The sequence below is a fragment of the Aureimonas sp. D3 genome (assembly GCF_001463805.1).
GTDB lineage: Bacteria > Pseudomonadota > Alphaproteobacteria > Rhizobiales > Rhizobiaceae > Aureimonas > Aureimonas ureilytica_A.
In genome coordinates this window covers 1-108951 of sequence record NZ_BBWM01000057.1, presented here as the reverse complement: position 1 = coordinate 108951, position 108951 = coordinate 1, and the positions used below count along the sequence as shown (strand labels likewise).

The 108951-nt window shown below is 64.4% G+C and carries 108 protein-coding genes and 1 tRNA gene; 54 read left to right on the top strand and 55 right to left on the bottom strand.

All coding sequences use genetic code 11. The features are described from left to right. From AUL36_RS17550 to AUL36_RS17540, 3 genes are all read right to left on the bottom strand, one after another. Positions 1-1530: DUF6538 domain-containing protein (locus AUL36_RS17550; protein ID WP_062222759.1), on the bottom strand; the 1530-nt coding region annotated here is incomplete at its 3' end. Positions 1531-1684: 154 nt separating this feature from the next. Further along, positions 1685-3493 (bottom strand): glycoside hydrolase family 15 protein, encoded by a 1809-nt coding sequence (locus tag AUL36_RS17545; RefSeq protein WP_062222757.1) that lies wholly within the window; start codon positions 3491-3493, stop codon positions 1685-1687. A gap of 175 nt (positions 3494-3668) precedes the next feature. Then, positions 3669-3745, bottom strand: a tRNA-Pro gene (locus tag AUL36_RS17540). 181 nt (positions 3746-3926) lie between these two features. Between AUL36_RS17540 and AUL36_RS17535 the strand changes: the two genes are divergently transcribed. Beyond that, positions 3927-4400 carry a hypothetical protein gene (locus tag AUL36_RS17535; RefSeq protein ID WP_156418442.1) on the top strand — a complete coding sequence of 158 codons (474 nt, stop codon included), beginning with the start codon at positions 3927-3929 and terminating at the stop codon, positions 4398-4400. 70 nt (positions 4401-4470) lie between these two features. On the opposite strand, the gene AUL36_RS17530 is transcribed toward AUL36_RS17535, so the two are convergent. The 6 genes from AUL36_RS17530 to AUL36_RS17505 form a co-directional block, all read right to left on the bottom strand. Then, complete coding sequence (locus AUL36_RS17530; RefSeq protein WP_062222790.1) at positions 4471-5013, bottom strand: MerR family transcriptional regulator; 543 nt, start codon at positions 5011-5013, stop codon at positions 4471-4473. A 16-nt stretch (positions 5014-5029) separates the two neighbouring features. Next, positions 5030-5371: an integration host factor subunit alpha gene (locus AUL36_RS17525; protein WP_058599611.1), complete on the bottom strand. Its 342-nt coding sequence runs from the start codon at positions 5369-5371 to the stop codon at positions 5030-5032. A 117-nt stretch (positions 5372-5488) separates the two neighbouring features. Next, positions 5489-6457: a beta-ketoacyl-ACP synthase III gene (locus tag AUL36_RS17520; RefSeq protein ID WP_062222788.1), complete on the bottom strand. Its 969-nt coding sequence runs from the start codon at positions 6455-6457 to the stop codon at positions 5489-5491. Positions 6458-6459: 2 nt separating this feature from the next. Beyond that, on the bottom strand, positions 6460-7551 hold the full coding sequence (plsX, locus tag AUL36_RS17515; RefSeq protein WP_082640520.1) for a phosphate acyltransferase PlsX: 1092 nt from the start codon (positions 7549-7551) through the stop codon (positions 6460-6462). 71 nt (positions 7552-7622) lie between these two features. After that, on the bottom strand, positions 7623-8189 hold the full coding sequence (locus AUL36_RS17510; RefSeq protein ID WP_058599612.1) for a YceD family protein: 567 nt from the start codon (positions 8187-8189) through the stop codon (positions 7623-7625). Continuing rightward, complete coding sequence (locus tag AUL36_RS17505) at positions 8189-8728, bottom strand: ubiquinol-cytochrome C chaperone family protein (protein WP_062222753.1); 540 nt, start codon at positions 8726-8728, stop codon at positions 8189-8191. The genes AUL36_RS17510 and AUL36_RS17505 overlap by 1 nt, the downstream gene beginning before the upstream one ends. 144 nt (positions 8729-8872) lie before the next feature. Between AUL36_RS17505 and AUL36_RS17500 the strand changes: the two genes are divergently transcribed. Beyond that, entirely contained in the window at positions 8873-9403 is a 531-nt protein-coding gene (locus AUL36_RS17500; protein ID WP_062222751.1) for an outer membrane protein assembly factor BamE, read from the top strand. 125 nt (positions 9404-9528) lie between these two features. On the opposite strand, the gene nusB is transcribed toward AUL36_RS17500, so the two are convergent. The 9 genes from nusB to AUL36_RS17455 all read right to left on the bottom strand — a co-directional run bounded on the left by nusB (position 9529) and on the right by AUL36_RS17455 (position 17034). After that, on the bottom strand, positions 9529-10023 hold the full coding sequence (gene nusB / locus AUL36_RS17495) for a transcription antitermination factor NusB (RefSeq protein WP_058599615.1): 495 nt from the start codon (positions 10021-10023) through the stop codon (positions 9529-9531). Between the two features lie 3 nt (positions 10024-10026). Beyond that, the gene (locus AUL36_RS17490; RefSeq protein WP_062222749.1) at positions 10027-10473 is read right to left on the bottom strand and encodes a 6,7-dimethyl-8-ribityllumazine synthase; all 447 of its coding nucleotides are present in this window, start codon (positions 10471-10473) and stop codon (positions 10027-10029) included. 141 nt (positions 10474-10614) lie between these two features. Next, on the bottom strand, positions 10615-11229 hold the full coding sequence (locus AUL36_RS17485; protein ID WP_062222787.1) for a riboflavin synthase: 615 nt from the start codon (positions 11227-11229) through the stop codon (positions 10615-10617). After that, positions 11229-12302, bottom strand: a complete 1074-nt coding sequence (gene ribD, locus AUL36_RS17480; RefSeq protein WP_244497159.1) for a bifunctional diaminohydroxyphosphoribosylaminopyrimidine deaminase/5-amino-6-(5-phosphoribosylamino)uracil reductase RibD — start codon at positions 12300-12302, stop codon at positions 11229-11231. Before ribD ends, AUL36_RS17485 begins: the two co-directional genes overlap by 1 nt. A gap of 1 nt (position 12303) precedes the next feature. Then, positions 12304-12786 carry a transcriptional regulator NrdR gene (gene nrdR, locus AUL36_RS17475; protein ID WP_062222739.1) on the bottom strand — a complete coding sequence of 161 codons (483 nt, stop codon included), beginning with the start codon at positions 12784-12786 and terminating at the stop codon, positions 12304-12306. 9 nt (positions 12787-12795) lie between these two features. Beyond that, entirely contained in the window at positions 12796-14115 is a 1320-nt protein-coding gene (gene glyA, locus AUL36_RS17470; protein WP_058599619.1) for a serine hydroxymethyltransferase, read from the bottom strand. 161 nt (positions 14116-14276) lie between these two features. After that, complete coding sequence (locus AUL36_RS17465; protein ID WP_058633425.1) at positions 14277-15608, bottom strand: L,D-transpeptidase family protein; 1332 nt, start codon at positions 15606-15608, stop codon at positions 14277-14279. Positions 15609-15938: 330 nt separating this feature from the next. After that, positions 15939-16448 carry a transcriptional regulator LdtR gene (gene ldtR / locus AUL36_RS17460; RefSeq protein WP_058599621.1) on the bottom strand — a complete coding sequence of 170 codons (510 nt, stop codon included), beginning with the start codon at positions 16446-16448 and terminating at the stop codon, positions 15939-15941. A 160-nt stretch (positions 16449-16608) separates the two neighbouring features. Then, positions 16609-17034: a DUF6163 family protein gene (locus AUL36_RS17455; protein ID WP_062222738.1), complete on the bottom strand. Its 426-nt coding sequence runs from the start codon at positions 17032-17034 to the stop codon at positions 16609-16611. 274 nt (positions 17035-17308) lie between these two features. Between AUL36_RS17455 and hemB the strand changes: the two genes are divergently transcribed. From hemB to AUL36_RS17440, 3 genes are all read left to right on the top strand, one after another. Continuing rightward, entirely contained in the window at positions 17309-18331 is a 1023-nt protein-coding gene (gene hemB / locus AUL36_RS17450; protein ID WP_062222784.1) for a porphobilinogen synthase, read from the top strand. Positions 18332-18396: 65 nt separating this feature from the next. Then, positions 18397-18861, top strand: a complete 465-nt coding sequence (locus AUL36_RS17445) for an RDD family protein (protein WP_062222736.1) — start codon at positions 18397-18399, stop codon at positions 18859-18861. A gap of 124 nt (positions 18862-18985) precedes the next feature. After that, the gene (locus AUL36_RS17440) at positions 18986-19765 is read left to right on the top strand and encodes an arginyltransferase (RefSeq protein WP_062222734.1); all 780 of its coding nucleotides are present in this window, start codon (positions 18986-18988) and stop codon (positions 19763-19765) included. A 48-nt stretch (positions 19766-19813) separates the two neighbouring features. Here AUL36_RS17440 and parC read toward each other — a convergent pair whose 3' ends face one another. Then, a complete protein-coding gene (gene parC, locus AUL36_RS17435; RefSeq protein WP_062222732.1) occupies positions 19814-22060 on the bottom strand; it encodes a DNA topoisomerase IV subunit A in 2247 nt (748 codons plus the stop codon). A gap of 216 nt (positions 22061-22276) precedes the next feature. Here parC and AUL36_RS17430 point away from each other — a divergent pair, with 216 nt between their 5' ends. Both AUL36_RS17430 and AUL36_RS17425 read left to right on the top strand, forming a co-directional pair. Further along, entirely contained in the window at positions 22277-23458 is a 1182-nt protein-coding gene (locus AUL36_RS17430; protein WP_156418440.1) for a hypothetical protein, read from the top strand. A gap of 90 nt (positions 23459-23548) precedes the next feature. Continuing rightward, on the top strand, positions 23549-24052 hold the full coding sequence (locus AUL36_RS17425; RefSeq protein ID WP_306302840.1) for a 2'-5' RNA ligase family protein: 504 nt from the start codon (positions 23549-23551) through the stop codon (positions 24050-24052). 46 nt (positions 24053-24098) lie between these two features. Here the strand turns inward: AUL36_RS17425 and aspS are convergent, their stop codons facing one another. Further along, a complete protein-coding gene (gene aspS, locus AUL36_RS17420; RefSeq protein WP_062222726.1) occupies positions 24099-25889 on the bottom strand; it encodes an aspartate--tRNA ligase in 1791 nt (596 codons plus the stop codon). A gap of 164 nt (positions 25890-26053) precedes the next feature. Here aspS and rnd point away from each other — a divergent pair, with 164 nt between their 5' ends. Continuing rightward, a complete protein-coding gene (rnd, locus tag AUL36_RS17415; protein WP_062222724.1) occupies positions 26054-27205 on the top strand; it encodes a ribonuclease D in 1152 nt (383 codons plus the stop codon). Positions 27206-27260: 55 nt separating this feature from the next. On the opposite strand, the gene AUL36_RS17410 is transcribed toward rnd, so the two are convergent. From AUL36_RS17410 to AUL36_RS17395, 4 genes are all read right to left on the bottom strand, one after another. Continuing rightward, positions 27261-28796, bottom strand: coding sequence for a Ppx/GppA family phosphatase (locus AUL36_RS17410; protein ID WP_441294144.1), 1536 nt, complete (start codon positions 28794-28796; stop codon positions 27261-27263). Then, the gene (locus AUL36_RS17405; protein ID WP_192843854.1) at positions 28771-30963 is read right to left on the bottom strand and encodes an RNA degradosome polyphosphate kinase; all 2193 of its coding nucleotides are present in this window, start codon (positions 30961-30963) and stop codon (positions 28771-28773) included. Before AUL36_RS17405 ends, AUL36_RS17410 begins: the two co-directional genes overlap by 26 nt. A gap of 244 nt (positions 30964-31207) precedes the next feature. Beyond that, a complete protein-coding gene (locus tag AUL36_RS17400) occupies positions 31208-31894 on the bottom strand; it encodes a hypothetical protein (protein ID WP_244497158.1) in 687 nt (228 codons plus the stop codon). 2 nt (positions 31895-31896) lie between these two features. Continuing rightward, on the bottom strand, positions 31897-33066 hold the full coding sequence (locus AUL36_RS17395) for an AI-2E family transporter (RefSeq protein ID WP_062222718.1): 1170 nt from the start codon (positions 33064-33066) through the stop codon (positions 31897-31899). Between the two features lie 306 nt (positions 33067-33372). Here AUL36_RS17395 and purM point away from each other — a divergent pair, with 306 nt between their 5' ends. The 3 genes from purM to AUL36_RS17380 all read left to right on the top strand — a co-directional run bounded on the left by purM (position 33373) and on the right by AUL36_RS17380 (position 35806). Further along, positions 33373-34443, top strand: a complete 1071-nt coding sequence (purM, locus tag AUL36_RS17390; RefSeq protein WP_062222716.1) for a phosphoribosylformylglycinamidine cyclo-ligase — start codon at positions 33373-33375, stop codon at positions 34441-34443. Continuing rightward, the gene (purN, locus tag AUL36_RS17385; RefSeq protein ID WP_156418439.1) at positions 34440-35126 is read left to right on the top strand and encodes a phosphoribosylglycinamide formyltransferase; all 687 of its coding nucleotides are present in this window, start codon (positions 34440-34442) and stop codon (positions 35124-35126) included. Before purM ends, purN begins: the two co-directional genes overlap by 4 nt. Positions 35127-35206: 80 nt before the next feature. Next, positions 35207-35806, top strand: a complete 600-nt coding sequence (locus tag AUL36_RS17380) for an HdeD family acid-resistance protein (RefSeq protein ID WP_062222714.1) — start codon at positions 35207-35209, stop codon at positions 35804-35806. Here the strand turns inward: AUL36_RS17380 and AUL36_RS17375 are convergent. Continuing rightward, entirely contained in the window at positions 35803-37908 is a 2106-nt protein-coding gene (locus AUL36_RS17375; protein WP_062222712.1) for a molybdopterin-containing oxidoreductase family protein, read from the bottom strand. The genes AUL36_RS17380 and AUL36_RS17375 overlap by 4 nt on opposite strands. Before the next feature lie 107 nt (positions 37909-38015). Next, positions 38016-39128 carry an alkene reductase gene (locus AUL36_RS17370; protein ID WP_062222710.1) on the bottom strand — a complete coding sequence of 371 codons (1113 nt, stop codon included), beginning with the start codon at positions 39126-39128 and terminating at the stop codon, positions 38016-38018. A 130-nt stretch (positions 39129-39258) separates the two neighbouring features. Here AUL36_RS17370 and AUL36_RS17365 point away from each other — a divergent pair, with 130 nt between their 5' ends. The 3 genes from AUL36_RS17365 to AUL36_RS17355 all read left to right on the top strand — a co-directional run bounded on the left by AUL36_RS17365 (position 39259) and on the right by AUL36_RS17355 (position 41229). Further along, entirely contained in the window at positions 39259-40101 is an 843-nt protein-coding gene (locus tag AUL36_RS17365) for a 23S rRNA (adenine(2030)-N(6))-methyltransferase RlmJ (RefSeq protein ID WP_062222708.1), read from the top strand. A 70-nt stretch (positions 40102-40171) separates the two neighbouring features. Beyond that, on the top strand, positions 40172-40621 hold the full coding sequence (locus AUL36_RS17360; protein WP_244493548.1) for a hypothetical protein: 450 nt from the start codon (positions 40172-40174) through the stop codon (positions 40619-40621). A gap of 11 nt (positions 40622-40632) precedes the next feature. After that, a complete protein-coding gene (locus AUL36_RS17355; RefSeq protein WP_058599789.1) occupies positions 40633-41229 on the top strand; it encodes a glutathione S-transferase family protein in 597 nt (198 codons plus the stop codon). A 66-nt stretch (positions 41230-41295) separates the two neighbouring features. On the opposite strand, the gene AUL36_RS17350 is transcribed toward AUL36_RS17355, so the two are convergent. Beyond that, positions 41296-41949: an outer membrane protein gene (locus AUL36_RS17350; RefSeq protein WP_058599790.1), complete on the bottom strand. Its 654-nt coding sequence runs from the start codon at positions 41947-41949 to the stop codon at positions 41296-41298. A gap of 430 nt (positions 41950-42379) precedes the next feature. Between AUL36_RS17350 and uvrC the strand changes: the two genes are divergently transcribed. The 4 genes from uvrC to AUL36_RS17330 all read left to right on the top strand — a co-directional run bounded on the left by uvrC (position 42380) and on the right by AUL36_RS17330 (position 45934). Continuing rightward, positions 42380-44440: an excinuclease ABC subunit UvrC gene (gene uvrC / locus AUL36_RS17345; RefSeq protein WP_374700786.1), complete on the top strand. Its 2061-nt coding sequence runs from the start codon at positions 42380-42382 to the stop codon at positions 44438-44440. Between the two features lie 147 nt (positions 44441-44587). After that, positions 44588-45169, top strand: a complete 582-nt coding sequence (pgsA, locus tag AUL36_RS17340; RefSeq protein ID WP_058599792.1) for a CDP-diacylglycerol--glycerol-3-phosphate 3-phosphatidyltransferase — start codon at positions 44588-44590, stop codon at positions 45167-45169. A gap of 50 nt (positions 45170-45219) precedes the next feature. Next, entirely contained in the window at positions 45220-45471 is a 252-nt protein-coding gene (gene moaD / locus AUL36_RS17335) for a molybdopterin converting factor subunit 1 (protein WP_058636615.1), read from the top strand. A gap of 1 nt (position 45472) precedes the next feature. Beyond that, a complete protein-coding gene (locus AUL36_RS17330) occupies positions 45473-45934 on the top strand; it encodes a molybdenum cofactor biosynthesis protein MoaE (protein ID WP_062222703.1) in 462 nt (153 codons plus the stop codon). 70 nt (positions 45935-46004) lie between these two features. On the opposite strand, the gene ndk is transcribed toward AUL36_RS17330, so the two are convergent. After that, positions 46005-46427, bottom strand: a complete 423-nt coding sequence (gene ndk / locus AUL36_RS17325; RefSeq protein ID WP_019995658.1) for a nucleoside-diphosphate kinase — start codon at positions 46425-46427, stop codon at positions 46005-46007. Positions 46428-46502: 75 nt separating this feature from the next. Beyond that, positions 46503-47195, bottom strand: coding sequence for a glutathione S-transferase family protein (locus AUL36_RS17320; RefSeq protein WP_062222701.1), 693 nt, complete (start codon positions 47193-47195; stop codon positions 46503-46505). A gap of 27 nt (positions 47196-47222) precedes the next feature. Between AUL36_RS17320 and AUL36_RS23895 the strand changes: the two genes are divergently transcribed. The 3 genes from AUL36_RS23895 to AUL36_RS17305 all read left to right on the top strand — a co-directional run bounded on the left by AUL36_RS23895 (position 47223) and on the right by AUL36_RS17305 (position 50697). After that, on the top strand, positions 47223-47729 hold the full coding sequence (locus AUL36_RS23895) for a DinB family protein (RefSeq protein ID WP_062222699.1): 507 nt from the start codon (positions 47223-47225) through the stop codon (positions 47727-47729). 42 nt (positions 47730-47771) lie between these two features. Then, complete coding sequence (locus AUL36_RS17310; RefSeq protein WP_062222694.1) at positions 47772-49676, top strand: ABC-F family ATP-binding cassette domain-containing protein; 1905 nt, start codon at positions 47772-47774, stop codon at positions 49674-49676. A gap of 142 nt (positions 49677-49818) precedes the next feature. Next, complete coding sequence (locus AUL36_RS17305; RefSeq protein ID WP_058599797.1) at positions 49819-50697, top strand: alpha/beta fold hydrolase; 879 nt, start codon at positions 49819-49821, stop codon at positions 50695-50697. Here the strand turns inward: AUL36_RS17305 and AUL36_RS17300 are convergent. Continuing rightward, complete coding sequence (locus AUL36_RS17300) at positions 50648-51100, bottom strand: DNA polymerase III subunit chi (protein WP_058599798.1); 453 nt, start codon at positions 51098-51100, stop codon at positions 50648-50650. The genes AUL36_RS17305 and AUL36_RS17300 overlap by 50 nt on opposite strands. 1 nt (position 51101) lies before the next feature. Continuing rightward, the gene (locus AUL36_RS17295) at positions 51102-52601 is read right to left on the bottom strand and encodes a leucyl aminopeptidase (RefSeq protein ID WP_062222776.1); all 1500 of its coding nucleotides are present in this window, start codon (positions 52599-52601) and stop codon (positions 51102-51104) included. Between the two features lie 265 nt (positions 52602-52866). Between AUL36_RS17295 and AUL36_RS17290 the strand changes: the two genes are divergently transcribed. The 6 genes from AUL36_RS17290 to rsmA all read left to right on the top strand — a co-directional run bounded on the left by AUL36_RS17290 (position 52867) and on the right by rsmA (position 60528). Further along, a complete protein-coding gene (locus AUL36_RS17290; protein ID WP_058636610.1) occupies positions 52867-54060 on the top strand; it encodes an LptF/LptG family permease in 1194 nt (397 codons plus the stop codon). Continuing rightward, complete coding sequence (gene lptG, locus AUL36_RS17285) at positions 54057-55136, top strand: LPS export ABC transporter permease LptG (RefSeq protein WP_062222692.1); 1080 nt, start codon at positions 54057-54059, stop codon at positions 55134-55136. Before AUL36_RS17290 ends, lptG begins: the two co-directional genes overlap by 4 nt. 1 nt (position 55137) lies before the next feature. Next, the gene (locus tag AUL36_RS17280; RefSeq protein WP_244497157.1) at positions 55138-57594 is read left to right on the top strand and encodes an LPS-assembly protein LptD; all 2457 of its coding nucleotides are present in this window, start codon (positions 55138-55140) and stop codon (positions 57592-57594) included. Positions 57595-57690: 96 nt separating this feature from the next. After that, a complete protein-coding gene (locus AUL36_RS17275) occupies positions 57691-58626 on the top strand; it encodes a SurA N-terminal domain-containing protein (protein ID WP_062222690.1) in 936 nt (311 codons plus the stop codon). A 10-nt stretch (positions 58627-58636) separates the two neighbouring features. Beyond that, positions 58637-59701, top strand: coding sequence for a 4-hydroxythreonine-4-phosphate dehydrogenase PdxA (gene pdxA, locus AUL36_RS17270; protein WP_062222688.1), 1065 nt, complete (start codon positions 58637-58639; stop codon positions 59699-59701). Then, positions 59698-60528: a 16S rRNA (adenine(1518)-N(6)/adenine(1519)-N(6))-dimethyltransferase RsmA gene (gene rsmA / locus AUL36_RS17265; RefSeq protein WP_062222686.1), complete on the top strand. Its 831-nt coding sequence runs from the start codon at positions 59698-59700 to the stop codon at positions 60526-60528. The genes pdxA and rsmA overlap by 4 nt, the downstream gene beginning before the upstream one ends. A gap of 36 nt (positions 60529-60564) precedes the next feature. On the opposite strand, the gene gmk is transcribed toward rsmA, so the two are convergent. The 7 genes from gmk to fabD all read right to left on the bottom strand — a co-directional run bounded on the left by gmk (position 60565) and on the right by fabD (position 66884). Continuing rightward, positions 60565-61248 carry a guanylate kinase gene (gmk, locus tag AUL36_RS17260; protein ID WP_062222685.1) on the bottom strand — a complete coding sequence of 228 codons (684 nt, stop codon included), beginning with the start codon at positions 61246-61248 and terminating at the stop codon, positions 60565-60567. Beyond that, a complete protein-coding gene (locus AUL36_RS17255; protein ID WP_062222683.1) occupies positions 61245-62135 on the bottom strand; it encodes a YicC/YloC family endoribonuclease in 891 nt (296 codons plus the stop codon). The genes gmk and AUL36_RS17255 overlap by 4 nt, the downstream gene beginning before the upstream one ends. A gap of 47 nt (positions 62136-62182) precedes the next feature. Further along, positions 62183-63295, bottom strand: coding sequence for an endolytic transglycosylase MltG (mltG, locus tag AUL36_RS17250; RefSeq protein WP_062222681.1), 1113 nt, complete (start codon positions 63293-63295; stop codon positions 62183-62185). Positions 63296-63459: 164 nt separating this feature from the next. After that, entirely contained in the window at positions 63460-64725 is a 1266-nt protein-coding gene (gene fabF / locus AUL36_RS17245; protein ID WP_058599807.1) for a beta-ketoacyl-ACP synthase II, read from the bottom strand. Between the two features lie 39 nt (positions 64726-64764). Next, positions 64765-65001 carry an acyl carrier protein gene (locus tag AUL36_RS17240; protein ID WP_026358398.1) on the bottom strand — a complete coding sequence of 79 codons (237 nt, stop codon included), beginning with the start codon at positions 64999-65001 and terminating at the stop codon, positions 64765-64767. 178 nt (positions 65002-65179) lie between these two features. Then, on the bottom strand, positions 65180-65917 hold the full coding sequence (gene fabG, locus AUL36_RS17235; RefSeq protein ID WP_062222679.1) for a 3-oxoacyl-[acyl-carrier-protein] reductase: 738 nt from the start codon (positions 65915-65917) through the stop codon (positions 65180-65182). Positions 65918-65942: 25 nt separating this feature from the next. Then, complete coding sequence (gene fabD / locus AUL36_RS17230; protein ID WP_062222771.1) at positions 65943-66884, bottom strand: ACP S-malonyltransferase; 942 nt, start codon at positions 66882-66884, stop codon at positions 65943-65945. A 388-nt stretch (positions 66885-67272) separates the two neighbouring features. On the opposite strand from fabD, the gene rpsF reads away from it, so the two are divergent. The 10 genes from rpsF (at position 67273) to AUL36_RS17180 (ending at position 77115) form a co-directional block, all read left to right on the top strand. Next, positions 67273-67710 carry a 30S ribosomal protein S6 gene (gene rpsF / locus AUL36_RS17225; RefSeq protein ID WP_058599809.1) on the top strand — a complete coding sequence of 146 codons (438 nt, stop codon included), beginning with the start codon at positions 67273-67275 and terminating at the stop codon, positions 67708-67710. Continuing rightward, positions 67710-67958, top strand: coding sequence for a 30S ribosomal protein S18 (rpsR, locus tag AUL36_RS17220; protein ID WP_019995679.1), 249 nt, complete (start codon positions 67710-67712; stop codon positions 67956-67958). Before rpsF ends, rpsR begins: the two co-directional genes overlap by 1 nt. 138 nt (positions 67959-68096) lie before the next feature. Continuing rightward, the gene (locus tag AUL36_RS17215; RefSeq protein ID WP_062222676.1) at positions 68097-69047 is read left to right on the top strand and encodes a hypothetical protein; all 951 of its coding nucleotides are present in this window, start codon (positions 68097-68099) and stop codon (positions 69045-69047) included. Positions 69048-69065: 18 nt separating this feature from the next. Then, positions 69066-69638, top strand: a complete 573-nt coding sequence (gene rplI, locus AUL36_RS17210; RefSeq protein WP_058636599.1) for a 50S ribosomal protein L9 — start codon at positions 69066-69068, stop codon at positions 69636-69638. A gap of 278 nt (positions 69639-69916) precedes the next feature. Continuing rightward, entirely contained in the window at positions 69917-71401 is a 1485-nt protein-coding gene (locus tag AUL36_RS17205; RefSeq protein WP_058599812.1) for a replicative DNA helicase, read from the top strand. A gap of 14 nt (positions 71402-71415) precedes the next feature. After that, the gene (alr, locus tag AUL36_RS17200; RefSeq protein ID WP_062222674.1) at positions 71416-72558 is read left to right on the top strand and encodes an alanine racemase; all 1143 of its coding nucleotides are present in this window, start codon (positions 71416-71418) and stop codon (positions 72556-72558) included. 3 nt (positions 72559-72561) lie between these two features. Next, positions 72562-73950 (top strand): DNA repair protein RadA, encoded by a 1389-nt coding sequence (radA, locus tag AUL36_RS17195; protein ID WP_058599814.1) that lies wholly within the window; start codon positions 72562-72564, stop codon positions 73948-73950. A 79-nt stretch (positions 73951-74029) separates the two neighbouring features. Continuing rightward, complete coding sequence (locus AUL36_RS17190; protein WP_062222672.1) at positions 74030-74674, top strand: CvpA family protein; 645 nt, start codon at positions 74030-74032, stop codon at positions 74672-74674. 159 nt (positions 74675-74833) lie between these two features. After that, positions 74834-76285 (top strand): amidophosphoribosyltransferase, encoded by a 1452-nt coding sequence (gene purF / locus AUL36_RS17185; RefSeq protein WP_058599816.1) that lies wholly within the window; start codon positions 74834-74836, stop codon positions 76283-76285. 89 nt (positions 76286-76374) lie between these two features. Continuing rightward, complete coding sequence (locus tag AUL36_RS17180) at positions 76375-77115, top strand: SDR family NAD(P)-dependent oxidoreductase (RefSeq protein ID WP_058636595.1); 741 nt, start codon at positions 76375-76377, stop codon at positions 77113-77115. Between the two features lie 39 nt (positions 77116-77154). Here the strand turns inward: AUL36_RS17180 and AUL36_RS17175 are convergent, their stop codons facing one another. The 5 genes from AUL36_RS17175 to AUL36_RS17155 all read right to left on the bottom strand — a co-directional run bounded on the left by AUL36_RS17175 (position 77155) and on the right by AUL36_RS17155 (position 82768). Further along, positions 77155-77709 carry a pyridoxamine 5'-phosphate oxidase family protein gene (locus AUL36_RS17175; RefSeq protein ID WP_062222670.1) on the bottom strand — a complete coding sequence of 185 codons (555 nt, stop codon included), beginning with the start codon at positions 77707-77709 and terminating at the stop codon, positions 77155-77157. A 12-nt stretch (positions 77710-77721) separates the two neighbouring features. After that, the gene (locus tag AUL36_RS17170; RefSeq protein ID WP_058599819.1) at positions 77722-78522 is read right to left on the bottom strand and encodes a CDP-alcohol phosphatidyltransferase family protein; all 801 of its coding nucleotides are present in this window, start codon (positions 78520-78522) and stop codon (positions 77722-77724) included. Positions 78523-78525: 3 nt separating this feature from the next. Then, the gene (locus AUL36_RS17165) at positions 78526-79269 is read right to left on the bottom strand and encodes a phosphatidylserine decarboxylase (RefSeq protein ID WP_280137998.1); all 744 of its coding nucleotides are present in this window, start codon (positions 79267-79269) and stop codon (positions 78526-78528) included. A gap of 66 nt (positions 79270-79335) precedes the next feature. Continuing rightward, positions 79336-81186: an ABCB family ABC transporter ATP-binding protein/permease gene (locus AUL36_RS17160; RefSeq protein ID WP_062222667.1), complete on the bottom strand. Its 1851-nt coding sequence runs from the start codon at positions 81184-81186 to the stop codon at positions 79336-79338. 322 nt (positions 81187-81508) lie between these two features. After that, a complete protein-coding gene (locus AUL36_RS17155) occupies positions 81509-82768 on the bottom strand; it encodes a LysM peptidoglycan-binding domain-containing protein (RefSeq protein ID WP_062222665.1) in 1260 nt (419 codons plus the stop codon). 319 nt (positions 82769-83087) lie between these two features. Between AUL36_RS17155 and AUL36_RS17150 the strand changes: the two genes are divergently transcribed. After that, positions 83088-84128, top strand: coding sequence for an SGNH/GDSL hydrolase family protein (locus AUL36_RS17150; protein WP_062222663.1), 1041 nt, complete (start codon positions 83088-83090; stop codon positions 84126-84128). 29 nt (positions 84129-84157) lie between these two features. Here AUL36_RS17150 and AUL36_RS17145 read toward each other — a convergent pair whose 3' ends face one another. Both AUL36_RS17145 and AUL36_RS17140 read right to left on the bottom strand, forming a co-directional pair. Then, on the bottom strand, positions 84158-85333 hold the full coding sequence (locus tag AUL36_RS17145) for an acyltransferase family protein (protein WP_062222661.1): 1176 nt from the start codon (positions 85331-85333) through the stop codon (positions 84158-84160). Then, positions 85330-86370: an acyltransferase family protein gene (locus AUL36_RS17140; protein ID WP_062222659.1), complete on the bottom strand. Its 1041-nt coding sequence runs from the start codon at positions 86368-86370 to the stop codon at positions 85330-85332. The genes AUL36_RS17145 and AUL36_RS17140 overlap by 4 nt, the downstream gene beginning before the upstream one ends. Positions 86371-86522: 152 nt before the next feature. On the opposite strand from AUL36_RS17140, the gene AUL36_RS17135 reads away from it, so the two are divergent. After that, positions 86523-87740, top strand: a complete 1218-nt coding sequence (locus AUL36_RS17135) for a glycosyltransferase family 4 protein (RefSeq protein ID WP_062222657.1) — start codon at positions 86523-86525, stop codon at positions 87738-87740. Positions 87741-87752: 12 nt separating this feature from the next. Here the strand turns inward: AUL36_RS17135 and rirA are convergent, their stop codons facing one another. After that, positions 87753-88232: an iron-responsive transcriptional regulator RirA gene (rirA, locus tag AUL36_RS17130; protein ID WP_058599826.1), complete on the bottom strand. Its 480-nt coding sequence runs from the start codon at positions 88230-88232 to the stop codon at positions 87753-87755. 269 nt (positions 88233-88501) lie between these two features. On the opposite strand from rirA, the gene AUL36_RS17125 reads away from it, so the two are divergent. The 6 genes from AUL36_RS17125 (at position 88502) to AUL36_RS17100 (ending at position 94262) form a co-directional block, all read left to right on the top strand. After that, positions 88502-89404 (top strand): ABC transporter permease subunit, encoded by a 903-nt coding sequence (locus AUL36_RS17125; RefSeq protein WP_058599827.1) that lies wholly within the window; start codon positions 88502-88504, stop codon positions 89402-89404. 5 nt (positions 89405-89409) lie between these two features. Then, the gene (gene livM / locus AUL36_RS17120) at positions 89410-90873 is read left to right on the top strand and encodes a high-affinity branched-chain amino acid ABC transporter permease LivM (protein ID WP_192843852.1); all 1464 of its coding nucleotides are present in this window, start codon (positions 89410-89412) and stop codon (positions 90871-90873) included. 2 nt (positions 90874-90875) lie between these two features. Continuing rightward, positions 90876-91883, top strand: a complete 1008-nt coding sequence (locus AUL36_RS17115; protein ID WP_244497156.1) for an ABC transporter ATP-binding protein — start codon at positions 90876-90878, stop codon at positions 91881-91883. Beyond that, entirely contained in the window at positions 91880-92647 is a 768-nt protein-coding gene (locus tag AUL36_RS17110; RefSeq protein ID WP_058636585.1) for an ABC transporter ATP-binding protein, read from the top strand. Before AUL36_RS17115 ends, AUL36_RS17110 begins: the two co-directional genes overlap by 4 nt. Continuing rightward, positions 92647-93000: a DUF6867 family protein gene (locus AUL36_RS17105; protein ID WP_058599829.1), complete on the top strand. Its 354-nt coding sequence runs from the start codon at positions 92647-92649 to the stop codon at positions 92998-93000. The genes AUL36_RS17110 and AUL36_RS17105 overlap by 1 nt, the downstream gene beginning before the upstream one ends. 155 nt (positions 93001-93155) lie before the next feature. Beyond that, positions 93156-94262, top strand: coding sequence for a branched-chain amino acid ABC transporter substrate-binding protein (locus AUL36_RS17100; protein ID WP_058636584.1), 1107 nt, complete (start codon positions 93156-93158; stop codon positions 94260-94262). Between the two features lie 123 nt (positions 94263-94385). Here the strand turns inward: AUL36_RS17100 and xylB are convergent, their stop codons facing one another. Next, on the bottom strand, positions 94386-95846 hold the full coding sequence (gene xylB / locus AUL36_RS17095; RefSeq protein WP_062222653.1) for a xylulokinase: 1461 nt from the start codon (positions 95844-95846) through the stop codon (positions 94386-94388). Positions 95847-96048: 202 nt separating this feature from the next. Here xylB and AUL36_RS17090 point away from each other — a divergent pair, with 202 nt between their 5' ends. From AUL36_RS17090 to AUL36_RS17070, 5 genes are all read left to right on the top strand, one after another. After that, complete coding sequence (locus AUL36_RS17090; RefSeq protein WP_062222651.1) at positions 96049-96906, top strand: D-amino-acid transaminase; 858 nt, start codon at positions 96049-96051, stop codon at positions 96904-96906. 81 nt (positions 96907-96987) lie between these two features. Next, a complete protein-coding gene (locus AUL36_RS17085; RefSeq protein WP_058599833.1) occupies positions 96988-97551 on the top strand; it encodes a biotin transporter BioY in 564 nt (187 codons plus the stop codon). Further along, positions 97548-98225, top strand: a complete 678-nt coding sequence (locus tag AUL36_RS17080; RefSeq protein ID WP_062222649.1) for an energy-coupling factor ABC transporter ATP-binding protein — start codon at positions 97548-97550, stop codon at positions 98223-98225. The genes AUL36_RS17085 and AUL36_RS17080 overlap by 4 nt, the downstream gene beginning before the upstream one ends. After that, positions 98222-98812, top strand: coding sequence for an energy-coupling factor transporter transmembrane component T family protein (locus AUL36_RS17075; protein WP_062222647.1), 591 nt, complete (start codon positions 98222-98224; stop codon positions 98810-98812). The genes AUL36_RS17080 and AUL36_RS17075 overlap by 4 nt, the downstream gene beginning before the upstream one ends. A 64-nt stretch (positions 98813-98876) precedes the next feature. Further along, positions 98877-99482 carry a TIGR00730 family Rossman fold protein gene (locus tag AUL36_RS17070; protein ID WP_058636626.1) on the top strand — a complete coding sequence of 202 codons (606 nt, stop codon included), beginning with the start codon at positions 98877-98879 and terminating at the stop codon, positions 99480-99482. A gap of 59 nt (positions 99483-99541) precedes the next feature. Here AUL36_RS17070 and rarD read toward each other — a convergent pair whose 3' ends face one another. The 5 genes from rarD to cysS all read right to left on the bottom strand — a co-directional run bounded on the left by rarD (position 99542) and on the right by cysS (position 104478). Beyond that, the gene (gene rarD, locus AUL36_RS17065; protein WP_062222645.1) at positions 99542-100462 is read right to left on the bottom strand and encodes an EamA family transporter RarD; all 921 of its coding nucleotides are present in this window, start codon (positions 100460-100462) and stop codon (positions 99542-99544) included. A 179-nt stretch (positions 100463-100641) separates the two neighbouring features. Beyond that, a complete protein-coding gene (gene pip / locus AUL36_RS17060) occupies positions 100642-101601 on the bottom strand; it encodes a prolyl aminopeptidase (protein ID WP_062222765.1) in 960 nt (319 codons plus the stop codon). A gap of 6 nt (positions 101602-101607) precedes the next feature. Continuing rightward, positions 101608-102069, bottom strand: a complete 462-nt coding sequence (locus AUL36_RS17055) for a GFA family protein (protein ID WP_062222643.1) — start codon at positions 102067-102069, stop codon at positions 101608-101610. 19 nt (positions 102070-102088) lie between these two features. After that, the gene (gene pip, locus AUL36_RS17050; RefSeq protein ID WP_082655904.1) at positions 102089-103042 is read right to left on the bottom strand and encodes a prolyl aminopeptidase; all 954 of its coding nucleotides are present in this window, start codon (positions 103040-103042) and stop codon (positions 102089-102091) included. Further along, positions 103039-104478, bottom strand: coding sequence for a cysteine--tRNA ligase (cysS, locus tag AUL36_RS17045; protein WP_062222639.1), 1440 nt, complete (start codon positions 104476-104478; stop codon positions 103039-103041). Before cysS ends, pip (AUL36_RS17050) begins: the two co-directional genes overlap by 4 nt. 299 nt (positions 104479-104777) lie before the next feature. Here cysS and AUL36_RS17040 point away from each other — a divergent pair, with 299 nt between their 5' ends. Continuing rightward, on the top strand, positions 104778-104963 hold the full coding sequence (locus AUL36_RS17040) for a hypothetical protein (RefSeq protein WP_058599839.1): 186 nt from the start codon (positions 104778-104780) through the stop codon (positions 104961-104963). Positions 104964-105099: 136 nt separating this feature from the next. On the opposite strand, the gene AUL36_RS17035 is transcribed toward AUL36_RS17040, so the two are convergent. From AUL36_RS17035 to AUL36_RS17025, 3 genes are all read right to left on the bottom strand, one after another. Then, positions 105100-105285: a hypothetical protein gene (locus AUL36_RS17035; protein WP_058599840.1), complete on the bottom strand. Its 186-nt coding sequence runs from the start codon at positions 105283-105285 to the stop codon at positions 105100-105102. A 210-nt stretch (positions 105286-105495) separates the two neighbouring features. Beyond that, positions 105496-106536 carry a M42 family metallopeptidase gene (locus tag AUL36_RS17030; RefSeq protein ID WP_062222763.1) on the bottom strand — a complete coding sequence of 347 codons (1041 nt, stop codon included), beginning with the start codon at positions 106534-106536 and terminating at the stop codon, positions 105496-105498. 107 nt (positions 106537-106643) lie between these two features. Next, entirely contained in the window at positions 106644-107378 is a 735-nt protein-coding gene (locus AUL36_RS17025; protein ID WP_062222761.1) for an SOS response-associated peptidase, read from the bottom strand. 76 nt (positions 107379-107454) lie between these two features. On the opposite strand from AUL36_RS17025, the gene AUL36_RS17020 reads away from it, so the two are divergent. The 3 genes from AUL36_RS17020 (at position 107455) to AUL36_RS17010 (ending at position 108766) form a co-directional block, all read left to right on the top strand. Further along, entirely contained in the window at positions 107455-107895 is a 441-nt protein-coding gene (locus tag AUL36_RS17020) for an NUDIX hydrolase (RefSeq protein ID WP_062222637.1), read from the top strand. A gap of 93 nt (positions 107896-107988) precedes the next feature. Further along, positions 107989-108420, top strand: a complete 432-nt coding sequence (locus AUL36_RS17015; RefSeq protein WP_062222635.1) for a TIGR02301 family protein — start codon at positions 107989-107991, stop codon at positions 108418-108420. 85 nt (positions 108421-108505) lie between these two features. Further along, positions 108506-108766, top strand: coding sequence for a hypothetical protein (locus AUL36_RS17010; protein WP_058599843.1), 261 nt, complete (start codon positions 108506-108508; stop codon positions 108764-108766). The last annotated feature ends 185 nt before the right edge of the window (positions 108767-108951 follow it).

Below are 108951 nucleotides of genomic sequence, written 5' to 3'. Positions count from 1 at the left end.
AGAAAACTCAGCGATCATTTGGCCACGTTCGTTACGCTTCGCTTCGGGGAAGAGCTTCAAATGACCCGCGCGAATAGTTTCAGCATGATAGTTGAGGAACCCAAGTCGCACGAGTTCCGAATGTATCGGAACGACACGCATGGAACCTTCCGTTTTAGTCGATTTGTCATCATCACCGAGTTCAGTGATGTGCATGAACCAAACATCGCCCTGCGAACGAACGTCGCGAACCCCAAGTTGGGCAATCTCACCGGGGCGAGCGCCGCTGTAGAGCATGACAAGTGGAACCCAATAGCGATGGTCACGGATCGCAACGTTCCCCGGCTTCGCGATGTAGCGCCAATGGTCGTCGTTCTGGCATCCTGTAAAAAGTGGCGACGAAAAGAGCGCCTTGAGTTGCGAGTCCGAGAAGGGAAAAATTTTCTGGCTCTTATCCTTTGTTAAAAACATGCGCTGGGTCGGGTTGGCCTGTAGGACACCACGATTCGCCAGCCATTCGCAGAACGCGCCAAGGCTCGAAAGATAGCGATTGATCGTCCGGGGCGTGAGCGTCGGCTTACCGATCCGCTCATTCTCCTTCACGATCTGCGGGAGCTTCATTCCGGCGAATGCCTTCGTCTCAGTCGCCTTGACCGGATACAGCGCTAGAAGGTCCATCCATGCAGCGACGGCCGGCTTGTCGATCCGATGCGCGGGGAAGCCAGTGCCGTGAACCTCAAGGAATGTCCGAATGTCTCGGCGAGCCTGATTCAAAGTGTCAGGCGTGATGCGTTTGGGATTCTGCCGCGCGTACTTCTCGAAAAGCTCCATGATCGTTTCGCCCGGTTTCGCGGTCTCGCGAGCCGTACCAGTCGGAGGCGCGACAACGGGGTCTTTCGGAGTGCCGGAGTAGTCGCCCACATCGCGTTCTAGTGAGCGCTCAAGGTACTGGATTTCAGCCCGCATCAGTCGGCGAGCAAGGTCCGAATAATCGGAGGAACCGGGCTTGGTTAGGAGCCGATTCTGCCGAATGAATTCATCTACCTCGTCGGCGATCAGGGCGAACTCGCCTTCGGTCAGATGACGCCGGAGCGTGTCGAGTTTGACGCGGCGGGCGTGGGCGTCAAATTTACGGCTGTTATGCGTGACGAGAAAATCCGCGCTTGCGTTGAGAACGGCGAGACGGTCGCCCATATCGATCCCATCGCGCTTGATCGTCGCAACGGCGTCTTCCCTCGCCTTCTCGATCTCGTCGGGCGTCGGCATGTGTTGCCGTGCGATCTCGTCGCGTTCCAGCGCGCCGGAATAGTGATCCCAGCCGGCGCGGTCGCGATCTTCTACGGAGACGTTTCGCCGGGACCGGAGGTCGTCAAACTCCCGGTTCCACGCTTCGATGACAGGCCACATGCGCCGCTTCGCCTCGTCCCGATCCTTCGTTCGGAGCGACTTCTTGCGGAACTCAGCGCCGACTATCTCGCGAAGGTCGAGCGGAACCCGAAGGCGAGCGTAGTAGCTCGCGCCGATCCGAATGAGGTACGAAACTTGCGACATCGGAACCCTGTGGCTAGGTCGTGTGTACCAGCCGTGTGTACCAGTCGCTTGAGAAAAAGGTCAATAACTGCCATAACTTATGACGATTCAGGCGCTTAGAGAAAGTTGGATTATGTTCCAGGCGCCCCAGCCACGAGTGTTCATCATTCTCCTATCATATGCCATTGCCTGACAGCGTTGCGGCCGTCTGGATCAAGGCCAGGTGGGTCAGCCCCTGCGGCATGTTCCCCAGGAAGGTGCCGTCTGACGGATCGATCATCTCGCTGAAAATGCCTGAGCCCCGATCGAGCCCTGCGAGAATGGCTCGGAAGCGGGTCTCCGCTTCGTCGCGATGACCCAAGAGAGCCAGAGCCTCGCAATGCCAGAAGGAGCAGGCGAGGAAGCAGCCTTCGTCCGACTCGACGCCGCTGTAGCGATAGTGAAACGCGCCTGCACTCAGATGCCGGTCGATCGCCCGGATGGTCTTCTCCAGACGATCACGACCATCGAAACCGAAGCGCACTGCGAGCGCCAGCGAGGCGTCGAAGGCGTCGCTACCGGGATAGAAGAGATAGGATTGACGCTCCTCGCACCAGCAATGCGCGTCGATCCAGGCGGCGATCCGATCACGCGTTCGCTCCCAGCGTGGCTGGCACGTCGCAGGGAGATGACCGCCGGCCGCAAGTTCCGCCGCCCGCGCCATTCCCTGCCACGCGCTGATCTTGGACATGGTGTAATGTTCGAGTTCGTTCAATTCCCAGATACCGGCGTCCTTGCGTCGCCACGCGTCGGCGCATGTATCGGCGATGCCCGCCAGAACCTCGGCGCTATGCGGGTCGATGATATGGCCAGCCGCCACAAATCGGGCCGCCGTCTCGAACAGATCGCCGTAAACGCCGAGTTGAAGCTGTTTGGCCGCCTGATTGCCGCGAACAACCGGACGGCTGTCCCTGTATCCCGGCAGATCGATCTCCTGCACCGGCTCCACGAGCGCACCGTTCAACTGGTAGCAGACATGCGTTCCATGCTCTTCGAGACGATGGATCAGCCATGTGAAGGCGGCCTTCGCTTCGGACATGGCACCGATCCGCAGGAAGGCCTTGATCGTGTAGGAGGCATCCCTGACCCAGGCATAGCGGTAATCGTAGTTCTTGTGATTGCCGATTCCTTCCGGCAGCGAGGTCGTGGCCGCCGCCGCGATGGCGCCAGTCGGAGAGTACAGGAGGAATTTCAGCGCCAAGGCGCTGCGCATTACCTCCGGCGCGAACAAGCCATCATAGCCGATCTCGGCGGACCACTCGCGCCATTCCTTGTCGGACACGTCGATCCGCCGGTCGATCTCCTCCATCTTGGCGACAACCAGAGGCTCGTTCTGGCCCGCGATGATCGCAACGATCTCGCGCTGGCCGGCCTCGACGCAGAACCGCGCTTCGATTCCTTCATCCTCTTCGGACAGGATTTCGACGCCTGTCGTATGGCGAAACAGACCAAGCACCTCGCCCGCGTGGAAGGTCATCGCGTTGTCGTTTCGGGAGAGATAGGGGCAGATGGAATCAGCCCGGGTGCTGAAGCGCAGACGAACGGTGAACTCCACACGCCCTTCCAGCCCCTCGATCCGCCGCGCAAGCTCGCACCAGGGCAGCCGCCCACCCGGGCCCGTATTCAACGACTCGGTCAGGACCGCGCGTCCGCTGGCCGTGGTGAAGACGGTCTCGTGGACATTGCTTCCGTCGCGATAGCCGCGCTTCGTGGTGAAGGGCTCGGTGGGCGCGATCAGGAAGCAGCCGCCATTCTGCTCCGCCAGAAGGCGGTCGAACATCGGAGGCGAATCCAGATTGGGGACGCACCACCAATCGATTGAGCCATCGGCGCCGGACAAAGCCACGGAACGCCCATCGCCAAGGGCCGCATAGCCACAGAGCGGGAGATACCCAAGTTCGGTCCGGTCAGGGAACGGCCCCGTCCGGGGATAAGATTTCAGCATGGAGACGGTTACTCAGGACGGACAGACAGGGCGCAGCCGCCATGCCAGTGTGATGAAGGTCCTGAACGAATGTATGTGGAGGCGACCGGGTTTCACGAGCGGTCATCGGCCGCAGGCAAACTTCGCTCCATCTGAGCGGAAGAGCACAAAGATCGCTACGATGAAATCACGGAGATGGTCGGAGCGAGAGGATTCGAACCTCCGACCCCCTGAACCCCATTCAGGTGCGCTACCAGGCTGCGCTACGCTCCGACTGGACCCTCACTAGAAGATGATCCCGCCGGACGCAAGCCTTTTCGCAGATTCGTCCCGTCTAAATGCGAGGGCGCAGTTTCAAGAGCCATCCGTCTCGACGGATGCCCATGGGCACGGCGTAAGGGCATTTTAAACCATACTCGTTAGCTTGGACCCTATCGAAGCCTGGGGTTGTGCCGTGTTCCGCAAACTCGCCGTACTGATGGGAAGTCTCGTCGCGCTTTCAGCATGCGGTTACACGTTGCGTGCGCGCATCGTGCCGTCCAGCGGACCTGTCGTCGGCCAATGTCTGGACGGATCGGCTCGGGCCTCCCGCCCGGTGAACAGAATCTGCCGCAACCGACACGACCGCGTCCGGGCGTCCTACGAAGTCGAAACGCCCTCCCCCCAGACGCCGCTCGACGCTCACGCGTCGCTGCGGCCCGGTCACTTCGACAGGCTTCGGGTGGCGGAAGTGAGCCGGCGCGACGATCTGCTGATGCCGACCTCCCTGCGCAGGCTGGACCGATTGACAGATGCTCCGGGCGAGTTAACCAGCCGATCCATGAGCGAGCGTTTTGAGGCGCGCCAGCGCATGGCCCCGGTCATTGCGATGCCAAGGGTCATCGATATTTCGGCGGTGCAGTCGGCTCTTCGCGGATCGGTCGATTAGGGACAATTCGCAGGCGGCATTGGAAGATGCATTCATGGCAAGAAAGCCATGGTCGCCCGAACCGCCGCCGTCAGCGAACCTGATCGAGAAGACGCTTCAGTTCCAGAAGCTCCAGAATCACGCCATTCAGGCGCGTCGCCGCATCGCCGGACAGGGAGGCCGGGCTCGGCGACATATCGCCGTCGCGCTCACGGCGCAGGAGATTTGACAGGCCGCCACGCGGCTTTTCCGGCGTATAAACTGGCATTACTTCGTCACCGGCCTCTTCGATGTCTGGGTCGACCACGACAGCGGACGGCGGCCCTGCCCGCCCGGCCTGAAGCCGATCGAGGCCGCTGAGATCACCGCCGCCGATCGCCATCACAGCGCGAGGCCCGCTTTCCCTGAGAATGCGTTGAACACCGCGGATCGTGAAACCGCGGACATACAAGAGGTAGCGAATCCCCTTGAGAAGCTCGACATCGTCGGGCCTGTAATAGCGCCGTCCCCCACCCCGCTTCATCGGCCGAATCTGCGGGAAACGGGTTTCCCAGAACCGCAGCACGTGTTGAGGCAGGTCGAGATCCTCGGCCACCTCGCTGATGGTCCGAAAGGCGTCGGCGCTTTTGTCGATCATGCCGTTGGGGCCATCACTCGGCAGCCTTCAGCGCCGGTTGCGCGGCCAGGACACGCCGATCATGCGCGGCCAGGATGCGGTCCTTCATGACGTTGGAGGGTTTGAACACGGCCACGCGGCGCGGAGAGATCGGAACCTCTTCGCCAGTCTTGGGGTTTCGACCCACGCGCTCGTTCTTGGCTCGCACAAGAAAGGATCCGAAGGAAGAAATCTTGACCGCCTCGCCCTTGGCGATGGTCAAGCAGATTTCTTCGAGAACGGACTCCACGAGATAGGCCGACTCGGTGCGCGAGAGACCGATCTTACGGAACACCGCCTCGGCGAGATCGGCCCGCGTCAACGTCCTGTCGCCCATGCGTTTCCCCTGCTCAAATTCCTGGCGCGACGTTGCTCCCGGCCCCCACAGCCTCTCGGAAACATCCGCCATCACAATCGAAAATACCGAAAAACGTAGCGCAATCAAGCCGTCAGCTTACCAGCGGACGACCACCGCACCCCAGGTGAAGCCACCGCCCATCGCTTCGAGGAGCACGAGATCGCCCGGTTTGATGCGCCCGTCCCGGCGCGCCACGTCGAGCGCGAGCGGGATGGAGGCTGCCGAGGTGTTGCCATGACGATCTACGGTCATGACCACCTTTTCCGGCGCGATGCCGAGTTTCTTGGCGGAGGCGTCGATGATGCGGCGGTTGGCCTGATGCGGCACGAACCAGTCGATATCGTCGGCCGTGATGCCCAGAGCGGCAAAGGAATCCTCCACCACGTCCGTGATCATCCCGACCGCGTGCTTGAAGACCTCGCGGCCTTCCATGCGGAGCTGACCAACCGTGCCGGTTGTGGACGGGCCGCCATCGACGTAAAGCTTCTCGAAATGCGAACCGTCCGAGCGCAGCTTGGCGGTGAGAATGCCGCGCCCCGCCTCGCTCTCCTCTTCGCGCCGCTCCAGAACCACAGCAGCCGCGCCATCGCCGAAGAGGACGCAGGTCGTTCGGTCGGTCCAGTCGAGAATTCGGCTGAAGGTCTCGGCGCCAATCACCAGCGCTCGGCGCGCCAGACCGGAGCGCAGGTGCAGATCGGCGGTCGTCAGCGCATAGACGAAGCCGCTGCATACCGCCTGTAGGTCGAACGCATAGCCTGCGGTGATGCCGAGCCGGCGCTGGATCTGAACGGCCGAGGCCGGAAACGTATTGTCGGGCGTGGCCGTCGCCACAATGATGAGGTCGATATCGTCTGGCGCCAGACCGGCGGCGGCAAGAGCCTCTCGCGCGGCCCCCTCGCCCAGCGAAACCGTGGTTTCCCCCTCGCCCGCGATATGGCGCTGCTTGATTCCGGTGCGCTGCTGAATCCAGTCGTCGCTGGTTTCGACGAGGCTTTCCATCTCGGCATTGGTCATGACGCGCTGGGGCAGCGCCGAGCCGGTTCCGAGGATAACGGAGCGGAGAATGGTCATTGAAGCGCTTCCTTGGGTTCGGAGGCTTCAAGCTCTCCTGCGTCCGTTACAGGGGCGACCTGCGTATAGACCTGACCGAAATCGGCCTCGATCTTGGCCAGGAGCCCGTTGGCCGCCATGGCGTGCGCCACATCGATGGCGGCCGCCGTGCCTTCGGCGTCGGCACTGCCATGGCTCTTGATGACGACGCCGTTCAAGCCGAGGAACACGCCGCCATTGACCTTGTTGGGGTCCATCTTGTCGCGCAGCCGGTCGAAGGCGCTCTTGGCGAAAAGATAGCCGATCTTGGCCATCCAGGTCCGTGTCATGGCGGCGCGCAGATAGGACGCGATCTGCTTGGCGGTGCCCTCCGCCGTCTTCAGCGCGATATTGCCGGTAAAGCCCTCGGTGACGACCACGTCCACCGTGCCCTTGCCGAGATCGGTGCCTTCCACGAAGCCACGGTAATCGAGACCGGCGATCGGCGTTTCCTTGAGAAGACGCCCGGCTTCCTTGACCTCGTCCTGGCCCTTGACCTCCTCGACACCGATATTGAGGAGGCCAACGGTCGGGCGCTCGATATGGAACAGCGCGCGAGCCATGGCCGCGCCCATCACCGAGAAGTCGATCAGCTGTTGCGAATCGGCCCCGATCGTCGCGCCGACATCAAGTACGATGCTCTCGCCACGCAAGGTCGGCCAGATCGCGGCGATGGCGGGCCGTTCGATATTGGCCATGGTGCGCAGGCAGAATTTTGCCATCGCCATCAGCGCGCCGGTGTTGCCGGCCGAGACGGCGACATCCGCTTCCCCGGTCTTCACAGCCTCGATCGCCTTCCACATGGAGGACTTGTGCCGACCCTGACGCAGCGCCTGCGAGGGCTTGTCGTCCATGCGCACGGACACCGGGCAATGATGGAACACGGAGCGCGCCGCGAGCTTCGGCAGGCGCGCTAGCACCGGACGCACCACATCCTCCTGCCCGAAGAGAATGAAGCGCATCTCCGGGTGTCGCTCCAGGGCTATCTGCGCTCCGGCCAGAATCACCTCCGGACCGTGGTCGCCGCCCATGGCATCCAGGGCGAGAGTGATAGAGGCTTTGGAATCCAAAATGGGCTCGCTTTCCGCAATCCGGCTGAAGGCCGGCCTATCGAAGACTGGTGTTGGGGGGACCGGATCGGTCAGTCGCGCGTCTTTAGCTGACTGAGCGCCGCAAAGGGAGAGACCCGCCCGCCCTGAGGATCGGGATCGGTATCCATGTCCTGAAACTCCGCGCCGTCCGAGCGCGGGTAAGGATCGAGCGCGAGGCCGACAACCTCGGTGAGATAGGCTCCGAGATCAATCCGATCGCCCGTGAAGGTCTCAGGGATATCCGCGCCTTCCGGGTCGAGATGAAGCTCGCCGTCATCCTGCGGCGCGATGCGCGAGAGTTTCGAGCCATCCGGCACGAAGATGACCTCGATCCGCTCGTCCATCGCTTCCGGCACGGGGTCGGTCGTGACAACGCAGGCCTGGGTCACCTTTGCCCGCAGCCGGCCCTCGACCTCCACGCCGTCGCGCTTCCAGCGGCGAACCGTGAGATCGGCCGTCAGCGCGTCGACGGACAGAATGCCGAGCAGCGCCGTCAACTCGCGGCGCTCCTCCTCGCTCGCCTCGAAGCGAACCGGCATCCCGTTCTGCGGCAGCTTGGCAACGCCCACCTCCAGCTTGAGGGGGGCCGGCTCCAGGTTCGGTTCAGAGCGATTCATCAGGCCTTCGTTCCACTGTCTGTTTCAAGGCGCCCGGTCAGCAGCCGGTCGGCCGACAGGCTGTCGTACCAGCGCGCGTCATCCATCATATGGGATGCGAGATGCTCGGCCGCATCGGCCCGCGCGCCCGGCGCATCCGTGAAGGCGCCAGCGCGCAGAACATCGGCCAGCGCCGCTCTATCGCCTACCGAAAGCGGCCCTTCCATGGCGGCGACGCGTGCATAGAAGCGCGCGGCCAGCGCCCGCATGCGCTTGGGTACCGCCAGATAGCCGATCCCCAGCTCGCGAAGCGAATGGTCGAGATCGGTCATGAACCGATCGACCAGATCCTGCGAGAACTCCGCCAGCGACGGGTCGCGCCCGCATCGCCGCAACACGAGAAAGACCTCGATGCAAAGCGATTCGTAGCGCCCCATCACCGTGTCCGGCAGGCCGCCCTCTTCGAAGCGGACGGGTTGGCGCGCGCGCGCGACGACCTGATCCCAGATCGCCTCCACGATATACCGGTTCCGACGCCTGCGACGGAAGGCTTCGAGCATTCCGCATCCTATTGCTTGATCCCCAATCCGGTTCGCACGGGCGCGGTGCGATTGCAACGCTTCCCAAGGTGCTTTACCAAGTCGCCATCTATTTAGAGGGCATTTGCCTCAATTTCCGACCATGTCCGACGTTAAGCGGCGGCCATGTGCCGTCTATGTTCGGGGAGTAGCGCCAGCGTGAGCGATCTGAAACGAGTTTTGCGTCCCCTGACCCTGGCGGCAGGCCTCGGCGCCAGCTTGGCTCTTGGCGCGTGCCAGACCTCGCAGGTCTATAATCAGGGCTATATCGTGGACGAGCAGACGCTGGCGCAGGTGCCGGTCGGCTCCAGCCGCGAGCAGGTTCTCCTGGCGCTCGGCACGCCTTCCACGACCGCGACCTTCGACAACGAAGTCTTCTACTATATCTCGCAGAAGCGCGTTCGCCCCGTCGCCTTCATGAATCCGCGCCTCGTGGATCAGCGCGTGCTCGCGATCTATTTCAACAAGAACAACACGGTCGATCGCATCGCCAATTACGGGCTCGAGAACGGTCGCATCTTCGACTTCATCTCGCGCACGACGCCGACTTCGGGCCGCGACACGAGCTTCCTCGGCTCGATCCTGTCCGACAAGGGACCGTCCGGCGGCGACATTCTCGAAAAGATGGGCCGCTCCAGCGTTTCGCCGGGCCGCTGAGTTTCGGATGATGGGCAGGCCGCTTTTGCGGCTTGGCTCCCGCCAACGAAAAGGCCGCCGGCATATCGCCGAGCGGCCTTTGGTTTATTGAAGATAGAAGGCCGGCGAAGAACCGGCCGTCGGCTTCAAGAGCGGGCGCTTGGTCCGCGAGCATCGCCTCGCGCGTTGCGCGCGACGCGGTCCAGCACGGCGTTGACGAGGCGCGGTTCTTCGTCGCCGTAGAAAGCCTTGGCAATATCGACATATTCGCTGACGATCACCGCCGTCGGCACATCCTTGCGGCTCGTCACCTCGTAGGCTCCGGCGCGCAGGATGGCGCGAAGCGTCGTGTCGAGGCGCGACAGCGGCCAGTCGGAGGTCAGCGCCGAATGGATCAATGGGTCGATCGTGGTCTGCGCGCGCACGACGCCGGAGACAATGTCGCGGAACCAGGCCGCGTCGGCCTCGCGATACATGTCCCCGTCCAGCTCCCGGCCCAGGCGGAAGGATTCGTATTCCGCCACCGTTTCGAGAAGGCTCGTTCCGCCCACATCCATCTGATAGAGCGCCTGAACGGCTGCGAGGCGTGCGGCACCGCGCTTGTTGGCGGGGCGCACGGTTTTCGGATCGACGTCGGACATGGCTCAGCCCCCAAATCGCTGGCGCAGAGCGATCATGGTGAGCGCCGCTTCGGCTGCCGCCGCACCCTTGTTCTTGCGATCGGGCCGCGCGCGCTCCAGCGCCTGCGCCTCGTTCTCGACCGTCAGAATGCCGTTGCCGATGGCCACACCGTCCTGCACCGTCAGGTCCATGATGGCGCGGCTGGACTCGTTGGACACGACCTCGAAATGATAGGTCTCGCCGCGAAGCACAGAGCCGAGCGCGACGAAACCGTCATACTCGCGGCCGCCTTCTTCGGCGCCCGCGAGAGCGAAGGCGATGGCCGCCGGGATCTCCAGAGCACCGGGAACGGTCACGACCTCATAGGTCGCGCCGGCGGCGTCGAGATGCGCCTTGGCGCCTTCGAGCAGGAAGTCTGCGAGGTGATCGTAGAAACGAGCTTCCACGATCAGAATATGCGGCGCCGACATGCGGGGAACCTTCCAATAAGCGAAGCGGCGACGCTCGGCTGAGGGAGGACCGGGCTCGGCACGCGACTGTTCAACAAAGGCAAGGGCCGGCCGGCATCAGCCGATCGGCCCGAAACTCAACCGATACGGCAACACGCGACGTCAGGCGGCGCGGCCAGTACCGAACAGACGTTCCGCATAGCGCGCAATCTGATCGACCTCAAGGTTCACCGAATCGCCAACCTTCTTTTCGCTCCAGGTGGTTACTTCTAATGAGTGCCGGATCAGGAGAACATCGAAACGGCGATCGTCCACGCCATTCACCGTGAGCGACGTACCATCGAGGCAGACGGAGCCCTTGGGCGCGATATAGCGGGCGAGCGACTCCGGCGCTTCGAACGTGAAGCGAACGGCCTCGCCCTCGTCCTCGCGCGCCACGATCTGGGCTTGCCCGTCCACGTGGCCGGAGACGAGATGCCCCCCCAGCTCGTCACCGACCTTCAACGCCCGCTCCAGATTGAGCCGCGTGCCCTCGCCCCAGCTACCGGCCGTCGTCAGACGCAGCGCCTCCTCCCAGGCCTCCATCTCGAACCAGCGGCTGTTGGTGCCGCTTTCGGGCAGCTTCGTCACCGTCAGGCAAACGCCCGAGCAGCTGATCGATGCGCCGATCAGAATGGTGTTTGGATCGTAGATCGTCTCGACCCGGAAGCGCCGTCCCTCGTCCAGCGCCTCGGTGGAAACGATACGGCCTATATCCGACACGATACCCGTGAACATCAGCGGGGTGACCTTTCCCATTCGGCCCAGCGATCATCGCCGAACTCTTCGTCGCGTTGCCTGATAAAGCCAGGCAACGCGTTCAGCCCTGCCGGCATCGCAACACCGGGGCCGCCGATCCCATGCCGCGAGCGAACCAGGATCACACGATCCACCAGATCGGCTTCCAGGAAGCTTTGTGCAAGGATCGGACCGCCCTCCAGAAGCAGGGTCGCGATCCCAAGCGGCACGAGACCGGTCAGAAAGCTCCGCAAATCCCCCGCTCCGGCGCTGATGATCCGCGCCTTGCGAGCTTCGAAGGGCGCGAGGCGCGCCGCCTCCGCGACATCGGTTGCGATAAAGGTCGGTACGCTTTCCGCCGTGTTGATCAGCGGATGGTCGAGCGGCAAGCGCAAACGGCGGTCGAGCACGATCCGTTGCGGCGACCGGGTCTCCAGCCCAGGAAGACGGCAGGTCAGAAGCGGGCGATCCGCGACCGCCGTGCCAAAGCCCACCAGAATCGCGTCCGTCTCGGCGCGCAGGAGATGGGTCTGACGCCGGGCGATCGCACCCGAGATCGCCACCTGCCCCTCACCCATGCGCCCGACGCAACCTTCGCTGGAGACGGCCATCTTGAGCGTGACGAAGGGCCGGCCGCGCCGGACGCGCGACAGGAAGCCTTCGAAAGCGCGCTCGCCATTCGGTTGAAGAAGCTGATCCACGAGGACGCCGGCCCGGCGCAGGATCGCAGCGCCCTTGCCGTTCACGCGCGGATCGGGGTCGCCCGCGCCATACACGACCCGCCGCACGCCCGCTTCCACCAGCGCGTCGGCGCAAGGCGACGTCCGCCCGTGATGGGCGCAGGGCTCCAGCGTCACATAGGCCGTGGCGCCGCGCGCAGCCGATCCTGCCTCGGCCAGCGCCACGCGCTCGGCATGGGGCCGCCCGCCATGCGCCGTCACGCCGCGCCCCACCACGCGTCCAGCCCCCGAGACGATCAGCGCGCCCACAGAGGGATTGTCCGCCGTCAGGCCGACATGGCGACGCGACAGGCGAAGCGCGGCCGCCATCCAGCGTTCGTCATCTACCTGCATGTCAGGCCCGGTCATCGTCGGAGGCGGCGATCGGATCGCTTTTCAGCTCCTCGATCACCGATGCGAAATCCTTGGCCTCGCGGAAATCGCGATAGACCGAAGCAAAGCGGACATAGGCGACATCGTCTAACTGTCGAAGCGCGTCCATGACAAGACGTCCGATCAGCTCGGACGGCACGTCCGTTTCACCGCTGGATTCCAGCTGGCGAACGATGCCGGAAATCATGCGCTCGGCCCGCTCGGGATCGACGGGCCGCTTGCGCATGGCCGTATGAACCGAGCGCGCAAGCTTCTCGCGCTCGAAGGGCACGCGCCTCCCCGACTTCTTCACCACCATGAGATCGCGCAATTGCACGCGCTCGAAGGTCGTGAAGCGGCCATTGCAGTCCGGGCAGATTCGCCGGCGCCGGATCGCCCCGCCGTCTTCGGCGGGGCGGGAATCCTTCACCTGGCTGTCCTGCGAGCCGCAAAAGGGACAGCGCATGAAAGCCGATCAGCCGAGATTGGCGTAGATCGGGAAGCGCTCGGTCAAGGCCTCGACCTTACTCTTCACAGCCGCCTCGACGCTGGCATTGCCCTCATCGGAGTTGGCCGACTTCAGGCCGTCGAGCACCTCGACGATCAGACGGCCGACCTCTTCGAACTCCGCCGTGCCGAAGCCGCGGGTGGTCGCAGCCGGTGTGCCGACGCGGATACCCGAGGTGATGGTCGGCTTTTCCGGATCGTTGGGCACGCCGTTCTTGTTGCAGGTGATGCCGGCGCGGCCGAGCGCGACTTCCGACACCTTGCCCGTCAGCATCTTGGGGCGCAGATCGACGAGCATCAGATGCGTGTCGGTTCCGCCCGAGACGATATCGAGACCGCCATCGCGCAGCACGGCGGCCAGCGCCTTGGCATTGTCCACCACGGCCTTGATGTAGGTGCGGTAGCTCGGCTGTAGCGCCTCGCCGAAGGCAACGGCCTTGCCGGCGATCACATGCATGAGCGGGCCGCCCTGCAGGCCGGGGAAGATCGCCGAATTGATCTTCTTGGCGATGTCCTCGTCATTGGTCAGCACGAGTCCGCCGCGCGGGCCGCGCAGCGTCTTGTGCGTGGTCGAGGTGGCGACATGGGCGTGCGGGAACGGGCTCGGATGCTGACCGCCCGCCACGAGGCCGGCGAAATGCGCCATATCCACCCAGAAGAAGGCGCCGACCGCGTCCGCGATCTGGCGGAAGCGCGCGAAATCGATCTGGCGCGAATAGGCCGAGCCACCCGCGATGATGATGTCGGGCTTGTGCTCGTGGGCCAGACGCTCGACCTGATCGTAGTCGATGAGGCCGGTTTCGAGATCGAGCCCATACTGAACCGCGTTGAACCAGCGGCCCGAAAGATTCGGCTTGGCGCCATGCGTCAGATGGCCGCCAGCGTCGAGGCTCATGCCCAGGATCGTCGCACCCGGCTTGGACAGCGCCATGAGAACGGCCTGGTTGGCCTGCGAGCCGCTATTGGGCTGCACATTGGCGAAGCCGCAGCCGAACAGCTGCTTGGCGCGATCGATGGCCAGCTGCTCCGCCACGTCCACGAACTCGCAGCCGCCGTAATAGCGACGGCCAGGATAGCCCTCGGCATACTTGTTCGTCAGCACCGAGCCCTGCGCTTCCAGCACGGCGCGCGAGACGATGTTTTCGGAGGCGATCAGTTCGATCTCATGCTGCTGGCGATGCAACTCGTTGCGCATCGCGGCGAAGAGATCGGGATCGACAGTCGCGATGCCGTCGCCGAAGAACGGGTCGTGACGGGGCGACGTGTCCAGTACGGGCGCTTGCGACATGGGAACCTCCTGATCGCCGCCGGAAACGATCCATATCCGGCCGGTTTCGCGCGCTTAACACGTTCTGCAGCCTTGGCCAACCGGATGATGTCCAACGAAAAAAGGCCGGACACTAGGTCCGACCTGTTTTGTCGTAAGCAGGAAAAATCCGGCGAAAAAATTCAGTACGGCAGGTCGGCGCTCGCCTGCTCGCCGACCGAATAGGCCGTGGTCTGGAGACGATTCATGGCCAGCTGCGCGTCGCCGTCGAGATGGTAGATGTCGTCGCGGAACTGCACCACGGTCGGCTCGGTCGCCCAGGCCGTGAGATAGGTGAAGTGCAGCGGCACCGGGTTGGGGAAGTTCACGTCCTGCCGGGTGCGGGCCGCGATCGTCTTTTCGATCGCCGCGCGGTCCCAGCCCGGCGTGTCTTTCGCCAGCCAGACGATGAGGTCGCGCACGTTCTGAACGCGCACGCAGCCCGACGATTCGAAGCGCATCAGCTGCGAGAAGACGCTCTGCTGCGGCGTGTCGTGCATGTAGACCGAATAGGGATTCGGGAAGTTGATCTTCACCGACGACATGGCGTTCATTCGGCCCGGATTCTGGCGGAACAGATATTTCACCGCCTCGTCCGAATGCCAGTTGATGGATTCGGGCGGAATGACGCCGCCATCCGGCCCGTAGATGATGATGTCGTTGCGCGTGAGGTAGGTCGGGTCCTTCTGCATCAGCGGAATGATGTCCTTGCGGACGATCGAAGCCGGTGCATGCCAGTAGGGATTGAGGTTGAGATTGGTGATCTTCGAGTCGAGGATCGGCGTCTGACGGTCGATCTTGCCGACGACCGCCGTGTGTCGCTGCACCACGCGGCCGTTCTCGACCGCTTCGATCGCGGCGGCCGGGATGTTGACCATCACGAACCGGCCGACATCGGGCTGAATCTTCTGGAGACGGTCGATGTTCTTGTAGAGCTGGTTCAGGCGCACGTCGGCCGGCACATTCAGCGCCTTCCACGTGTATTCGCCCACCGTGCCATCGGCCGGCAGGCCATGGCGCGCCTGGAAGCGCTTTACCGCCGCATCGACATAGGTGTCGAAGGCGGTCGAATTGCCGGCTTGGCGATCGAGATCGCCGGAGATGGCGAGGCGCTGGCGCAGCGCGGGAACCGCCGGGCTTTCCGCGCCCACCGCCAGCTTGCCGCCATCGGGAATGCTCGGCCAGCCGCCCGCGTTGACGATCTCCTGATAATGGCCGGCCGCCTGCTGCATCGAGCTCAGCGTTTCAGGCGAAAAGACCGGCTGATAGGAGGCGACATTGCGCACGCTCGCCGCGCGCGTGTCGAACTGGTCCGTCCAGCCTCCGCGATTGGGCGCGGCCAGAACACCGTCCAGCGCGCTCTGGGCGCGCGCAGCCCCAGCAAAAGCCGCCGCGCCGGCTGCGGTCGCCGCACCCGCCAGAAAACGGCGCCGCGACAAGCCATTCTGCATCCGGTCGGTCTCGCTCTTCGTCATGAAACCCTCTCGATATGGTTCTCGCTCGTTCATGCTTGCCTTTTCATAAAGGACGCATGGTAAACCAAAGTGAAACGAGCGGCACACGATCTCGCGAACAAGGGTCGCGAGTGACATGGCTTTGAAAGCGCATCGAAATAGGGCGAAAGCGTGAACCCGGCCGGTCATCGCGGACACACGAGCGAGAGGGCGATCGTCTGTTGCCGAAATACTCATGCGGCTCGCATACGAAGACGGGTCACCGCAAATGCAAAACGCCCCGCGACCGGAACGACGGTCGCAGGGCGGCATGGAAGAACGCGGACTGGAGGACGCGCCCTCCCGCTCGTCTCAGAGACGATACATGATGGAGTCGTTCCAGAAGCGGTCGAGGCGTTGCAGCGACTTGTTCATCTTCTGGAATTCGCCTTCGTCGAGTCCCCCGACCTTGTCGATCGAGCCGATGTGTCGGTCATACAGCTCGGCGACGATTTCGGCGACCTCGCGCCCGGCCTTGGTCAAGGACACGCGCACGGCGCGGCGATCGACGCGGGACTTCTGATGGTCGATGAAGCCGAGTTCCACGAGCTTCTTCAGATTGTACGAGACGTTGGAGCCGAGATAGAAACCGCGCGAGCGCAGCTCGCCCGCGGTCAGAACGGCATCGCCGATATTGAACAGAAGAAGCGCCTGCACGGCGTTGATGTCGGTGCGACCGTTGCGGTCGAATTCGTCCTTGATCACATCCAGCAGGCGGCGGTGAAGCCGCTCCACCAGCTGGAGCGTTTCGAGGTAAAGAGACTTCAGTTCGACCTTCTCGACCATCGACTGCATATCGCGGCGGGCGGGCGTCGTTGACATGGGAACGGCTCCGTTGTTGCTTGGCGAAGGCCTCTTTTGGACCTTTTCTTGAAACCCAATCTACGGGGCGCCCCTAAAATTCGACTTAAACGTCACTGTTAACGAATTCTATCCTTCCGCGTTTACTATTTTTGCTTAACGATTGGTCATAATCAAAGGATCAATTCGAACGAGCCTTGCGCCGCGCCTCGACGAAGGCGACGAGCCGCAGCATGGCGAGCAACGCCAGCCCACCGGCATTGAGCCCAACCGCCAGAAGCTCAGCCCCGAAGCGATGGGGAAAGCCGAAATGCATCAGTGCCTCGACCAGGGTCAACAGAACCCAAATGACGGTGCCCCAGGACGTGACCATCCACAGGCCGATGCCGGCGATGGGATAGAGAACGGCAAGCGTGGGCGCCGCGAAGCGCCACCAAACCGGCATCAAGTCGAACCGCCAGAGCGGGCCGTCGAAGATCCCGATCAGCCTCACCCAGTAGAACAGGCCCATGCCAAACAACGCGAGCCCCGCGATTCGGCATAGCCACGCCGTCAACGCCCGGTTGAGGCTCGCTTCCGGGTCGGGCTTGAACAGTTCGATCGTCATCGCTGACGCCCGCCGCGCCCTGTTGGAGCGTTCGGCGGATCGAAGGTGAATGCGGTCATGTCATCGTCCCGTGGCCAGAAACCGGCACGCTGGCCCGTCTCGTTCCAGACGTAGAGCATCGGATCGCGCGATGGCAGGGTGCGATGGTTTTTTCCCGCTGCACGGTTTCGTCAGGACGGGTGCGGGTCTATCTAGCGGGCGGAATGGGCGGCCGACCCGCGACCACCCGCTTCGACGGCGTTTTCACGATTCCATCAGCATGAGCGGCCCCGACATGAAGAACGAAAGCTCTCTCGCGCGCACGATCGATCAGGTAACGGGCGGCACGCGCCTGCGACGCCTGCGCCAGAACGACTGGGTGCGCCGACTCGTGCGCGAGAGCGATGTCAGCGTCAACGACCTCATCTGGCCTATCTTCGTGCGCGAAGGAGACGGCGCGCCGGAGCCCGTGGCCTCCATGCCCGGCGTGTTCCGCTATTCCGTCAAAGGCTGCGTCGAGGCGGCGCAGCGGGCGGCCGATCTGGGCATTCCCGTGATCGCGCTGTTTCCCTTCACCAACCCGGAGCTGCGCGACGAAACCGGCTCGCAGGCGCTGAACGCCGACAATCTCGTGTGCCGCGCCACACGCGCCATCAAGGACGCCGTCCCCGAGATCGGCATTCTCTGCGACGTCGCGCTCGATCCCTACACGAGCCACGGGCATGACGGGGTGGTGCGCGAAGGGCGGATTCTCAACGACGAGTCGGTCGAGCTTCTTTGCCGGCAGGCCGTGGTTCAGGCGCAAGCCGGCTGCGACATCATCGGCCCCTCCGACATGATGGACGGACGCGTGTCCTGCATTCGCGCGGCGCTCGATGGCGAGGGTCTGCGCGACACGATGATCATGTCCTATGCCGCCAAATATGCCTCCGCGTTCTACGGGCCATTCCGGGACGCGGTGGGCTCGACCGGCGCGCTGAAGGGCGACAAGCGGACCTATCAGATGGACATGGGCAATGCGGCGGAGGCGCTGCGGGAGGCCGCGCAGGACATTGCGGAGGGCGCGGACATGATCATGGTCAAGCCCGGCCTGCCCTATCTCGACATCCTTGCCAAACTGGTCGAGGAATTTCGGATGCCGACCTTCGCCTATCAGACCTCGGGCGAATATTCGGTCATTATGGCGGCGGCGCAGAACGGCTGGATCGACGGCGATAAGGCGATGTTCGAGACCTTGCGCGCCTTCAAGCGCGCGGGCGCCAGCGGCGTTCTCAGCTATTTCTCGCCGCGCGTGGCCGAAGCGCTTCAGCAGCGCTGAACGTCGTTGCGAATGGGGCGCGGGCTTCCCATCTTTTCGTACAAGAACAAAGGAACTCCGCGCCGATGAGCAATACCGCCCCTTTCCAGCCCGCCGCCTCCTGGCTCGACCAGCCGCGCGCCTATTCGGGCGTGCGCACGCGGCGCATGATGGCCTTTCTCGTCGATTACTCGATCGTGCTCCTGCTTTGCATCCCCGCCTTCTTCGTGGTGGGTCTGCTTGGCATCGTGACATTCGGGCTCGGCTGGATGCTCTATGCCATCCTGTTTCCGCTGGTGGCCTTGCCCTATGTGAGCTTCACGCTGGGTGGCAGCGCTCAGGCGACGCCGGGGATGCGTCTCTTCGACCTTCGTCTCGAGCGCTTGGACGGCGAACGGGTGGATGTCGGCATGGGAGCCGCGCACAGCATCCTGTTCTGGGTCGCCGGAACGCTGACCTCCGGCTTCATCGTTCTCCTGGCGCTCTTCACGCCTCGCAAGCAATTGCTTCAGGATCTTCTTCTGGGCACCGTGGTCGTGCGCCGAAGCTGATCGGGCGCCCGGCGCAGGCAAGCGTCCGGGCAGTCTTTTCAACGCAAGCTTCAGGTTCCAAACTGGGACATCCCGCCAGCGGCCTCCTTTCGCTGGCGGATGCACGACGAGGCGGTCGGAACTCATGACGGCGCATCCCCAGACTCCGCAATTCTTCCTGACCTCGCCTTCGACCTGCCCCTATCTGCCCGGCCAGCTCGAACGAAAGGTCTTCACGCATCTCGTCGGGCACCGCGCGCCGGAGCTTCTCGATCTTCTGACGCAGGGCGGCTTTCGTCGCTCGCAGAACATCGCCTATCGCCCCGCCTGCGAGCGCTGCCGGGCCTGCGTGTCGATCCGCATCCTCGTGGACGAGTTCAAGCCTGCCAAATCCATGCGCCGAACTTGGGCTGCCAATTCCGATCTCGTGGGGCGCATGGCCGAGGCCGAGCCGACCAGCGAGCAATATGCCCTGTTCCGTCGCTATCTCGATGCGCGCCATACGCAGGGCGGCATGTCGGAAATGTCCGTCATGGACTATGCGATGATGATCGAGGACAGCCAGGTCGATACGCGGATCATCCAGTATCGCCGCAAGGGGCCGGATTCCGCCTTTTCCCCGCGCTCGGACGGCGCGCTGAAAGCCGTCGCGCTGACCGATGTCATGGCCGACGGCTTATCGATGGTCTATTCCTTTTTCGACCCGGACGAGCCGCAGCGCGGGCTCGGCACGTATATGATCCTCGACCACATCGAGCGTGCGCGCGCTCTCGGCCTGCCCTATCTCTACCTCGGCTATTGGGTCGATGGCTCGCGCAAGATGGATTACAAGATCCGCTACCAGCCGCAGGAGCACCTGATGCCCAAGGGCTGGGAGCGCTATCAGCCCAAACCGACCGTGGTCCCGCCCATCGAAGGCGAGTGACACGGCCACATGTCATCAAAAAGCCGGCCCTTGGGGCCGGCTTTTTCGTCAGGTGAAACGTCCGCTCTTGGGGAAGCCCTTCGGCACCAGCCGCCCGGCCTGAGCCCTGTCGCCGCGCCATTCCAACAGGTCGGCTTCCGAGCGCTGATGCTGGCGGCCGGCCGTGTCGTTCCAGGTCAGGCCTTCGGCAAGGTTGAAGATCTTCAGATCGAGCAGCCCGCCATCGGCATAGCGTTGGAGGCGAACGCCCTTGCCGCGAAGCATCTCGGGCACCTGCGCCAAGGGGAACACGACCATCTTTCGGTTCTCGCCGACAACGGCCACGCTATCGCCGGTCACCCGCTCGGCGCAGGCGAGGCGCGCGGGATCGGCGACGTTCAGCACCTGCTTGCCCTTGCGCGTTCCCGAAATCAGTTCGGCTTCCGGCACGATGAAACCGTTGCCGTCGGTGGAGGCCACGAGGCGCTTCTGCGCGGGATCGGCAACGAAGCCGAGAGCGATGTCCTGATCATCTTCAAACTCGATCAGAAGCCGGATCGGATCGCCCTGCCCGCGCCCGCCCGGCAGCTTGTCGGCGTTGAGCGTGAAGGCCCGACCATTGGTCGACAGGAACACGAGCTTGTCGGTCGTCATCGCCGGGAACGCGATCTTCAGCGCATCGCCCTCGCGGAAGCCCAGCGTCGACAGATCGACCCCATGACCCTTCATGGCGCGCAGGAAGCCCTTCTGCGACAGGACGACCGTCACCGGTTCCTTCTCGATCAGGGCCACCGCGATATCGTCCAGCGAGCGTTCCGGCGCGCCGGCGAAGATGGTGCGGCGTTTGCCGAGCTTGGTCTTCTTGGAGAAGGTTTCGCGGACCTCGCGGACCTCGCCGGCCACGCGCTGCCATTGCAACTCGCCCGAGGCGAGCAGCGCCTGCTTGTCCGCCCTCTCTTCCGACAATTGGTCGAACTCGCGGCGAAGCTCGAACTCTTCCAGCTTGCGCAGCGAGCGCAGGCGCATGTTGAGAATCGATTCGGCCTGGAGGTCACTCAGCTCGAAGGTCCGCATCATGACCTGTTTGGGCTCGTCCTCCTCGCGGATGATGCGGATCACCTCATCGAGATTTAGAAACGCGATGAGATAGCCGGAGAGGATTTCCAGCCGCCGTTCGATCTGGTCGAGACGGAACTGCGAGCGGCGGACCAGGACTTCGCGCTGATGCGCCAGCCACTCGGAGAGAACCTCCTTGAGCGACATGACCTTCGGCACCTTGCCGCCCGACAGGACGTTCATGTTCAGCGGAATGCGCGACTCGAGGTCGGTGAGTCGGAACAGCGATTCCATCAGAAGCTCGGGATCGACCGTGCGCGCCTTGGGCTCCAGAACGACGCGCACATCCTCGGCGGACTCGTCCCGGATATCGCCGAGCAGCGGCAGCTTCTTGGCGACCAGGAGGTCGGCGATCTTCTCGATCAGCCGGGATTTCTGCACCTGGAACGGGATTTCGGTGACGACGATGACATAGCCGCCGCGCCCCTGTTCTTCCTTCTCCCACTTGGCGCGAACGCGGAACGAGCCGCGCCCGGTCGCATAGGCCTCGCGGATGATTTCCGCGCTGTCCACCACCACGCCGCCGGTCGGAAAGTCCGGCCCCTGCACGAAGCGCAGAAGCGTGTCGAGCGAGGTCTCGGGATCTTCGATCAGCTTGAGCGCGGCATCGCACAGCTCGGCCGCGTTGTGCGGCGGGATCGAGGTCGCCATGCCCACCGCAATGCCCGAGGCGCCATTGGCCAGAAGATTCGGGAAGGCGCCCGGAAGGACGACCGGCTCCTCGTCTTCCTCGTTATAGGTCGGCTTGAAATCGACGGCATTCTCGTCGATCCCGCGCAGGATCAGGGTCGCAACCTCGGTCATGCGCGCTTCGGTGTAGCGCATGGCCGCCGCGCTATCCCCATCGATATTGCCGAAATTGCCCTGCCCGTCGATCAGCGGATAGCGGATCGAGAAGTCCTGCGCGAGGCGCACCAGCGCGTCGTAGATCGAGGCGTCGCCATGGGGATGGAACTTGCCCATCACGTCGCCGACGATGCGGGCGCATTTCTTGTAACCCTGATCGGGGTCGAGCTTCAGCGCGCGCATCGCGTGGACGATGCGGCGATGCACCGGCTTCAGACCGTCGCGCACATCCGGCAGCGCGCGACCCATGATGGTCGATAGCGCATAGGCCAGATAGCGCTCTTCCAGCGCCGTCTTCAGGTCGATCGGTTCGATGTCGCCGCCGCCGGCGGGAGGATCTACAGGCTTGCCCATGTGGGCTCGATAACGCAATCGACGGGCGCGAACAAGGGAAGAACAAAACGAGGACACGCCGCTTGCGGCTATCGCAACCATAAGCGCAGAAACGCGGGTGGCGGGCTTACACTCCCGGCCGAATTCGCCATATTAGCGCGGAACTCGTCCTTGCATCGCCCGAATCCGCGCCAACCCGGCTCCGGCTTCGCCGTCCGTTCGAAAGGTTTCCCGCTCATGACCGCTTTGCGCACCCGCAGCCTTCTGGCGGGCCTGGCTTTTGTCCTCGCCGGTTCATCCTCCGCATTCGCCGTGGATGGGCAAGCCTTCGCCGATCGGTTGAAGGCCGTGCTGGGCGAGCAGAACACGACGCTGTCCTATAGCGGCGTCGCGACCGACGACGACAATGTCACGCTGAAGGGCGTGCAACTGACGGCGAAGGGCGAGGCCGCGCAGCCGGTCGCGCTGGGCGATCTGCATTTCGAGACGGTCACCGGATCGACGCCGGACGGCTGGCGCGTCGGCCGCCTTCAGGTTGCGGATGTCGATCAGACCGAGGAGGAGACGCGGGTCACGCTGTCGGGCGTGCAGGTCGAAGGGATTCAGATCAAGGGCACCAACGACAAATCCGCCTCGCTTTCGCCGCTCTATTTCGAGCGCGCGCAGATGAGCGGCGCCACCATGGAGCGCGCCGGCAAGACGCTCGCCTCGGTCGAGAACGGGCGCATCGAGAATCTTCAGGCCGGCAATGGCGGCTACCGCTCCAATTTCGGCGTCGGCCGCTTCCTGTTCGACGCGACGGCAACGGCCGAAGGCAACGAGACGCCGCCGCTGGTCGCGCTCGGCTATCCGCAGCTGACCGGCGATCTGACCGGCTCGGGCGCGTGGGACCCGCAGACCGGCGCGCTTTCTCTCGATCCGCTTCAGTTGGAAGTGGACAATGCGGGCGCCCTGTCCTTCTCCTATACGATCACCGGCTACACGCCGAGCTTCATCCAGTCGCTCGCCCAGCTGTCCAAGCAGATGCAGGCATCCCCTCAAGCCAGCGACGGCGCAGGCATGGCGGTGATCGGGCTGATCTCGCAGCTCTATCTGCGCTCGGCCGAGCTCTCCTTCACCGACCGCTCGCTGACCAACAAGCTGCTCGACTATTACGCCAAGGAAAACAACACGACGCGCCCGCAGCTGGTGGACCAGCTCGTCGGCGGCCTGCCGCTTGCGCTGGCCTATCTCCAGAATCCCACCTTCCAGGCGCAGGTGACGGACGCCGTTCGCAGCTTCCTTCAGAACCCCCGCTCGATCGCGATTTCCATCGCGCCGCCGAGCCCGGTCCCGGCGACGCAAATCCTGGGCGCGGCCATGGGCGCGCCGCAGACGCTGCCCCAGATTCTCAATCTGTCGGTGCGCTCGGGCAACTGATCGACCGTCCCGTACGCAACCTGCGACGCCGCGCCCTGGGAGCCCTAGGCGCGGCGTTTGCGTTGGGGGTGCATGAACAACGAAAGCCCCTTGATCCTGACCCTTCGCTTCGACGCGGCGCTTGGTGCCCGGTTCGAGCGCGAACGACGGCAATATTTCCCGCCGAAACGCAATCTCATCCCCGCGCATCTGACGCTGTTCCATGCGCTGCCGGGAAGCGAAGAGCCCGGCATTATCCGCCATCTCCGCGCGCTGGCGGACGAGACGCCGCCTCTGCCGCTTCGCGTGTCCGGCTTTCGCTTTCTGGGTCGTGGTGTCGCCTACGAGATCGAAAGCCCGGCGCTTCTGGCGCTGCGTGGCGATCTCGCCAAACATTGGAAGCCTTGGCTGACGCCCCAGGATGCGCAGGGTTTCCGGCCGCACGTCACCGTTCAGAACAAGGTCGAGCCCGAGGCCGCGCGCAGCCTGCTCCAGCATCTGCAAGCGGGGTTCGAACCCGCCTGGGGCATCGGCACGGGTCTTCTTCTCTGGCGCTATCTCGGCGGGCCTTGGGAACTGGCGGCCGAGTTTTCCTTCCCGTCCGACCGGACATGAAAAAGGGCGCCGCAGCGCCCTTTCACCGTCATTGAGATGAGTTCGATCAGGCTTTCGGCGCCTGCGGCATCGGGCGAATCTGGAGATCGCGCAACTGCTGCGGCGTTGCGGGCGACGGCGCGTTCATCAGCAAGTCGAAGGCCTGCTGGTTCATCGGGAAGAGCGTGATCTCACGCAGGTTCTTCGCGCCGCAAAGCAGCATCACCACGCGGTCGATACCGAAGGCGCAGCCGCCATGCGGCGGAGCGCCGTACTGGAAGGCGCGATACATGCCGCCGAACCGGTCTTCCACGTCCTGCTTGGACAGGCCGACCATCTCGAAAGCCTTCACCATCAACTCGGGCGACTGGTTGCGGATCGAGCCCGACGCGATCTCGAACCCGTTGCAGACCGCATCGTACTGATAGGCCTTGATGGTCAGCGGGTCCTGGTTTTCCAGCGCTTCCATACCGCCCTGCGGCATCGAGAACGGGTTGTGCGCGAAGTCGATCCGCTTCTCGTCTTCGTTATATTCGAAGAAGGGGAAATCCACGATCCAGCAGCACTCGAACCTGTCGCGATCGACGAGGTTCAACTCTTCGCCGGCGCGCGTGCGCGCCTCGCCCGCGAACTTGTAGAACTTCGACGGCTCGCCCGCCACGAAGAAGCAGGCATCGCCATCGCCGAGACCCAACTGCGTGCGGATCGCGTCGGTGCGCTCGGGGCCGATATTCTTGGCGAGCGGGCCAGCGCCTTCCAGCGTCTCGCCTTCCTTGCGCCAGAAGATATAGCCGAGGCCCGGCTGGCCCTGACCCTGCGCCCAGGAATTCATGCGATCGCAGAAGGCGCGGCTTCCGCCGGTCTTGGCCGGGATCGCCCAGACCTCGACCTTCGGGTTGGACGCGATCATGCCGGCGAAGACCTTGAAGCCCGAGCCCGCGAAATGCTCGGTCACGGCCTGCATCTCGATGGGGTTACGCAGGTCCGGCTTGTCGGAGCCATATTTGCGGATCGAAACGTCATAGGGAATGCGCGGCCATTCCTGGGTGACGGGCTTGCCGTCCGCGAACTCCTCGAAAATCTGCGTCATGACCGGGGTCATGGTGGTCCAGATGTCGTCCTGCGTGACGAAGCTCATCTCGACGTCGAGCTGGTAGAACTCGCCCGGCAGGCGGTCGGCGCGCGGGTCCTCGTCGCGGAAGCAGGGCGCGATCTGGAAGTACCGGTCGAAGCCCGCCACCATCAGAAGCTGCTTGTACTGCTGCGGGGCCTGCGGCAGCGCGTAGAAATTGCCGGGATGGATGCGGCTCGGCACGAGGAAGTCGCGCGCGCCCTCGGGCGAGGAGGCCGTCAGGATCGGCGTCGTGTATTCGGCAAAGCCCGCGCCTGTCATCTCGCGGCGCATGGCGGCGATGATCTGCGTGCGCTTGACGATGTTCTTATGCAGCGTGTCACGACGCAGATCGAGGAAGCGATACTTGAGGCGCACGTCTTCGGGGTATTCCAGATCGCCGAAGACCGGCAGCGGCAGTTCCTGTGCCTGCGCCAGCACTTCGATCTCGCGCGCGAAAATCTCGACCTCGCCCGTCGGCAGCTTGGCGTTCACCGTATCGGGCGTGCGGGCCTTCACCTCGCCGTCGATGCGGATGACCCATTCCGAGCGCACGGTCTCGGCCGTCTTGAAGGCGGGGGACTCGGGGTCCACCACGATCTGCGTCAGGCCGTAATGATCGCGCAGGTCGATGAAGAGCAGGCCGCCGTGATCGCGCACCCGGTGGACCCAGCCCGACAGGCGAACGGTCTGGCCGACCTCGGAGGGGCGGAGAGCGGCGCAGGTATGGCTACGATAGCGGTGCATGAGGATCCCTTACATCAGCCTCCGATCCCGCGAGGCGCCGGGGGACCGCGCCCGACGGCACAGCCCATTTTTGCGCGGAAAAGCGCATCAAGCACCCGTCCTGTCAAGGTTTGGCGGGTTCGCGCGCTTTCCTTTGCGCGCCCGCTTCGTTTATGGATCGAAGCATGGAGCCGATTACGACCACAGCCGCCCTTTCCGATGCCTGCCGCACCCTGGCCAAGGCCGAATTCGTCACCGTCGATACGGAGTTCATCCGCGAGACGACCTTCTGGCCGGAACTCTGCCTGATCCAGATGGCCTCCGACGATCTGGCCGTTCTGGTCGATCCGCTGGCCGAGGGCATGGACCTTCAGCCCTTCTTCGAACTGATGGCCGACCGCTCGGTGCTCAAGGTCTTCCATGCCGCGCGCCAGGACGTGGAAATCATCCACAAGCTCGGCGGGCTGATTCCCGAGCCGCTGTTCGACACGCAGGTCGCAGCCATGGTCTGCGGCTTCGGCGAGTCGATCGCCTATGACCAGCTTGTCGCGCGCACCACCAAGGGGCGCATCGACAAGACCTCCCGCTTCACCGACTGGCGCCGCCGCCCCCTGTCGCAGGAGCAGCTGGATTATGCGCTTGGCGACGTGACCTTTCTGCGCGATGCCTACCGTTTCCTCGCCAAGGCGCTCGAGGTGGAAGGCCGTGAGGACTGGCTGGCGGACGAGATGGCCGTGCTCGGCGATCCCGCGACCTATGATATCCACCCGGACGATGCCTGGAAGCGTCTGAAGCTGCGCATTCGCAAGCCGATCGAACTTGCCGTCCTCAAGGAGATCGCCGCCTGGCGCGAGCGAGAAGCCCGCGCCAAGGACCAGCCGCGCTCGCGCATCCTGAAGGATGACGCGCTCTACGAGATCGCTCAGCAACAACCGCGCGACGAGCAGGCTCTTTCGCGCCTGCGCACGGTCTCCAAGGGCTTCGAACGTTCCAGCGCGGGCCGCGAGTTGCTTGCCGCCGTTGCGCGCGCCCATGCGATTCCGAAGTCGGCCCTTCCGCCCATTCCGAAGCCCCCGACCCTGCCCGAAGGCACGGCGGCGGCGGTGGAGTTCCTGCGTGTTCTCCTGAAGATCGTGACGGAAGAGCGGGGCGTCGCGGGGCGCCTCATCGCTTCCAGCGACGATCTGGAAAAGCTCGCGGTCGATGGCGAGAAGGCCGATGTGCAGGCCCTGCAAGGCTGGCGACGCGAATTGTTCGGCGAACGCGCGCTTCAACTTCTGGCCGGCAAGACGGCTCTCGTCTACCGCAATCGAAAGGTCGAGATCGTCTCGCTCTGATCCCCCACAAAAAAGGCGGCTCCGGGAGCCGCCTTTTTTTGTGAACCAATCGGCGTCAGCGGACGTCGAACCGGAGCGTGCGCTCCACGATCTTGGAAAAGGCCTGAAGGCGCGCCTCCGGACGCTCGCCCAGAAGCGGCTCCAGATCGCGCGGGATCACCAGCGAGAAGCCGCCGCGCGGATCCTGCTTCCATTGCAGCCGTCCGAGAACGCCGGGCATGGCGGCGGTCAGGAGATAGCTGACGCGGAAGAGCGAGGCGAGGACGCGCGCGAGATAGAGAAGTCTCGGCTCCACCACGCTGCCCATGCCGTCCAGAATGCTCGTGTCGAACTCGCCCTCGTAGCGATAGTAATTGGCGAGCGCGAGATAGACGCGGCCGGGATGATCCACCGCCGGGATATTGGCGTTGACGATGATCGAAAGGCTCTGGCGCCCGCGATAATCGGGATGCGCGCGCCAGGAAATATCGGTCAGCAGGCAGGCCGCCTTGCGCAGCCGCGCTTCGGATGGCGTCTCGCCGATCGACAGCGCCTCGAAGGTGCGCGTCGACCAATCCACCAGTTCCTCGTTGTGGATCGGGGAGCGTGAGCGCAGGAAGGACAGTTCTCGCGCCGATTCCAGAAGCGGGTCCTGCGCCTTTTCCTCGTCCCACAAGCGCGAATGAAGATAACCTTCGCGCACGCCATAGGCCGAGAGCACGATCTCGGACGGCTTCAACTGCGAGATGACGGCCTGCATCGCGACCGCGCCGAAGGCCAGAAGCGAGCGACGGTTGCGCGAGATGGTCGCAATGCCGGGCAGTTTGTCGGGGTCGCCTTTGGCGACATTGGCGAGGAAGACTTCGATCTCGGCCACCTTGGCTCGGTAGCCATGCATCACATGAACGGGATAGCCCGACTGCTCCATATGCAGCTTGAAGAGGTTTCGCCAGGTTCCGCCCACGGCGTAGAAGGGGCGGCCGGCGGCGACCGCTGCGAAGTCCGATCCGGCCATATAGTTTTCTGCGATCGCACGCGCCTTGGTCACGTCGTTGCCGGACATGTCCTGCAAGCGAAGACCACCGAGCGGCATGGTGATGCCCTTGCCGATGCGCCCGTCCGCGACTTCGACAATCTCCAGACTGCCGCCGCCCAGATCGCCGGCGATGCCGTTCGGCGCATGGAAGCCGGCGATGACGCCCTCGGCCGCATAATGCGCCTCGTCCGCGCCCGACAGGATGGTGATGGGGCAACGCAGGGCCGCTTCGGCGGCGGCCACGAAGTCCGGCCCGTTGATCGCCTCGCGGGCGGCGGCCGTCGCGATCGGATGAATTTCCTCCACCCCGCTCTGGTCGCAGAGCGCGCGGAAGCGCTTGAGCGCACTGATGGCGCTGGCGACCGATTTGTCGTCCAGCCGATTGGTCTGGGCGATGCCGCGCCCCAGACCGCTCAGCACTTTCTCGTTGAACAAGGTGGTGGGGGCGCGAACATTGCCCTCGTAGATCACGAGGCGAACCGAGTTCGATCCGATATCCACGACAGCCACAGGCGAACGGCCGGGAATCCGGCCGTTCGGATGCAGGAGATCAATCGAAGCGTGAGTGCTCGGCACGCTGCCTCGCGATGAGCTTGGGTGCATTCGACTTCAGGGCCTTCCCCCGACCCGAGAGGCTCGGGTTGGTCATGAAATAACGCTGGGCGTTGAACGGCTGCTCGCCTTGCGACGGCTCAATGCGGCGCGACGTGCCATCGGCCAGAACCGACCAGCTTTGTTGATTGTCGAGAATATTGGCGAGCATGATCTGCGACAGAACCTGACTGTGAACGGTCGGCGTGGTGATCGGAATCAAGGTTTCCACTCGACGGTCCAAGTTGCGCGGCATCATGTCGGCCGAGCCCATGTAGACGATCGCCTTTTCCGAAGGCAAGCCATGCCCAGCGCCGAAGCAGAAGATGCGGCTGTGCTCCAGAAAGCGGCCCACGATCGACTTCACGCGGATATTGTCGGACAGGCCCGGCACGCGCGGCTTGAGGCAGCAGATGCCGCGCACCACGAGATCGATCTCGACGCCCGCCTGGCTCGCCCGGTAGAGCGCGTCGATGATCTGCGGATCGACCAGCGAGTTCATCTTCATCCAGATCTGGCCCGGACGACCCGCCTTCTCGTGCTCGATCTCTTCTTCGATATGCTGGATGATGCGCTTGCGCAGCGTCAGCGGCGACATGGCGAGCTTGCGAAGCTCGGTCGGCTCGGCATAGCCAGTGATGTAGTTGAAGATATGCGCGACATCATAGGCGATGTCGGAATCGGTCGTGAAATAGCTAAGGTCGGTGTAGATTTTCGCCGTGATCGGGTGGTAGTTGCCCGTCCCCACATGGACGAAGGAGGTCAGCTTGCCCTCTTCGCGACGCACCACGAGCGAAAGTTTGGAGTGGGTCTTCTTCTCGATGAAGCCGAAAACGACCTGAACGCCCGCGCGCTCCAGATCGCGCGCCCAGCGGATATTGGCTTCCTCGTCGAAGCGCGCCTTCAGCTCCACCAGCGCCGTCACTGATTTGCCCGATTCCGCCGCGTCGATCAGCGCGCGCACGATCGGCGAGTCGTTCGAGGTGCGGTAGAGCGTCTGCTTGATCGCCACCACGTCGGGGTCGCGCGCGGCCTGGCGCAGGAACTGCACCACCACGTCGAAGCTCTCATAGGGGTGGTGGATGACGATGTCCTTCTCGCGGATGGCCGCGAAGCAGTCGCCATTATGCTCACGGATGCGCTCGGGGAAGCGCGGGATGTAGGGATCGAATTTCAGATCGTCGCGCGGCAGCTTGACGATCTGCGACACCGAATCGAGCGCCAGCAGCCCGTCCATCACCGAGATACGATTTTCCGCGACGCCGAGTTCGCCGGCCACGAAATTGCGCAAGCTTTCGGGCATCACATGGTCGAACTCGATGCGGATAACCGAGCCGCGCCGACGGCGCTTGAGCGCCGTCTCGAACAGGCGCACGAGGTCTTCTGCTTCTTCCTCGACTTCGATGTCCGAGTCTCGGATGATACGGAACGTGCCCTGCCCCTTCACCCGGTAGCCGGGGAAGAGTTTGGAGATGAAGGTCGCAACGACGCTTTCCAGCGGCACGAAACGCGCTTCGCCCGCCTCGGTCGGCGGCATCTCGACAAAGCGCTGGAGCGCGACGGGCAGACGCAGAAGCGCGTTCATCCCCTGCGAATCGCGCTCGCGCACCATGGACAGGGCCATGGTGAAACCGAGATTGGGAATGAAGGGGAACGGATGCGCCGGGTCCACCGACAGCGGCGTCAGAACGGGGAAGATCGACTCGTTGAAATGGCGCTCCAGCCAAGCGCGATCGTCGCGCTTGAGATCGCCGGCGCCCACGATCGCGATGCGCTCGGCCTTCATATCCTTGACCAGCGAGGCCAGAGACGCCTGCTGTTCTTCCTGAAGGGCCGTAACCTCGGCGAGAATCCGGTCGAGCTGCTCCTGCGGCAGAAGCCCGTCGACACTGCGCACCTCCACCTTCTCGCGCACCTGCCCGGCCAAGCCGGCAACGCGCACCATGAAGAATTCGTCCAGATTGCCGGCCGAGATCGACAGGAAGCGCACACGCTCCAGAAGCGGATGGGCGGGATTCTGCGCTTCTTCCAGAACACGGCGGTTGAACTGGAGCCAGGAGATTTCCCGGTTCACATAGCGGTCGGCCGGCAATTCGCTCTGAACGGACGGCGCCTCCGGTTGCGTGACCGGAACGATGCCGATCGCCTCCATCAAGGGCTGATCGGGCATGGGCTCGTCGTCGAAGCCGCCATCGACCATATTTTCGTCGGCAACCGCGAGGTCGGAATCTACGGGGTTTGCGCGCTGAATAGCATCGCCACCCGCCGGGCTCCGGCGGCGCGGCGAGCGAACCGTGCTCCGGCTCTTGGTCTTGTCGGAGATGGTCGAATCGCTCATGTCAGCCGTCGTCAAAAAGAGGTGTCGGAGATTGCCCTAGGGGCGGCGCACGACTGTTTCATGACGCGCGACTTCTTTCCACGTCCATTTCCGCGAGTATGCGTTGCAGCAGCGTTTTCGTGATCCGCTCCTTCGATGCCAGCGCTTCCATGTCCAGCCGCCGGATCAGCTCGGCCGCCGCCTCCATCGAGCGCTCCATGCGCGCGACGGCGTAGTCGATCAGGCGAGGATCGAACTCGACCTGTCGATCCGCCGCAAGTTTCATCAAGACGCCCGAAAGAAGCGCCTCGTCCGGCGCGCTGAGATCCGTCACCGTGGCCGCGCGTAGGCGCGACAAGAGATCGGGCAGCGCAAAGGGCATGGCCGAAACCGGCTTGCGCGACGTCAACAGAACGGTGCCGCCGCCAAGGCGCGCGGCGTTCAGAAGCGCGAACAGCTCCTCCGGCTCGAAACCCGCCCGGTCGATATCTTCGGCCAGAACCGCGAAAGGCGCCTGGCTGATGAGGTCCGACGCCGGCTCGCCAGCCCGAAGCACGCTCGCGCCCGACGCTTCGGCCCATGCGGTCGCCAGATGCGTCTTGCCCGAGCCGATGGGGCCGACCACGAGCAGCACCGGATGAGACCAATGCGGCCATTGGTCGATCGCCTCGACAGCCAGGGCGTTTCCCTCGCCGACGATCAGGTCGTCCCGCGCGAGCGAGGGCGTAGGCGCGAGGTCGAATGGAATCTGTGAAGGCTGACGCACGATCAACCGGACTTTCCCGTTTTCGGATCGAACTGGTTCTTCAGGGCGAGATCGAGGCCGCCGCTTTCGATCTCTCGCGGCGAGGACATCTCGATCGTACGCCCAAAATACATTTCGCTCTCGAGATATTTATGGATCGCGAAGCGCACGAGCACGCCCACGGCGGCGGCGGACGGAACAGCCATGAGCAGCCCGACGAAACCGAAGATCGCGCCGAAGGCGAAGAGCGCGAACATCAGCCAGACCGGATGCAGCCCGACCGAGGCGCCCACCAGCTTGGGCTGGAGGATGTTGCCCTCCACGAACTGACCGGTGAAGAAAACGCCCGCCGTGGCCGCGACCCAAATCCAGTCCGGCGCGAACTGAACGAGCGCGACGCCGATCGCCACGATCAGACCGATGGCCGAGCCGACATAGGGCACGAAGGAAATGATGCCGGCAAAGAAGCCGATCAGGAGCCCGAAATTCAGCCCGACCAGCGTCAGGCCCACTGCATAATACGTGCCGAGGATCAGGCAGACGCTGCCCTGCCCGCGCACGAAGCCGGCAACGGCGCGGTCGATCTCGCGCGCCAGACGGCGCACGGTCGCCACATGCTGGCGCGGCACCAGGCCGTCGATCTTGGCGATCATCCGGTCCCAGTCGAGCAGCAAATAGAAGGCGACGACGGGGGTCACGACGAAGAGCGAGACGAAATTGACGACCGCGAGACTGGATGACCAGAGCGAGGCGACGAGCGCCGTCGTATAGCCCGAAAGCTGGCGCACCAAGGTCTGGAAATCCTGGCGAAGGGTCTGATCGTCGCCATTGAAGAAGCGTGACAGAGAGCCGGTGCGCAGCTCAAGCGCCAGTTCCTGAAGCCGCCCGAGATATTGCGGCAGGCGATCGGCGAAGCTCGCGACCTGCGAGCTGATGACCGGCACCACGATCAGGATCACGAGCGCGATCAGGATCACGAAGGCCACGAGGATCAGGAGGCTTGCGGCGAGCCGCGAGAGACCCCAGCGCTCCAACCGATCGGCGATCGGGTCCAGGAAATAGGCCATGACCATTCCGAGGACGAAGGGCAGAAGAATGCCCCGAAAGAGCCAAAGGCAGATACCCAGCACGAGAGCCGAGAGCCCCCAGAAAAGCACCTGCCGTTTCAGGAGCTTGGTGCGATCATGAACCATCGATGCGAAGCTCCGGGGCGCGCGGGGACGAGAGGGCGGGCAGGCGCGCTCGACTGTCGAGATAGGCAGCCCCTCCAAGACGGGTCAAGCCCTGCCTGACAGCATGTGCACAAAGGGGAAAACTCGAACGATGCGGCGGTCGGAACAGCCCCGGCAGACGAGTCCTTCACCCTTCCTCAACCCTATCCCTCGCCGCCACGCGCACGAACCGCGTCTTTCGGGCGAGATTCGTGGCCATCTTGCGCATGGAAAGTCTTGCCCGCGCGATGCGACTGTGCGAACTCGCCCCAAACGGGAACCGCTGCCATGACCGCCGAGACCACGAACGGTTTGACCTATGCCGAAGCCGGCGTCGACATCGACGCGGGCAACGAACTCGTCCAGCGCATCAAGCCGCTGGTGCGCTCGACGCGGCGTCCAGGGGCCGACGGCGAAATCGGCGGGTTCGGCGGGTTGTTCGATCTGAAGGCGGCCGGCTTTACCGATCCGGTCCTGGTTGCGGCCAATGACGGTGTCGGCACCAAACTGAAGATCGCGATCGACACCGGCCTGCACGACACGATCGGCATCGATCTCGTGGCCATGTGCGTCAACGATCTCGTGGTTCAGGGTGCGGAGCCGCTCTTCTTCCTCGACTATTTCGCGACCGGAAAGCTCGACCCCGCGCAGGGCGAAGCGATCGTCGCCGGCATCGCCGAAGGCTGCCGTCAGGCCGGCTGCGCGCTGATCGGCGGCGAGACGGCCGAGATGCCCGGCCTTTATGCCGAGAAGGACTATGACCTCGCCGGCTTCGCCGTGGGCGCGGCCGAGCGCGGCCGACTTCTGCCGAGCGCCGAACTGACCGAGGGCGACGTCATTCTCGGCCTCGCCTCCTCCGGCGTCCATTCCAATGGCTATTCGCTGGTGCGCCGCATCGTGGAGAAGGCCGGCGCGGCTTACGACGCCCCTGCCCCATTCGATACCAGCCGCACGCTCGCACAAGCCTTGCTGGAGCCGACGCGCATCTATGTGAAGCCGCTGCTTGCGGCCATCCGCGCCGGCAACGGCGTGAAGGCGCTCGCCCACATCACCGGCGGTGGCTTCCCCGAGAATATTCCGCGCGTTCTGCCCGATCATCTGCGCGCCGATATCGATCTTCACGCCGTCGCGGTTCCGCCCGTTTTCGCATGGCTCGCTCAGCAGGGCGGTGTTGCCGAAGCCGAGATGCTGCGCACCTTCAATTGCGGCATCGGCATGATCGTCGTCGTGTCGCAAGCGGAAGCCGCCTCGGTCGCGGCCATTCTCCAGAGCGAAGGCGAAAGCGTCGTGTCGCTCGGCCGCATTCTGGCACGTGGGAGCGAGAAGTCCGTCACCTTCAACGGCGGGCTGGCGCTTTGACCGAAGGGGCTCGCAAGCGGGTCGCGGTCCTGATCTCAGGACGCGGTTCCAACATGAAGGCGCTGCTCGAAGCGGCGGGACGCCCCGACTACCCCGCCCAGATCGTTCTTGTCCTGTCGAACCGCCCCGAGGCGCAAGGGCTGGAGACCGCTCGCGCGGCGGGCATCGAGGCCGTCGCCGTCGATCACAAGCTTTTCTCGTCACGCGAGGCGCACGAGGCCGAGGTCAACGCCGCGCTGCAGCGCGCGCAGCCGGACATCATCTGCCTTGCCGGCTATATGCGACTTCTGACGCCGGCCTTCACGGCGCGCTGGGCCGGGCGGATGATCAACGTTCATCCCTCGCTCCTGCCGCTCTTCCCTGGCCTGCACACGCATGAGCGCGCCATTGCAGCGGGTGCCCGGCTGCATGGCTGCACGGTCCATTTCGTCACCGAAATCATGGATGAAGGTCCGATCATCGGGCAGGCCGTCGTGCCGGTGCGACCCGGCGATACGCCGGACGACCTCGCCGCGCGGCTGATCCCTGTCGAGCATCGGCTTTATGTCGAGAGCCTCGCGCTCTTCGCCTCAGGCGGCGTCTCCATGGAGGGCGCGAGTTCGCACTTCACGCCGAAGCCCAGCGATGCGAAGGCCCCGGCGCTTCTCTCGGTCGGCGGCCAAGCCCTTCTGCTGGAGCATTAACAAAGCTTCACAAGCCCGGGCGGAACCTCCTTGGCCGGCACTCCATTTATGCGTCGAGATGTCGCACAAAGGAGGTTCACATGGTTTCGCTCCCTGACTTTTCCTCGTCCGGCACATTCCGCCAGGACACCGCGCCGATGCAGCGCTTCCTGCATGATCACTGGAAGTTCTACGCCTTCCAAGGTGGCTTGCTTTGTGTCGTCGGCATCCTCGCGCTCGTCGTGCCATTTGCCGCGACGCTGGCTTCGACGATCTTCTTCGGATGGCTGATGCTGCTGGGCGGCGCGGTGGGCCTCGTGTCCGCCATCCGCGCCCGCAACGCGCCGGGCTTCTGGTCCCACATTCTGCTGGCCGTGCTGTCGGTGCTGCTCGGCGGGGTCATTCTCTGGAACCCGATGGCCGGCGCTGTCACGCTGACCTGGGTGCTGGCTCTCTACTTCCTGCTGGTGGGCATCGCGAGCTTTTCGATCGCCGGCGCTGTCAAAGATTCGACCAGCCGGCATGTGCTCCTGATCGCCTCGGGCGTTCTCAATGTCGCGCTCGCGCTCATGATCGTTCTGGGTCTGCCGGGAACGGCCGTCTGGGCGATCGGTGTGTTCCTCGGCATTTCCTTTCTCTCGTCGGGCGTCGGCCTCCTGATGTCGGCCCTCGACGCCCGCAAGAACTTGCCCAGCGTCTAAAGCGCTCGCAGCCAGACGCGATTGTCATGAAAGGCCGCGCCTCCGAAGGGCGCGGCCGGGTCCGCTCCGGTCAGCACGTTGATCCCTTCGCCGCGCTCGAAAGCCCCGTTCGGCCAGAGCCCTTCATGGATCAGAACGCCGGGCTTGGTCGCCGCGTCGATCTTGAGCACAAGGACGATATCGCCGCGCCGATTGCCGATCTCGACGCGCTGACCATCCTCCAGCCGGAGCCGCATGGCGTCGTCCGGGTGCATCTTGAGTTCGGGCTTACCCTCGCGCTTTCGCGAGCCTTCCGTTTCCGCGAAGGTGGAGTTCAGGAACTGACGGGCCGGCGGCGTCGCCAGCCGGAACGGGTGCTCCGCGTCGGCTTCTTCGATCAAGGCCGCATGGTCGGGAAAGCTCGGCAGCTTTTCGATTGGCCCGAGCAATCCCATGCTTTCCGGCGGGCGATCGGGCGCCGAAAGGCTCGCCCAATCGACGCGGAAGCGGAAGCGACGGTCGGCGGTCGCGAAGCCGGCGAGATAATGCGCCTCCTCGAAGCCCGGCTGCACGTCGAGCCAACGTTCGGCTTCCAGATGCGCCAGCCCCTCATAGCCGCTGCGACGCAGAAGATCGTCGATCAGCTCGCGCTCGCTCATACCGAAGCCCGGCCGATCCGCGACGCCGAGGCGCTTGGCGAGTTCCTCCACCACGAAATGGTTGGTTCGCACGGTCTCGGGCGCCTCGATCAGCTTCGGCCCGAACAGGATATGGCTCTGGCCGCCGCCGCGATAGATGTCGTCATATTCCATCGAGGTTGCCGCCGGCAGCACGAGATCGGCCAGGCGCGCCGTATCCGTCATGAACTGCTCGTGGACGGCGACGAAAAGATCCTCGCGTAGGAGACCGCGCACGACATCGCGCTGCTCGGGCGCGACATTGGCCGGATTGGTGTTCTGCACGATCATCGCCGTCACCGGCGGCCCGCCGGCCAGCGCGCCCTTGTCTCCCGTCAGGACCGCGCCGATGCGGGACTGGTCGAGATAGCGGATGGACGGGTCCTCGTCGCCAAGCCCCTCGATCAGCGCCTTATCGAAGCGCCAGAGGGCACCGTTGTTGTGGAAGGCACCGCCGCCCTCATGCTGCCAATGGCCATAGACGGTCGGCACCGAGAGCGCGGCATGCATGGCGACCGCGCCGTTGCGCTGGCGCGAGAAGCCGTAGCCGAGCCGGAAGAACGTGCGCTGGGTGCGCCCGATCAGGGCGGCGAAACCCTCGATCTCCTCGACCGACAGGCCTGTGATGGCGCTCGCCCATTCCGGCGTGCGGCTTTGGAGATGCGCCTCCAGCCCGGCCGGGTCGTCGCCATACTGCGCGAGATAGGCGCGGTCGGCCGTGCCGTCGCGAAAGCCGATATGCATGAGGGCGCAGGCCAGCGCCCCGTCCGTGCCGGGCCGCAGCTTCAGCGCGATATCGGCCTGCTTCATGGTCGGGTTATCGTAGATGTCGATCACGACGATCGGCGCGCCGCGCTCCTTCCGGGCGCGCACGGCATGGGTCATGACATTGACCTGCGTCGCCACCGCGTTCGTGCCCCAAATCACCACGCAGTCGGATTTGGCCATTTCGCGCGGATCGACGCCCGCCAGCCGGCCGGTGCCCGCCACGAAACCCGTCCAAGCGAGATTGGTGCAGATGGAGCCGAATTCGCCACTATAGCGCTTGGCATGGCGCAGGCGGTTGATGCCGTCGCGCTGCACGAGGCCCATCGTGCCCGCGTAATAATAGGGCCAGACGGCTTCCGAGCCATAGCGCGCCTCGGCCGCCAAGAACTTCTCGGCCACGAGGTCGAGCGCGTCGTCCCAGCCGATCTCGCGCCACTGGCCCTCGCCCTTGGCGCCGACCCGCTGAAGCGGCTTCAGGAGGCGGTCGGGATGATGCACGCGCTCGGCATAGCGGGCGACCTTGGCGCAGATCACGCCGGCAGTGTAGCTGTTCCCCTCCGCCCCGCGCACGCGGCCGATGCGGTTGGGCGCGAGGATTTCCACTTCGAGCGCGCAGGTCGAGGGGCAATCGTGGGGACAGGCGGTGAAGCCGGTGCGGGGCGTGACGTGCTGGTTCATGGCGCGATCCTATCGCACGCACCGAGCCCGGCCCCAATTCATTTTCGACATGCGAGGCATCAAACTGCGTGAGGCCGGCCCGCCATGGGCCGACCTCGGAGCCTGCCTCAGGCCGCCTGCCCGTAGCGCGCCTGTTCCTCGGGGGTCAGCGAGGGATAGTCCGTATAGCCGTGCTCGTCGCCGCCATAGAACGTGTCCTTGTCCCAATCGTTGAGCGGCGCGCCGAGGCGGATGCGCGTGACGAGATCGGGATTGGAAATGAACAGCTTTCCGAAGCACACGAGATCGATCTCGCCGGCCTCGAGACGCTGTTGGGCGAGGGGGATATCATACTCGTTATTGCCCATATAGGTGCCGTGAAAGCGCTGGCGCAGGGCGTGATAGTCGAAGCCGTCCTTGTCGCGGTCGCCGCCGGTCTGCCCTTCGATCACATGGAGGTAGAGAAGGCCGCGCTTGTCGAGTTCCTCGACATAGGCATTGAAGAGGCCCTGCTGATCGCTCTCGCTGGAGCCGCCCATGACGGTGACCGGCGAAATGCGGATGCCGACATGCTCATTGTCCCAGGCCGCCACGACGGCGTCCACGACCTCGAGCGGAAAGCGCATCCGGTTCTCGATCGAGCCGCCATAGCGGTCCGTGCGCGTGTTGGTGCCGTCCCGCAGAAACTGGTCCAGCAGATAGCCATTGGCTGAGTGCACCTCGACCCCGTCGAAACCGGCGGCGCGGGCGTTGCGCGTGGCGCGCACATAATCCTGGATCAGGCGCGGGAGTTCGCTCTCCTCCAGCGCGCGAGGCTCGACATGATCCTTAAAGCCCTCCTCCGTGAAGGCCTTGCCGCTCGGCTTGACGGCGGACGGTGCGACCGGCAGCTGGGCGTTCGATTGGAGGTCCGGGTGTGAGATGCGCCCGACATGCCAGAGCTGGAGCACGATCTTGCCGCCCTCGGCATGAACGGCGTCGGTCACCTTCTTCCAGGCCGTGACCTGCTCGTCCGAATAGATGCCGGGCGTCCAGGCATAGCCGCGTCCCTCGACGGAGATGTTGGTCGCCTCGGAAATGATCAGACCCGCCCCGGCGCGCTGGCGATAATATTCGACATGCATCTCTTTGGGCACGCCGTCGGACGTGGCGCGCGAGCGGGTCAGCGGCGCCATGACGGTGCGGTTGGAGAGATGCAGCGGACCGAGGTCGAAGGGTTCGAAAATCTTGGACGGGGCCATCGACGGTTCCTTGTCTGGAATTTTGCGCAGAGCGCAGTTTCAGGTACCAGACGGGGAGATAGGTGCTCGGGTTCCGCATCGCGGCATCGAACGGGTGAACAGAGCGTCCTCAAACGCGAAAGAAATCGACGTGAACTACCGCCACGCCTTTCATGCCGGCAATTTCGCTGATGTCGTCAAACACGCCCTGCTCTGCTCGCTGATCCGCTATCTCCAGCGCAAGGAGAAGCCCTTCCGCGTCATGGACACCCATGCCGGCCGCGGGCTCTACGATCTGTCGGGCGACGAGGCGCAGCGCACCGGCGAAGGGGCGGAAGGCATCGATCGGCTGATCGCCTCGCCCGCCTGGGACGATCCGCTTCTGGCCGACTATCGCGCGGCCGTGGAAGACACGCGGGCGCGGTTCGGACCGGACGCCTATCCCGGCTCGCCTCTGATCGCGCGCCATCTCCTGCGTCGGCAAGACCGGCTCAGCGCCTACGAGCTTCACCCGGTCGATGCCGCCGCCCTCGCCGAGCAATTCGCAGGCGATGTGCAGGTGAAGACGATCGAACTCGACGGTTGGCTGGCCCTCGGGGCTCATGTGCCGCCGAAGGAAAAGCGCGGGCTCGTCCTCATCGATCCGCCCTTCGAGCGGACGGACGAGATCGAGACAATCGTCGAGCAATTGCAGCGTGCCCATGCGCGCTGGCCGGGCGGCATCTACGCCATCTGGTATCCGCTGAAGCGTCCGGCGCAGTACGGGCGCTTTCACGACCTGCTGCGCGATAGCGGCATACCCAATATCGTGGCGGCCGATTTCTGGCGCGAGCCCTTTGGGCCGGACGAGCCGCTGGTCGGCACCGGCTTTGTCGTCGTCAACCCACCCTTCACCTTTGCCGAAGAGGCGAAGGCGCTCATGAGCTTGCTTCAACCTGTCCTGCAAACCTCGACACAAGCGGAATGTGGCGTCCGTGTGCTGGCCGAAGAGTGATTCGGTGCAATATGGTGGCCAAACGATGATTCTCGCGCGCCACTCCGCCCGCATTCGAGGAAGCCGCACCATGCGCCGACGCCTTTCCGCCGCCCTCAGCCTCGCCGTCGCCACATCCGGCGTTGCCCCCGCATTGGCTGCCGATTATGTCGAAGCGCCCCCCGTGGTCGTGACGACGACGGCGCTCGTGCCAAGCTGCGAAGACCCGAGCGTTCTGGCGCAGGTCGAAGATCAGTTCGAATATGGCACGCCGAACACCGTTCACGCGGCGCTCCAGGTCGTGGAATTCTCCAACCTGTTCGAGAAGTCCTACCAGCCCAAGGGTGGCCACAAGCTGATCGAGCGCCGCTACTGCCAGGGCACGGCGCTGATCTCGTCGGGCGAGCGCCGCACCATCTATTATGTCATCGAACATCCGATGGGTTTTGCCGGCGTCAGCTGGCGCGCGGAAGGTTGCTTCCTTGGCCTCGACCCCTGGAAGGTGTACGGCGCGAATTGTGAATCGCTTCGCCGCTTCTAACGGGAGCTCCCATGCGCCTTCTCTACTCCAAGCCTTCGCCCTACTCGTCGAAGGTTCGCATGTCCGCGCATCTGTGCGGGATCGAACTCGACTGCGTCTCGACGGATACGAGTGCTGAGGGCGACGACCTTCTGCGCACAAATCCGATCGGCAAGATCCCGGCGCTGGAACTGGACGACGGCTCGACGCTCTACGACAGCCGCGTGATCTGCGAGTATCTCGACCGGGTGAGCGGCAATCTCCTGATCCCGCAAGGGCTGGAAGCCTGGACGCTGTGCAAGCGTATCGAGGCGCTGGCGGACGGGCTAACCGAAGCCGTGATGGCGACGCTCTATGAAGTGCGCTATCGCCCGGAAGAAAAGCGGCATCAGCCCTGGGTCGACAAGCAATGGCGCCGGGCGCACCGCGCCCTGGACGTTCTGGAGGGCGACCTCGCCCATCTGCCGGCCGAGCCCAGTCTGGCGCATTTCGCGGTCGCGAGCGATCTCGGCTGGATTCAGCTTCGCTATCCCGGCACCTTCGAAGAGAAGAACCCCGGGCTCGTGCGCTGGCTCGAAGCCTTCTACGCCGCGAACCCGGCCTATGAAGCGATGAAACCTGCGGCTTGAGTTAAGAAATCCCCGACATGCGAACGGCGCCTTTCGGCGCCGTTTTCGTTTCCAGTGCGTGGATTTTCAGAACTTCACGCCGAGGCCGGCCCGGATCGAGTGCTCGTCGAAGCCCGACGAGATCGCAACGTTTCCGAGATCATAAGTCTTCTCGCCGAAGTCGGAATAGCGATATTCGACCCGCGAGGTGACACCCTTGGCGAGCTTGGCCTCGACACCCGCGCCGACCGTGTATCCCAGATGGGTCTGATCGTCGGTCAGCCCGCGAAGGGTCAATTCCTGATTCGAGACCGCAAGACCGCCGGTCGCGAAAAGCAGGATCGGATCATAGGCGATGCCGACCTGCGCGCGCAGCGAGCCGAACGCCGTGGAGTCGCTCGAAATCGGAACGCCCGTCGCGACATTGAAGCCGCCCGCGTTCACATCCGATGCGCCGATATCGGCTTCGAGACCATAGACGAAGCGTTCGGTCTGAAGGCTATAGCCGGCATAGACGCCGCCGACCGCGCCTTCGCCATTGTAGCTTGCGCCGCCGGTCTGGTCGAAATGCGCAAAATTATAACCGACGAAACCGCCGGCATAAGGGCCGGACCATGTGTAGACGGAAGGAGCCGGCGCTGCGGGCGCCGGTGCCTCGGGCAGCACCGCATCGGCCGCTTGCGCCGCCGGGGTCAGGATCATCAGCGTCGCGCCAAGCGCAAAGGCGCCGAACACCTTCATCGAACCCACTCCATCCCAGGCGGCTTCATCGCCACCGATTGATCGACCTTGTCTGAGCCAACGCCTGCTTGAACGGCGCGTTCCCAAACTTCACGTCCCGGCAAACGTTGCGTTTCAGCAAACTTCGCGTTTCGCCAAAATGCCGCAGCTGGACGATTGACATCCTGCCGTACCGCTCCAGACGATATAAGCGCGAGTCGGCGCCGCCGCCAATTGCAGCGGGGTGACACTCTCCGGCATATCCGACACGACGGTCGCCACAAGCGGGACCCCTCGTCGCCCTCAAGCCGCCATCATACCCCTCCCATTGGGCGAGCGAGGAATCATATAAGGAGACGGCGTGCCGAACGGCCGAACCCGGCGGCGATGGCGCACCGCCATGCGACACAAGGGGCGCGGGCTCGCACCGCGCTTTGGCAGCGAAGACGACATGATGGATGATCTGACCCCCGAGATCGATGACGACGACGAGGACGGTTTTGGTGAAGAGCTGGACGCGGAGATCGCGGCCGATCCTTCGTCGGCCGCCAGCCTGGTCGCCGCGATCGAATGGGACGATGGCGGGCGCGACGTCGATCAGACGCTGGTGGGCGCCGATCTGATCGCGGCCTTCCAGAAGCAGTTGCCGAACAGCCCCGGCGTTTATCGCATGTTCGACGAGGCCAATGAGGTTCTCTATGTCGGCAAGGCGAAGTCGCTGAAGAAGCGCGTCGCGAGCTACACGAGGATGGCCGGCCATACCAACCGGATCATGCGGATGATCCGCGCGACCCGGCACATGGAATTCGTGACGACGCGCACCGAGACCGAGGCGCTGCTTCTCGAAGCCAATCTGATCAAGCGCCTGCGGCCGCGCTTCAACGTCCTGATGCGGGACGACAAGTCCTTTCCCTATATTCTCGTGTCCGACGATCACGAGGCACCGGCCATCTTCAAGCATCGCGGCGCGCGCTCGCGAAAGGGCAGCTATTTCGGACCCTTCGCCTCAGGCGGCGCGGTCGGGCGAACGGTGGCCTCACTCCAGCGCGCCTTCCTCCTGCGCACCTGCACGGATTCGGTCTACGAGACGCGCACGCGCCCCTGCCTGCTTTATCAGATCAAGCGCTGCTCCGGCCCTTGCACCCGCGAAGTCTCGCTGGAAGACTATGCGAGCCTCGTCAACGATGCGAAGGGCTTCCTGTCGGGGCGCTCCAATCAGGTGAAGCAGGCCATCGCCGGCGCGATGCAGGAAGCGGCGGAGGATCTCGATTTCGAGCGCGCGGCGGTGTTTCGCGATCGCCTCTCAGCGCTGGCCCATATCCAGGGCCATCAGGGCATCAACCCGCATGGCGTCGAGGAAGCCGATGTCTTCGCCATCCATCAGGAAGGCGGCCTGACCTGCATTCAGGTCTTCTTCTTCCGCACAGGGCAGAACTGGGGCAACCGGGCCTATTTCCCGAAGGCCGACTCCACCCTGGAGCCCGGCGAGGTCCTGGGCGCGTTTCTATCGCAGTTCTACGACGACAAGCCGCCCGCCTCGCTGGTTCTTCTCCCGGTGGAGGTAGAGGATGGCCCGGTGCTGGCCGAAGCGTTGGCGACCAAGGCGGGTCGGCGCGTTCAGATCGCCGTGCCCCGGCGCGGCGAGAAGAAGGACCTGGTGGACCACGCGACCGCCAATGCGCGCGAGGCGCTGGGCCGCCGGCTCGCCGAAACCTCGTCGCAGGCGCGGCTTCTGGCGGGCCTGAAGGAGACGTTCGGCCTCGAACAGGTTCCACGCCGGATCGAGGTCTTCGACAATTCGCACATCATGGGCACCAATGCCGTCGGCGCGATGATCGTCGCCGGACCGCAGGGCTTTGCGAAGAATCAGTATCGCAAGTTCAACATCAAAGGCACCGACATCACGCCGGGCGACGATTTCGGCATGATGCGCGAGGTCATGACCCGGCGCTTCTCGCGCCTTCTGAAGGAGCATGGCGACGCGGGCCCCGCGCCCACGCTCCAGCCGACTGAGGGCGAAAGCGCGGAAGAGGCGCTGGCCAGCGCCGAGATGCCGGCTTGGCCCGACCTCGTGCTGGTGGACGGCGGCAAGGGGCAGATTTCGGCCGTTCGCAAGATCCTGGACGAACTCGGCATCGCCGACAAGGTGACGACGATCGGCGTCGCCAAGGGTGTCGATCGCGATGCCGGGCGCGAGCGCTTTATCGTTCAGGGCCGCGATCCCTTCTCCCTGCCCCCGCGCGACCCCGTTCTCTATTTCGTGCAGCGGCTTCGCGACGAGGCCCATCGCTTCGCCATCGGCACGCACCGGGCCAAGCGCAAGAAGGAGCTGACCGCCAATCCGCTGGACGAGATCGGCGGCATCGGACCCTCGCGCAAGCGGGCGCTTCTGCATCATTTCGGAACCGCCAAGGCCGTGTCGCGCGCCGCCTTCGACGATCTCCTGAAGGTCGAGGGTATTTCGGCGGCCATGGCCAAGACGATCTACGATCATTTCCACGAGCGACAATGACCTATCGCGGCCGGGAATCGACCGATCCAGCCGCAAAAGGCGGGCGGCGATGTTGACGCAGGCCCGCCGCCGCGTTTGAACAGGCGATCAGCAAGCCCATGGCAGCCGCATTCGCATTCTGCCGCCCATCCGAACCGGACCGAACTCATGGCCTCCAAGGCGCTGAACCTTCCCAATATTCTGACCTACGCGCGAATCGTCGCCGTGCCGCTCGTGGTTCTCTGCTTCTTCGTGGAAGGAAAGCTGCATGGTTCGGACGCCGCACGTTGGTGGGCGCTCGGCCTTTTCGTTGTCGCAAGCGTCACGGACTGGCTCGACGGCTATCTCGCCCGCGCCTGGCAGCAGACCTCGACCATCGGCCGGATGCTGGACCCGATCGCCGACAAGCTTCTCGTGGCGGCCGCCCTCCTCTTGCTGGCCGCCGACGGCACGATCGCGGGATGGACGATCTGGGCGGCGATCGTGATTCTCTGCCGCGAAATCCTTGTCTCAGGCCTTCGCGAATATCTGGCAGAATTGAAGGTCTCCGTCCCGGTGACGCGCCTCGCCAAGTGGAAGACCGCGACGCAGATGGTGGCCATTGCCTTCCTGCTGGCCGGCCCCGCAGGCGACGCGCTGGTGCCGTTCATCACCAAATCCGGCATCGTGCTTCTCTGGATCAGCGCGATCATCACGCTCTACACCGGCTACGATTACTTTCGCGCGGGGCTGCGCCATATCGACGTGTAACCCCTCGCCAAGGCCCTTCCGGCCTCCGGCGGCCAGAACGAGGATGGGACATGAAAGTCGTTTATTTCGCCTGGATTCGTGAGCGCGTCGGCCTCGACGAGGAGGAGATCGCGCTTCCCGCCGGTGTGGTCACGGTGAAGGATTTTCTGCACTGGCTCAAAGGGCGCGGCGAAAACTACGCCAATGCGCTTCAAGCACCCGAAACCGTGCGCGTGGCGCTCGATCAGGAACATGCCGAGCATTCCGAACCGCTCGGCGAATGCAGCGAGGTCGCGATCTTCCCGCCCATGACGGGCGGCTGAGATGAGTGCGGTCGCGGTTTCCGTCCGATCGGAGCGAATCGACCTCGCAGCCGAAATGGCCGCCTTCGCACCCGATGGTGATGCCGGCGCGGTCGTGACCTTCACGGGCTATTGCCGGGATGAGCAGGGACGCCTCTCCGCCCTCGAACTCGAACATTATCCCGGCATGGCCGAACGCGAGATCGCGCGGATCGCGACTGAGGCGCGCGAGCGCTGGTCCCTGTCGCGCATTGCCTGCATCCACCGCTACGGGCTCGTTCGCCCCGGCGAGGAGATCGTCTTCGTCGCCTGCGCCTCGACCCATCGCGGCGCGGCCTTCGAGGCGGCGAGCTTCGTGATGGACTTCATGAAGACGCGTGCCCCGTTCTGGAAACGCGAGCATCTGAAGGACGGCACGACGGGCGGCTGGGTCGAGGCGAAGGACACGGACGACCACGCCGCCGACCGCTGGCATCGCCTTTGACGATCCGTCGTCTCAAACGAAAACGCCGGCCCGAAGGCCGGCGTCGTCAAGACGGATCGTTCGGGCTGGATCAGCCGACGATTTCGGTCTCGGAGAACCAGTAGGCGATTTCTTCCTTGGCGGTCTCGGCGGCGTCCGAACCATGCACCGAGTTCTCGCCGATCGACAGCGCATGAACCTTGCGGATCGTGCCCTCGGCGGCCTGGGCCGGGTTGGTCGCGCCCATCAGCTCGCGATTGCGCGAGATGGCGTTCTCGCCTTCCAGCACCTGCACGATCGTCGGGCCGGCCGACATGGACTCGACCAGCTCGCCGAAGAAGGGGCGTTCCTTGTGGACGGCGTAGAAGCCTTCCGCCTCGCGGCGGCTCATCCACACGCGCTTGGAAGCGACGACGCGAAGGCCACCCTCTTCCAGCATCTTGGTGATCGCGCCGGTCAGATTGCGACGGGTCGCATCAGGCTTGATCATGGAGAAGGTACGTTCGATCGCCATCGGCTCTATTCCCTGGAGAGTTGGAGGATCGGCCGCTCTATAGCGGCGGCCCCGCGCCTCGGCAAGGACGCGCGGTCACGCGGCCGAAACCGAGCGCCCTTCCCCGCCATGAAGATCGAGGCAGCGCTCGAACCAGTCCGCCACGGGATCGCCCGCCTCCAGCACCTGGAAGGTCGAAACGATACGGAGCCATTGGAAGGCGCTGAAGACGATGTAATCGGCAAAGCGCGGCTCGGCCCCGCCGATGAAAGACTGCTTCTGGAGCGTGGCGCGAAGCGGCTCCAGCGAGCGACGGAACGCGGCGAGCTTCTCGGCTTCTCTCCCATCCTGAACCGCCTCCAGCGGCCGACCGAAAGCGGCTTCGCGCTTGGCGCGAAAGAAAGCGCGGTTCTCTTCGTCCAGCACGTGGTGAATGTCGAGAATGGCGACCGAGGCGATGTAGGGGTGGATCGTGCGCTGCGACCAGCTTTCCACGAAGCGCGTCACGCCCTCGCCAGCTTCGCCGCCGAACAGCGACGGACGGTCGGGATAGGCGCGGTCGAGATAAAGGGCGATGGCGAAACTGTCCTGCACCACCTCGTCGCCGTCGCGCAGCACGGGTACGGTGCGTCCGGTCCCGTTCTCGACCGTTGCGACCCCTGTGAAAGACACAGGGCGGCTCTCGAACGACAGCCCCTTGTGCGTCAGCGCCAGGCGCGCCTTCCAGCAATGAGGCGAGAAAGGACGCTGCGAATCGCGCCCGACAAGTTCGTAAAGTGCTAGAACCATAGCCTGCCTCCGGGATGGGATCAGCCTATGTATCACGAACAGCTGATGACGTTTGCCGCCTATAACAGCTGGGCCAATGCGCGCCTGTTCCAGGCCGCCGCGGCGCTCGGGCCGGAGCGCTTCGCCGAGGATCGGGGCGTGTTCTTTCGCTCCATGCGGGGGACGCTCAATCACCTCCTGGCCACCGACCGCATCTGGATGCGCCGTTTCACCGGCGAAGGGGACGCGCCCGATCGGCTCGACGCGGTTCTCTTCGAAAAGTTCGAGCCGCTGCACGAAGCGCGCGTGAGCGAAGATGCCAGGATCGAACGCTATATCGCTTCGCTGGACGAGGCGCGGCTGGCCGGTGAGTTCCGCTACACGCCGATCACACGGCCGGTAGAGGTCTCCGGCCGGCTCGGCCCGGCGCTGTTTCATCTCTTCAACCACCAGACCCATCATCGCGGGCAGGCCCATGCCGTTCTCACCGGCTTTGGGCTGGAGGCGCCCGGCCTCGATCTGATCGCCTTCCAGCGCGAAACCGGGCGGGACTGAGGGACTCTTTCGCCGGGGCGCCAAACATGGCAAAAGCGCCCCATGCTTCAGATCAACGACTTGTCCGCCCGCGTCGCGGGACGCCTTCTGATTGACCATGCCAGCCTGATGATCCCGAGCGGGACCAAGGTGGGGCTCGTCGGCCGCAACGGCGCAGGCAAGTCGACCTTGTTTCGGGTCATCACCGGCGAACTCGCCTCCGAGACGGGCAGCGTCTCGATCCCCCGAGGAACGCGGATCGGCCAGGTGGCGCAGGAAGCGCCGGGCACGCACGAGTCGCTTCTCGAAATCGTCCTGAAGGCCGATGAAGAACGCGTGGCGCTTCTGGCCGAGGCCGAGACGGCCAGTGACCCCGACCGCATCTCCGATATCCATCTGCGGCTCGCCGACATCGAAAGCCATTCGGCCGAAGCGCGCGCCGCCTCCATCCTGTCGGGCCTCGGCTTCGACGCGCAGGCGCAGGCGCGCCCTGTCGGGAGCTTCTCGGGCGGCTGGCGGATGCGCGTCGCGCTCGCGGCTGTTCTCTTCTCGCGGCCCGACCTTCTGCTTCTGGACGAGCCGACCAACTATCTCGATCTCGAAGGCACGCTCTGGCTTGAGAATTTCGTCTCGCGTTATCCCTATTCGGTTCTGATCATCAGTCATGATCGCGACGTTCTGAACAACGCCGTCAACGCCATCGTGCATCTCGATCAGAAGAAGCTCGTTTATTATCGTGGCGATTACGATAGTTTCGAGCGCCAGCGCGCCGAGAAGCTGGAGCTTCTGCAAAAGGCCATCGTCAAGCAGGACGCGGCCCGCAAGCATATGGAAGCCTTCGTGGAGCGCTTCCGCGCCAAGGCGACGAAGGCGCGTCAGGCCCAATCCCGCCTCAAGGCGCTGGAACGGATGAAGCCGCTACAAGCGATCGTCGAAGAGCATGTGACGCCCTTCGTCTTTCCCGAGCCGGAGAAGATCCTCGCCTCCCCGATCATTCGGATGGAGAACGTCTCGGTCGGCTATTCGGCCGAGCGCTCGATCCTGCGAAATCTGAACCTGCGGATCGACGCGGACGACCGGATCGCGCTGCTCGGTGCGAACGGCAACGGCAAATCCACCTTCGCCAAGCTGATCGCCGATCGATTGAGGGAACAGAGCGGGTCGATCACACGCGCCCCCGGCCTGAAGATCGCGATGTTCGCGCAGCATCAGATCGACGATCTGCGCCCCAACGAGACCGCCGTGCAGCATGTGCGCCGGCACATGCCCGATGCGCCCGAAGCCAAGGTCCGCGCGCGCGTCGCGCAGATGGGCCTGCCGACGCAGAAGATGGACACGGTGGCCGACAGCCTGTCGGGCGGCGAGAAGGCCCGCCTCCTCATGGGCCTCGCCACCATGGACGCGCCGAACCTTCTGATTTTGGACGAGCCGACCAACCACCTGGACATCGAAGCACGCGAGAGTCTCGTTCACGCCTTGAACGACTATTCAGGCGCGGTCATCCTCATCAGCCACGACCGGCACATGGTCGAGGCGACGATGGATCGGCTCTGGATCGTGGGCGACGGCACCGTCTCACGCTACGACGGCGATCTGGAAGACTACAAGAAGCTGATCCTCTCCGGCGCCCGCACGGCCGGCGGCAATCAGGGCGAACTTGTCGCCGTCGCGGATGTACCGGCTACCGTGTCGAAGGTGGACCAGCGCCGCGCGGCCGCCGAAAAGCGCGAAGCGCTGAAGCCGCTCAAGAAGAAGATCTCCACTCTGGAAATTCAGATGGGCCGCTTGCAGCAGACGATCGCCGAGCTCGACGGCAAGCTGGGCGATCCCGCTCTCTACACCAAAGACCCGGCCAAGGCCGCCGATTTCGCCAAGCAGAAAGCCAATGCCGAGCGTACGCTGGAGAAATGCGAGGGCGAATGGCTCGAGCTTTCGAGCGAACATGACGCTGCGATGGCAGATGGGTAAAATCCTTAACAAGGGCTAAGTTGCGAAAAGTTAAGGCAAGCTCTGGTTGCTAAAGCTTGAGCGGGAGGGAACCGCCCTTTAATTCTCCCGTTCAGCGCCCGTACGACATGCCTCGGTGGCGCGGTCGACTCGGGGTTATGCCATGCTTCGATCCATAGCGACCTTTTCGATCGCCCTGTTTGTCGCAGCCGTTCCGGCCACGAGCGCGCCGCGTCCGTTTGTCAACGGACCGATGCCGAATCAGACCGGCTACGCGGCCGTGAACGGCATCGAGATGTTCTTCCGCGTCTATGGACGCGGCTCGCCGATCCTGCTCATCCATGGCGGCTTGTCAGACAGTCGTGTGTGGCGCGCGCAAATCGAAGCTCTGTCGGCCCATCACATGATCATTCTGGCCGACAGCCGGGGCCAGGGCCGCTCGACGCGCACCAGCGATCCCATCACCTACGATCTGATGGCGGAGGACTATCTCGAGCTTCTGGATGCGCTCGGGATCGAGCGCACCGATCTCGTCGGCTGGAGCGACGGCGGCATTATCGGGCTCGATCTCGCGATGAAGCATCCCGAGCGTTTGTCGCGCATCTTCATTCAGGCTGCGAACGCCACGCCGGACGGCGTGAAGGATTACGATCCCGCGACGGCCGTTGTGCCCGAACTCAAGCATTATGACGATATTTCGGACGAGATCGAAGCGCTCTGGGCCAACGAGCCGAACTTCACGGCGGATGATCTGCGGTCGATCCGTGTTCCCACGGAAATCGTGATCGGGGATCATGACGAGGCCATCAGCCGCCGGCACACGGAATATCTGGCGCGCACCATTCCCGGCGCGCGCCTGGTCGTCCTGCCCGATGTCGGCCATTCCGCCCCGCTGGAAGACCCGGAAGGCTATGCCGAAGCGGTTCTGGCCTTCGTGGACAAGCATGACGCGCCCGTCCACGATCCGATCCAGTTCGGGACCGTGCGTCAGGCTACGCTTTCTTTACCCAACGACGATCTTCCGTTTGTTGCCAGTAAGTGACCGTGTGGCCGGCGGATTTCTCCGCTGTCCAGCGCGCTCTGGCGGAAGCCACCTGTTCGCCGTCATGTCCGTCGAAAAGATAGACGCCGCGCTCGCAGCCGTCGAGACTGGCGGGTACCGCCCCTTCCACCATGAAGCGCACATGCGGATCGTTGGCCCGCTGCTCGGGCTCGGTGGTCAGAAGAATCGGCTGAAGCGCGCCTGAACTATCGGCATCCGTGCCATGCGGCAGGAAGCTATCCTCCCGATAGACCCAGAGATGCTGGTCCAGCGCGTCCCGCCGCTCGGTCGTGACCGTCTGCACGATCGCGCGCCATCCGCGCGCCAGCGAGCGCTCGAGAAGGTCCGGCAGGGCCTCCTCGAGACGGCTTTCCGTCAGGTGATAGAAGAGAACCTCCGCCACCTCAGCGGGCTTCGTAATGCTCTTCCACCAGGCGGTTCAGCAAGCGAACGCCGAAGCCCGAGGCCCAGGACTGGTTGTACTCGTTGGAGGGCGACCCCATCGCGGTGCCCGCGACGTCGAGATGAGCCCAGGGCACATCGTTGACGAAGCGCTGAAGGAACTGCGCGGCGGTGATCGAGCCGGCGGAGCGCCCGTTGCCGACATTCTTGATGTCGGCGAACTTTCCCTCGATCATCTTGTCGTAGTCCTTGCCGAGCGGCATCCGCCAGACCTTCTCGCCCGTCTCCAGGCCGGAGGACAGAAGCCGCTCGGCCAGCTCGTCATTGTTGGAAAACAGGCCAGCATGCTGGTTGCCGAGCGCGACGATGATGGCCCCCGTCAGCGTCGCGAGGTTCACCATGAAGCGGGGCTTGAAGCGATCCTGCGTGTACCAGAGCGCATCGGCCAGAACGAGACGACCTTCGGCGTCGGTGTTCAGCACCTCGATCGTGGTGCCGGACATGGCGGTGACGATGTCGCCGGGGCGCTGGGCCATGCCGTCCACCGCGTTTTCCACGAGGCCGACCACGCCGATCGCGTTGACCTTCGCCTTGCGGCCAGCCAGCGCGCGCATCAGCCCGACCACGGCCGCGGAGCCGCCCATGTCGCCCTTCATTTCGTCCATGCCAGCCGCCGGCTTGATCGAGACGCCGCCCGTGTCGAACACCACGCCCTTGCCGACGAAGGCGACGGGCGCCTCGCCCTCCGCGCCGCCGTTCCAGCGCATGATGCAGAGACGCGCCGGCGTCGGAGAACCCTGCGAAACGCCGAGCAGCGCGAACATCTTCAATTCGCGCATCTGGTCTTCGTCGAGCGTCTCGACTTCCAGCCCGGTGGCGCGAAGCGCCTCGATGCGAGCCGCATATTCCGTGGTGGTCAGGATGTTGGCGGGTTCGTTGACGAGATCGCGTGCCAGCCGAACACCTTCGCCTACAGCCTCCAGCTCCTCGAACGCGCCTTTAGCGGCCTCGGGCTCCGAAACCGCGATGGTGACGGACAGAGGCGCGTCAGCTGCGTCGTCCTCGCTTTCCTTGACCTTCTTCGACTTGTAGCGGTCGAACTTGTAGAGGCGCAGCAGCACGCCGAGGCCGATCGAGGCCGCCTCGCGTGCGTTCGGGACGGTGGTGGCGCCCGCTGTCCAGATTGTCGCCTCTGTCGCGCCCGAGAGCTTGGCGGCGATTGCGCCCCCGAGCTTCAGCCATTCTTCCTCGCGCGCAGCCTCCTCGTCCAGTCCGCCGATCAAAAGGACGCGATCCAGCCCGCTTTCGGATGGCGCGATCGTGTCGACACTCGCCAGCGTCTTGCCCTTGAACTTGCCGAGCGAGGCCGCGCGCTCGGCCGCACTCTTCACCGCCTCCGGCAGACCGTCCGGCAACGCGCCGTCGCGGCCGGTGACGAGCACCAGAACACCGAACGAGGGAAGCGCGGGCGCAGCGAAAAGGATGGTCGGCAGACTGGACATGAAGACCCCGATGAGATGGCAAAGAGCCCAAGGGCTCGGGAAATCGGACAGCAGCGCGCAGCGGCGTTGCTTGGGGCGCATCTTGGCCGTGGAGGAAGCGATTGCAAGGGTGGCCACGGCATTAAGAAAAGGCTAACCATCTTTGTTCGCCCTTCTTTAGCCAAGCTGGAGCAGTCTACCGCAGCCAGATATGTCGAACGATCGGGTTCGAACGCTGCGCCGAGCCCCCGGCGCCCGCAACGGGATCGCCGGAACCGCAAAACGCATGAAGCTTATCGAACGCTACATCTTCAAGCGCGTCGCCGTTTACAGCGTCGGTTCGCTGGCCGCGCTCGTGATGATCGTCTGGATCGTCCAGGTTCTGCAACGGCTCGACATCGTGCGCACCAGCGCGACAGCCGCCGGCAACATCATCTGGATCGCCCTCATGCTGATGCCGGATCTTGCGGCCGGCGTTATTCCCTTCGCACTTCTGATCGGCGCGATTCAGGCCCTGAACTCGTTGAACGCCGATTCCGAACGCGCGGTGATCGCGGCGGCCGGCGGATCGCGCAAGGTGATCTTCAAGCCGATTCTCTATCTCGCCTTCGGCGCGGCGGCGATCATCGTCATCAATTCCAACTTCATCGGCCCGGCTGCGTCGAGCGCGTTTCAAAACGGCATCCGCGCCATCAATGCCGATGCGATCAGCTTGTTTCTTCAGCCCGGCCGCTTCGAGCGCGTGCAGGACGGGTTGGTGATGAGCATCGACGAGGCGCGCGGCTCGAATGTGCGCGGCCTCTTCCTATCGGATACGCGCGACCCGGCGCTGGATCTGACCTATTTTGCCCGGGAGGCGCAGATCGTGGAGCGCGAGGGTCAGTCCTATCTGGTTCTGGACGATGGTCAGCTGCATCGTCGCAACAACACGAACGGCACGGTTTCGATCATCGAGTTCCAGACCTATGCGTTCGATCTCGCCAATCTGCGGCCTGTCGAAACGGGTGACTGGATCCGCATGTCGGAGCGCTCGACCCGCGAGCTTCTGAACCCCGATCCGAACGATAAGGTGTTCCAGCTGCATCCCAACCAGTTCGTGGAAGAGCTGGCCCAGCGCCGCACCGATTGGCTCTTCCCGATCGCCTTTGCTTTGTGGGCCCTGGTCATCGCCTCCCATCCGCGCACCAACCGTCAAGGACCGGGACCGGCCATGGCGCTGGGGCTGGCCGGCGCGCTGTCCTTGAAGGCGATCGGCTTCGTGTCGCTTTCGCTCATCAGCAAGAATCCGCGCTACGCCGTCGTGATCTATTCCCTCCCCGCCGCCGCGATCCTGTTCGACATCTGGCTTCTCTGGCGGGACGTGAATGTGATCGAGCATCCGATCGTGCGCCGCATCACGGACGGCTTCCGCTGGGTCGGCGCGCAATTGGCGCGCCTTCTCCCCTCGGACCGTTCGACGTCGGGGGCAGGCCGCGCATGACCCGGCGGACGATCAATCTTTATTTTCTGCGGCGCTACGTCGTCAGCTTCATCTCGACGCTGATCGCCGTTTTCGCTCTGACCTATCTCATCGACATGATAGAGGTCAGCCGCCGGGGCGCCTCGCAGGACGTCTCCTTCGCCACGATCGCGACCATCTCGGCGCTTCGGGTTCCGGCTTTCATCGAGCAGGCCTTCCCCTTCATTATCCTGTTCTCGTCGATCTTCACGCTGGTTTCGCTCAACCGCAAACTGGAACTCGTGATCGCGCGCGCCGGCGGCATGTCGGTCTGGCAGATCATCGCGCCCTTCGCCTTCGGGTCCTTTCTGATCGGGGTGCTATCGGTCGGCCTCTACAATCCGATCGCGGCTGCGGCACAGGCGCAGTCGGCGCGGCTGCAAACGGCGACGGCCGGCGTCGTCACACAAAGCAACGACCGCTCGCCTTGGCTACGCCAGACGGGCAAAGGCGTGGAATCGATCATCGGCGCCAAAGCCGTGTCGGATGGCGGCGCGACGCTCGGCGGCGTCACGGCCTTCATCATGCGCCAGGAAGGCGTCGTGTCGGAACGGATCGACGCCGCGCAGGCCCGGCTTGAGAACGGCGAATGGGTGATCGAAGACCCGCTTGTGACCCGCGTTGGCTCACCACCGGTTCGCGAGTCCCGCGTCACCATTCCGACGACACTGCTCCCGGAATTCATCGAACAGCGCCTCGCCAATCCCGATGCGATCTCCATTTGGGAGCTCGGGGGCAAGATCGAGGTGGCGCGGAGCCTCGGCTACAATGCCGATGCGTTCGCCATGCGGTTCAACGCCCTGATCGCGCGTCCCGCCCTGTTCGTGGCCATGACGCTCGTCGCGGCCACCGTGGCTGTGCGTTACACGCGATTGGGACAATCGAGCGGCACGATCGTCGGTGGCGTCGCGGCGGGCTTCGTGCTTTACGTGATAACGTTCCTGGCCCAAGCGCTGGGAAGCAACTCCGTGATTCCGGCTGTCGTGGCAGCCTGGTTCCCGGTCGTGGCGGCGGGTTTGTTCGGGACGACAATCCTGCTCCATCAGGAGGATGGTTAGAATGACAGCGAGGGGGATCTCGCGCCGATGGGGGACGGGTGCTCAGCCCGTTTTCAAGGCTGCTCTCCTGACCGGCGTCGCGCTTTCGGCCATGATGGTCGCAGCCGTCGCCGCCCATGCCCAGACGTCGCTCGGCGACCTTGGCGCTTCGGTTTCGGTACCCGAGGGAACGCAGCTGTTCCTCGAGGCCGATACCGTTACCTATGACAGCGACAAGCAGGTCGTCACCGCCAAGGGCGGGATCCAGATCGACTATGGCGGCTACAAGCTCGTGTCCCGCGACATCGTCTACGATCAGGCGTCGCGTCGCCTCGTTGCGTCCGGCGATGTCGAGCTGGTGGAGCCCTCGGGCAACAAGGTCTACGCCGACTCGATCGATGTGACCGACGATTTCGCCAATGGCTTCATCCAGGCGCTGCGGATCGAGACGCCGGATAACACGCGCTTCGCGGCAGGCCAGGCCGTGCGCCAGAATGGCGACACGACGACATTCGAGCGCGGCGTCTATACCGCCTGCGAGGCCTGTGAAAAGCATCCCGAACGCGCGCCTCTGTGGCAGGTGAAGGCGCGCCGCATCGTGTGGGACCAGAAGAACAAGGTCGTGCGCTATTACGGCGCGCGCTTCGAATTGTTCGGCAAGCCGCTGGCCTACCTCCCCTATTTCGCCTCGCCCGATCCGACGGTGAAGCGCCAGACGGGTCTCTTGCCACCAAGCTTCAAGTCGAACTCCAAGCTCGGCGTCGGGGTGCGCGTTCCCTATTACTTCGCCATCGACGAAAGCTCCGACGCGACGGTCGCGGGCACCTATTTCACGCGTCAGGGATTCCTCGCCGAGGCCGAATATCGCAAGGCGTTCGAAAACGGCTACTTCACGCTTCAGACGGCGGGGATTTCGCAGCTGAACCCCGAGCGGTTCAGCGACTTCCGCTCCGACAACGCGATCACCAATCCGATCAGCGTCGATCGCGATCGGGGCATGATCGGCACGACGGGCCGCTTCGCGCTCAACGAGCAATGGACCTTCGGCTGGGACTTGCTGGCGCAAAGCGATCGCAATTTCAGCCGCGTCTATCAGATCGAGAATTTCAATCAGATCTATCGCACCAACGAAATCTATCTGACGGGTCTGGGTGACCAGAGCTTCTTCGATCTGCGCGGGCAGAGCTTCGACGTTCAGACCGAAAACACGCTGACCGGCAAGGTTCAGCCCTTTGTCCTGCCGTCGCTCGACTATCAATATATCAACGAGAACCCGATACTCGGCGGGCAGTTGGAACTCGATGCCAACTTGACCAATATTCGCCGCGACGCGACGAGCCCCGGCTATCTTCTCCTGTGCGACCCCTCGCGCTTCATCAAAGGCGCCTGCAATGCGTCGCAGGGCTTTCCGTATCGGACGGATGTCTTCCGGCGCAACGTGCTGGAAGGCGACTACAGTCGCGTGACCACCGAGGCGAAGTGGAAGCGGACGCTGACCACGGACGAGGGCCTACAGATCACGCCGTCGGCCAGCCTTCGCGGCGATCTCTACCGCGCCGATATGGAAGCGCAGGGGATCCCGGCCGCAACCAGTTCAAGCCTCGGGCTCGGCGGTATCGACGTCGATGAATCCGGCGCCAGAGGCATGGCGACGGCCGGACTGGACGTGCGCTACCCCTATCTGATCGAAACGGCGACCGCCTCCCACGTCATTACCCCGATCGCCCAATTGCTCGTGCGACCGGATGAAATGAAGTCCGGCCGCCTGCCGAACGAAGACGCGCAGAGCCTGGTCTTCAATGCGGCCAATCTTTTCGAAGCCGACAAGTTTTCGGGCTACGACCGGATCGAAGGCGGCACGCGGGCCAATCTCGGCGTCCAGTATGGCGGCGTCTTCGGCGCGGGCTACGCGATCGACGCCGTGTTCGGTCAGTCCTTTCATTTGGCGGGCGAGAACCCGTTCGCGCAGCCGGACCTCGCGCTGGTCGGATACGAATCGGGACTGGAGTCGGATCGCTCCGACTATGTTTCGTCCATCGTTCTGGCGACGCCTCTGGGGATCAGCCTGGGCGCACAAGGCCGCTTCGATAAGGACGATTTCGAGGTCAAGCGAACCGACCTGATGGGCGGTTTCAGCTACGGAAAGCTGGATACGTCGCTGATGTATTCACAGATCGCCGCTCAGCCGATCTACAGCCTGCCCGTGGATCGGAAACAGGTTACGGCATCGGCGTCCTACAAGATCAACGAGAACTTCAAGACCGTCGGCTCGCTGGCTTACGATATCGAGAACGAGACGTTCATCAGCAAGACATTCGGTGTGGGTTATGCCGACGAATGCTTCAGTCTGTTGGCCGAATACAAAAACACCGACGATCAATATCGACTGACCGAAGCTCGGACGAGCGTCATGCTCACCCTCTCGTTCCGCACCCTTGGAAAGGTCGGATACAGCTATGGACTTGGCTCGACCAATTGATCTGTTAAAAAGACCATGGTTTCGCCAAAGCCGCCTGATAAGCGCGGCGTCGGGCGGCCGATGTTCGGCCGCTCAGGAGCGGGAGATAGGCATACGATGACCGCACGCAAGCTTGCCCGACAGTTCGCCCTCTGCTCGGCTCTGGCAGCCTTTGCAATCGCGGGCGGGCTCAGCGCCGCCCCCGCTCAGGCTGCGTCCGAGATCAAGGTGATCGTCAACAAGCAGGCGATCACGAGCTATCAGATCCAGCAGCGCGCCGCCTTCCTAAAGCTGCGCCGCGCGCCGGGCGGTACGCAGGCCGCCACCGATGAGCTGATCGACGAGGCTCTGAAGACGCAGGAAATGCGTCGGCGCGGCATTCAAATTCCCGATGCGGCCGTGGACGAGGCTTTTGCCCGCTTCGCACGGGACAACAAGCTGACCGAAGCGCAGCTCTCGGAAGTTCTGGCTCGCGCGGGCTTCTCGGCCAAGGGCTTCAAGGACTACATTCGCGTCCAGATGGGTTGGGGTCAGGCCGTCGTCGCCAATGTGCGCCAAACCGAGCGCATCACCGAGCAGGACGCCGTGCAGCGGATGATCCAGCAGGGCGGCAAGAAGCCGACCACGACAGAATATACACTTCAGCAGGTCATTTTCGTCGTGCCGCAGGACAAGCGCGGATCGCAGATGGAGCGCCGTATGAGCGAAGCCAATCTGCTGCGCCAGCGTTTCACGAGCTGCCCCGCCACCTACGACATCGCCAAGGGACTGCGGGACGTCACCGTCCGCGATCTCGGCCGCATTCCGCAGCCCGAATTGCCGCCACGCTGGAAGGACGAGATTGTCAACGCTGCGCGCGGCAAGACAACCAAGGCCCAGCAAACCGAGCGCGGCGTCGAGTTCGTCGCTATCTGCGACAGCCGCTCCGTCTCGGATGACCAAACGGCGGCCATGGTCTTCCAGGCCAACGAAATGGAAGCCATGGGCAAGAAGGAGCCCGACAAGGCTTTTCTGAAGAAGCTGCGCGACAAAGCGGCGATCATCCGTCGATAATCCGGACCCTATGCCAAGCAAAACTGCCGGGCCGGACAGCCCTATCCTCCTTGTCACTGTCGGTGAGCCGTCCGGCGTCGGGCCGGATGTCACCCTGCTCGCCTTCCGCGATCGGGAACTTCTGGATCTTCCCCGGTTCGTGCTTCTGGCCGATCCGCAGATGATCCGCTCGCGCGTGACGCGGCTGGGGATCGATGTCACGGTCCATACCCTGTCGCGCCTGGCAGACATCGCCTCCGTTCCAGCCGAAGAGATGGCGGTGCTGCCGCTCGTCAACAAGCATGTCGACACGCCCGGCGACCTTGATCCGGCCAATGCGGCCGGCACGATCGAGGCCATCGATCGGGCGACGCGCCTCGTTCTGTCGGGAGACGCCGCCGCGATCGTCACAAATCCGATCGATAAAAAGGCGCTCTACGAGGCCGGCTTCGCCCATCCCGGCCATACGGAATATCTGGCCGAACTCTGCGGCACGCTGACCAACACGTCTTTGCAACCAGTGATGCTGCTGACAGGGCCTGAACTCTCCTGCGTCCCCGTCACGATCCATATCCCGTTGGCGGAGGTGCCGGCGGCGCTGTCGACGGATCTGATCGTTTCCACGGCGCGGATCGTAATCAATGATCTGCGCGAGCGCTTCGGTCTCGAGACGCCGCGACTCGCCATTTCCGGCCTTAACCCCCATGCGGGCGAGCGCGGCGCGATCGGCGGCGAAGACGAAGCCGTCATCAGACCCGCCGTTGCGATGCTCCAAACGGAAGGGTTCGATGTGGTCGGCCCCCTACCCGGCGATACGATGTTCCACCCGGAAGCGCGGCGGCGCTACGACGTGGCACTGTGCATGTATCACGATCAGGCCCTGATCCCCGCCAAGACGCTGGCCTTCGACGAGACGGTGAATGTGACGCTGGGACTGCCCATCATTCGCACCTCTCCCGACCACGGAACAGCCGGCGACATCGCAGGCACCGGCACGGCGCGGCCGAACAGTTTCATTGCCGCGCTGCGTTTGGCGGCGCGCATGTCGAAAATCGCCGACGAAACTGATATTGCTATGGAAGCCCCTCAATCGTGACGCTCGCGTTTGACGGTTTGCCGCCGCTGCGCGAGGTTCTCGCCGACCACGGGATCGATCCGCGCAAGGCGCTCGGTCAGAACTTCCTGCTCGACCTCAACCTGACGGGTCGCATCGCGCGCCAAGCCGGGCCGCTGGAAGGGCAGACGGTCATTGAGATCGGTCCCGGCCCGGGCGGCCTGACGCGCGCGCTCCTCGCCCATGGGGCCGGACGTGTCATTGCCATCGAGAAGGACCCGCGTTGTCGCCCGGCCCTGGAGGCCATAGGCGCGCATTATCCCGGCCGCTTCCATCTGGTGGAAGGCGATGCGTTGGAGATCGACCCGACGAGCCTGACGGATGGGCCGTTCAAGATCGTCGCCAACCTGCCCTATAATGTCGGCACACAGCTCCTTTTGAACTGGCTCACGGTTCCGACCTGGCCGCCCCGCTGGCTCGACCTGACCTTGATGTTTCAAAAGGAAGTCGCCGAGCGCATCGTCGCAGGTGCGGACGACGATCATTATGGCCGCTTGGGAGTCCTCGCCGGCTGGCGAACCCAAGCCGAAATTCTGTTCGATGTCTCGCGCGAAGCGTTTACGCCGCCCCCCAAGGTGACCTCGGCCATCGTTCAGCTCACCCCTCGCGCCGAGCCGCTGCCGGTTTCGATGGAGGCTCTAGAACGGGTGACGGCCGCCGCCTTCGGCCAACGCCGCAAGATGCTGCGCCAGAGCCTAAAGCCGGTCGGCGGCGAGGCGCTTCTCTCGCGCGCGGATATCGACCCGACACGGCGGGCCGAAACGCTGGATGTCAGCGAATTCGTTCGTCTGGCGAACGCGCTGTCCTGAACGACCCCTCACGCGAAACGGGCCGTGGTTTAAACCTCAAGCCTCGTGGCCCGCTTCACGGTTGGCTTCTTCCAGAAGACGCGCGGTGAAGTCGAACAGGCCGGGTCGGCGGTCGCGGCGCAGACGCTCCGCGCTGACGATCGAGAGAACCGCCGAGAAGGCACGATCCAGATCGTCATTGATCACGACATATTCGTAGTCGCGCCAGCGCTCGATCTCGACGCAGGCGTTTTTCAGCCGCATCGCGATCGTCTCCTTGGAATCCTCGGCGCGCCGCGTCAGACGCTGTGCCAATTCCTCCATGGAGGGCGGTAGGATGAAGATCGACACGATGTCGGTCTTGGCCTGCTCCTGCAACTGACGCGCGCCCTGCCAGTCGATGTCAAAGAGCATGTCCCGCCCCTCGCGCATCGCCTTTTCGGCGGACGCGCGCGGCGTGCCGTAGAGATTGCCGTGGACCTCGGCCCATTCGAGAAGCGCATCTGTAGAACGAAGCCGCTCGAACTCTTCCACGGTGATAAAATGGTAATGGACGCCATCGATCTCGCTCGGCCGGCGCTTGCGCGTCGTCACGCTGATCGACAGGGAAAATTTCGGATCGAGATCGAGAAGGGTTCGAGCGATCGTCGACTTCCCGGCGCCGGACGGAGAGGAAATAACCAACATCAGACCGCGCCGAGCGATCGAGGGGCTGGTTTCGACATCCAAAAGCGGTTTCATTCGATATTCTGAACCTGTTCGCGAAACTGATCAATGACGACCTTCAGTTGCAGACCGATGGCGGTCAGCGAGGCCGCGTGAGATTTGGAGCAAATCGTATTCGATTCGCGGTTAAATTCCTGCGACAGGAAATCCAGTTTGCGACCAATGGCGCCACCATCCGCCAGAAGCCCGCGCGCGGCAGCGATATGAGTCGTGAGACGGTCGATCTCTTCCCGAATATCGATCTTGGTCGCCATCACGGCAGCTTCCTGATGGAGACGCGCGGTATCCAGCGAGGCGTCTGTGCCGAGAAGGTCCATCACTTGCTGCCGCAGGCGTGCGGCCAGCGCCTCGGGGGCGCGTGAAGGATCCTCGAGCGCTTGCCCCACCAGCGCTTCCATCTCGTTCAGCCGCGCATCGAGAAGCGCGCGAAGCGCTTGGCCTTCCTGCTCCCGCGCCGCTAGCAGGCCGGCGACGGCGGCTTTCAGCCCCTCGAGAATAGCGGGCCCTCGTGCGTCGAACCATTCCGGCCGATGCGTGTCGTCCGTGACCTCGATGACGCCGCGAAGCGCCAGCAAGCCGTCTGCGCTCGGCGGGGTCGCGTGACCTGCGCGCACCAACTCGTCTGAAAGACGGAGGAGTTCGTTCAGAAAGGGTTGGTTGATGCTGAAAGCCGGAAGAGCATTCTCCGGTCGATCCAGAGACAGCGAAATCTGCAGATTGCCGCGCGATAGGGCGCTGGACAGAGTTCGGCGCGCATCCGCTTCGATGCGCTCGAAACCTTGCGGCAGCCGAAGCCGCAATTCCAGCCCCTTCCCGTTGACGGAGCGCAGTTCCCAGACGAAACCCGCGCCATCCGCGAGGCCTTCGAAACGGGCAAAGCCCGTCATGCTTCGGACGGGCATTCGTCAACTCCCGATCTGGAGAGCGGCTGCACCGCGACGGGAAGCGATCATTCCGTCGAAGCGCTCGCGGGCACAGCGCCAGAGCGTCGCTCGATCTCGCGCAGGCGACGCACATTGCCATTGTGCTCGTCCAGCGTCTTCGAAAAGGCATGACCACCCGTGCCATCGGCGACGAAATAGAGATCGTCCGTGTCCAGCGGATGGGCAACCGCCTCCAGTGCCGCGCGGCCGGGATTGGCGATCGGGCCCGGCGGCAGACCCCGAATGACATAGGTGTTGTAAGGCGTGTCGCTGGCGATATGGGACTGACGGATCGGCTCGTCCGATGGCTTACCCGCGCCGCCCCAGATGCCGTAGATGATCGTCGGATCGGATTGCAGGCGCATATTCTTGCGCAGGCGATTCACGAAGACGGACGCGACATGAGGCCGCTCGGAATCGATGCCCGTTTCCTTTTCGACGATCGACGCCAAGGTGACGAACTGCCCAATGTCCTTGACCGGAAGCCCGTCCTGTCGGCCTTTCCAGATTTCCGCGACCAGCTTCGATTGCGCGGCCGACATTTGCGACACGAGCTCGGCGCGGCTGAGACCCCGCGTGAACTTGTAGGTTTCGGGCAGCAGGCTTCCTTCCGGCGCGACCGGCGGCAGGTCGCCCACCAGCGTATCGTCAGCGGCAAGGCGCGCGTAAACCTGAGCCACCGTCCACCCTTCCGGGATGGTCACCGAGTGAAGGATCGCATTACCGGACCGGATCGTATCCATCACGTCGCGCATACTGGCGCCGGGCGCGAAGGCGTATTCACCGGCCTTCAACTGGCTCGCCGCCCGCTCGAAGCGCACGCCATATTCGAAAATGCGCGCATCACTGATGATGCCTTTGCGCTCCAGCCCGCTCGCGATGGTGTCGAGGCCGCCGCCCTTGGGGACGAGATAGGTCGCCTCCTGTTGAAGGGGACCTGCGCCTTCGAATTCGGTCTTGCCCCAATACACGACACCCGCCGCCGCCAGCGCCAGGGCGAGCGCGCCACTGACACAAAAGCTGAGAAAGGCGACGAAGCTGTTGCGCGCAGAGCGGGAGCGGGGTTTGCGGCGGTGGCGCTCCGCCGTGGTCTCGGCCGGAACGGGTTCACGGACAGTCTCGTCTGAACCGATGGTCATGATGTTCCCTTCGAATCGGAACGAGACTGGGCGAGCCGCATCTTTGCCGGCGGCGCGCTGACTCTCGAAATGGTTCGGGCCACGACATCACGCGGCCTCTCGGCATGGATGCCCGAACCACCATCCGAATGTGGCGAAAGCCGGTTCGAACGGCTTGGCCGACTCTAGCCGCGGTAGCGGCGCAGTATGAGAGACGCGTTCGTGCCGCCAAAACCGAAGGAGTTCGACAGCGCGATATCGATCACCTTCTCGCGCTTCACCTTGGGCACGAGGTCGATCGGCGTCTCCACCGACGGATCGTCCAGGTTCAGCGTGGGGGGAGCGACATTGTCGCGAATCGCCAGCGCGCAGAAGATGGCCTCCACCGATCCAGCTGCTCCCAAGAGATGCCCGATCGAGGATTTGGTGGACGACATCAGTTTTCCGGCCGCCGCGTCGCCAAGCATACGCTCGATAGCGCGAAGCTCGATCTCGTCGCCCAGCGGCGTCGAGGTGCCATGAGCGTTGATATAGTCGATTTCAGCCGGCGCGATGCCGGCGCGCTTCAGCGCCATGGACATGCAGCGATAGGCCCCGTCGCCGCTCTCGGCCGGCGCGGTGATATGATAGGCATCGCCCGACATGCCATAGCCGATCACCTCGGCGTAGATGCGCGCACCGCGCGCCAGAGCATGTTCCAACTCTTCGACAACGACGATGCCAGCGCCTTCGCCCATGACGAAGCCGTCTCGACCTTTATCGTAAGGGCGCGACGCGGCGGTCGGGTTGTCGTTGTAGCTCGTCGACAGCGCACGGCAGGCCGAGAAACCCGCGATCGACAAACGACCCACAGGCGATTCCGCGCCGCCCGCAACCATGACGTCGGCATCGCCGAGCATCACCAGTCGGGCCGCATCGCCGATGGCGTGAGCGCCTGTGGAACAGGCGGTCACGACGGAATGGTTCGGCCCGCGCAGTTTGTTGCGGATCGAAACGTGTCCGGACGCCAGATTGATCAGGCTGCCGGGAATGAAGAAGGGGCTGATCCGACGAGGCCCCTTCTCCGCCAGGATCAACGCGTTGCGCTCGATACCCTGGAGACCGCCGATGCCGGAGCCGATCAGCACGCCAGTGGCGCACTGATCTTCGTCCGTTTCGGGATGCCAGTCGGCATCATCCAGCGCTTCGGACGCCGCCGCGACGGCGTACACGATGAAATCGTCAACCTTGCGCTGTTCCTTGGGCTCCATCCAGAGATCTGGATTGAAAGTCCCGTCGCTGCCATCCCCTTTCGGGATCTGGCAGGCGATCTGACAAGGCAGGTCGGACGCTTCGAAGCCCTCGATTCGACCGGCCGCGCTGCGGCCTTCGAGGAGACGCTTCCAAGTGACTTCGACACCGGCGCCAAGCGGGCTGACCATGCCGACGCCGGTAATGACGACTCGTCTCATACGGTACTCACGTGCAGGGCGGACGCGTCCGCCAGAGCGTCAGGCCTGGTTCTTCTCGATGAACTTCACCGCGTCGCCGACCGTGAGGATGGTCTCGGCCGCATCGTCCGGAATCTCGACGCCGAACTCTTCCTCGAACGCCATGACGAGCTCGACCGTGTCGAGGCTGTCGGCGCCGAGATCGTCGATGAAGGAGGCGTTTTCGGTGACCTTCTCCTGCTCGACGCCGAGATGCTCAACGACGATCTTCTTAACCCGTTCAGCGGTATCGCTCATAGTCATTCCTCAGTTGGATTGGCTTCCGTCGCTTCGTTAGACGCCGGAGTCTGGTTAATCAAGCAGCGCAGCCGGGAAGGTCACGCCTAACATGCCGAACGACGGGGGAAAGCCCCACCTCGGCGGCTTAGCACGGCGCCGCCCGCCATCCAAGGCGGGAGACGCCCTGCCAAGGACCTCAGATCATGGCCATGCCACCGTTCACGTGCAGCGTCTGCCCGGTGACATAGGCCGCCTCGTTGGACGCCAGATAGAGCGCGGCGGCCGCGATGTCCTCTCCCGCGCCCATGCGGCGCATCGGGATCGCGCCCATGATCGCGTCCTTCTGCTTGTCGTTCAGCTTGTCGGTCATGGCGCTCTGGATGAAGCCCGGCGCGATGCAGTTGACCGTCACGTTGCGCGAGGCGATTTCCTGGGCCAGCGACTTCGAGAAGCCGATCATGCCCGCCTTGGCCGCGCAGTAATTGGCCTGCCCCGGATTGCCGGTGACGCCGACGATCGAGGTGATGTTGATGATGCGGCCGTAGCGACGGCGCATCATCTGGTGCGTCAGCGCGCGCGTCAGGCGGAACACGGAGGTCAGATCGACCTCGATCACACGGTCCCAATCCTCGTCCGACATGCGAACGAAGAGGCCGTCCTTGGTGATGCCGGCATTGTTGACCAGAATATCGACGCCGCCGAGCGTGGCATCGGCCGCCTCGGCCAAGGCCGTCTGATCCGCGCGCGAGCCGAGATCGGCAGGAAGCACATGCACGCGGTCACCGAGGGAGGCGGCGACCTCCTCCAGCTTCTCGCGGCGGGTGCCGTGCAGGCCGACGGTAGCGCCCGCGCCGTGCAGCGCCTTGGCGATCGCCTCTCCCAGGCCGCCGCTGGCGCCGGTAACGAGAGCCTTGCGGCCGGTCAGATCGAACATAGGAAATCCTCGAATGAAAGGAGCGTCAGGCGAGCTTGGCGAGCGCGGCCTCAATGTCGGCGGGTGCGCCGATCGAGACAGCCGAAAGCCGCTTGTCGATGCGCTTGGCGAGACCGGCCAAGACCTTGCCGTTGCCCACCTCGAACAGGAGATCGACCTCGGCGTCGGCGAGATAGGTCATGCTTTCCCGCCAGCGGACCTGACCCGTCACCTGCTCCACCAGACGCTGGCGAATCTCGTCGGGGTCGGAGATCGCCGACGCAAGGACATTGGCGACGAGCGGCACCCGCGGCGCTTTAATCTCAGCGCTCGACAGGGCTTCGCGCATCCGATCGGCGGCGGGCTGCATCAGCATGGAATGGAAGGGCGCGGACACGGGCAGCGGAATCGCGCGCTTGGCGCCCTTCTCAAGCGACAGCGCCATGCCGCGCTCGACGGCGGCCTTGGTGCCGGAAATCACGATCTGCCCACCGCCATTGTCGTTGGCGATCTGGCAGACGCCGCCCTGGCCGGCCTCGGTGCAGACCTTGGCCAGAGCCGTTTCGTCGAGACCCAGGATCGCCGCCATGGCGCCCTCGCCTGCCGGCACCGCCGCCTGCATCGCCTCACCGCGAATGCGCAGGAGACGCGCGGCATCCGTGACCGAGAGTGAGCCCGCCGCTGCCAGAGCGGAATACTCGCCGAGCGAATGGCCGGCCACGAAGGATGTCTTTTCGCCAAGATCGAAGCCGGAGGCTTCCAACGCGCGCATCGCGGCCACTGAAACGGCCATGAGCGCCGGCTGGGCATTCGCCGTCAGCGTCAGCTTGTCGTCCGGGCCGTTCCAGATTGTGTCGCTCAGACGCTCGCCCAGCGCCTCGTCCACTTCCTCGAAGACGCGCCGGGCTTGCGGGAAGGTGTCCGCGAGGTCGCGGCCCATGCCGACGGTCTGGCTTCCCTGGCCGGGGAACACTAAGGCAAGCGACATCGCCATCCCATTTGACTGTTGAGCTTTGCCGGCTGAATGGGGGCAGGCTTCCAGAGTGTCAAGTTTAGCGCCAAATTTACCGCCCTTCGAAACGCTGCGGTTTCGCGATTCGCATGTCATGGCGCGAGGCACTGATTCGTCCGAGCGCCTTGCCACTTTGCGCAAAACGCTGTATGGGCCGCACCGTATTGTCCGAACCAGCCGGGGGCTGAACGGAAGACGGCTTGCTTTTGCCCGTTGGATGCCTTGCGCATCCGCTTCCCGTGTTCCCGCTCTCGACCGTCTCTAAGAGCGCGCCTTTCCCCATTCGGCCTTTGGCCAACAGGAGAGTCGCAGAGGCTTAGCCGCTGGTTCGACGCAATCGCAACCGAAGGAAAGGCGACAAGATATGGCGCTCTACGAGCACGTATTCCTTGCCCGACAGGACATCAGCGGCCAGCAGGTCGAGGCACTCGTGGAACAGTACCGCGGTGTGATCGAAGCCAATGGCGGCAAGGTCGGCAAGGTCGAGAATTGGGGTCTCAAGACCCTCACCTACCGGATCAAGAAGAACCGGAAGGCCTATTACACGCTCATGAACATCGACGCTCCGGCCGCGGCCGTGGACGAGATGGAGCGTCAGATGCGCCTCAACGAAGACGTGCTGCGCTACCTCACCGTGCGCGTTGAAGCGCATGAGGACGCCCAGTCGGCCATGATGCAGAAGCGCGACGACCGCCCGCGTCGTGGCGACCGCGACGGCGGCGACCGTCCGCCGCGCCGTGACCGCGACGATCGTCCCCGCGAGGATCGCCCGCGTCGTGACCGTACCGATGAGGCCGCATAATGGTTGATGTCGCTCAGCTCCCCACCCGGCGCCCGTTCCATCGCCGCCGCAAGTCCGATCCGTTCGCGGCGAGCGATTCGCCCAAGATCGACTACAAGGACGTGCGTCTCCTGCAGCGCTACATTTCCGAGCGCGGCAAGATCGTTCCTTCGCGCATCACCGCGGTGTCGCAGAAGAACCAGCGCGCCCTGGCTCAGGCCATCAAGCGCGCGCGCTTCCTGGGCCTCCTGCCCTACGTCCTGAAGTAATCGCCTTTCGGGGCGCGGCGTTTATCGCCGCGCTCCTTCCCCAGTCCGGTTCCGTTCGGCGCCTCCGGATCGCGACATGCCAGCCGAGTTGGGGCACGAGCCCCTAACTGCCTCGATGCAGGACAGCGAAATCTTTCGATGAATCCCCAAGCCCTCCTGATCGGACTGCTGGCCGGCCTCGCCTCGGCCCTTCTGTTCGCCGGCCTCGTGACGCAGTCATCGAGCGCGGTCGGGCTGGCCTTCGTCGCGCCCATGCCCATCATGATCGCCAGCCTCGGCTGGGGCAGCGTCGCGGGCTTTGTGGCCGCCCTCGCCGCATTCGGCGCTGTGGCCGGTGCGCTCGGCTCCTTCTATGCGGGCCTCACCATTCTTCTCAGCATCGGCCTGCCCGCCGCGATCCTCGGCCATCTTTGCGGCCTTGCGCGCCCGTCCGACAGCGAGCCTGCAGAAAACGGCAAGCCGCTGGCGCTCCTCTGGTATCCGTTGGAGCGCGTGCTTCTGGCAGCGGCGCTGCTCTCGGCCTTCGGCTGCATCGTCATGGGTTGGCTGATCGGCTACAACCCCGCCGAACTTGCGCCCGAAATCGCCAAGGCCCTGTCCTCGGAAGCGTCCTCGGCCGTTTCGCCCGAGCAGATGGCCGATCTGGGACGGTTCGTCGTCACCGTTATTCCATATATCCAGCCAGCCTTCCTCGTTCTGACGCTGGTCATCTGCCTCTACCTCTCGGCGGCGATCACGCGCCTCAGCGGGCGTCTGCCCCGGCCGAAGGACGATATTCCCGCGCAAGCCGGCCTGCCCCGCATCGCGCTTCCGCTTTTCGCGGGCGCACTGGCGCTCTGCTTCGTGGGCGGCGCAGCCGGGCTTCTGGGCGCGGTCTTCACCGGCGCGCTCGGCTGTGCGCTCACGATGGTCGGGCTGGCCGCCATGCACCGCAAGTCGCGCGGGCGCGCGGCGCGTGGCCTCATGCTCTTCACCGCCTATGCGGCGATCCTGCTTCTGTCGATCCCGCTTCTCGCCTTCCTGGCTCTCGGCCTGTTCGAGACCGCGAAATCGCCGGCCGATGCGGCCGGCACGGACAATCCTCGCTAACCAACAAGGAAAAAGACCATGGACGTCATCCTTCTCGAGCGCATCAACCGTCTCGGCAGCATCGGCGACACCGTTCGCGTCCGCGACGGCTATGCCCGCAACTACCTCCTGCCGACCGGCCGTGCGCTGCGCGCCAACGACGCCAACCGCGCCAAGTTCGAAGCGCAGAAGGCCTCGCTCATCGCCCGCAACGAAGAGCGCCGCACGGAAGCGCAGGGCGTCGCCGGATCGCTCAACGGCAAGAGCTTCGTGATCGTGCGCTCGGCCGGCGAAACCGGCCAGCTCTACGGCTCGGTCTCGGCGCGCGACATCGCCGACCTTCTGAAGGAGCAGGGCTTCGCGGTGAACCGCAACGCGGTCGAGCTGAACCTGCCGATCAAGTCGATCGGCCTGCACTCGGTCAAGATCGCCCTGCACCCGGAAGTCGAAGTTTCGGTTCAGGTCAACGTCGCTCGTTCGCCCGATGAAGCCGAGCGTCAGGCTCGCGGCGAGCAGCTCAACTCCGCCGAGGCCATCTACGGCATCGACGAGGAAGAGCTGGAAGAGAACGAAGACGACGCCGAAGGCGAGACCGAAGAAGAAGCCGCTTAATTTCCGCTTCGAGCCGCGACGGTTTCGTAGCGGTTACCGTTCGACCTTGAAAGGCCGGCCATGCGCCGGCCTTTTTCATGTCGCGTAGGCAGGTGGTTGTGCGGCGAAGCCTTCCCGCCTCACGCGGTCGTCCACAGCTTATCCCCAAAGCGCGCCCAGCTTTTCCCCGAGGCGTCGTCCGGAGGATGGGAATCTTTGCCCCGACCTCTCGCGAAATTGGTTCTGAGTGACGATCTCCTGTAGAAGGGTTCCCTACCCTACGCATGGAGACGAGACGAATGGCGGAAGCCGCGCGCAAATTCGAGGAGGAGCAGCCACTCTATCGGGAGGCCCCCGCGAATATCGAGGCGGAGCAGGCTCTCCTCGGCGCTATCCTGGTCAACAACGATGCCTATTACATCGTTCATGATTTTCTGAAGCCGGAGCATTTCTACGAGCCGATCCACAAGGAGATCTTCTCCAAGGCCGGCTCCATGATCCGCATGGGCAAGATCGCGACGCCGATCACGATCAAGACCTTCCTCGCCGCCAACGACCGCGTCGGCGATATGACCATGGCGCAATATGTCGCCCGCCTCGCAACCGAGGCGACGACGATCATCAATACGAATGATTACGGCCGCGCCATCTACGATCTGGCGATCCGTCGCTCGCTGATCGGCATCGGCGAGGAGATGGTCAACATCGCCTATGACGCGCCGGTCGATGCCGAGCCGCGCAAGCAGATCGAAGAAGCCGAACGCGCGCTCTATCAGCTAGCCGAGACGGGCCGCTACGATGGCGGCTTCCAGTCCTTCGGCGACGCAATGGCGCAGGCTATTGAGATGGCCGGCGCGGCCAAGGATCGCGACGGTGGTCTGTCGGGCATTTCCACCGGCATTCGCGAGATGGATCGCCGCCTCGGCGGCTTGCAGCGCTCGGATCTGATCATCCTGGCGGGGCGCCCGGCCATGGGCAAGACCTCGCTCGTCACCAACATCGCGTTCAACATCGCCTCGGCCTATGAGCCGGCCGAGCAGGCCGACGGCTCGCATAAGGCCAAGAACGGCGGCGTGGTCGCCTTCTTCTCGCTGGAAATGTCGGCCGAGCAGCTGGCGACGCGTATCATTTCCGAGCAGAGCGAGGTGTCCTCCTCCAAGATCCGGCGCGGCAACATCACGGACGCGGAGTATTCCAAGCTCGTCGCCTGCACCGAGATGATGCAGAAGGCTCCGCTCTATATCGACCAGACGGGCGGCATCTCCATCGCCCAGCTCGCCGCCCGCGCCCGCCGCCTCAAGCGCCAGCGCGGCCTCGACGTGATGGTGATCGACTACGTTCAGCTCATGCAGGGTTCGGCCAAGACGGCCGGCAATCGCGTGCAGGAAATCACCGAAATCACCACGGGCCTCAAGGCTCTGGCGAAGGAACTGGAAGTTCCGATCCTGGCGCTGTCCCAGCTCTCGCGTCAGGTCGAGTCGCGCGACGACAAGCGCCCGCAGCTGTCCGATCTTCGTGAATCGGGCTCGATCGAGCAGGACGCGGACGTGGTGCTCTTCGTCTATCGCGACGAATATTACCTGCAGAGCAAGGAGCCCAAACCCGGCACCGACGACCATATGAAGTGGCAGCAGGAGATGAACGAGGCGCGTGGCAAAGCCGAGGTCATCATCGCCAAGCAGCGCCACGGCCCCACTGGCACGGTGCCGCTCGCCTTTCAGGCGGAGTTCACGCGATTCACGGATCTGGCCGAGGAAAGCCACATGCCGGAACGGTTCGAATAAGCAGACAGACCTTCATGACGCATCCCATCCTTTCCGCCGTTCCCGTCAGCGGACGCGCGCCCTTCGTCACGATCGACGGCTGGGCGCTTAAGGCCAATTGGCGCCACATGGCCAATCTCGCGCCCGGCGCGCGCACCGGCGCGGCGGTCAAGGCCAATGGCTATGGTCTGGGCGCGCCGCTGGTCGCCAAGGCGCTGTTCGCGGCCGGTTGCCGTGAGTTCTTCGTCGCCTGGGCGAACGAGGGCGTGGAAATCCGACAGGCCTTGGCCAATACGAACTGCCGCGTCTTCGTGCTTCAGGGAATGGACCGCGAAGCGGCCGAACTTTGCCGCGCGCATCGGCTGATTCCTGTTCTGTCCAGCCGCGAGGATGTCCGCATCTTCGCCGAGTCTGCCGCAGGCACCCTGCCCGCGCCCGCCGCACTTCAATTTGAGACCGGCATGAACCGGCTGGGCCTTGCCGAGGCCGACGCGCGGGATGCCCTCACCATCGCGCGTCTCGGCGGCTTCGACGTCGCGCTCGTCATGAGCCACCTTGCCTCGGCCGACGATCCCGCCTCGGAGCAGAACGAGCAGCAAAGACTGAGCTTTCAGCATCTGGCGGCGCTGTTTCCGCAGGTGGCGCGCTCGCTCGCCAATTCCGGCGGCGTGTTTCTCGGCGCGCCTTATCATTTCGACCTGACGCGCCCCGGCATCGTGCTTTACGGCGGTGAAGCTCGCCTTGACCCGATGGGCGCCCTGCGCCCCGTGGCGACGCTCTACGCGCGAGTTCTCCAAGTCCACACAGCCACGCGCGGCGAAGCGGCGGGCTATGGCGCGACGGCGCGGCTCGGCCGTGCGACGCGCATCGCGACGGTCGGCATCGGCTATGCCGACGGCTATCCCCGCACCGCCTCGGGCGTCACATCCCTGCGGAGCGCCCAACCCGCGCCGGACATGGTCATCTCCGGCAATCGCGCGCCGGTTCTCGGCCGCATCTCCATGGACATGACCCTGCTCGACGTCACGGACCTGCCGGACGATGCCGTGCAGCCCGGCGATGTCGCAGAGGTCTTCGGCTCGAACATCCCGATCGACGAGGTGGCGTCGCGCTGCGGCACGATCTCCTACGAGCTTCTGACCGCACTGGGCAACCGCGTGCAGCGCTTCGCGATCTGACGCATGGCCAAGCTCAAGACCTCTTTCATCTGCCAGAACTGCGGCTCGGTCTATTCCCGCTGGATGGGCAAGTGCGAAGCCTGCGGCGAGTGGAACACGATCGTCGAGGAAAGCGACACGGGTGGCATCGGCGGCGGGCCGATGAAGTCGCGCCGCAAGGGTCGCCCGGCGACCCTCCTGCCGCTGTCGGGCGACATGGAGGAAGCGCCGCGCATCATCTCGGGTATCGCGGAACTCGACCGCGTGACGGGCGGCGGGTTCGTGCGCGGCTCGGCGCTGCTGGTTGGCGGCGATCCCGGCATCGGTAAATCGACGCTCCTGATGCAGGCGGCGGCGGCGCTGGCGCGCGGCGGTCACCGCGTCGTCTATGTCTCGGGCGAAGAGGCGGTGGCGCAAGTGCGCCTGCGCGCGCAGCGCTTGAAGGCCGGCGACACAAGCGTCCAGCTTCTGGCAGAAACCAATATCGAGGACATTCTCGCGACCCTCGCGCAGGACAAGCGGCCGGACCTCGTGATCATCGATTCGATCCAGACCGTCTGGACCGATATGGCGGAGTCCGCGCCGGGCACGGTGACGCAGGTGCGCGCCGGCAGTCAGGCTCTCATCCGCTACGCCAAGTCGAGCGGCGCGACGGTGATCCTGGTCGGCCATGTCACAAAGGAAGGCCAGATCGCCGGACCCCGCGTGGTCGAGCATATGGTGGACGCGGTTCTCTATTTCGAAGGTGAAGGCGGACACCACTATCGCATTATGCGTACGGTGAAGAATCGCTTCGGGCCGACCGACGAGATCGGCGTGTTCGAAATGGGCGATGCGGGCCTGCGCGAAGTGGCCAACCCGTCCGAACTCTTCCTGGGCGAGCGCAATGGCAAATCGCCCGGCGCAGCCGTCTTTGCCGGCATGGAGGGCACGCGGCCGGTGCTGGTGGAAATCCAGGCTCTGGTCGCACCCTCGCCGCTCGGAACGCCGCGCCGCTCGGTCATCGGCTGGGACACGCCGCGCCTCGCCATGGTGCTGGCGGTGCTCGAAGCCCATTGCGGGGTCCGGCTCGGGCAGCATGACGTCTATTTGAACGTCGCGGGCGGCTATCGCATTCGCGAGCCGGCGGCCGATCTCGCGGTCGCTGCCGCCCTCGTCTCGTCCCTATCGAACCGGCCGCTTCCGGCCGACAGCGTCTTCTTCGGCGAGATCAGCCTATCGGGCTCGGTGCGGCCGGTGTCCCACGCGGGCCAGCGGGTCAAGGAAGCGGAGAAGCTCGGCTTCCGAACCGCGATCCTGCCGTCATCCTCGGCCGATCTGCCCAAGCAGCGCGACGTCAAAGCGCTCGAAATCGAGACGCTTCCCCATCTCGTGGCCGAAGTCGCGGGCCGCCAAATCGAAGACGACACTTGATTTTCAGCGCCATCACACGGCAAAGAACTCGGATCGGGCGCTGAGCCGCCAAACACGGCCCGCCGAAGGCACGGAATCCATGACCCTGACGCTCCTCGATGCGATCCTCGTCGCCATCATGCTCGTTTCGGCGCTGCTCGCCATGGTGCGCGGCTTCTCGCGCGAAGTGCTTTCGGTGCTGAGCTGGGTGGCCGCCGCCGCTGCGGCCTTCTTCTTCTACAAGAAGCTCACCCCCTTTGCTCTGCAATATATTCACAACGAGAAGGTCGCGATGGCCGCCTCGGCCGCCGGCATCTTCTTCCTGACGCTGCTGATTGTCTCGTTCATCACGCTCAAGATCGCCGACTTCATTATCGACAGCCGCATCGGCGCGCTCGACCGCACGCTCGGCTTCCTGTTCGGCGCGGCACGTGGCCTCCTCCTTGTGGTGGTCGCCATGGTGTTCTTCAACTGGTTGACGCCGCCCGACAGCGGCAATCAGCCGGTCTGGGTCACGCAGGCGCGCTCCAAGCCCATGCTGGACGAACTCGGCGCCAAGCTCGTCGCCGCCCTGCCCGACAATCCCGAGGCAACGATCCGTCAACGCTTCCAGGGCGGTCAGGCAGCCCAGACGCCGGCCGGCGGCGCGGCGCAGGACAATGGTTCCGCCTCGGATCAGCCGGCTTCGATCGAAGACGCGATCCAGCAGAACGAGGAACAGCCGGCCGAAGCGCCGGCTAACTGAGAGGACTCGGGCCCGGCCCATCCTCCCCCTTGAAAGAATCGGCTCGGAGCTTACCGCTCCGGGCCTTTTAGGTTTTTCATTCGTGTTTCATCAGCCGAACCCTTATATGACAATTGGGGGAGCGATGATCGGGACGGCGTGCAGGGAAAGTTCGAGCGCATGGACGAGACACCTTTCGACGATGACAGCCTGCATGAAGAGTGCGGCGTGTTCGGCATTTTCGGCCGCGCGGACGCAGCCGCGCTCGTCACGCTCGGGCTCCATTCGCTCCAGCATCGTGGGCAGGAAGCGGCCGGCATCGTGTCGTTCGATGGCAAGCAGTTCCATGTCGAGCGCCATGCCGGGCTGATCGGCGACACGTTCACCAAGCAATCCGTTCTGGAACGCCTGCCAGGCGAAGCGGCCATCGGCCATACGCGCTACGCGACCACGGGCGGCGGCGGCCTGCGCAACGTCCAGCCCTTCTTTGCCGAGCTTTCGGCCGGCGGCTTCGCCGTAGCCCATAACGGTAATCTCACCAACGCCCTCACCGTGCAGCGCGAGTTGCAGCGGCGCGGATCGATCTTCTCCTCCACGTCGGACACGGAAACGATCCTGCATCTCGTCGCGACGAGTGGCGCGCGGCATTTCAACGACAAGCTGATCGACGCCCTGTCGCGCCTCGAAGGCGCGTTCTCGCTCGTCGGCATGGCGCCCGGCCGCATGATCGGCGTGCGCGATCCGCTTGGCATTCGCCCGCTCGTCTTGGGCGAGCTGGAAGGCTCGCTGATCCTCGCCTCCGAGACCTGCGCGCTCGACATCATCGGCGCCGATTTCGTTCGCGACATCCAGCCCGGCGAGATGGTGACCATCACCGACAGCGGCATCGAGTCGGCCTTTCCGTTCCAGGCGCGTCGATCGCGCTTCTGCATCTTCGAATATGTTTATTTCGCCCGGCCCGACTCCAATGTCGAAGGGCGCAATGTCTATGAAATTCGCAAGCGCATCGGCGCTGAGCTGGCGCGCGAAAGCAAGGAAATGGGCGACATCGTCGTGCCCGTTCCCGATTCCGGCGTGCCTGCCGCCATTGGCTACGCGCAGGAAGCCAAGCTTCCCTTCGAGCTTGGCATCATCCGCAATCACTATGTCGGCCGCACGTTCATCCAGCCGACCGACTCGATCCGCCACATGGGCGTCAAACTCAAGCACAATGCCAACCGCTCGATGATCGAAGGCAAGCGTGTGATTCTCGTGGACGATTCGATCGTTCGCGGCACCACCTCGCAGAAGATCGTCCAGATGGTGCGCGAGGCCGGCGCAGTGGAAGTCCACATGCGCATCGCATCGCCGCCGACGCGCGCCTCCTGCTTCTATGGCGTCGATACGCCCGAGAAGTCGAAGCTTCTGGCGTCGCGCATGACGATCGAGGAAATGCGCGATTATATTCAGGTTGATAGCCTCGGCTTCGTGAGCATCGACGGCTTGTACCGCGCCTCCTTCGAGCCGGAGCGCAACCCGCACGCGCCGCAGTTCTGCGATGCCTGCTTCACAGGCGATTACCCGACCGCGCTGACCGATTTCGACGGCGCGGACAATGTTCGTCAGCTCTCCATGCTGGGCGGCAACGGCTAAGCCGGGTTCAAACACGCCGCGCCATCCGCTAGACAGACCGCCGAACGAGGCGGTCTGTCGGCTGTCTTCGCAATGGGAGGCTTCAGGATATGGCTCGTCAACTCGAAGGGCGCGTCGCGCTCGTCACGGGCGCATCGCGCGGCATCGGCTACCAACTTTCGAAGCTTCTGGCGGCTGAAGGCGCGCATGTCATTGCGGTGGCTCGCACGGTCGGCGGGCTGGAAGACCTCGACGACGAGATCAAGGCAGCGGGTGGCTCCGCAACGCTCGTGCCTCTCGACCTCACCGACATGGCGGGGATCGATCGCCTGGGCGGCGCGATCAATGAGCGCTGGGGCAAGCTCGATGTGCTCGTCGCCAATGCAGGCGTTCTCGGCATTCTCGCGCCAATCGGCCATATCGAAGCAAAGACCTTCGAAAAGACGATGAACGTCAACGTGACGTCCACCTGGCGCGTCATCCGCTCGGTCGATCCGCTTCTGCGCCTGTCGGATGCGGGACGCGCCATCGTCCTGTCATCCGGAGCGGCGCATTCCTGCAAGGCTTTCTGGGGGCTTTACGCCGCCACCAAAGCAGCCGAAGAGGCTCTGGTGCGCTCCTGGGCAAACGAGACGGTGAACACACCGCTGCGCGTCAATTCCGTCAATCCCGGTGGCACGCGCACGGCCATGCGCGCACAGGCGCTGCCGGGTGAAGATCCGGCCACCCTGCCCTCGCCGGCCGAGGTCGCCGCGAAAATTCTGCCGCTCGCATTCCCAAGTCTCACGGAGACGGGCCGGCTCTTCGACGTGCGCAAGAACCGCTTCCTCTCCTATCGCGACCCGGAATGAAACAGGCCGGCATTGGCGGCTCCGGGCCGCCGATGCCTGTCAGCTTTCCACGAAGTCCGTTGGAAGCCCGTCCATGCTCAGGAGGTTTTTTTCCTGGCGGTAGGCACGTAAGCCCTCCTCGCCCTTGGCCTCCGCCCATCGATCCAGCGTCGGGCGCTCGCCCGCTGGCTCGAACAAGGGCACATTGAAGCCGCAGGACGTCTGCACGAGGTCGATGTCGAGAAACACGATCTGCCGTGCGCCGAGCGGCTCTTCGCCCGCATACTGCGCGTCGAGAAAGGCGCGATAATCGGGCGAGCCGCGAAAGGCGACACCGCCCTGGCCATAGAGACGCAGGATCAGCGGCGCGCCTTCGAAGGCGCAGAACATGATGGTCAGACGACCGTCCACGCGTAGGTGCGCCGCCGTCTCGCTCCCTGAACCTGTGAGGTCGAGATAGGCCACGGAATTGGACCCGAGCCGATGGAAATGGTCGGTCGGCCGAGGCGAGATGTTGATGCGCGTTCCCTCGGCCGCGCTCGCGGTGAAGAAGATCTTCTGCGCATCGATAAAGCCGGCCAAGCGCTCATCGATCTCGGAAAACTGCTTGGCCATGATGATGATGCCTCAGACGGATTGGGCGTGATGGGCCGCGTCCTGGCGCCTGTAGGAGCGGACCGAAAACGGGATCGATGCGTAATAGGCCAGCGCGGAGATGGTGAGCGTTTCCCAGAAGAAGCTGAGAAGCAGGCCGATATAGAGAACGACGATCAGCACGATCCAGACGAAATGGTCCCGCCGCACAGGGAGGCCGATCGTCTTGCCGGAAAAGGTCGGGATGCGGCTCGCCATCAGAAGACCGACGCAGACGAGATAGATGGATGCGAAAGCGCCGGAGACCTCCGGTACGTTGAGATTGCCGGCAAAGCTCAGGTAAACCGGGAACAGGGCCAGCCCCGCCCCTGCCGGCGAGGGTACGCCAGTGAAATAGGCGCTTTTCCAAGCCGGGCGGTTCGGCTCGTCCAGCATCGTGTTGAAGCGCGCCAAGCGCAGCGCGCAGCCCGCGATGTAGAGAAGCGCCGCGATCCAGCCGATCGAGCCGACCGCATGGAGCGAATGCGCGTAGAGAAGCAGTGCGGGTGCCACACCGAAATTCACGATGTCGGCGAGCGAATCCATCTCCGCGCCGAAACGGCTCTGTCCGTTGACGAGCCGCGCGATGCGCCCGTCGATCCCGTCCAGAAAGGCCGCGCCGAGCACGAGCCCGACAGCGAGTTCGAAGCGACCTTCGAAGGCGAAGCGAATGCCCGTCACGCCCGCGCAGATCGACAGGATCGTGATGAGGTTCGGCAGAACCTGACGGAAGGTGACGCGCGCGGCGGGCTGGCGCGGTGTGGCGGGATCGCTGGGCGGAGGCGCGGCGCTCATGGATCAGTCCTTGCGCCAGGAGACGTGGGGGGCGTTCACCGCAAAATCCGCGATCACGGTTTCACCCGCAATGGCCGTTTGGCCTTCGGCGACGCGCGCCACCGTGCCATCGGGCAGATAGACATCGAGGCGCGAGCCGAAGCGGATCAGGCCGAAGCGCTCGCCGGCTTCCAGATGGTCGCCCGTGCGCGAGAAGACGATGATGCGGCGCGCGATCGCGCCCGCGATCTGCACGACGCCGACCTCGCCGCGCGGGTTCTCGATCACCATGGAAGAGCGTTCGTTCACCTCGCTGGCCTTGTCCAGCTCGGCATTGGCGAACTTGCCTTCCTTGTAGGCGATGCGCGCGATGCGCCCGCGCGCCGGGGCGCGGTTCACATGGCAGTTGAAGACATTCATGAAGATCGACACGCGCAGCAGCGGCTCGTCGCCGAGGCCAAGTTCGGCCGGGGGCACCACGTGGCCCACCAACGACACACGCCCATCCGCCGGACTCACCACAAGGTGATCGGCCACAGGCGTCACGCGCTCGGGATCGCGGAAGAAATAGGCGCACCAGAGGGTCAGCACGAGCCCGACCCAGAACAGCGGCTGCCAGAGGAGCCCAAGAAGCAGAGAGGCGACGAAGAACCCGGCGATGAAAGGATAGCCCGCCCGGTGAATCGGCACCAAGGCGTTTCGGATCGAGGCGATCATGTCCATCGGGGAATTGGTCCTTCGTGGGGTATCGTGGCCGCGATTTCGCAGCCATCGGGATACGACACATAGGGAGAAACGGGCTCGCGCTCAACGTTGGCGCGCGAGCTTATGATCTCAAACCGTCTCGGTCGGTCGCTTGCGATCGAGAATGCCGAGCGCATCGGCCTCGCGGGCGCGGCGCAGCGTTTCTTCCGCTTCGCTTTCCTCGCGCTGCATCCGCCACATCTCGGCATAGAGGCCGTTGGACTGGAGGAGATCGCGATGCGAGCCGCGCTCCACGATCACACCGGCGCGCAGGACGATGATCTCGTCGGCATCGATGATCGTGGACAAGCGATGCGCAATGGTCAGCGTCGTGCGATGGCGGGAGACGAGTTGCAGCGCGCTTTGAATGTCCTGCTCGGTATGGGTGTCGAGCGCCGAGGTCGCCTCGTCCAGGACGAGGATCGGCGGGCTTTTCAGCAGGGTGCGGGCGATCGCCACGCGCTGCTTCTCGCCACCCGACAATTTCAGACCGCGCTCGCCCACCATCGTGTCGAACCCATCGGGCAGAAGCTCGATGAAGCGCGAAATCTGCGCGAGATCGGCGGCCTTCTGCACTTCCTCGTCCGAGGCCGAGGGCCGACCGTAGCGGATGTTGTAGCGGATCGTATCGTTGAAGAGCACGGTGTCCTGCGGCACGATGCCGATCGACTTGCGCACGCTTTCCTGCCGGACCTCCGAAATGTCCTGACCATCGATCGTGATGCGGCCGGAATCCAGATCGTAGAAGCGGAAAAGGAGGCGCGAAATGGTGGACTTGCCCGCGCCCGATGGGCCGACGATCGCGACCGACTTGCCCGCCGGCACCTCGAAGGACACGCCGCGCAGGATCTGGCGCTCGGGGTCGTAACCGAAACGCACATCCTCGAAACGAATCGCGCCCTGCGCCACCACGAGATCGGGCGCGCCCGGCCGGTCCTTCACCTCCTGCCGGATGTCGAGGAGGTTGAACATCTCCTCCATATCGGTCAGCCCCTGGCGGATTTCGCGATACACGAAACCGATGAAGTTCAGCGGCACGGAGAGCTGCATCAGAAGCGCATTGATGAAGACGAAATCGCCGATCGTCTGCGTGCCTGCGCGCACTTCCATCGCCGACATGACCATGGCGATGCCCATACCGGCCGAGAAGATCACACCCTGCCCGAAGTTCAGCCAGCCGAGCGAGGTCCAGGTTTCGGTCGCGGCCTTCTCATAGCGCGCCATCGAGCGGTCGTAGCGATCGGCCTCCATGGTCTCGTTGCCGAAATATTTGACCGTCTCGAAATTCAGGAGCGAGTCGATCGCCTTGGTGTTGGCGTCCGTGTCGCTGTCGTTCATCTCGCGGCGAATGGTGATGCGCCAGTCGCTCGCCTTGATGGTGAACCAGCCATAGAGCACCACCGTCGCGCTGATGACCACGAGATAGGACAGCCCGTAGCTGAAGCCGAAGATCGCCGCCGTCAGCGCGAATTCCAGAATCGTCGGCAGCGTATTGAGGATCGTGAAGCGCACGATCGTCTCGATGCCCTTGGTGCCGCGCTCGATGATGCGGCTCAAGCCCCCGGTGCGCCGCTCCAGATGGAAGCGCAGCGAGAGCTGATGCATATGAACGAAGGTCTGGTAGGCCAGAATGCGAACGGCATATTGGCCCACACTGGCGAACAGCGAGTCGCGCAGCTGGTTGAGCGCCACGGACACGACACGGGCGATATTATAGGCGACGACCAGCGTCACCGCCCCGGTCAGCACCAGCGGGAGCCAGCCCTGCGCGGAGTTCACCCCGTTGAGCGCATCCGTCGCCCACTTGTAGAAATAGGGAATGCCGACCGTCAGGATCTTGGCGAGCACGAGGAAGAAGCTCGCCCAGAGCACGCGGCCGCGAAGATCGGGCCGCTCCTGCGGCCACATATAGGGCCAGAGATTGGCCAGCGTGCGCCACATGGCGCTGCCATCGCCGGACACGGCTTTCGGTTTTGTATCGGACAAGGAAGCGATCCATTCAGAAGGCAGCCCGCTCAAGGCCGCAGCGGCGGCTCTTGCGCCGCCCGATTTGGATCGGTTCTAGTCCTGTAGCCTTACGGAAACCAGTCCCCCAAGCCATGCCTTTGGTGAACGGACCGGCACGAAACTCTTAGCGCTTGTTTGGAAACTCGGGCGGGTCGGTACGAGGGATATTTCCCCGCCCTCGTTTCGTTGCCCATGTCAGCCGATGCCCCCGGCATCGACTGCGTTTGGCACCTTGCGGAACCCAGAGATGCGGCGGTCAACCGTCCTTTTCGGGAACGCGAAACACTTGGCCGGGATAGATTCGGTTCGGGTTGCGGATCTGATCGCCATTGGCGAGATAGATCACTGTGAAGCGGCTGCCGCGCCCATAGGTGTTGCGCGAGATGCGCCAAAGCGTGTCGCCCTTGCGGATGATCACACGGGCATCGACCCGCTCCAAGGCCGGCTGCATGATCTGAGCTTGCGCGTCCGCCGTGGTCGCGGGCGCTTCCATCTCCTGGGCGCTTCCTTCGGCCGGTGCGGTTGCCGGCTGAGCGTCGGCAGGCGCAATCGCGGCGAGAGGCGCCGTATCGGGCCGGTTGAATGGCACCTCGACCCGCGCCACCACTTGGCCCGCCGCGTCCAGCTCGTCGGCGCGCACCACATGGTCCCCGACCGAAACGGGAGCGTTCGCGCTGGCGATGAAGCGATCACCCGCCCCGCCCATCGTCTCCGCGACGAACGTATCGTCGAGATAGACGTGGACCTTGGCGCGCTCGCGGGCCGCGCCCGCAATGAAGAGCTTGCCATCTTCGGCTTCAACAGCCTCGACGGACAGCGGTGCTGGCGGAGCTTTGGTCTCGCCGCCCGTCGGGGCCGTGTCCGCCGCTGCGGTTTGAGGCGCGTCCGCCGGAGGGGCTCGGCTCGAAGCCGCCGCCGCGCTCGGCGCCTGCGGCTTGGCGGCCGGTCCCTGCGCTTCGGGCTTCACCACGATTTCGGAGGCTTCGCCGGGCCGCTCCACCATTACGAGGAGCTCGCCCTCGCGACCCTTCTGCGGAACATTGACGATCGCGGTTTCCACCCGCTCGGGGTCCGCCGGCTCGGCGGTGCTGGACAAAGCCAGCCGATGCTGGCCGACCGGCAATGTCAGATCGAGTGCGAACGCACCCGTCGCATCGGTCTTGGCTTCCGCCAAACGCTCGGAGCCGCTTTGCAGCGAGACGGTGCTGTTGGGCGCGGCGCGACCGGCCACCACGGCCGCACCGTCCGGCTCCACCCGCACCACGTCGAAGCTCGGCGTGGCGGATGCCTCGTTGGTGGTGATCTGAGCGCCCGGCGCGTTCGGCTGCGCTGGTGTCGGCGCTTCGGCAACAGGCTTGGCCGCCGGCGCATCCGACGTCACGCCCGGCGCAGAGCTTGCCACTGGCACGGCGTTCGTTGAACGGCTCGTTGGGATCTCGAGCAAGCCGTAGTGCCAGCCGCCCGCGAAGGCCACTGCCGCCAAGGCCAGAACCGAAACTCCCAAACGCGCCTTCATCGAATCTCGCCAATTTGATCTAAAAAATTGATTACAAACACACTTTACCGTTGCTGGGCTGGTGCGGCAACGCTCCATGGCACAGGAAGGTTACCGGAGGAAGCATCCGGCGCGTTTTGGGTGGCTGGCAAGCGATCTCCAAGAGGCCGGGACGATCGTGGCTCAGAGAACATCCGCCCCACCAAACCGATTGCCCTTGGATCGGCATGGCCTTCGAACCTGCCAGCCCCGCGATTTGGAAATGTCTCCCGAGCATGCATGATGGCTTCATCCCGGCAAATCCTTCCAGCCGATTGCCTCCACACCACCCGGATTGCCCATGCTTCGCGCCCGCCCCCTCCTCCTGCGCCCTGCCTTCGGGCTTGCGCTCGCCATCGCCCTGCCGGTCGCGGCGCACAGCGAAACAGCCGAGCGTCCTGGGCGGTGGATCGGGCAGGTGGACGAGAGCCGGAGGCTTTTCGACTGGCCGGGCAGCGGAGCCGGTTTTGCGATCGAAGGATCCCGGCTTTCGTTGCTGCTCGGCAATCAAGGCGAGAACAGTCTGGAGATCGTGGTGGACGGCGTTTCCCGAAGGCTCGATCTTCGGCCGGGCGAGCGAACCTATGAGCTGTTTAACGGCACCCAAGGCCGCCACCAGATCAAGCTCCTGAAGCGCACGGAAGGCGATGTGGGCGCTGTCCGCCTCGTTTCAGCCGAGACCGACGGGCGCTTCGTCCCGCCCGAAGCGCCCCGGCGTCGCATTCTCGTGATCGGCGATTCCATTTCGACCGGCTATGGCATCGAAGGGCGCGGGCCCGAATGCCTCGCGACGCCTCAGTCACAGAACCAGATGCTGACCTATGCGGGCCAGACTGCGGCGGCGCTCGATGCGGAGGCGACGGTTCTGGCGGCTTCCGGGCGCGGGCTCGTTCGAAACTACAATGGCGCGACGGAGGGCACGATGCGCGATCTCGCGGACCGGGCGGTGCAGTCGCAAGCCGAGCCGAGCCACCCGGCACAGGGGCCGTTCGATCTCGTGCTCGTTCACCTCGGCACCAATGATTTCGTCAAGGACGGCGCACCGCCGCGCTTCGGAGAGGCGTATGAGGCCGGTCTGAGGACTTTGCGCCAACGCTACCCCGACGCCCCGATCTACGCTCTGATCGGCCCGATGCTCGCACCCGACCGGTTCGACGCCGCATCACGGGCGATCCGGAGCGCGGTCGAAACGCGGCAGCGGGCGGGCGACCGACAGGTTCGTTTCCTCGCCTTTGCCCCGCCCCCCACTTCCTTCGGTTGCGCATGGCATCCCGGCGTCGAGGCGCAGCGCGGCATGGCGGAAAGGTTGATCGAGCGCGTGAAGGCCGATCAGGGCTGGTAACGTGGCGCTGTGCAGGGCGCTGTGTCAGATCAGCGGCCGGGTTGAGCCGCTTCGGCCGGCCGCCGGGACGCCATCGTGCCGCCCGACGCCAGACGTTTTCCGATGGCCTGGCTGGGTCGCTCGATGAAGCGCCATGTGAGAGCCGAAACGACGATCGTTCCCGACAGGATCAGAGCTAGAACGACGATCTCGCCGGTGAGCGTATCGGCCATGATCTTGGTACCGGGGGCGACCTCCACGAAGATCGGCCGGTGCCAAAACTTCTCCGCCAGGGTCGCCGCGTTGGTCAGCCGTGCGATCACGAAGGCATGGGTCATGTAGAGGGAATAGGACAGGAGCCCGAGCAGCATGACGGGCCGCGATTTCAGGAGCCGGCTGACCCAGCCGCCCTCATGCGCCAGAACGAAGATCGCCGCCATAAAGACGAACGGCGCGGCGATGGAGAGCTTGGCCGTGCCGAACAGGCTGACGAAGCCGACCACATAGAGAACGGTCGCGAGTTCCAGCAGCGTCCAGCGCATGGTCGGAACCGGAGTCACGTCGCAACGCAGGCGCTCCCAGAGGAAAAGGCGCAGCAAGGCCCCCAGAGAAAAGCCGACGAGGCAGCGCAGCCAGCCATAATCCACATGCGCCTCGATATGGCCGAGCCGCACGAGAAGAAACGCGCTGCCCGCCAGTGCCAGGATCGGCAGGATGGCGCGCAGCCAGCGCGCGGCGACAACACTCAGAGCGGCGAAGAGGATATAGGAGACGAACTCGGCGGAGATGCTCCAGCTCGGATAGTTCCAGCTGAGCTGGCTGACGAACCCGAGCGAATGCGTCAGCAGCAAATTGTGCAGGAAGGTCTCGGGCGTCTGTGCGCCTTCCCATCCTCGTCCGCCGCGCATGATGAGTTCGAACGCGAGAAACAGCATCAGCATCGCGAGATGCAGCGGATAGACCCGCCAGAACCGCGCCTGAATGAAATCGGCCCATCGCTTGCCCGCCATCAGCCGCGCCCCCCAGGAATGGGCGATCACGAAGCCGGACAGGACGAAGAAGAAATCCACGAAGAGAAAGCTGTGCCGCACGAAGCCGGATTGCCCGATGGGGCCGGCGATGGGCGCGTGCAGCAGAACCACCATGAGCGCGCAGAGGCCGCGACATCCGTCGAGCGCGTCGAAGCGCATATCACTGAACGGTTTCGCTTGGTTCGCTGCCGTCATTGGGGCTGCCCTACCATGACGCCACTCGGCGGCTTGCGTGCGAAATGGGTGCGGGCGGTCAGCCCGAGCAGCGGCTTTTCGACGAGGCGATAGCAGAGCACGCCGATCAGAGCGGACACGGCCGCCGCGCTCGCGATGAAGACGAAACCGCCGCCCATCATCATCGACCAGCCCTCCCCGGCCCAGAGCTTGCCGAAGACCGGCAGGACGAGCGCGTGGGTGAGGTAGAGCGAATAGGACGCATCGCCCAGAAGAAGCAGTGGCCGCCACGCGGGCTTGGCCGCATCCCGCCGGCCGAGCGCCGCGCCGGCAACGATCAGGAGCGCCGGCAAGCCGGCCTTGACGAAGCGCGAGAGGTCCACCGGCTCCAGCCAGATCAGGAGCGCGAAGCCGGTGAGCGTCAGGAGAACGCCCGTGCCCGCCGCTATCCGAAAACCGGATCGGAACACCAGGGCGATGGCGATGCCCAGCGCGAATTCCAGAATGATCGCATCGGCGTAGAAGACCGGGATCGGTGCCCCGAGACGGCCGAGCGCCACGACCGCTCCCAGAACGCCCATGACGATCCAAGGTCTGAACACACGCGGCGCGAAGAGCGCACTCGCCATGACGAAGTAGAAGGCCATCTCGTAGTTCAGCGTCCAGCCAGGAACGAGAACCGGAAAGATCGCATCGAGCTTGGGATGCTGCATCGGAATGAAGAGCAGCGAGGCCACGAGGTGACGCAGATCGAACACCGTGGAGGCGAGAAGCGCCGGTTTGAACAGTGCGATCGTCGCCACAAGCAGCGACAGCGCCCAATAGAGCGGCGCAATGCGCAGGAGGCGCTTCAGCATGAAATCGAAGGGCTTGGCGTCCGACTTGTCGGCAGCGACGAAAATGATGAAGCCGCTGATCACGAAGAACACGTCCACGCCCAGCGCGCCGACGCGAAACGGATTGCCGAAACCGGTCTGGCGCTCCAGCATCTCGAACGCATGGAAAACCACGACCATGAGGGCCGCGATCCCGCGCAGATACTGAATGCGAATAATCATCGTCGCGACCGCCTCGACCAGACGCGCTCATGCTAGGATCGGATCCTTAACGACGGTTCAATGTCTGGCGCCTATTTCGCCCCCACCCCGGCCGAATTCGCGCCCTTTCCAAGCCGCGGCGACGCGTCAGATAAAGACAGATCTTACCACCCATGCCGCGTCATCGGACATTTCTCTTCATCCATCAGAACTTCCCCGGCCAGTTCCTGCATCTCTGCCGGCATCTGGCGCAGGACAATCGGGTCATCTTCCTGTCGCTCAAGACACCCAACCGGCTGTCGGGCGTTGAGGTTGAGGCCTATGCGCTTCATCGCGAACCCGATCCGCGCATCCACCCCTATCTGTCGGGTTCGGAGCGCGGGATCCTCTACGGACAGGCCGTCGCGCGCAAGCTGATCCAGCTTCGGCGCCAGGGTATCAAGCCCGATCTGATCGTCGGGCATACGGGGTGGGGCGAGACGCTCTTCGTCAAGGACGTCTTCCCGGACGTTCCCTTGCTCAGTTATTTCGAGTTCTTCTACAGCGCCGACGGAGCGGATGTCGGCTTCGATCCCGAATTCCCATCCGATCCGGAGGTGAGGTTCCGGCTGCGCATCCGCAACCAGGCTATTCTCTCCTGCCTCGAGGCGACAGACCGGGGTCTGTCCCCGACGCTCTGGCAGCATTCTCGACTGCCCGAGGCCTATCGGCCGAAGGTAGCCGTCATCCATGACGGCGTGGATAGCGATGCCGTGCGGCCCGATCGTGAGGCGCGGCTGGAATTGCCCGATGGAACGGTGCTCGACCGCTCAAAGGCCGTCGTTACCTATGTCGCGCGCAATCTCGAACCCTATCGCGGCTTTCACGTCTTCATGCGGGCGGTCGCCTCGATATTGGAATCCCACCCAACGGCCCATATCGTGATCGTGGGCGGCGACGAGGTGAGCTACGGCCAGCGTCTGCCGAACGGCGAGAGCTTTCGCGAACGCGCCCTTCGGGAGGTCTCGCCCGACCCCTCGCGCGTCCATTTCACCGGGAAGTTACCCTACAACCTCTATCTCAGGCTGCTTCAGATTTCCTCGGCGCATGTCTATCTGACCTACCCGTTCGTCCTGTCCTGGTCGATGCTGGAGGCGATGTCGGCTGGCTGCCTCCTGATCGCCTCGCGCACCAGCCCGGTCGAAGAGGTCGTTCAGGACGGCGAAAACGGGCTTCTGGTGGCTTTCTTCGATCCGGCCGGCATCGCCGAGAGAGTAACGGAAGCGCTACGCGAGCCCGCGCGCTTCGACGCGCTGCGGGCCGCGGCGCGGCGGACCGTGGTGGAGCGCTACGATCTCCAGCGCGTCAGCTTGCCCGCGCAGCTCAAGCTGGTGCGGGACATGATCGGCTGAGCCCGCAGGCTCTCAGTTCAGCGCGGGCGCCAAAGCGGGGGTCGGCGCGGCGACCGGCAAGGACAGGCCGAGGCGGTTGCGGATCGAGCCGCTCGAGTTGACGAGCGCTTCGATCGTGTAGCCGCCCAGCGTGGTGAGGAAGGCGTTCAGCGCGTCGCGCAGCGCCGCGTTCAGAGCGCAACTGTCGATCAACGGGCAATCCACCGCGCCGGTCTCGAAGCACTCCGCCATGGCGAAGCTCTCCTCCGTCACTTCCACCACGGCGCGCAGCGTGATTGCGCCGGCGGGCTGCCCCAAGCGAATTCCGCCGTTGCGACCGCGCACCGTCTGGACGAAACCCGCCTCGACCAGCGGCTGGAGAATCTTGAAGAGGAAGAGTTCGGACACGTTGTAGGCCGCTGCGATTTCACCGACCCGGCTGAGGCGGTCGTCATTGGCCGCGCAATACATGAGAATGCGGATGGCGTAGTTGGTCTGGCGGGTCAGGCGCATGGCGCACTCCTCGAAGGGCGCCGAACCGGTCGGCGAGCGCAGTCGTTGCAGGACTTATTAGAATAATTCCAAGTTCATGGGAAGCCGGCCCGTCGAATGTGACACTTCCGTGTCTTCCGCACTTGTTTTCCACGACCGAACCGCGTGCGACCATTGGCGAAGCGGGAACTGATTGCTAAGCCATTATTCATGCCTCTTCGTCAGGCAGACGAAATTCTCGCCGCTGCGCTTCGAGATCGAACGAAACTGGCCCGAAACAAAGGCGTTTCATGGATTATTTTCTCCAACAGCTCATCAATGGCGTCACGCTCGGGTCGATCTACGGCCTGATCGCGATCGGCTACACGATGGTTTACGGCATTATCGGCATGATCAACTTCGCCCATGGCGAGGTCTTCATGATCGGTTCGTTCATCGCCCTGACCGTGTTCCTGATCCTGACCGCGATCGGCCTGACCTTCCTTCCGCTGATCCTGCTTCTGATGGTCGTGGTCGCCATGATCTTCACCGCGCTCTGGGGCTGGTCCATCGAGCGCATCGCCTATCGCCCGCTGCGCGGCTCCTTCCGCCTCGCGCCGCTGATTACCGCGATCGGCATGTCGATCTTCCTGCAGAACTTCGTGCAGCTGGCGCAGGGCGCGCGCGTCAAGCCGCTGCCGCCGCAGGTGCAGGGTAGCATCACGGTCATGGAGGGCGTGCAGATTTCCTACATGCAGATCCTGATCATCCTGACGACGCTCGTTCTGATGGCCGGGTTCACCGCGCTGATCACGCGCACCCCACTCGGCCGCCAGCAGCGCGCCTGCGAGCAGGACGCCAAGATGGCCTCGCTTCTCGGCGTCAACGTGGACCGCACGATCTCGCTGACCTTCGTCATGGGCGCTTCGCTGGCCGCCGTCGCGGGCACGATGTACCTTCTCTATTACGGCGTCATCGACTTCTACATCGGCTTCCTGGCCGGCGTGAAAGCCTTCACCGCAGCGGTTCTGGGCGGCATCGGCTCGCTGCCGGGCGCCATGCTCGGCGGCCTTGCGATCGGTCTCATCGAGACATTCTGGTCCGGCTACTTCTCGGTCGAATACAAGGACGTCGCGGCCTTTTCGATCCTCGCGATCACGCTGATCTTCCTGCCCTCCGGCCTTCTCGGCCGCCCGGAAGTCGAGAAGGTCTGATCCCCATGGCATCGACACCCAACGTACCCTCCGCCTCGCCGGTCGGCGCCGAGCGCGAATTCGAAAATCAGCGGGACGCCGTCGCGGGCGAGCCGCCCTTCACGCCTGAGCCCGTGGTGCGGCTGTCCGTCCCACAAGCTTTGCGCGAGGCGGCCATCACGGCGGCCATCGTCGGTCTGCTGACGGTCTTCTTCGTCGCCGTTCGCAGCGACATCGCGCCGGGCGGCCTCGTCCTCTACACGCGCTGGGATCTCTGGCTGACCTTCGTCGCCATCGCCTTCGGTGTGCGCTTCGTCCTCAGCCTCGCCCTGTTCCAGCGCCGCGCGGCGGGCGTGTCCGGCAAGAGCAAGACCGCCAAAAGCGTGAAAGCGGCCGGCGGCTTCTCGATCGGTAAGGCGCTCAGCATCGTCTTTCTCCTGATCGCGCTGGTGCTGCCCTTCCTGATCCAGGCGCTCTTCCCGTCCAGCGACCGCTATCTGATCGACCTAGCCATCCTGATCCTGACCTATGTCATGCTCGGCTGGGGACTCAACATCGTGGTCGGCCTCGCGGGTCTTCTCGATCTCGGCTATGTCGCCTTCTATGCCGTGGGCGCCTATTCCTTCGCGCTTCTGGCGATCAATTTCGAGCTGGGCTTCTGGGTCTGCCTGCCCATGGCCGGCCTGTTCGCCGCCCTCTGGGGCATCGTGCTCGGCTTTCCGGTGCTGCGTCTGCGCGGCGATTATCTCGCGATCGTGACGCTGGCCTTCGGCGAGATCATCCGCGTCGTGCTGCTCAACTGGGGCCAGTTCACCGGCGGCCCGAACGGGCTTCTGGGCATTCCGCGCCCGACCCTGTTCGGACTGGAGTTCGGACGCGGCGAAGGCTCGTTCTCGGACTATTTCGGCATTCACTACAGCAGCATTCACCGCTTCATCTTCCTCTACTACATCATCCTGGCGCTCGCCCTTCTCACCAATTTCGTGACGCTACGCCTGCGCAAGATGCCGGTCGGCCGCGCTTGGGAAGCCCTGCGGGAAGACGAGATCGCCTGCCGCGCGCTCGGCATCAACACGACCAATGTGAAGCTCACGGCCTTCGCGACGGGCGCCATGTTCGGCGGCTTCGCGGGCTCATTCTTCGCCACGCGCCAGGGCTTCATCTCTCCGGAAAGCTTCACCTTCCTGGAATCGGCGATCATCCTCGCCATCGTGGTTCTGGGCGGCCTCGGCTCGCAGCTCGGCGTCGTCTTCGCCTCCTTGGTGATGATCGGCGGCATCGAGCTGATGCGAAACCTCACCTTCATCCAGGACATTCTGGGCAGCGACTTCGACCCCGGCCGTTATCGCATGGTGCTCTTCGGCGTCGCCATGGTCGCGATCATGGTCTGGAAGCCGCGCGGCCTCGTGTCGTCCCGCCAGCCCTCGGCTGTCTATAAGGAGCGCAAGGCCATTGGTGCCGACATGGTGGCGCAGGGCGAGGGACATTGACCATGAGCGATCATTCCATGACCCCTGCCCTCGCCTCGGGCGAGCCGCGCCGCTGGCTCGACGATCCCGTCCTCACCGTCGAGCATCTCACGATGCGCTTCGGCGGTCTGACGGCGATCAACGATCTCTCCTTCTCGGTCGGGCGCGGTGACATCACCGCCCTGATCGGCCCGAACGGCGCGGGCAAGACCACGGTCTTCAACTGCGTCACCGGCTTCTACAAGCCGACCGAGGGCCGCATCTCGCTTCGGCGCGGGCGCGGCATCACGGACGAGGCCGTGGCCGAACTGACGCGCTCGGGCGCGCAGAGCCTCAAGACCCCGCAGGGGGAAGTCTTCCTGCTGGAGCGCATGAGCGATTTTCGCATCACGCGCACGGCCGGCGTCGCCCGCACCTTCCAGAACATCCGCCTGTTCGGCGGCATGACCGTGTTCGAGAACCTCCTCGTCGCGCAGCACAACAAGCTGATGCGCGCGTCGGGCTTCACGATCGCCGGCCTGATCGGGCTGCCGGGCTACCGGCGGGCACGCGAGGCCGCGCGTGATGTGGCGGTGGACTGGCTGAAGCGCACCGCGCTGATCCACCGGGCCGACGATCCGGCGGCCGATCTCTCCTATGGCGATCAGCGCCGCCTCGAGATCGCGCGCGCCATGTGCACGGACCCGTCCGTTCTCTGCTTGGACGAGCCCGCCGCCGGCCTGAACCCGCGCGAGTCGGCGGAGCTGAACGCGCTGCTGCGCTCGATTCGCACCGAGTTCGGGACGTCGATCCTCCTGATCGAGCACGACATGGGCGTCGTCATGGAAATCTCGGACCACATCGTGGTGCTCGACTACGGCAAGAAGATTTCCGACGGCACCGCCTCGGAGGTCCGCAACGATCCCAAGGTGATCGCGGCCTATCTGGGCGTGGATGACGAGGAAGTGGAAGCGGTGGAGGAGAAGCTGGAACGGGGCGATGTCGACGGCGCCGTCCAGAGCGCGCACGTGAGCGGAGGAACGCCGGCATGAGCACGATCGCACCGCTGACGACGCCGACCCTTGAGGCCACCTCGCGCCCGCTTCTGAGCATTCGCGGCGTCGAGACCTTCTACGGCAAGATCCAGGCGCTCAAGGGCGTCGATCTCGATGTGCACGAGGGCGAGATCGTCACGCTGATCGGCGCCAACGGCGCCGGCAAATCGACGCTCATGATGACGATCTGCGGCAACCCGCGCGCCCGCGCCGGGCAGATTCTCTATGACGGCGAGGATATCGCGCAGCTTCCGACCCACTCGATCATGTCGCGCCGTATCGCCCAGTCGCCGGAAGGCCGGCGTATCTTCGGCCGCATGACGGTTCTCGAAAACCTGCAGATGGGCACGACCCTGGTCGGCCAGGAGCATTTCGAGAGCGACCTCAAGCGCATGTTCGAGATGTTCCCGCGCCTCAGCGAGCGCGCCTCGCAGCGCGCCGGCACCCTGTCGGGCGGCGAGCAGCAGATGCTGGCGATCGCCCGCGCGCTCATGGGCCGCCCTCGCCTTCTCCTTCTGGACGAGCCTTCGCTCGGCCTTGCGCCGATCATCGTGAAGCAGATTTTCGAGGTGATCCGCGAGTTGAACCGCACGGAAGGGCTGACGGTCTTCCTGGTGGAGCAGAACGCCTTTCACGCGCTGCGTCTGGCCCATCGCGGCTATGTCATGGTGAACGGGCGCATTACGATGAAGGGCACGGGCCGGGAGCTTCTCGCCCGCGAGGAAGTGCGCAGCGCCTATCTGGAAGGAGGGCATCACTGATGACACCCGAAATGGCGCTTCTCTGGGAAGTCTCGCTGGTGGAGTTCCTCGTCGTCACTCTGGTGATCGGCGGCGGCCTGGCCTTCGCGGTCGGCCGCTCGACGGCGCAAAGCTGGAGCGGCTGGGGCTTTCTCGTGTTCGGCATCGCGCTTCTGACGATCGCGATCCGCTTCCTTCACTTCAGCCTGTTCCACGGCACGTTCTTCCTGCCGCCCGCCACGTTCGGCACTGCCCTGCATTATGGTCTGGTGGACTTCGTGGTGCTTCTGCTCTTCGGGGCCGCCGGGCGCGCCACGATGCGCTCGGCGCAGATGGCGCGGCAGTACCGCTTTCTATCGGCCGAGCGACGCTAGGTTCGACCGGACTTTTCGCGCAAAAAAGCGTCGGGAAGGCGTTTTGCCTATTTTCGACGCCCGCACCTTGGTCTTTAATCGCCGGACCGCAACGAATTGAAAACGCTCATGAAGAGCGAATCGCTGCGGGTCAGGTTTCAATAGGGAAGTTCGACATGAAAAAAGCGTTCCTGGCCGGCGTGGCCTTCAATGTGCTTCTGTCGGGCGCTGCCTTCGCCGACATCACGATCGGCGTCGCGGGTCCGATGACAGGTCAGAACGCGGCCTTCGGCGAGCAGCTCCGCATCGGTGCCGAGCAGGCCATTGCCGACATCAACAAGGCTGGCGGTGTCAATGGCGAGCAGCTGAAGCTCTCGGTCGGCGACGACGCCTGCGACCCGAAGCAGGCCGTGGCGGTGGCCAACCAGTTCGCCTCGCAGGGCGTGCCCTTCGTGGCCGGCCATTTCTGCTCGGGCTCCTCGATCCCGGCCAGCCAGGTCTATGCCGAAGAAGGCATCATCGAAATCTCGCCGGCTTCGACCAACCCGGACTTCACCGACAAGCGCGCCGGCGACGGCATCTATCGCGTCTGCGGACGTGACGACCAGCAGGGCGAAGTCGCCGGCAAGTACATCGCCGAGAACTACAAGAACGACGCGGTCGCCGTGCTCGACGACAAGTCGGCTTACGGCAAGGGCTTGGCCGACCAGACGATCAAGTTCATGGAAGCGGCCGGCAAGAAGCCGGCGATCGTGGAATCCTACACGGTCGGCGACAAGGACTTCTCCTCACTCATCACCAAGCTGAAGCAGGCGAACGTCAAGCTCATCTATATCGGCGGCTACCAGACCGAAGCGGGCCTGATCGCCCGTCAGGCCAAGGAGCAGGGCCTCGACGCCAAGATCATGTCGGGCGACGCGATCGTGACCAACGAATACTGGGCGATCACCGGCAATGCCGGCGAAGGTACGCTCATGACCTTCTCGCCCGATCCGCGCCGCAACCCGCAGGCGGCTCCCATCGTCGCCGAGCTGGAAAAGCAGGGCAAGACCGCCGAGGGTTACGTCCTCTACACCTACGCCGCCATTCAGGCCTGGGCGGAAGCGGCCAAGAAGGCCGGCTCGACCGACTTCAAGAAGGTCACCGCCGTTCTCGACAAGGACACGCTGCCCACCGTCATCGGCGATCTGAAGTTCGACTCCAAGGGTGACGTGACCCTGCCCGGCTACGTGATCTACGAGTGGAAGGGCGGCAAGTACGACTACCTGTCGGCATCGAAGTAAGCTTTCCCAAGCGCCGCTCCGGCGGCGCTCTTCGGCATCAAAAAACCCCGGCTGCGATGCGGCCGGGGTTTTTCGTTGGGGCGGATCGAGAAGGATGAAAGGGGGCTAGAGCCCCCATCTCGATCAATGACGGCGCGCAGCTTCTTTCAGCGCGGGATAGATCGCCTGGTAGCGCTGATGCGCAGCGGCGAAGGACTCCACCAGGGAGGTCTCGGGCTCGAAGCGGGCCGAGATCGGCGGATCGACCATGACGCTGGCCGGATCGGCCCCGGTCGCGGCGCAGAGGCCAAGGCGGGCGGCACCGAAGGCTGCGCCGAAATCGCCGGCCGCCGGCAGCGCGATCGGCGTTTCCAGAACGCTCGCCATCATCTTCAGCCAAAGCTCCGAGCGCGAGCCCGCGCCGACCGCGATGAGCTGGCGCACCCAGGAGGCGTTCGGGGCCGCATCGAGGCAATCGCGGATCGAGAAGGCGACGCCTTCCATCACGGCGCGCGTCATGTCCTCGCGCGTCGTGTCGGCTTGCAGGCCGATGAACGCACCGCGCACGGCCGAGTCGTTGTGCGGCGTGCGCTCGCCCGAGAGATAGGGCAGGAACAGGAGTCGGCTCGGCGCTTTCAGCTCGCTGCCGACCGCTGCCGTCAGCTCACCGGGCTTCTCCTTCAGGACATGCGACAGCCATTCGATGGAGCCTGCGGCCGAGAGCGTGACGCCCATCTGGTGCCACAGGCCGGGAATGGCGTGGCAGAATGTGTGGAGCGCGGTATCGGGCACGGGATCGTAGCCCGCGCTCGCCGTGAACAGGACACCGGACGTGCCGAGCGAGAGGAAGCCGGTGCCGGGCCGCGTGACGCCTACGCCGCAGGCCGAGGCAGCGTTGTCGCCGCCGCCGCCCGCCACCACGGTGCCCGCCTTCATGCCCCAGCGCGCGGCAAGCTCCGAGCGCAGCGTGCCGCTGACTTCCGTGCCTTCCACGAGGCGCGGCATCTGCTCGACCGTTAGCCCCGTGCGCTCCAGCATCTCGGGTGACCAGTCGCGCGCGCCGGTGTCGAGCCAGGACGTGCCGGCCGCATCCGACATCTCGGCCACGGCCTCGCCGGTCAGCCACAGGCGCAGATAATCCTTCGGCAGAAGAACGCGGCGCACCTTGGCGAAGATCGCGGGCTCATGCCGCGCGACCCAGAGAAGCTTGGGTGCGGTGAAGCCGGGGAAGACGATATTGCCGGTGATGCCGCGCGATTCTTCGTCGTCCAGTTCGTCCGCTTCGACATGCGAGCGCGTGTCGTTCCAGAGGATGCAGGGGCGCAGAACCTCGTCGCTCTCGCCGATCAGCGTTGCGCCATGCATATGGCCGGACAGGCCGATGCCGGTGACACCCGCCAGCAGGGAGGGGTCCTTGGCGTTCAGTTCCGTGATCGCAGCCTCGCAGGCGGCGATCCAGGAGGCCGGGTCCTGCTCCGACCAGCCGAAATGCGGGCGCTCCACCGTCAGCGGCGCCGTGGCGCTCGCCAGCGGCTTCTGGTTCTCGTCGATCACCAACGCCTTCAAGGAGGACGTGCCGAGATCGAGCCCGAGATAATGACCCATGTGAAAGCGAAGCCTCCGAAACCCCGCTTCCCGAGCGGGCGAATGATCGTCCATGGGCTCGGGGGACAGCCAGCTGGCCGCATCGCGGCGCGGCGCCTCCCCTCGCCTCGCTCCATTCCATAAGGACTTTTCTTTCCCGATGCGACTCTTCACGCTACAGGACGGGGCTGAAAACGTTGGCCTGATGTCGAGGAGTGCCCCCGTGAGCCGCATCGTCTATGTGAACGGCGCCTATGTTCCCGAGGCCGAGGCCAAGCTGTCGGTCTTCGACCGGGGCCTGCTCTTCGCCGATGCGGTCTATGAGGTGACGGCCGTGATCGACGGCAAGCTGCTTGATTTTCCCGGCCATATGGCGCGCCTGCGTCGCTCGCTGGCCGAGCTTCGCCTGCCCTCACCCGGCAGCGACCAGGAGATCCTCGCGATCCACCGCGAACTTCTCGCGCGCAACGCCCTCACTCAGGGCCATATCTATTTGATGGTGACGCGCGGCGAAGCGGACCGAGATTTCGTCTGGCCGAAGCACGGCACGCCGCCGAGCTTCGTCCTGTTCACGCAGAAGCGGGATGCGGTCGAAACGCGCGAAGCGGTCGAAGGTCTGCGCGTCATCACCGTACCGGATCTGCGCTGGGGCCGGCGCGACATCAAGACCGTGCAGCTTCTCTATCCCTCGCTTGCCAAGATGGAGGCCAAGAGCCGTGGCAAGGACGACGCCTGGATGGTGGAAGACGGCACGATCACCGAAGGCACATCCAACAATGCCTATATCGTGACGCAGGACGGCACGATCGTCACGCGTGCACTGGGCCATGACATCCTGCACGGCATCACCCGCGCCGCCATCATGAAAGTGGCTGGGGAACTGGCGCTGCACGTGGAAGAACGCCCCTTCACCGTGGCCGAGGCGCAAGGGGCTCGCGAAGCCTTCATCACCTCGGCCGGCGCGTTCGTGACGCCGGTTGTCGAAATCGACGAGACGCCGATCGGGGACGGGCGTCCGGGCCCGATCGCCCGTCGGCTGCGGGCGGCCTATCTGGAAGCGGCCCTCGCGCAAGCGATCTGACGAAGCCGTCTCGACGGCCGGTCAAGGGTTGCTTAAGAGGCTGTTCACCCTTTCCCGTGTCCCGTTTCGAGGAACAAACGCATGAGCACTCGCGACATCGTCTTCATCGCCTTGTTCGCTGCCCTGATGGCGGTGCTCGGCACCTTTCCGGCGCTGCAGGTTCCCGTCATCAACGTGCCGATCACGGCGCAGTCGATGGGCGTCATGCTGGCGGGCGGCGTTCTGGGCGCGCGTCGCGGAACGCTCGCGGTGCTCCTGTTCATGGTGATTGTGCTCGCCGGCCTGCCGCTTTTGTCGGGCGGGCGCGGCGGTCTGGCGGTCCTCGCCGGGCCGACGGTCGGCTTCTTCCTCGGCTGGCTCCCGGCCGCTTTCGTCACGGGTGCGCTGGTCGAACGCGCCAGCCCCAAGCTTCATTTCGTCTCGGCCTTCGTGGCGGCCACGGCCGGGGGTATCCTCGTTCTTTACGCCTGCGGCATCCCGGGCATCTCGCTGGTGACGGGCGCTCCGTTGCTGACGGCCGCCAAGGGCTCCCTGGCCTTCATTCCGGGTGACCTCGTCAAGGCGGGACTCGCTGCGGCGATCATGGTGACGGTGTCCAAAGCCTATCCGCTGATCGAGACGCGCGGCGTCCACCGCGCGGGATGATAGAGCTCATCAACGTCGCCCTCGATCGCAGGGGGCGGCGCGTTCTATCCGGCCTCGACCTCACATTGACCGAGCGCCGGATCGGAATCGTCGGGGCGAATGGGTCGGGCAAGTCGAGCTTCGCGCGCCTTCTCAATGGTTTGCTGAAGCCGAGCGAAGGCACCGTGCGGGTGTTCGGCACTGATACGGTCGCCGACCCCAAGGCAGCACGACGGCATGTCGGCTTCCTGTTCCAGAACCCCGATCATCAGATCGTCTACCCCACCGTGGCGGAAGACCTCGCCTTCGGCCTGAAGAACCGCGAGCTGTCGAAAGGCGAGATCGCGCCGAAGGTGGAGGCTACCCTCATCCGCTTCGGCCTGAGTGGTTTCGGCGAGCGGCTGGTGCACGAGCTTTCGGGCGGCGAGCGGCAACTCGTGGCGCTGGCCGGGATCATGGTGCTGGAGCCGCGCGTTCTCGTGCTGGACGAGCCGACGACGCTGCTCGACCTGCGCAACACGCGCCGCGTGATGGAAGCCGTCGAGGCGGCAGAGCGGCCGGTGGTGATGGTGACGCACGATCTCTCGCTCCTGGAGCGCTTCGACCGGGTTCTCGTCTTCGAAGCGGGTCGGCTCGTCTGCGATGCCGCACCCGCCGAGGCGCTCGCTGCCTATCGCCGGATCGCGGCGCAATGATCGCCGATCTCTACCGGCCCGGTGGCTCGGTTCTGCACCGAATGCCCGCCGGGGCGAAGCTGCTGGCGCTGGCGGCGCTTGGCACCATGCTGTTCGTGCTGCCGAATATATGGCTTTCGCTGAGCGGTCTCGGCCTCGCCTTGGCGTCGATCGCCCTCGCTCGGTTGGGCTGGGCCTTCGCCTTGCGATCGGTGAAAAGCATCCTGCCCGTCGTCATTCTCGTCGGTGGATTCCAAGCCTGGGCGGCGGGTTGGCACGAGGCGGCGGTGTTTTCCGCGCGGCTGGCCGCTCTTCTGTTGATTGCCGCAACCGTGACGGCGACGACGCGCCCCTCCGATATGGCGGACACGATCACGACTCTCGTCACGCCGCTTCGGGTGTTCGGTGTCGATCCCGCCCGCGTCGGCCTCGCCTTCGGGCTCGCCATTCGCTTCGTGCCGGTGCTGGCGAGCGTCGCCGCCGACATCCGCGAAGCGCAGAGCGCACGGGGGCTTGATCGCTCGATCTTCGCGCTCGCGGTGCCACTGGTGGTGCGCACGCTGAAAATGGCGGACGAAGTGGCCGAGGCGATCGACGCGCGAAGCTGACGCAGCGCAGCATTTTGGCCGAATGCGCCTTGACCCCAAAGCCGCCTCGGCCGACTTTCTCCTTATGACGACGATTCGATCTCTCTGTGTCTATTGCGGTTCGGCCTCCGGCCGCGATCCTTCCTATGTCAAAGCTGCCGAGGCGCTCGGCACGGCCATGGCGCATCGCGGCATCCGCCTCGTCTATGGCGGCGGCACGCGCGGCATCATGGGCGCCGTGTCGGACGCCGTGATCGCCGCTGGCGGTCAGGTGACGGGCATCATCCCGCGCTTCCTCATCGATATGGAAGCCACCGAAAGCGAGCTGAAGCGGCTCGACGAACTGGTGATCACCGAGGACATGCATGAGCGCAAGCACATGATGTTCGAGCGCTCGGACGCCTTCGTTGCCCTGCCGGGCGGCATCGGTACGCTGGAAGAGCTGGTCGAGATCATGACCTGGAGCCAGCTCGGCCGGCATCGCAAGCCCATCGCCATCGCCAATGTGGACGGTTTCTGGGATCCGTTCTCAAAGCTCCTGGAGCATATGCGCGAGGCCGGCTTCATCCATACGGCCCATCAGGTCCGCCCCATCATCAAGGATCGAATCGAGGACTTGCTTCCCGCCATCGAAGCGGCCGCACAGCCGGCCGAGCGCGACGGCGTGGAAGCGGTAATCGAGCGTCTTTGACCATCCTCCCCAGGTAATCCAACGCCAGGGCGGCCCATGCGCCGCCCTTTTTCGTCAGGTCATTCTGCAGCGCAGGCTTCGGTGGCTGGCCGGCGCGCCGATCGGCGGCCCGCGAACATCGACCACGTGTAAACGGCAAGGGCCGCCCAGATGAAGCCGAAGGCGACGCCCTGCCAGAGGCCGAAGGGCTCGCCGAAGACGAAGACCGCCGTCAACGCGATGAAGGTCGGCGCGATGTATTGAAGCAGGCCGACGGTGGTGAAGCGCAAGAGGCGCGCGGCGGCGGCATAGAGAATGAGCGGAATGGCCGTGACGGCTCCCGCGCCGATCAGAAGCGCGGTTTCCCGCCCGTTCGATCCGAAATGGTTCTGGCCCGTCGAGGCGACCCAGACGGCGAGGCCGAGCGCGGGCAGGAAGAGAATGGCGATCTCCAGAAAGAAGCCTTCGCTGGCGCTGACCGGGACGGTCTTGCGCAGGAGGCCGTAGAGCCCGAAGGAGCCGGCGAGGATGAGCGAAATCCACGGCAGGCCGCCGGCCTTCACGGTCAGGATCAGCACACCGAAGGCGGCCAGCGCGATGGCGGCGGCCTGCGGGCGGTTCGGCCTCTCCCCCAAAAAGACGGCGGCCAGGAGAACGTTGATCAGCGGGTTGATGTAATAGCCGAGCGCCGCCTCCACCCCATGTCCGGTGATGATGGCGACGACATAGGTGCCCCAGTTGATCGAGATCAGCGTCGCCGTCAGCGTCATCAGTCCGAGGATGCGCGGCGTGAACAGACGTCCGACATCGCGCAGGAGCCCCGCCTTGGCCAGCACCAGCAGCGCGAAGGGCAAGGCCCAGAGAATGCGATGGGCGACGATCTCCATCGGCGAGACATGCGACAGGAGCTTCATATAGATCGGGAGCACCAGCCCCCAGATCAGATAGGCCGAAACCGCATAGACATATCCGCGCGTGGACTCGGCGGGCTGGTCCGACATGGCGGCACCTCTGAGGACGGGTCGATAAGCCCGCCTTGTATCAGCCACACAGGCCCACGACACCCGTTTTCCCGTGATGGATCCATCAATGCGATGAATGGATCAGCCGGGTCGACGTTCTTAGGAGTAGAGGGAAACGAAAGGCGCAAGCGTTCGACCGCTCGCGCCTTTCGGAGCCATCACTGTCCGGCGAATTTGTCCGTCGCGCGGATCAGCCGATCCAGAATGCCGGGTTCGGAAAAGGCATGGCCGGCATCCTCGACCATATGAAATTCCGCTTCCGGCCAAGCTTCGTGCAGGTCATAGGCGCTGACCGGCGGGGTCGCCATGTCGTAGCGCCCCTGCACGATGACGCCGGGAATGGACCGTAGACGCCCGGCGTCGCGCAGCAGCTGCCCGTCTTCCATCCAGCCCGCATGAACGAAGAAATGGTTTTCGATCCGCGCGAAGGCGACGGCGAACTCGTCCTCGTGGAAGGGTGCGATCGTGTCGGGGTCGGGCGTCAATGTCAGCGTCTCGCCCTCCCACTGGCTCCAGGCGCGCGCGGCACGAACCTGCTCGGCCCTATCGTCCCCGACGAGGCGGCGGCGATAGGCCGAGATCAGATCGTCGCGCTCAGCCTCTGGGATCGGCGCGATGAAGCGCTTCCACTTCTCGGGGAAGAGAAGGCTCGCGCCATACTGATAGTACCAGAGCAATTCGAAGCGCCGCAGCAGGAAGATGCCGCGCAGCACCAGCTCGCTCACCCGCTCCGGGTGCGTTTGCGCATAGGCGAGCGCCAGAGTCGAGCCCCAGGAGCCGCCGAAGACCTGCCATTGCGACACGCCGATCATCTCGCGCAGCCGCTCGATATCGGCCACGAGATGCCAGGTCGTGTTGGCCTCGAGCTGCGCATGGGGGCGCGAGCGGCCACAGCCGCGCTGATCGAACAGGAGGATGTCGTAACGCGCCGGGTCGAACAGGCGGCGATGCTTCGCCGAGCAGCCGCCGCCCGGGCCTCCATGCAGGAAGACCACGGGCTTGGCGCCCGGCGTGCCGCAGCGCTCCCAATAGATTTCGTGCCCATCGCCCACAGGCAGGAGGCCGGATGCATAGGGCTCGATCGGCGGGTAGAAGCTGCGCAGCGGTTCGGACGTCATCATATCTCAGTCGTGATCGGGATGCTGGAAGGAGCGGATGGAAGCGAGAAACGGACTGACCGCCGCATCCTCCTGCGTCTGGCGCACAGGGAGTCGAGCGAGAGCGTCCACATAAGGCAGCTTGCCCTCGCAGCCGAACTGGATGTCGGGGCGGATCGCGGAAGGAGCGTCGAAGGCGCCGATGCTGAGCGCGGGACCATCAGGCGCTTCATAGGTCAGCGGCGTGCCGCAACGCGCGCAGAAGCCGCGCTGCACGACATCGGACGAGCGGAACCGGTCGGGCTCACGTGTCGTCCAGCGCAGCGTCGCAGGATCGATCGACACGAGCGGCGCGAAAAAAGAGCCGAAGGCCTTCTGGCACATGCGGCAATGGCAGATGGACGCGCGGCCGAGCGCGCCTTCGATGCGAAAGCGCACCGAGCCGCATTGGCACCCCCCGGTGTAGATCGGCTTGTTGTCCAACGTCATCGCGCCCTCCTCGCCTGCCTCAAGACGCGAAACGATCGGTCGCTGCGAGAAGCCGGTCCAACGTGCCGGGTTCGGAGAACGCGTGGCCGGCATCCTCGACGATCTGCAATTCCGATCCCGGCCAGGCGCGGTGGAGATCCCAGGCCGTGACCGGGGGCGTGACGACATCGTAGCGCCCCTGCACGATGACGCCCGGAATGCCCGCGAGCCGGCCGGCGTCGCGGATCAACTGGCCTTCCTCGAACCAGAGATTGTGGACGAAGAAATGGTTCTCGATCCGCGCAAAGGCGATGGCGGCGTCACTGGCTCCGAAGGCCCCGACCGCATCTCGGATCGTGCGCATGGAGACGGTGCGCGCTTCCCAGTCGGTCCAGCTTCGGGCGGCCAGAGCGCGCACGTTCCGGTCCTCGTCCAAGAGACGCAGCCGATAGGCCACGATCGGGTCTTCCCGCTCATCCTCGGTCAAAGGCGCGATGAAATGAGCCCACTCGTCCGGAAAAAGTCGGCTGGCTCCTTCCTTGTAGTACCAGTCGAGTTCAGCCCGGCGGCCGGTGAAGATGCCGCGCAGCACCATCTCGGTCACGCGCTCGGGTCGCGTCTGCGCATAGGCCAGCGCCAGCGTCGAGCCCCAGGAGCCGCCAAACAGCATGAAGCGGTCGATGCCGAGCGCGTCCGTCACACAGTCGATATCGGCCACCAGATCGGGCGTCGTGTTGGCGTCCAGCGACCCCAGCGGTGTCGAGCGTCCGCAGGCGCGTTGATCGAACAGAGTCACGCAGTAGCGCGTGGGGTCGAAGAGGCGGCGGTGGGTCGGGCTGCATCCGCTGCCCGGCCCGCCATGCAGGAAAAGAACCGGCTTGCCGTTCGGGTTGCCGCATTGCTCCACATACAGGACATGCCCGCCCCCGACAGCCAGCCGCTCCGTGCGGAACGGCTGGATCGGAGGGTAGAGCGTGCGCGGCGCGCCGCTCAACGCTTCACTTCCCAGGTCGTGATGCGCTCGCCGGTTTCCGGATCCTTGCCGTCCTTGAGCATCACGCCCTCGGCGGCGAGTTCGGCGCGGATGCGATCGGCCTCGGCGAAGTCCTTCGCCTTCAGCCGCTCCAAGCGCAGCGCGATCCGCGCCGCGACATCGTCACTCACGTCGGCCGCGCGAACCGGGTTGATCCCGACCAGCGCAAGACTTGCCAGAGCTTGCGCGCCCTTGCCCTCGTCGAAGAGCTGGTGAACGCGCGCAATGGCCGCCGAGCCCGAGAGATCGTCGCAAAGCGCGGCGAGGAACGCCTCGTCCGGCGCCTCGGCCGCCACCGCGCAGGCCTCCTTGGCGAAGCGCTCCCAGCGATCGAGCTCGCGCACGGCCTCGTCCAGCCGCGCGGCGGTGAAGTCGATCGGCTCGCGGTAATGCGTCTTCAGCATCAGAAGCCTGATGGCCTCGCCCGGCCAGGAGCGACCACCGACCTTATCGCTTTCCAGAATGTCGGCGATGGTGACGAAATTGCCCTCCGACTTGGACATCTTGCGCCCGTCGACCTGCACGAAACCATTGTGCATCCAGACCTCGGCCATCTTCTCCGTGCCATGGGCGCAGCAACTCTGGGCGATCTCGTTCTCATGATGCGGAAAGATCAGATCGAGCCCGCCGCCATGAATGTCGAAGGTGCGGCCGAGATAGGCCTCGCTCATGACCGAGCATTCGATGTGCCAGCCCGGCCGGCCCCGACCCCAGGGGCTGTCCCAGCCAGGCTCGTCCGCGGCCGAGAGCTTCCAAAGGACGAAATCGGCCGGATTGCGCTTATGCGCTTCCACCGCGATGCGCGCGCCGGCCTGCTGGTCCTCCAGCTTGCGATGGGACAGCGCGCCATAGGTCGGCATGGAGCCGACATCGAACAGCACCTCGCCGTCAGCGACATAGGCATGGCCCCGCGCGATCAGCGTTTCGATCATCGTCACCATGTCCGGCAGCCCGTCGGCGCGCGGCGTGACGAAGCCGGTGGCGCGCGGCTCGAAGGTGGGCGGCAGCGTGCCGAGCGCGGCGACATCCTTGTGGAACTGCGCGGCCGTGCCTTCCGTCACGCGGGCGATCGCCTCGTTGAGCGGCAGGTCCGGATGGTCGCGCAGCGCGCGCGCGTTGATCTTGTCGTCCACGTCCGTGATGTTGCGGGCATAGACGACCCGGTCCGCGCCATAGAGATGGCGCAGGAGACGGAAGAGAATGTCGAAGACGATGACCGGGCGCGCATTGCCGATATGGGCGAAGTCGTAGACGGTGGGTCCGCAGACATACATGCGAACGCGACGGTCGGCCTCCGCGCAGCAATCGCACGAATGACGCCAGTCCAGCGGTAGGAAGCGCTCCTTGCGACGCGTCAAGGTGTTGGTCAGGAAAAGGCCCCGAAATCCGTCGTCCAAAACCCTAGTCTCCAGCTGAGCCCGATCCGGGCTGAGGCCGATCTGCTACAGCCAAACGACTTCCCGCACAAATGGCTTGGCGCTCCCGATCACGTGAAGCCTTTCGCCTCGAAAGCGCCGCAAAGACGCGAGGCACCGTGCAAAGTCTTACCGCAGTGCATCATGTCACGCTCACGCAACATCACCGGACTGCAACGATATGTTAAGTATAGATTCAGGGATTTTTCAGCCAAATGCCTCTAATCTGACGCAATCAGACTGTTTCTTGCTTTCACCCCATTAGCATGTGAGCCTTCACAATGAGCCGCGCCAACATCGTCTTCAAATCCCGCAGCGAACGCGACCGGGAGCGTGAAAACGATCTTCTCAAGAATTATCGCGAGATCGGCATTGCCGCGATCGCCGCAGCCGCGCACAAGTCCTGCCGCGGCGACGGCATGAGCGAGGCCAAGCCTCAGGCGGCCAACTCTCAGAAGGCGAAGTGACCGGCGCATTGCCGACCGACACATTCGATCAAAGGCCTTCAGGCCATGCGCGGGTCATAAAGGCCCGCGTTTTTGTTTCGAACGGTCGGTGAATCGATCGTCCGCGCCTGCCGTCGGAAACCGAACTGACCGAGCGTCAACCACCGAGCAGCGCGAACAGTGCTCCAAACAGCGTGACCCCCGCAATCGGAGCCACGAAGAGCAGCAGAAGATTGGCGGCCATGATCCACATGAGAAGCGACTCCTGCTTCTCGGTTAGGCGGCGCTCCGGCTTCTCGGGCCATTCGGGCGGCAGCCATTCCCGCTTTTCGTCGAGATACATGAAACCCTCCGCCTGACCTAATCGGGCTCGGACGGTGACGCGGTGCCGGCGCAAGCGCGCGCAAATCACCCGTTCGGCGCATCATCCGTTGGGGGAGAGATAGGCGAGCGAATCAGCTCGGCCAGCGCGGCGACCCCTTGGACGGCGGGACGCGTCCAAAGGTCGCCGCGAAACGGCGAGCGGACACCACGCCCCGCCCGCCGAAGAGCATCAGTGCGAGGCGAGGAAGGCTGCCAGAAGATCGCGCGCGGCGATGGCGTCGCGCTTATCGATCATCTCGCCGACCGTGTGGATATAGCGGGTGCCGACGACGATGCCGATGGCGCGCGCGCCGCTCGCGGCCTGTTGCAGCGACGCGCCGTCCATGCCGCCGCCGGCGAGGATCGTGCGCTGCACGGGGATCGACCCGGCTTCGGCCACCGTCTCGAACTCTTCCACCAGCGCCATGTCGGAAATGAAGGAGCCGTCCTTCATGTGCAGGCCGACGCCCTTGCCGAGTTCGGTCGTCTTGTCCTTTTCCGGCACGCCAGGAGTGTCGCAAGCGAGCGTCGTGTCGACGCCGATGCCGATATGCGGACGCTTGGCGAAGGCAACGGTCTTGGCGCCGCGCAGGCCCACTTCCTCCTGCACGGTGAAGGCGACCGTCAATTCGCAGCGGTGCGAATGGCCGTCCTTCAGGAGCTTGCGGACCGCTTCCAGACCCAGCCAACAGGCGATGCGATTGTCGATCGCCTTGGAAACGATGCGCTCGGAGCCGAGTTCAAGGAAGGGCTCGTCCATCACCACGAAATCGCCGACGCGGATCTTGTTCTTGGCCTCTGCGCCGAGTCCGAGATCGACGAAGAACTCCGTGGGCTCCGGCACTTTCTTGCGGTCTTCGGGTGCCGAGATATGCACTGGCTTGCCCTCGGCCATCATGACGCCCTTGTAGTCTCCCTTGGAGGTACAGACGAGGACGCGGCGCGAGAACAGATTGCGCGGGTCGAAGCCGCCGACCGGCGAGACGTTGAGGAATCCCTTGTCGCTGATATGGCTGACGAGAAAACCGATCTCGTCCATATGGCAGGCCAGCATGATGCGCTCGGGATCATCCCCCTGGCCCTTCCGGGTGCAGATCAGATTGCCCATCACATCGGTCTCGATCGTGTCAAACAGATCCTGCGCCTCGGCGGCGATGAGATCGCGCACACGGTGCTCATGGCCGGGCACGCCCGGCATCTCGCACAAGCGCTTGAGAAGATCGATGTTCATGCGGGGAAGCTCCGTTTGGACGGCATCGGGCACGGGTCTCGCGCCGCGATCCAGGCGGGATGAATGGGATCGGCTATTTCATCGAAAGGCCGTATCGCGCAACAGGTTCAGAACAACGAACCTTGCGCGGGTGGCGGCTCGTTGCCCGGCTGATCGGCGCGCTCCTGCACCTCGGGGCCCATATTGGCAACGGTGTTTACGCGGTCGGAAACCGGGACGGGCTCGAAAAAGCCCTCCGGCGCGGGTAACAGAAGATCGGCGACATCGCGCGGCTCGCTGTCGCGGCAGTCGAGCCAGCGCTCGGCCTCCTCGGGCGCGATCACGATCGGCATCCGCTCGTGAATCTCGCGAAGGTCCGCATTGGCGGAAATGGTCAGGATCGTCGCCGTGTCGATCTCGCTGCCATCGGGCGCGAGATAGGTCTCGCACAACCCGGCAAAGGCGATCGGGCCGGGCTCGGTGGGGCGAACGAAGAACGGCGTTCCGCGCCGCCCGCAGTCGCGCCGCCATTCGTAGAAGCCGCTGGCGGGAACGAGGCAGCGGCGATGGCGAAACGCGGCCTTGAAGCTGTTGCGCTCATGCGCGGTCTCGGAGCGCGCGTTGAACAGAAGCGGGATGGCGGACGGGTCTTTCGTCCAGGAGGGAATGAGACCCCAGCGCGCGAGATGGCCGATCCGGCGCACCGCGCCCTTTTCGCCGCGCCGGTGCTCGTCGGCACGCAGCACCAGAACGGGCTGCGTCGGCGCGATATTGTAGCGCGGTGGAAACGGCTCCAGCGCGCCCACGAGGAAGCGCTCGGAAATCGCGCGCGGAGGATCGGTCAAGGTGAAGCGGCCACACATGCAGGGGAAGGTGGCGCGCCCTTGCGCGACGCGCAAGGGCTGGCCGGACGCGGTGGCAGGCAGTAGAACTTCCCCCATGAACGCCCCCCGCCCCGTCGTCGCCGTTTCCATCTGCATCTTTCGCGGCGAGGAGGTGCTGCTCGTCCTGCGCGGCCGAGCCCCCTTCGCCGGCCTCTGGAGCCTTCCGGGCGGGCGGGTGGAGTTCGGCGAGCGGCTGGAGGATGCGGTGCGGCGCGAGGCGCTGGAGGAAACCGGCCTTCCCGTCGCGGAAGTGGCGTTCGTCCAGATTCACGAGGCGATCGATGCGCCGAACGGCGCTCACGCCGTGATCGCGGTGTTTCGCGCGCTCGCGGCGGCTTCGCCGGACACGCCCCCGCAAGCGGGCGACGATGCGGCCGACGCGCGCTTCGTGTCGCCGGCGGAGTTGGAGACGCTATCCCAAACCGGCGCGACGACGGATGGCTTGCTCGACGTCATCGGGGCGGCCCGAAAGCGTCACGGGACCGCCCCGCGATAACCTTAATGCGGGGATATTGCGGACCTGTCCCGGTGCGTCTTGCAATCTCCTTAATCCACCGGCAAACCTCGCCTCATGAGTTTCAGGCGTTCTTTGCCGTCCCTAGTTTGCGCTTTCAGTCTTCTGCTCGGCCTCGTGCCGGCCGGCGTGGCAGCGGCGCAGGACAAGAAGGCCAAGCCGGACGAGGCCAAGCCTGCGGCCGAGGACATCGTGAAGCCGACCAACGCCGCCTACATGAAGCCGCTCGGGCGGCTGGCGACGATTCTCGGCTCGATGCACTTTCTACGCGGGCTCTGCGGGGATGCCGATGCCGGCGTCTGGCGCGAAAAGATGGACGAAATCCTGAAGGCGCAGGCGCCCAACGAGGCAGACAAGCGACTTCTGGTGGCCAGTTTCAACCAAGGCTACCGCTCCTTCGCCTCGACCTATCGAAACTGTACCCCGGCTGCGACGGTGGCCATGGAAAGATACCTTGAAGAAGGTGCGAACCTTTCGCGAGAGATCAGCGCAAGGTACGGGAATTAAGATTGCATTAAGAACGGAGCTTTGCCGCTCCGTTTCGACCCGCGCATGAGGCGCGGGGCTGAACTTGAAAGATGGAGACATCGGCATGATCGACCTGCACGGTTCCGAACTCGACGAGATGATCATCGCCGAAAAGAAACAGGTCGCCATCGAGTATCATAACGAGGCCTGGGCGGACGGGATCTCCGACGGGATCGAGACCGAGATCCTGGCCGAGACGGCGATCTCGACCGCCGTCACCGAACTCGTGCGCCGCTACGGCGAGACCGAGGTGCTCGACATGATCGATTCGCTGCGCAAGCGCATCGAATTCGGCGAGTTCCGCCACGACCGCTCCCTTCAGTAGGCCTTCCCAAGGATCTCTCCATGCGACCCCCCTCATTCCGCGTGTTTGGGCTGATGGGGGCGCTGGCCATGGCGGTCGGCGTCTCCTCCTCCGCCCTCGCCTTTTCGCAGATCACCGATCAGGACGGCGCCGCCGCCACACGGCAGGGCGGCATCGTTTCCGTGCCGCTGCCCCCGGTTCCCGGT

What these genes read in the sequence shown, in the direction of transcription:
- AUL36_RS17170 (WP_058599819.1), bottom strand. Translation starts at nt 78,522, where the DNA reads ATGAGCGCCGCGCCTCCGCCCAGCGATCCCGCCACACCGCGCCAGCCC.
- ndk (WP_019995658.1), bottom strand. Translation starts at nt 46,427, where the DNA reads ATGGCGATCGAACGTACCTTCTCCATGATCAAGCCTGATGCGACCCGT.
- AUL36_RS17505 (WP_062222753.1), bottom strand. Translation starts at nt 8,728, where the DNA reads ATGCTCGAAGCCTTCCGTCGCAGGCGTCGGAACCGGTATATCGTGGAG.
- AUL36_RS17455 (WP_062222738.1), bottom strand. Translation starts at nt 17,034, where the DNA reads ATGACGATCGAACTGTTCAAGCCCGACCCGGAAGCGAGCCTCAACCGG.
- hemB (WP_062222784.1), top strand. Translation starts at nt 17,309, where the DNA reads ATGAAGAACGAAAGCTCTCTCGCGCGCACGATCGATCAGGTAACGGGC.
- mltG (WP_062222681.1), bottom strand. Translation starts at nt 63,295, where the DNA reads ATGACCATCGGTTCAGACGAGACTGTCCGTGAACCCGTTCCGGCCGAG.
- AUL36_RS17375 (WP_062222712.1), bottom strand. Translation starts at nt 37,908, where the DNA reads ATGAACCAGCACGTCACGCCCCGCACCGGCTTCACCGCCTGTCCCCAC.
- AUL36_RS17020 (WP_062222637.1), top strand. Translation starts at nt 107,455, where the DNA reads ATGAACGCCCCCCGCCCCGTCGTCGCCGTTTCCATCTGCATCTTTCGC.
- AUL36_RS17255 (WP_062222683.1), bottom strand. Translation starts at nt 62,135, where the DNA reads ATGCCCGTCCGAAGCATGACGGGCTTTGCCCGTTTCGAAGGCCTCGCG.
- AUL36_RS17320 (WP_062222701.1), bottom strand. Translation starts at nt 47,195, where the DNA reads ATGGTTCTAGCACTTTACGAACTTGTCGGGCGCGATTCGCAGCGTCCT.
- AUL36_RS17040 (WP_058599839.1), top strand. Translation starts at nt 104,778, where the DNA reads ATGAGCCGCGCCAACATCGTCTTCAAATCCCGCAGCGAACGCGACCGG.
- gmk (WP_062222685.1), bottom strand. Translation starts at nt 61,248, where the DNA reads ATGAAACCGCTTTTGGATGTCGAAACCAGCCCCTCGATCGCTCGGCGC.
- AUL36_RS17205 (WP_058599812.1), top strand. Translation starts at nt 69,917, where the DNA reads ATGGCGGAAGCCGCGCGCAAATTCGAGGAGGAGCAGCCACTCTATCGG.
- AUL36_RS17025 (WP_062222761.1), bottom strand. Translation starts at nt 107,378, where the DNA reads ATGTGTGGCCGCTTCACCTTGACCGATCCTCCGCGCGCGATTTCCGAG.
- fabF (WP_058599807.1), bottom strand. Translation starts at nt 64,725, where the DNA reads ATGAGACGAGTCGTCATTACCGGCGTCGGCATGGTCAGCCCGCTTGGC.
- ribD (WP_244497159.1), bottom strand. Translation starts at nt 12,302, where the DNA reads ATGCAGGTAGATGACGAACGCTGGATGGCGGCCGCGCTTCGCCTGTCG.
- AUL36_RS17035 (WP_058599840.1), bottom strand. Translation starts at nt 105,285, where the DNA reads ATGTATCTCGACGAAAAGCGGGAATGGCTGCCGCCCGAATGGCCCGAG.
- AUL36_RS17360 (WP_244493548.1), top strand. Translation starts at nt 40,172, where the DNA reads ATGCGCCGACGCCTTTCCGCCGCCCTCAGCCTCGCCGTCGCCACATCC.
- pgsA (WP_058599792.1), top strand. Translation starts at nt 44,588, where the DNA reads ATGGCCTCCAAGGCGCTGAACCTTCCCAATATTCTGACCTACGCGCGA.
- AUL36_RS17075 (WP_062222647.1), top strand. Translation starts at nt 98,222, where the DNA reads ATGATCGCCGATCTCTACCGGCCCGGTGGCTCGGTTCTGCACCGAATG.
- purM (WP_062222716.1), top strand. Translation starts at nt 33,373, where the DNA reads ATGACCGCCGAGACCACGAACGGTTTGACCTATGCCGAAGCCGGCGTC.
- AUL36_RS17430 (WP_156418440.1), top strand. Translation starts at nt 22,277, where the DNA reads ATGACCGCTTTGCGCACCCGCAGCCTTCTGGCGGGCCTGGCTTTTGTC.
- alr (WP_062222674.1), top strand. Translation starts at nt 71,416, where the DNA reads ATGACGCATCCCATCCTTTCCGCCGTTCCCGTCAGCGGACGCGCGCCC.
- AUL36_RS17180 (WP_058636595.1), top strand. Translation starts at nt 76,375, where the DNA reads ATGGCTCGTCAACTCGAAGGGCGCGTCGCGCTCGTCACGGGCGCATCG.
- AUL36_RS17490 (WP_062222749.1), bottom strand. Translation starts at nt 10,473, where the DNA reads ATGTCGGCGCCGCATATTCTGATCGTGGAAGCTCGTTTCTACGATCAC.
- moaD (WP_058636615.1), top strand. Translation starts at nt 45,220, where the DNA reads ATGAAAGTCGTTTATTTCGCCTGGATTCGTGAGCGCGTCGGCCTCGAC.
- pip (WP_062222765.1), bottom strand. Translation starts at nt 101,601, where the DNA reads ATGACGTCCGAACCGCTGCGCAGCTTCTACCCGCCGATCGAGCCCTAT.
- xylB (WP_062222653.1), bottom strand. Translation starts at nt 95,846, where the DNA reads ATGGGTCATTATCTCGGGCTCGATCTCGGCACGTCCTCCTTGAAGGCG.
- AUL36_RS17350 (WP_058599790.1), bottom strand. Translation starts at nt 41,949, where the DNA reads ATGAAGGTGTTCGGCGCCTTTGCGCTTGGCGCGACGCTGATGATCCTG.
- AUL36_RS17085 (WP_058599833.1), top strand. Translation starts at nt 96,988, where the DNA reads ATGAGCACTCGCGACATCGTCTTCATCGCCTTGTTCGCTGCCCTGATG.
- AUL36_RS17485 (WP_062222787.1), bottom strand. Translation starts at nt 11,229, where the DNA reads ATGTTCACGGGTATCGTGTCGGATATAGGCCGTATCGTTTCCACCGAG.
- AUL36_RS23895 (WP_062222699.1), top strand. Translation starts at nt 47,223, where the DNA reads ATGTATCACGAACAGCTGATGACGTTTGCCGCCTATAACAGCTGGGCC.
- AUL36_RS17175 (WP_062222670.1), bottom strand. Translation starts at nt 77,709, where the DNA reads ATGGCCAAGCAGTTTTCCGAGATCGATGAGCGCTTGGCCGGCTTTATC.
- uvrC (WP_374700786.1), top strand. Translation starts at nt 42,380, where the DNA reads ATGATGGATGATCTGACCCCCGAGATCGATGACGACGACGAGGACGGT.
- fabD (WP_062222771.1), bottom strand. Translation starts at nt 66,884, where the DNA reads ATGTCGCTTGCCTTAGTGTTCCCCGGCCAGGGAAGCCAGACCGTCGGC.
- AUL36_RS17370 (WP_062222710.1), bottom strand. Translation starts at nt 39,128, where the DNA reads ATGGCCCCGTCCAAGATTTTCGAACCCTTCGACCTCGGTCCGCTGCAT.
- AUL36_RS17140 (WP_062222659.1), bottom strand. Translation starts at nt 86,370, where the DNA reads ATGATTATTCGCATTCAGTATCTGCGCGGGATCGCGGCCCTCATGGTC.
- AUL36_RS17380 (WP_062222714.1), top strand. Translation starts at nt 35,207, where the DNA reads ATGGTTTCGCTCCCTGACTTTTCCTCGTCCGGCACATTCCGCCAGGAC.
- AUL36_RS17525 (WP_058599611.1), bottom strand. Translation starts at nt 5,371, where the DNA reads ATGGGCGACAGGACGTTGACGCGGGCCGATCTCGCCGAGGCGGTGTTC.
- AUL36_RS17330 (WP_062222703.1), top strand. Translation starts at nt 45,473, where the DNA reads ATGAGTGCGGTCGCGGTTTCCGTCCGATCGGAGCGAATCGACCTCGCA.
- AUL36_RS17105 (WP_058599829.1), top strand. Translation starts at nt 92,647, where the DNA reads ATGACACCCGAAATGGCGCTTCTCTGGGAAGTCTCGCTGGTGGAGTTC.
- AUL36_RS17155 (WP_062222665.1), bottom strand. Translation starts at nt 82,768, where the DNA reads ATGAAGGCGCGTTTGGGAGTTTCGGTTCTGGCCTTGGCGGCAGTGGCC.
- AUL36_RS17070 (WP_058636626.1), top strand. Translation starts at nt 98,877, where the DNA reads ATGACGACGATTCGATCTCTCTGTGTCTATTGCGGTTCGGCCTCCGGC.
- AUL36_RS17500 (WP_062222751.1), top strand. Translation starts at nt 8,873, where the DNA reads ATGTGCCGTCTATGTTCGGGGAGTAGCGCCAGCGTGAGCGATCTGAAA.
- AUL36_RS17110 (WP_058636585.1), top strand. Translation starts at nt 91,880, where the DNA reads ATGAGCACGATCGCACCGCTGACGACGCCGACCCTTGAGGCCACCTCG.
- AUL36_RS17030 (WP_062222763.1), bottom strand. Translation starts at nt 106,536, where the DNA reads ATGAACATCGATCTTCTCAAGCGCTTGTGCGAGATGCCGGGCGTGCCC.
- AUL36_RS17160 (WP_062222667.1), bottom strand. Translation starts at nt 81,186, where the DNA reads ATGTGGCGCACGCTGGCCAATCTCTGGCCCTATATGTGGCCGCAGGAG.
- AUL36_RS17465 (WP_058633425.1), bottom strand. Translation starts at nt 15,608, where the DNA reads ATGACGAAGAGCGAGACCGACCGGATGCAGAATGGCTTGTCGCGGCGC.
- AUL36_RS17135 (WP_062222657.1), top strand. Translation starts at nt 86,523, where the DNA reads ATGCCGCGTCATCGGACATTTCTCTTCATCCATCAGAACTTCCCCGGC.
- AUL36_RS17275 (WP_062222690.1), top strand. Translation starts at nt 57,691, where the DNA reads ATGACCGCACGCAAGCTTGCCCGACAGTTCGCCCTCTGCTCGGCTCTG.
- ldtR (WP_058599621.1), bottom strand. Translation starts at nt 16,448, where the DNA reads ATGTCAACGACGCCCGCCCGCCGCGATATGCAGTCGATGGTCGAGAAG.
- AUL36_RS17395 (WP_062222718.1), bottom strand. Translation starts at nt 33,066, where the DNA reads ATGGTTCATGATCGCACCAAGCTCCTGAAACGGCAGGTGCTTTTCTGG.
- rpsF (WP_058599809.1), top strand. Translation starts at nt 67,273, where the DNA reads ATGGCGCTCTACGAGCACGTATTCCTTGCCCGACAGGACATCAGCGGC.
- pdxA (WP_062222688.1), top strand. Translation starts at nt 58,637, where the DNA reads ATGCCAAGCAAAACTGCCGGGCCGGACAGCCCTATCCTCCTTGTCACT.
- AUL36_RS17125 (WP_058599827.1), top strand. Translation starts at nt 88,502, where the DNA reads ATGGATTATTTTCTCCAACAGCTCATCAATGGCGTCACGCTCGGGTCG.
- lptG (WP_062222692.1), top strand. Translation starts at nt 54,057, where the DNA reads ATGACCCGGCGGACGATCAATCTTTATTTTCTGCGGCGCTACGTCGTC.
- rirA (WP_058599826.1), bottom strand. Translation starts at nt 88,232, where the DNA reads ATGCGCCTGACCCGCCAGACCAACTACGCCATCCGCATTCTCATGTAT.
- AUL36_RS17145 (WP_062222661.1), bottom strand. Translation starts at nt 85,333, where the DNA reads ATGACGGCAGCGAACCAAGCGAAACCGTTCAGTGATATGCGCTTCGAC.
- aspS (WP_062222726.1), bottom strand. Translation starts at nt 25,889, where the DNA reads ATGCACCGCTATCGTAGCCATACCTGCGCCGCTCTCCGCCCCTCCGAG.
- purF (WP_058599816.1), top strand. Translation starts at nt 74,834, where the DNA reads ATGGACGAGACACCTTTCGACGATGACAGCCTGCATGAAGAGTGCGGC.
- rnd (WP_062222724.1), top strand. Translation starts at nt 26,054, where the DNA reads ATGGAGCCGATTACGACCACAGCCGCCCTTTCCGATGCCTGCCGCACC.
- AUL36_RS17295 (WP_062222776.1), bottom strand. Translation starts at nt 52,601, where the DNA reads ATGTCCAGTCTGCCGACCATCCTTTTCGCTGCGCCCGCGCTTCCCTCG.
- rpsR (WP_019995679.1), top strand. Translation starts at nt 67,710, where the DNA reads ATGGTTGATGTCGCTCAGCTCCCCACCCGGCGCCCGTTCCATCGCCGC.
- AUL36_RS17190 (WP_062222672.1), top strand. Translation starts at nt 74,030, where the DNA reads ATGACCCTGACGCTCCTCGATGCGATCCTCGTCGCCATCATGCTCGTT.
- AUL36_RS17305 (WP_058599797.1), top strand. Translation starts at nt 49,819, where the DNA reads ATGCTTCGATCCATAGCGACCTTTTCGATCGCCCTGTTTGTCGCAGCC.
- AUL36_RS17240 (WP_026358398.1), bottom strand. Translation starts at nt 65,001, where the DNA reads ATGAGCGATACCGCTGAACGGGTTAAGAAGATCGTCGTTGAGCATCTC.
- nusB (WP_058599615.1), bottom strand. Translation starts at nt 10,023, where the DNA reads ATGTCCGACGTCGATCCGAAAACCGTGCGCCCCGCCAACAAGCGCGGT.
- fabG (WP_062222679.1), bottom strand. Translation starts at nt 65,917, where the DNA reads ATGTTCGATCTGACCGGCCGCAAGGCTCTCGTTACCGGCGCCAGCGGC.
- rplI (WP_058636599.1), top strand. Translation starts at nt 69,066, where the DNA reads ATGGACGTCATCCTTCTCGAGCGCATCAACCGTCTCGGCAGCATCGGC.
- AUL36_RS17445 (WP_062222736.1), top strand. Translation starts at nt 18,397, where the DNA reads ATGAGCAATACCGCCCCTTTCCAGCCCGCCGCCTCCTGGCTCGACCAG.
- AUL36_RS17405 (WP_192843854.1), bottom strand. Translation starts at nt 30,963, where the DNA reads ATGGAGGCGATCGGCATCGTTCCGGTCACGCAACCGGAGGCGCCGTCC.
- AUL36_RS17545 (WP_062222757.1), bottom strand. Translation starts at nt 3,493, where the DNA reads ATGCTGAAATCTTATCCCCGGACGGGGCCGTTCCCTGACCGGACCGAA.
- livM (WP_192843852.1), top strand. Translation starts at nt 89,410, where the DNA reads ATGGCATCGACACCCAACGTACCCTCCGCCTCGCCGGTCGGCGCCGAG.
- nrdR (WP_062222739.1), bottom strand. Translation starts at nt 12,786, where the DNA reads ATGCGCTGTCCCTTTTGCGGCTCGCAGGACAGCCAGGTGAAGGATTCC.
- AUL36_RS17100 (WP_058636584.1), top strand. Translation starts at nt 93,156, where the DNA reads ATGAAAAAAGCGTTCCTGGCCGGCGTGGCCTTCAATGTGCTTCTGTCG.
- rarD (WP_062222645.1), bottom strand. Translation starts at nt 100,462, where the DNA reads ATGTCGGACCAGCCCGCCGAGTCCACGCGCGGATATGTCTATGCGGTT.
- parC (WP_062222732.1), bottom strand. Translation starts at nt 22,060, where the DNA reads ATGGGCAAGCCTGTAGATCCTCCCGCCGGCGGCGGCGACATCGAACCG.
- AUL36_RS17355 (WP_058599789.1), top strand. Translation starts at nt 40,633, where the DNA reads ATGCGCCTTCTCTACTCCAAGCCTTCGCCCTACTCGTCGAAGGTTCGC.
- AUL36_RS17150 (WP_062222663.1), top strand. Translation starts at nt 83,088, where the DNA reads ATGCTTCGCGCCCGCCCCCTCCTCCTGCGCCCTGCCTTCGGGCTTGCG.
- AUL36_RS17290 (WP_058636610.1), top strand. Translation starts at nt 52,867, where the DNA reads ATGAAGCTTATCGAACGCTACATCTTCAAGCGCGTCGCCGTTTACAGC.
- AUL36_RS17440 (WP_062222734.1), top strand. Translation starts at nt 18,986, where the DNA reads ATGACGGCGCATCCCCAGACTCCGCAATTCTTCCTGACCTCGCCTTCG.
- AUL36_RS17510 (WP_058599612.1), bottom strand. Translation starts at nt 8,189, where the DNA reads ATGAATCGCTCTGAACCGAACCTGGAGCCGGCCCCCCTCAAGCTGGAG.
- AUL36_RS17310 (WP_062222694.1), top strand. Translation starts at nt 47,772, where the DNA reads ATGCTTCAGATCAACGACTTGTCCGCCCGCGTCGCGGGACGCCTTCTG.
- AUL36_RS17010 (WP_058599843.1), top strand. Translation starts at nt 108,506, where the DNA reads ATGATCGACCTGCACGGTTCCGAACTCGACGAGATGATCATCGCCGAA.
- AUL36_RS17055 (WP_062222643.1), bottom strand. Translation starts at nt 102,069, where the DNA reads ATGACGTTGGACAACAAGCCGATCTACACCGGGGGGTGCCAATGCGGC.
- AUL36_RS17280 (WP_244497157.1), top strand. Translation starts at nt 55,138, where the DNA reads ATGACAGCGAGGGGGATCTCGCGCCGATGGGGGACGGGTGCTCAGCCC.
- glyA (WP_058599619.1), bottom strand. Translation starts at nt 14,115, where the DNA reads ATGTCGCAAGCGCCCGTACTGGACACGTCGCCCCGTCACGACCCGTTC.
- radA (WP_058599814.1), top strand. Translation starts at nt 72,562, where the DNA reads ATGGCCAAGCTCAAGACCTCTTTCATCTGCCAGAACTGCGGCTCGGTC.
- AUL36_RS17115 (WP_244497156.1), top strand. Translation starts at nt 90,876, where the DNA reads ATGAGCGATCATTCCATGACCCCTGCCCTCGCCTCGGGCGAGCCGCGC.
- AUL36_RS17215 (WP_062222676.1), top strand. Translation starts at nt 68,097, where the DNA reads ATGAATCCCCAAGCCCTCCTGATCGGACTGCTGGCCGGCCTCGCCTCG.
- AUL36_RS17080 (WP_062222649.1), top strand. Translation starts at nt 97,548, where the DNA reads ATGATAGAGCTCATCAACGTCGCCCTCGATCGCAGGGGGCGGCGCGTT.